This window comes from Achromobacter sp. FW305-C-28 (assembly GCF_058783235.1).
Genome location: NZ_JBYSYL010000012.1, coordinates 1 through 113,852, shown reverse-complemented (window position 1 = coordinate 113,852; position 113,852 = coordinate 1). Strand labels below are relative to the sequence as shown.

The 113,852-nt window shown below is 67.4% G+C and carries 99 protein-coding genes and 1 tRNA gene; 40 read left to right on the top strand and 60 right to left on the bottom strand.

From position 1 onward, the window contains the following. The first annotated feature begins 110 nt into the window (after positions 1-110). Positions 111-2,174: an LTA synthase family protein gene (locus tag AC3WMR_RS25065; RefSeq protein WP_492265898.1), complete on the top strand. Its 2,064-nt coding sequence runs from the start codon at positions 111-113 to the stop codon at positions 2,172-2,174. Between the two features lie 43 nt (positions 2,175-2,217). On the opposite strand, the gene selD is transcribed toward AC3WMR_RS25065, so the two are convergent. After that, the gene (gene selD / locus AC3WMR_RS25060) at positions 2,218-3,279 is read right to left on the bottom strand and encodes a selenide, water dikinase SelD (RefSeq protein WP_492265899.1); all 1,062 of its coding nucleotides are present in this window, start codon (positions 3,277-3,279) and stop codon (positions 2,218-2,220) included. A gap of 145 nt (positions 3,280-3,424) precedes the next feature. Here selD and AC3WMR_RS25055 point away from each other — a divergent pair, with 145 nt between their 5' ends. Then, a complete protein-coding gene (locus tag AC3WMR_RS25055) occupies positions 3,425-4,525 on the top strand; it encodes a transglutaminase-like domain-containing protein (RefSeq protein WP_492265900.1) in 1,101 nt (366 codons plus the stop codon). A gap of 12 nt (positions 4,526-4,537) precedes the next feature. Further along, positions 4,538-5,077, top strand: coding sequence for a TlpA disulfide reductase family protein (locus AC3WMR_RS25050; RefSeq protein ID WP_492265901.1), 540 nt, complete (start codon positions 4,538-4,540; stop codon positions 5,075-5,077). 347 nt (positions 5,078-5,424) lie between these two features. Here AC3WMR_RS25050 and AC3WMR_RS25045 read toward each other — a convergent pair. From AC3WMR_RS25045 to fdnG, 7 genes are all read right to left on the bottom strand, one after another. Further along, positions 5,425-5,520: transfer RNA gene (locus tag AC3WMR_RS25045), tRNA-Sec, on the bottom strand. A gap of 12 nt (positions 5,521-5,532) precedes the next feature. After that, the gene (gene selB / locus AC3WMR_RS25040) at positions 5,533-7,437 is read right to left on the bottom strand and encodes a selenocysteine-specific translation elongation factor (protein WP_492265902.1); all 1,905 of its coding nucleotides are present in this window, start codon (positions 7,435-7,437) and stop codon (positions 5,533-5,535) included. Further along, on the bottom strand, positions 7,434-8,846 hold the full coding sequence (gene selA / locus AC3WMR_RS25035) for an L-seryl-tRNA(Sec) selenium transferase (protein ID WP_492265903.1): 1,413 nt from the start codon (positions 8,844-8,846) through the stop codon (positions 7,434-7,436). Before selA ends, selB begins: the two co-directional genes overlap by 4 nt. A gap of 2 nt (positions 8,847-8,848) precedes the next feature. Next, positions 8,849-9,784: a formate dehydrogenase accessory protein FdhE gene (gene fdhE, locus AC3WMR_RS25030; RefSeq protein WP_175193679.1), complete on the bottom strand. Its 936-nt coding sequence runs from the start codon at positions 9,782-9,784 to the stop codon at positions 8,849-8,851. 88 nt (positions 9,785-9,872) lie between these two features. After that, positions 9,873-10,511, bottom strand: a complete 639-nt coding sequence (locus AC3WMR_RS25025) for a formate dehydrogenase subunit gamma (protein ID WP_492265904.1) — start codon at positions 10,509-10,511, stop codon at positions 9,873-9,875. Next, complete coding sequence (gene fdxH / locus AC3WMR_RS25020) at positions 10,504-11,403, bottom strand: formate dehydrogenase subunit beta (RefSeq protein ID WP_025139798.1); 900 nt, start codon at positions 11,401-11,403, stop codon at positions 10,504-10,506. Before fdxH ends, AC3WMR_RS25025 begins: the two co-directional genes overlap by 8 nt. A 9-nt stretch (positions 11,404-11,412) precedes the next feature. Continuing rightward, positions 11,413-14,481 (bottom strand): formate dehydrogenase-N subunit alpha, encoded by a 3,069-nt coding sequence (gene fdnG / locus AC3WMR_RS25015; protein ID WP_492265905.1) that lies wholly within the window; start codon positions 14,479-14,481, stop codon positions 11,413-11,415. A 310-nt stretch (positions 14,482-14,791) separates the two neighbouring features. On the opposite strand from fdnG, the gene AC3WMR_RS25010 reads away from it, so the two are divergent. Next, a complete protein-coding gene (locus AC3WMR_RS25010; protein WP_492265980.1) occupies positions 14,792-16,363 on the top strand; it encodes a DUF1254 domain-containing protein in 1,572 nt (523 codons plus the stop codon). 77 nt (positions 16,364-16,440) lie between these two features. Beyond that, positions 16,441-16,932 (top strand): acyl-CoA thioesterase, encoded by a 492-nt coding sequence (locus AC3WMR_RS25005; protein WP_183007594.1) that lies wholly within the window; start codon positions 16,441-16,443, stop codon positions 16,930-16,932. A 158-nt stretch (positions 16,933-17,090) separates the two neighbouring features. Here the strand turns inward: AC3WMR_RS25005 and AC3WMR_RS25000 are convergent, their stop codons facing one another. The 19 genes from AC3WMR_RS25000 to AC3WMR_RS24910 form a co-directional block, all read right to left on the bottom strand. After that, positions 17,091-18,101 (bottom strand): sterol desaturase family protein, encoded by a 1,011-nt coding sequence (locus AC3WMR_RS25000; protein ID WP_175193684.1) that lies wholly within the window; start codon positions 18,099-18,101, stop codon positions 17,091-17,093. Between the two features lie 2 nt (positions 18,102-18,103). Further along, positions 18,104-18,895 carry a polysaccharide deacetylase family protein gene (locus AC3WMR_RS24995; protein ID WP_492265906.1) on the bottom strand — a complete coding sequence of 264 codons (792 nt, stop codon included), beginning with the start codon at positions 18,893-18,895 and terminating at the stop codon, positions 18,104-18,106. Next, positions 18,879-19,823 (bottom strand): YVTN family beta-propeller repeat protein, encoded by a 945-nt coding sequence (locus tag AC3WMR_RS24990; RefSeq protein ID WP_051593687.1) that lies wholly within the window; start codon positions 19,821-19,823, stop codon positions 18,879-18,881. Before AC3WMR_RS24990 ends, AC3WMR_RS24995 begins: the two co-directional genes overlap by 17 nt. Before the next feature lie 222 nt (positions 19,824-20,045). Continuing rightward, positions 20,046-20,921: a DUF2950 family protein gene (locus tag AC3WMR_RS24985; RefSeq protein ID WP_492265907.1), complete on the bottom strand. Its 876-nt coding sequence runs from the start codon at positions 20,919-20,921 to the stop codon at positions 20,046-20,048. Positions 20,922-20,944: 23 nt separating this feature from the next. Then, positions 20,945-22,309 carry a DUF3300 domain-containing protein gene (locus tag AC3WMR_RS24980; protein ID WP_492265908.1) on the bottom strand — a complete coding sequence of 455 codons (1,365 nt, stop codon included), beginning with the start codon at positions 22,307-22,309 and terminating at the stop codon, positions 20,945-20,947. A gap of 145 nt (positions 22,310-22,454) precedes the next feature. Beyond that, the gene (locus tag AC3WMR_RS24975) at positions 22,455-22,670 is read right to left on the bottom strand and encodes a TOBE domain-containing protein (protein WP_006227327.1); all 216 of its coding nucleotides are present in this window, start codon (positions 22,668-22,670) and stop codon (positions 22,455-22,457) included. Between the two features lie 98 nt (positions 22,671-22,768). Then, the gene (locus AC3WMR_RS24970) at positions 22,769-23,710 is read right to left on the bottom strand and encodes an ATP-binding cassette domain-containing protein (protein WP_492265909.1); all 942 of its coding nucleotides are present in this window, start codon (positions 23,708-23,710) and stop codon (positions 22,769-22,771) included. Positions 23,711-23,741: 31 nt separating this feature from the next. Next, positions 23,742-24,575, bottom strand: coding sequence for a MetQ/NlpA family ABC transporter substrate-binding protein (locus AC3WMR_RS24965; RefSeq protein WP_175193217.1), 834 nt, complete (start codon positions 24,573-24,575; stop codon positions 23,742-23,744). Positions 24,576-24,591: 16 nt separating this feature from the next. After that, a complete protein-coding gene (locus AC3WMR_RS24960) occupies positions 24,592-25,254 on the bottom strand; it encodes a methionine ABC transporter permease (RefSeq protein WP_492265910.1) in 663 nt (220 codons plus the stop codon). Continuing rightward, positions 25,254-26,063 (bottom strand): methionine ABC transporter ATP-binding protein, encoded by an 810-nt coding sequence (locus AC3WMR_RS24955; protein WP_492265911.1) that lies wholly within the window; start codon positions 26,061-26,063, stop codon positions 25,254-25,256. The genes AC3WMR_RS24960 and AC3WMR_RS24955 overlap by 1 nt, the downstream gene beginning before the upstream one ends. A gap of 28 nt (positions 26,064-26,091) precedes the next feature. Further along, entirely contained in the window at positions 26,092-27,318 is a 1,227-nt protein-coding gene (locus AC3WMR_RS24950) for an acyl-CoA dehydrogenase family protein (RefSeq protein ID WP_492265912.1), read from the bottom strand. A gap of 26 nt (positions 27,319-27,344) precedes the next feature. Next, entirely contained in the window at positions 27,345-28,130 is a 786-nt protein-coding gene (ssuC, locus tag AC3WMR_RS24945) for an aliphatic sulfonate ABC transporter permease SsuC (RefSeq protein WP_492265913.1), read from the bottom strand. After that, positions 28,130-29,302 (bottom strand): FMNH2-dependent alkanesulfonate monooxygenase, encoded by a 1,173-nt coding sequence (gene ssuD / locus AC3WMR_RS24940; RefSeq protein ID WP_492265914.1) that lies wholly within the window; start codon positions 29,300-29,302, stop codon positions 28,130-28,132. Before ssuD ends, ssuC begins: the two co-directional genes overlap by 1 nt. An 18-nt stretch (positions 29,303-29,320) precedes the next feature. Further along, positions 29,321-30,286, bottom strand: coding sequence for a sulfonate ABC transporter substrate-binding protein (locus AC3WMR_RS24935; RefSeq protein WP_492265915.1), 966 nt, complete (start codon positions 30,284-30,286; stop codon positions 29,321-29,323). A gap of 14 nt (positions 30,287-30,300) precedes the next feature. Further along, on the bottom strand, positions 30,301-30,894 hold the full coding sequence (gene ssuE, locus AC3WMR_RS24930) for an NADPH-dependent FMN reductase (protein WP_025139816.1): 594 nt from the start codon (positions 30,892-30,894) through the stop codon (positions 30,301-30,303). A gap of 50 nt (positions 30,895-30,944) precedes the next feature. After that, positions 30,945-31,751: a MetQ/NlpA family ABC transporter substrate-binding protein gene (locus AC3WMR_RS24925; RefSeq protein WP_263915401.1), complete on the bottom strand. Its 807-nt coding sequence runs from the start codon at positions 31,749-31,751 to the stop codon at positions 30,945-30,947. Between the two features lie 880 nt (positions 31,752-32,631). Then, positions 32,632-34,002 (bottom strand): LLM class flavin-dependent oxidoreductase, encoded by a 1,371-nt coding sequence (locus AC3WMR_RS24920; RefSeq protein WP_492265916.1) that lies wholly within the window; start codon positions 34,000-34,002, stop codon positions 32,632-32,634. Positions 34,003-34,023: 21 nt separating this feature from the next. Then, positions 34,024-35,241: an SfnB family sulfur acquisition oxidoreductase gene (locus AC3WMR_RS24915; protein WP_492265917.1), complete on the bottom strand. Its 1,218-nt coding sequence runs from the start codon at positions 35,239-35,241 to the stop codon at positions 34,024-34,026. A gap of 3 nt (positions 35,242-35,244) precedes the next feature. Beyond that, on the bottom strand, positions 35,245-36,486 hold the full coding sequence (locus tag AC3WMR_RS24910) for an SfnB family sulfur acquisition oxidoreductase (protein WP_492265918.1): 1,242 nt from the start codon (positions 36,484-36,486) through the stop codon (positions 35,245-35,247). A 232-nt stretch (positions 36,487-36,718) separates the two neighbouring features. On the opposite strand from AC3WMR_RS24910, the gene AC3WMR_RS24905 reads away from it, so the two are divergent. The 6 genes from AC3WMR_RS24905 to AC3WMR_RS24880 all read left to right on the top strand — a co-directional run bounded on the left by AC3WMR_RS24905 (position 36,719) and on the right by AC3WMR_RS24880 (position 43,436). Continuing rightward, entirely contained in the window at positions 36,719-37,546 is an 828-nt protein-coding gene (locus AC3WMR_RS24905) for a hypothetical protein (protein ID WP_492265919.1), read from the top strand. Between the two features lie 34 nt (positions 37,547-37,580). Further along, positions 37,581-39,269 (top strand): ABC transporter substrate-binding protein, encoded by a 1,689-nt coding sequence (locus AC3WMR_RS24900; protein WP_492265920.1) that lies wholly within the window; start codon positions 37,581-37,583, stop codon positions 39,267-39,269. Between the two features lie 21 nt (positions 39,270-39,290). After that, positions 39,291-40,268, top strand: a complete 978-nt coding sequence (locus AC3WMR_RS24895; protein WP_025139823.1) for an ABC transporter permease — start codon at positions 39,291-39,293, stop codon at positions 40,266-40,268. Then, the gene (locus AC3WMR_RS24890) at positions 40,265-41,140 is read left to right on the top strand and encodes an ABC transporter permease (protein ID WP_492265921.1); all 876 of its coding nucleotides are present in this window, start codon (positions 40,265-40,267) and stop codon (positions 41,138-41,140) included. The genes AC3WMR_RS24895 and AC3WMR_RS24890 overlap by 4 nt, the downstream gene beginning before the upstream one ends. Before the next feature lie 5 nt (positions 41,141-41,145). Continuing rightward, a complete protein-coding gene (locus AC3WMR_RS24885) occupies positions 41,146-42,873 on the top strand; it encodes an ABC transporter ATP-binding protein (protein WP_492265981.1) in 1,728 nt (575 codons plus the stop codon). 104 nt (positions 42,874-42,977) lie between these two features. Then, positions 42,978-43,436, top strand: coding sequence for a universal stress protein (locus AC3WMR_RS24880; RefSeq protein WP_492265922.1), 459 nt, complete (start codon positions 42,978-42,980; stop codon positions 43,434-43,436). A gap of 12 nt (positions 43,437-43,448) precedes the next feature. On the opposite strand, the gene AC3WMR_RS24875 is transcribed toward AC3WMR_RS24880, so the two are convergent. The 4 genes from AC3WMR_RS24875 to AC3WMR_RS24860 all read right to left on the bottom strand — a co-directional run bounded on the left by AC3WMR_RS24875 (position 43,449) and on the right by AC3WMR_RS24860 (position 48,124). Beyond that, the gene (locus tag AC3WMR_RS24875; protein ID WP_492265923.1) at positions 43,449-44,465 is read right to left on the bottom strand and encodes a 2Fe-2S iron-sulfur cluster-binding protein; all 1,017 of its coding nucleotides are present in this window, start codon (positions 44,463-44,465) and stop codon (positions 43,449-43,451) included. Between the two features lie 22 nt (positions 44,466-44,487). Next, positions 44,488-44,967 (bottom strand): GlcG/HbpS family heme-binding protein, encoded by a 480-nt coding sequence (locus AC3WMR_RS24870; RefSeq protein WP_025139828.1) that lies wholly within the window; start codon positions 44,965-44,967, stop codon positions 44,488-44,490. A gap of 23 nt (positions 44,968-44,990) precedes the next feature. Beyond that, positions 44,991-46,451, bottom strand: a complete 1,461-nt coding sequence (locus AC3WMR_RS24865) for an aldehyde dehydrogenase family protein (RefSeq protein WP_492265924.1) — start codon at positions 46,449-46,451, stop codon at positions 44,991-44,993. Between the two features lie 140 nt (positions 46,452-46,591). Beyond that, positions 46,592-48,124, bottom strand: a complete 1,533-nt coding sequence (locus tag AC3WMR_RS24860) for a hypothetical protein (RefSeq protein WP_492265925.1) — start codon at positions 48,122-48,124, stop codon at positions 46,592-46,594. A 223-nt stretch (positions 48,125-48,347) separates the two neighbouring features. Between AC3WMR_RS24860 and AC3WMR_RS24855 the strand changes: the two genes are divergently transcribed. Further along, positions 48,348-49,085, top strand: a complete 738-nt coding sequence (locus AC3WMR_RS24855) for a sulfite exporter TauE/SafE family protein (RefSeq protein WP_492265926.1) — start codon at positions 48,348-48,350, stop codon at positions 49,083-49,085. A gap of 90 nt (positions 49,086-49,175) precedes the next feature. Then, complete coding sequence (locus tag AC3WMR_RS24850; protein WP_175193339.1) at positions 49,176-49,892, top strand: GntR family transcriptional regulator; 717 nt, start codon at positions 49,176-49,178, stop codon at positions 49,890-49,892. Between the two features lie 23 nt (positions 49,893-49,915). Here AC3WMR_RS24850 and AC3WMR_RS24845 read toward each other — a convergent pair whose 3' ends face one another. The 4 genes from AC3WMR_RS24845 to AC3WMR_RS24830 form a co-directional block, all read right to left on the bottom strand. Further along, complete coding sequence (locus tag AC3WMR_RS24845) at positions 49,916-50,284, bottom strand: 2Fe-2S iron-sulfur cluster-binding protein (RefSeq protein ID WP_492265927.1); 369 nt, start codon at positions 50,282-50,284, stop codon at positions 49,916-49,918. Then, positions 50,281-50,616, bottom strand: coding sequence for a ferredoxin (locus AC3WMR_RS24840; protein WP_492265928.1), 336 nt, complete (start codon positions 50,614-50,616; stop codon positions 50,281-50,283). Before AC3WMR_RS24840 ends, AC3WMR_RS24845 begins: the two co-directional genes overlap by 4 nt. 50 nt (positions 50,617-50,666) lie before the next feature. Continuing rightward, positions 50,667-50,966: a 2Fe-2S iron-sulfur cluster-binding protein gene (locus AC3WMR_RS24835; RefSeq protein WP_025139835.1), complete on the bottom strand. Its 300-nt coding sequence runs from the start codon at positions 50,964-50,966 to the stop codon at positions 50,667-50,669. A 73-nt stretch (positions 50,967-51,039) separates the two neighbouring features. Then, positions 51,040-51,771 carry an iron-containing redox enzyme family protein gene (locus tag AC3WMR_RS24830; RefSeq protein WP_025139836.1) on the bottom strand — a complete coding sequence of 244 codons (732 nt, stop codon included), beginning with the start codon at positions 51,769-51,771 and terminating at the stop codon, positions 51,040-51,042. 234 nt (positions 51,772-52,005) lie between these two features. Here AC3WMR_RS24830 and AC3WMR_RS24825 point away from each other — a divergent pair, with 234 nt between their 5' ends. After that, positions 52,006-52,224, top strand: coding sequence for a hypothetical protein (locus AC3WMR_RS24825; protein ID WP_492265929.1), 219 nt, complete (start codon positions 52,006-52,008; stop codon positions 52,222-52,224). Between the two features lie 116 nt (positions 52,225-52,340). Here AC3WMR_RS24825 and AC3WMR_RS24820 read toward each other — a convergent pair whose 3' ends face one another. Beyond that, positions 52,341-52,745: a ribosomal maturation YjgA family protein gene (locus tag AC3WMR_RS24820; RefSeq protein ID WP_492265930.1), complete on the bottom strand. Its 405-nt coding sequence runs from the start codon at positions 52,743-52,745 to the stop codon at positions 52,341-52,343. A gap of 196 nt (positions 52,746-52,941) precedes the next feature. On the opposite strand from AC3WMR_RS24820, the gene sorA reads away from it, so the two are divergent. The 4 genes from sorA (at position 52,942) to AC3WMR_RS24800 (ending at position 58,462) form a co-directional block, all read left to right on the top strand. Next, entirely contained in the window at positions 52,942-54,177 is a 1,236-nt protein-coding gene (sorA, locus tag AC3WMR_RS24815; protein ID WP_492265931.1) for a SorA family sulfite dehydrogenase catalytic subunit, read from the top strand. Between the two features lie 10 nt (positions 54,178-54,187). Then, complete coding sequence (gene sorB, locus AC3WMR_RS24810; protein ID WP_492265932.1) at positions 54,188-54,541, top strand: SorB family sulfite dehydrogenase c-type cytochrome subunit; 354 nt, start codon at positions 54,188-54,190, stop codon at positions 54,539-54,541. A 137-nt stretch (positions 54,542-54,678) separates the two neighbouring features. Next, positions 54,679-56,382 carry an MFS transporter gene (locus tag AC3WMR_RS24805; protein WP_492265933.1) on the top strand — a complete coding sequence of 568 codons (1,704 nt, stop codon included), beginning with the start codon at positions 54,679-54,681 and terminating at the stop codon, positions 56,380-56,382. Positions 56,383-56,398: 16 nt separating this feature from the next. Further along, entirely contained in the window at positions 56,399-58,462 is a 2,064-nt protein-coding gene (locus AC3WMR_RS24800) for a site-specific recombinase (protein WP_492265934.1), read from the top strand. 62 nt (positions 58,463-58,524) lie between these two features. Here AC3WMR_RS24800 and AC3WMR_RS24795 read toward each other — a convergent pair whose 3' ends face one another. From AC3WMR_RS24795 to AC3WMR_RS24785, 3 genes are read right to left on the bottom strand one after another with little or no spacing between them, the layout of a single operon-like run. Continuing rightward, entirely contained in the window at positions 58,525-59,274 is a 750-nt protein-coding gene (locus tag AC3WMR_RS24795; RefSeq protein ID WP_492265935.1) for a phosphoribosyltransferase, read from the bottom strand. A gap of 30 nt (positions 59,275-59,304) precedes the next feature. Continuing rightward, positions 59,305-60,498, bottom strand: coding sequence for a M20 aminoacylase family protein (locus tag AC3WMR_RS24790; RefSeq protein ID WP_492265936.1), 1,194 nt, complete (start codon positions 60,496-60,498; stop codon positions 59,305-59,307). 5 nt (positions 60,499-60,503) lie between these two features. Further along, complete coding sequence (locus AC3WMR_RS24785; RefSeq protein WP_492265937.1) at positions 60,504-61,487, bottom strand: Bug family tripartite tricarboxylate transporter substrate binding protein; 984 nt, start codon at positions 61,485-61,487, stop codon at positions 60,504-60,506. 129 nt (positions 61,488-61,616) lie between these two features. On the opposite strand from AC3WMR_RS24785, the gene AC3WMR_RS24780 reads away from it, so the two are divergent. Further along, positions 61,617-62,591, top strand: a complete 975-nt coding sequence (locus AC3WMR_RS24780) for a LysR family transcriptional regulator (protein WP_492265938.1) — start codon at positions 61,617-61,619, stop codon at positions 62,589-62,591. A gap of 15 nt (positions 62,592-62,606) precedes the next feature. On the opposite strand, the gene AC3WMR_RS24775 is transcribed toward AC3WMR_RS24780, so the two are convergent. The 4 genes from AC3WMR_RS24775 to AC3WMR_RS24760 are packed head-to-tail and all read right to left on the bottom strand — an operon-like array spanning position 62,607 to position 67,259. Then, on the bottom strand, positions 62,607-63,596 hold the full coding sequence (locus AC3WMR_RS24775; protein ID WP_492265939.1) for a Csu type fimbrial protein: 990 nt from the start codon (positions 63,594-63,596) through the stop codon (positions 62,607-62,609). Then, entirely contained in the window at positions 63,593-65,938 is a 2,346-nt protein-coding gene (locus tag AC3WMR_RS24770) for a fimbria/pilus outer membrane usher protein (protein ID WP_492265940.1), read from the bottom strand. The genes AC3WMR_RS24775 and AC3WMR_RS24770 overlap by 4 nt, the downstream gene beginning before the upstream one ends. 56 nt (positions 65,939-65,994) lie before the next feature. Then, positions 65,995-66,711, bottom strand: coding sequence for a fimbrial biogenesis chaperone (locus tag AC3WMR_RS24765; RefSeq protein WP_492265941.1), 717 nt, complete (start codon positions 66,709-66,711; stop codon positions 65,995-65,997). Positions 66,712-66,749: 38 nt separating this feature from the next. After that, positions 66,750-67,259 carry a Csu type fimbrial protein gene (locus tag AC3WMR_RS24760; RefSeq protein ID WP_492265942.1) on the bottom strand — a complete coding sequence of 170 codons (510 nt, stop codon included), beginning with the start codon at positions 67,257-67,259 and terminating at the stop codon, positions 66,750-66,752. Between the two features lie 481 nt (positions 67,260-67,740). Between AC3WMR_RS24760 and AC3WMR_RS24755 the strand changes: the two genes are divergently transcribed. Further along, complete coding sequence (locus AC3WMR_RS24755; protein WP_492265943.1) at positions 67,741-69,150, top strand: MFS transporter; 1,410 nt, start codon at positions 67,741-67,743, stop codon at positions 69,148-69,150. Positions 69,151-69,291: 141 nt separating this feature from the next. Beyond that, a complete protein-coding gene (locus AC3WMR_RS24750; protein WP_492265944.1) occupies positions 69,292-70,914 on the top strand; it encodes a methyl-accepting chemotaxis protein in 1,623 nt (540 codons plus the stop codon). A gap of 51 nt (positions 70,915-70,965) precedes the next feature. Here AC3WMR_RS24750 and hutI read toward each other — a convergent pair whose 3' ends face one another. The 6 genes from hutI to hutC form a co-directional block, all read right to left on the bottom strand. Beyond that, positions 70,966-72,183, bottom strand: coding sequence for an imidazolonepropionase (gene hutI, locus AC3WMR_RS24745; RefSeq protein ID WP_492265945.1), 1,218 nt, complete (start codon positions 72,181-72,183; stop codon positions 70,966-70,968). Between the two features lie 12 nt (positions 72,184-72,195). Further along, the gene (hutH, locus tag AC3WMR_RS24740; protein WP_492265946.1) at positions 72,196-73,725 is read right to left on the bottom strand and encodes a histidine ammonia-lyase; all 1,530 of its coding nucleotides are present in this window, start codon (positions 73,723-73,725) and stop codon (positions 72,196-72,198) included. A gap of 28 nt (positions 73,726-73,753) precedes the next feature. Next, on the bottom strand, positions 73,754-75,178 hold the full coding sequence (locus AC3WMR_RS24735) for a purine-cytosine permease family protein (RefSeq protein ID WP_492265947.1): 1,425 nt from the start codon (positions 75,176-75,178) through the stop codon (positions 73,754-73,756). A 64-nt stretch (positions 75,179-75,242) separates the two neighbouring features. Further along, the gene (gene hutU / locus AC3WMR_RS24730) at positions 75,243-76,934 is read right to left on the bottom strand and encodes a urocanate hydratase (protein WP_492265948.1); all 1,692 of its coding nucleotides are present in this window, start codon (positions 76,932-76,934) and stop codon (positions 75,243-75,245) included. Between the two features lie 141 nt (positions 76,935-77,075). Continuing rightward, a complete protein-coding gene (locus AC3WMR_RS24725; protein ID WP_492265949.1) occupies positions 77,076-77,675 on the bottom strand; it encodes a HutD/Ves family protein in 600 nt (199 codons plus the stop codon). Further along, the gene (hutC, locus tag AC3WMR_RS24720; RefSeq protein WP_492265950.1) at positions 77,672-78,415 is read right to left on the bottom strand and encodes a histidine utilization transcriptional repressor HutC; all 744 of its coding nucleotides are present in this window, start codon (positions 78,413-78,415) and stop codon (positions 77,672-77,674) included. Before hutC ends, AC3WMR_RS24725 begins: the two co-directional genes overlap by 4 nt. 151 nt (positions 78,416-78,566) lie before the next feature. Here hutC and AC3WMR_RS24715 point away from each other — a divergent pair, with 151 nt between their 5' ends. The 3 genes from AC3WMR_RS24715 (at position 78,567) to AC3WMR_RS24705 (ending at position 82,098) form a co-directional block, all read left to right on the top strand. Next, positions 78,567-78,857, top strand: a complete 291-nt coding sequence (locus AC3WMR_RS24715) for a metal/formaldehyde-sensitive transcriptional repressor (protein ID WP_025139862.1) — start codon at positions 78,567-78,569, stop codon at positions 78,855-78,857. Positions 78,858-78,885: 28 nt separating this feature from the next. Continuing rightward, positions 78,886-79,995 carry an S-(hydroxymethyl)glutathione dehydrogenase/class III alcohol dehydrogenase gene (locus AC3WMR_RS24710; protein WP_006392429.1) on the top strand — a complete coding sequence of 370 codons (1,110 nt, stop codon included), beginning with the start codon at positions 78,886-78,888 and terminating at the stop codon, positions 79,993-79,995. A gap of 165 nt (positions 79,996-80,160) precedes the next feature. Then, entirely contained in the window at positions 80,161-82,098 is a 1,938-nt protein-coding gene (locus AC3WMR_RS24705) for a bifunctional metallophosphatase/5'-nucleotidase (protein WP_492265951.1), read from the top strand. Positions 82,099-82,139: 41 nt separating this feature from the next. Here AC3WMR_RS24705 and AC3WMR_RS24700 read toward each other — a convergent pair whose 3' ends face one another. From AC3WMR_RS24700 to AC3WMR_RS24680, 5 genes are all read right to left on the bottom strand, one after another. After that, positions 82,140-83,339, bottom strand: a complete 1,200-nt coding sequence (locus AC3WMR_RS24700; RefSeq protein ID WP_492265952.1) for a glycosyltransferase family 4 protein — start codon at positions 83,337-83,339, stop codon at positions 82,140-82,142. A gap of 27 nt (positions 83,340-83,366) precedes the next feature. Next, positions 83,367-83,729, bottom strand: coding sequence for a hypothetical protein (locus tag AC3WMR_RS24695; RefSeq protein ID WP_492265953.1), 363 nt, complete (start codon positions 83,727-83,729; stop codon positions 83,367-83,369). A gap of 88 nt (positions 83,730-83,817) precedes the next feature. Further along, positions 83,818-85,164: a heavy metal sensor histidine kinase gene (locus AC3WMR_RS24690; protein WP_492265954.1), complete on the bottom strand. Its 1,347-nt coding sequence runs from the start codon at positions 85,162-85,164 to the stop codon at positions 83,818-83,820. Further along, positions 85,164-85,853 (bottom strand): heavy metal response regulator transcription factor, encoded by a 690-nt coding sequence (locus AC3WMR_RS24685; protein WP_492265955.1) that lies wholly within the window; start codon positions 85,851-85,853, stop codon positions 85,164-85,166. The genes AC3WMR_RS24690 and AC3WMR_RS24685 overlap by 1 nt, the downstream gene beginning before the upstream one ends. Positions 85,854-86,034: 181 nt before the next feature. Beyond that, positions 86,035-86,373, bottom strand: coding sequence for a DUF4148 domain-containing protein (locus AC3WMR_RS24680; RefSeq protein ID WP_492265956.1), 339 nt, complete (start codon positions 86,371-86,373; stop codon positions 86,035-86,037). Positions 86,374-86,628: 255 nt separating this feature from the next. On the opposite strand from AC3WMR_RS24680, the gene AC3WMR_RS24675 reads away from it, so the two are divergent. From AC3WMR_RS24675 to AC3WMR_RS24640, 8 genes are all read left to right on the top strand, one after another. Continuing rightward, positions 86,629-87,921, top strand: coding sequence for a TolC family protein (locus AC3WMR_RS24675; protein WP_492265957.1), 1,293 nt, complete (start codon positions 86,629-86,631; stop codon positions 87,919-87,921). A 13-nt stretch (positions 87,922-87,934) separates the two neighbouring features. Then, on the top strand, positions 87,935-89,413 hold the full coding sequence (locus AC3WMR_RS24670; protein ID WP_492265958.1) for an efflux RND transporter periplasmic adaptor subunit: 1,479 nt from the start codon (positions 87,935-87,937) through the stop codon (positions 89,411-89,413). A gap of 16 nt (positions 89,414-89,429) precedes the next feature. Further along, positions 89,430-92,636 carry a CusA/CzcA family heavy metal efflux RND transporter gene (locus AC3WMR_RS24665; RefSeq protein ID WP_492265959.1) on the top strand — a complete coding sequence of 1,069 codons (3,207 nt, stop codon included), beginning with the start codon at positions 89,430-89,432 and terminating at the stop codon, positions 92,634-92,636. A 23-nt stretch (positions 92,637-92,659) separates the two neighbouring features. Continuing rightward, a complete protein-coding gene (locus AC3WMR_RS24660; RefSeq protein ID WP_492265960.1) occupies positions 92,660-93,691 on the top strand; it encodes a glycosyltransferase family 2 protein in 1,032 nt (343 codons plus the stop codon). Then, entirely contained in the window at positions 93,675-95,114 is a 1,440-nt protein-coding gene (locus AC3WMR_RS24655; RefSeq protein WP_492265961.1) for an ArnT family glycosyltransferase, read from the top strand. The genes AC3WMR_RS24660 and AC3WMR_RS24655 overlap by 17 nt, the downstream gene beginning before the upstream one ends. A gap of 90 nt (positions 95,115-95,204) precedes the next feature. Further along, the gene (gene panB, locus AC3WMR_RS24650; RefSeq protein ID WP_492265962.1) at positions 95,205-96,032 is read left to right on the top strand and encodes a 3-methyl-2-oxobutanoate hydroxymethyltransferase; all 828 of its coding nucleotides are present in this window, start codon (positions 95,205-95,207) and stop codon (positions 96,030-96,032) included. A 92-nt stretch (positions 96,033-96,124) separates the two neighbouring features. Then, positions 96,125-97,234: a YcjF family protein gene (locus AC3WMR_RS24645; protein WP_492265963.1), complete on the top strand. Its 1,110-nt coding sequence runs from the start codon at positions 96,125-96,127 to the stop codon at positions 97,232-97,234. A 146-nt stretch (positions 97,235-97,380) separates the two neighbouring features. Continuing rightward, positions 97,381-99,471 (top strand): sensor domain-containing protein, encoded by a 2,091-nt coding sequence (locus AC3WMR_RS24640; protein ID WP_492265964.1) that lies wholly within the window; start codon positions 97,381-97,383, stop codon positions 99,469-99,471. On the opposite strand, the gene ocd is transcribed toward AC3WMR_RS24640, so the two are convergent. Together ocd and AC3WMR_RS24630 are read right to left on the bottom strand one after the other, a co-directional pair. Next, positions 99,468-100,538: an ornithine cyclodeaminase gene (gene ocd, locus AC3WMR_RS24635; RefSeq protein ID WP_492265965.1), complete on the bottom strand. Its 1,071-nt coding sequence runs from the start codon at positions 100,536-100,538 to the stop codon at positions 99,468-99,470. The genes AC3WMR_RS24640 and ocd overlap by 4 nt on opposite strands. Before the next feature lie 154 nt (positions 100,539-100,692). Then, positions 100,693-101,697: a LysR family transcriptional regulator gene (locus AC3WMR_RS24630; RefSeq protein ID WP_492265966.1), complete on the bottom strand. Its 1,005-nt coding sequence runs from the start codon at positions 101,695-101,697 to the stop codon at positions 100,693-100,695. Positions 101,698-101,808: 111 nt separating this feature from the next. Here AC3WMR_RS24630 and AC3WMR_RS24625 point away from each other — a divergent pair, with 111 nt between their 5' ends. Beyond that, positions 101,809-103,041: an MFS transporter gene (locus AC3WMR_RS24625; protein ID WP_492265967.1), complete on the top strand. Its 1,233-nt coding sequence runs from the start codon at positions 101,809-101,811 to the stop codon at positions 103,039-103,041. A gap of 87 nt (positions 103,042-103,128) precedes the next feature. Here AC3WMR_RS24625 and AC3WMR_RS24620 read toward each other — a convergent pair whose 3' ends face one another. Beyond that, on the bottom strand, positions 103,129-104,022 hold the full coding sequence (locus AC3WMR_RS24620) for a DUF4261 domain-containing protein (protein ID WP_492265968.1): 894 nt from the start codon (positions 104,020-104,022) through the stop codon (positions 103,129-103,131). A gap of 176 nt (positions 104,023-104,198) precedes the next feature. After that, the gene (locus AC3WMR_RS24615; RefSeq protein ID WP_492265969.1) at positions 104,199-104,963 is read right to left on the bottom strand and encodes a fused MFS/spermidine synthase; all 765 of its coding nucleotides are present in this window, start codon (positions 104,961-104,963) and stop codon (positions 104,199-104,201) included. A 127-nt stretch (positions 104,964-105,090) separates the two neighbouring features. Here AC3WMR_RS24615 and AC3WMR_RS24610 point away from each other — a divergent pair, with 127 nt between their 5' ends. Next, complete coding sequence (locus AC3WMR_RS24610; protein ID WP_492265970.1) at positions 105,091-106,158, top strand: hypothetical protein; 1,068 nt, start codon at positions 105,091-105,093, stop codon at positions 106,156-106,158. 4 nt (positions 106,159-106,162) lie between these two features. Here AC3WMR_RS24610 and AC3WMR_RS24605 read toward each other — a convergent pair whose 3' ends face one another. Continuing rightward, a complete protein-coding gene (locus AC3WMR_RS24605) occupies positions 106,163-107,554 on the bottom strand; it encodes an RtcB family protein (RefSeq protein ID WP_492265971.1) in 1,392 nt (463 codons plus the stop codon). Between the two features lie 196 nt (positions 107,555-107,750). Between AC3WMR_RS24605 and AC3WMR_RS24600 the strand changes: the two genes are divergently transcribed. The 5 genes from AC3WMR_RS24600 (at position 107,751) to AC3WMR_RS24580 (ending at position 111,620) form a co-directional block, all read left to right on the top strand. Then, complete coding sequence (locus AC3WMR_RS24600) at positions 107,751-108,278, top strand: 2,4'-dihydroxyacetophenone dioxygenase family protein (RefSeq protein WP_492265972.1); 528 nt, start codon at positions 107,751-107,753, stop codon at positions 108,276-108,278. Then, positions 108,275-109,021, top strand: a complete 747-nt coding sequence (locus AC3WMR_RS24595) for an SDR family NAD(P)-dependent oxidoreductase (RefSeq protein ID WP_492265973.1) — start codon at positions 108,275-108,277, stop codon at positions 109,019-109,021. The genes AC3WMR_RS24600 and AC3WMR_RS24595 overlap by 4 nt, the downstream gene beginning before the upstream one ends. 40 nt (positions 109,022-109,061) lie before the next feature. Further along, positions 109,062-110,039, top strand: coding sequence for a tripartite tricarboxylate transporter substrate binding protein (locus AC3WMR_RS24590; RefSeq protein WP_492265974.1), 978 nt, complete (start codon positions 109,062-109,064; stop codon positions 110,037-110,039). A gap of 67 nt (positions 110,040-110,106) precedes the next feature. Beyond that, a complete protein-coding gene (locus AC3WMR_RS24585; RefSeq protein WP_492265975.1) occupies positions 110,107-110,895 on the top strand; it encodes an SDR family oxidoreductase in 789 nt (262 codons plus the stop codon). 5 nt (positions 110,896-110,900) lie between these two features. Then, positions 110,901-111,620 carry an SDR family NAD(P)-dependent oxidoreductase gene (locus tag AC3WMR_RS24580; RefSeq protein WP_492265976.1) on the top strand — a complete coding sequence of 240 codons (720 nt, stop codon included), beginning with the start codon at positions 110,901-110,903 and terminating at the stop codon, positions 111,618-111,620. A 28-nt stretch (positions 111,621-111,648) separates the two neighbouring features. On the opposite strand, the gene AC3WMR_RS24575 is transcribed toward AC3WMR_RS24580, so the two are convergent. Beyond that, complete coding sequence (locus AC3WMR_RS24575) at positions 111,649-112,491, bottom strand: IclR family transcriptional regulator (RefSeq protein WP_492265977.1); 843 nt, start codon at positions 112,489-112,491, stop codon at positions 111,649-111,651. Positions 112,492-112,718: 227 nt separating this feature from the next. Between AC3WMR_RS24575 and AC3WMR_RS24570 the strand changes: the two genes are divergently transcribed. Continuing rightward, positions 112,719-113,720: a GSU2403 family nucleotidyltransferase fold protein gene (locus AC3WMR_RS24570; protein ID WP_492265978.1), complete on the top strand. Its 1,002-nt coding sequence runs from the start codon at positions 112,719-112,721 to the stop codon at positions 113,718-113,720. The last annotated feature ends 132 nt before the right edge of the window (positions 113,721-113,852 follow it).

Genomic DNA, 113,852 nt, shown 5'->3' with positions numbered 1-113,852 from the left:
TGCCGACTGGCAATGGCATCCTGCCCCACCGCCGCCCCTGCGGGAGCCGGCCCGCGGGCCTGTCGTCGCCGCCTCCCGCTGCGCTTTCCCGCAATTCCCTCAAGGCGTAGATGACGCTCTTTCGATCCGCCAGCGCGTGGCAGAACTGGTTCCTGAATTTCCAGCGCTCTTTCCTGATCCTGCTGGCCCCATGGCTGGTGTCGGTACTGGCCCAGGGCGCCGGACGCGGCTACCTGCTGTATGCCTACGCACCGCCCAATACCTATACGGCACTGCCGCAGGACATCAGCCGCACCCTCGGCATCGGTCTGCTGTTCGACATCAAGGTGTCGGCCATCGCGTTTTCGGTGCTGCTGCTGATAGCCCTGCTGCTGCCCGCCCGCCCGACCTGGCAGGGCCGCTGGCTGCGCAGCCTGCCCTACGTCGGCGCGACGATGGCCATGCTGTTCGCCGCCAGCACCGTGATCAGCGTCTGCTACTTCGCCACCTTTTCGCGGTCGATCGACATCTTCGTGTTCGGCCTGATGGACGACGACACCCATGCCATCCTGCTGACCCTTTGGCACGGCTACCCGGTGCTGCGGGCGCTGGCGCTGCTGGCGGCCGTGCTGGGCATCACCTTCTGGCTGGCGCGCCGCTGGGGCGCCAGCGTGCTGCGCGCGCGGCTGGCGCAACGCCCCCTGATGCCCAGCGCATTGCGCCTGCTGCTGATCATCGGCATCACCGTGCTGGCGTGCCGCGGGTCCCTGGGCACCTTTCCGCTCAACAAGGACGACACCAGCATTTCGTCGCTGCGGCTTCTGAACGACATCGCGCCCAACGGCATCTCGGCGTTCTTCTGGGCGCTGGACGACCGCGGCAACGACAAACGCTTCACGCCCGTCTCGGACCAGGATGGCGCCGAACTATACCAGCGCTTCCTGGGCCGGCCCGGCCAAGGGCTGGCGCCCTTCATGGCCAGCACCGGCGCCAATCCGGCGGCCCAGACCCATCCGCCCCACGTGGTGCTGCAGGTCATGGAAAGCATGGGGCACCACATGAACCAGTACGACCGCCCCGGACGCGACCTGCTGGGCGCCCTGCGGCCGCATTGGAACGCGGATTGGCGCTTTGACCGCTTCCTGTCCGAGGGCAACGGCACCATCGATTCGCTCAGCCGCCTGCTGGTGCGCAGCCCCGTGCCCGCCATCAGCCAATCGTCGGCAGCCAGCGGCAATTTCGACAGCAACGCCTTCACGCCCTTCCTGGCGCGCGGCTACAAGGTGCTGTTCGTGACGTCAGGCGCGGCCACCTGGCGCAACCTGGGCAGCTTCGCCAGCCACCTGGGCGCGCGCGAATTCATCGACCAGCTGGCACTGAAACAGCGTTATCCCGAGGCGGAGGCCGGCGCCTGGGGCGTGCCCGATGAATACATGTTCCGCTACATCGCCGAGCGGCTGGCGCAGGCCGACCGTGACGGCCAGCCCCTGTTCATCGTGGCTCTGTCGACCACCCATCATCCGCCGTTCCTGGTGCCCGCGGGCGGCAAGCGGGGCGGCATCAATCTGGACGATGTGGAAAACCTGCCGTACTACGATTCGTGGACCGGCCTGGACGACGCGTTCGATACGCTGCGCTACGCCAACGACCAGCTGGGCCGTTTCCTCAGCGGCCTGAAGGCCTCGGCCAACGGCGCCAACACCATCGTTGCGGTCACCGGCGACCACAACATCCTGGGGGTGGACTACCAGGCCGACACCGACGCCGTGCTGGCACGCGCCGTGCCTTTCTACCTGTATGTGCCGCAGGCCTACCGCCGGCAGTCGACCTACGACCCGTCACGCCCCGGCAGCCACAAGGACATTCTGCCCACGCTGTACCACCTGAGCCTGCCCGACACGCCGTATTTCCGCAGCGGCTGCGACCTGCTGGCCGCCCAGCCCGATCCGCAATGGTGCTTTGGCTACAACAACCCGCGCCTGCTCATCACCCGCGATGGCGCCTACCGCAAGGACCGCCCGGGACGCATCATGCCCTGGGCCGGCGATGCCGGCGTGGCGCTGGCGCCCGAACAGGACGCCTCGCCCGCCCAGCGCGCCGAAGAAGCCCGGCTGCAAGCGTACGGGCCGCTGCTGAAATGGCAGATCAACTACCAGGTGCAGAACCAGGCGCCGCCACGGCGGGACCGGCCCTAGACCCGAGCGACGGGCGCGCCGCTTGGGGCCGGCCGCGCCCGCTTCAGTCCACCCGCACCAGCGCGTCGCCCGGCACCATTTCACCGACCACCGCGGCGTCCTCGAAGCCCTGGTGATGGAACAGATCCAGCACCGCCCCCGCCGTCTGCGGCGTGCAGGCCACCAGCAGGCCGCCCGAGGTCTGCGGATCGGTCAACAGAGCGCGCTCGACGTCCGTCACGTCAGCTCCCAGGCGCACGGACTCGCCATACGAGGCCCAATTGCGGCCCGACGCGCCCGTCACCACGCCATCGGCCGCGAAGGCCTGCACGCCAGGCAGCCACGGCAACGCATCGCGGCGCAACTGCGCCGTCAGCTTGGCGCCACGCGCCATTTCCAACGCATGTCCCAACAGCCCGAAGCCGGTCACATCGGTAATGGCATGCACACCGTCCAGCGCGGCCAGCGCGGCACCGGGCCGGTTCAGCCGGGTCGTCGTATCGATCATCACGCGATAACCGGCCGCATCCAGCCGGTTCTTCTTCAGCGCCGCCGACAGGATGCCTACGCCCAGGCCCTTGCCCAGGATCAGCACGTCGCCCGCGCGCGCGTCCGAATTGCGCTTGATGCGGCCCGGATGCACCAGGCCCATCGCCGCCAGGCCATAGATGGGTTCTACCGAGTCGATACTGTGGCCGCCCGCGACAGGAATGCCGGCATCCGCGCAGACCGATTCGCCGCCACGCAGGATGTCTGCGATGACGCTGTGCGGCAGCACATTGATCGGCATGCCCACGATCGCCAGCGCCATGATCGGCGTGCCGCCCATGGCGTACACATCCGACAGCGCATTGGTCGCCGCGATGCGGCCGAAATCGAATGGGTCGTCCACGATCGGCATGAAGAAGTCGGTCGTGGCGATCAGCGCCTGCTCATCGTTGAGCCGATACACCGCCGCATCATCGGCCGTCTCGGTGCCCACCAGCAGGCCCGGATAGCTGGCCGCGGGGCCGAAACGCGCCAGCAATTCCGACAGCACGCCGGGCGCGATCTTGCAGCCACAGCCGCCGCCATGGGACAGCGAAGTCAAGCGCGGCACCGCCGCCGATGCAGCATCCTGGGTCATGTCAGTCTCTCCGTAAGGGGTCTCGGAAAAGGATAGCATCGCCCCCCGGAATGGCCCTATCATCATTGCTGCAGCACGCAGCAACGGACGGCCCGCCCGCCACCGGGCGCACCGACAGCCAAACTTCACCGTGCGTGAGGGCTTTATGGATCGCCGACACTTCCTCCGTTTCTCGGGCGCCGTGTGCGCCACCCAGGCCGCCCTGCCGCTTGCGGCCCGCGCGCAGCAGGCCCCCGTCACCGCCGGCTGGCGTGCCTACGAACTGACCAGCAGCATCACCGTGAAAGACCCCGGCGCCCAGACCCGCCTCTGGATTCCGGTGCCCTACGCCACCGACACCGCCTACCAGCGCGGTGCACAAAGCACCTGGCAGGTCAGCGGCGGCGGCACTGCGCAGTTGGTGCAGGCCCCCGGCTACGACGTGCAGATGCTGGCCGTGCAATGGCCCGACGCCCAGGCGCCACGGCAAGTCACCGTCACCAGCCGCTTCCAGACCCGCAACCGCCGCGTCGACCTGACCCAGCCGCCGCCGGCCGGCGCCCCGCGCGAAAGCGCCGCCACCCTGCGCGAATTCCTCAAGCCCACCGCGCTCTTGCCCACCGACGGCATCGTCAAGACCACCGCCGACCAGATTACCCGCGGGCACCAGGGCACCCTGGCCCGCGCCCGCGCCATTTACGACTGGGTCGTCGAAAACACCTGCCGCACCGCGGCAACCCGCGGCTGTGGCGTAGGCGACGTGCGCTACATGCTCACCGCCAACGACCTGAACGGCAAATGCGCCGACATCAACGCGCTCTTCGTCGCCCTGGCCCGCGCATCCGGCATTGCGGCCCGCGACGCGTACGGCCTGCGCGTGGCCGACTCGCAGCTCGGCTACAAAAGCCTGGGCAAGGCCGGCGACGTCACCAAGGCGCAGCACTGCCGCGCCGAGTTCTACGCCGACGGCTACGGCTGGATCCCCGTCGATCCCGCCGACGTGCGCAAAGTCATGCTCGAAGAGCCCCCTGGCGACCTGCCCCTGACCAACGCCAAGGTGCGCGCCGCGCGCGTCATGCTGTTCGGCGCCTGGGAAATGAACTGGGTCGCCTACAACCACGGCCACGACGTCGCGCTGCCCGGCACCGTCCACGGCCCCGTCCCGTTCCTCATGTACCCCAACGGCGAAACCGCCGACGGCCGCCTGGACAGCCTGGACCCCGACAGCTTCAGCTACAAGCTCACCGCCAAGCCCCTGTCCACCTGACCCCCGCGCGCCATGATCAGCCGCCGCCAACTCCTGCAATCCGGCCTGTCGCTAGCCGCCCTGCCCCCCTGGGCCCGTGCCGCCAGCGACAGCGCCCTGAAGGCCGCCACCGGCCCCGACTGGGCCCCCTGGACCACCCCCACTCCCCCGTTGATCCTGCCCGACCTGTCCGGCCGCGAACAGAAACTCTCCGCCTGGCGCGGCAACGTCGTCATCGTCAGCTTCTGGGCCACCTGGTGCGACCCCTGCCGCGACGAAATCCCCCTCATGTCCGCCATGGCCCGCCGCCACCGCGAAGAAGGCCTGCGCCTGGTCGCCGTCAACGTAGGCGAAGCCCTGGGCAAGATCACCACCTTCCTGGCCAAATGGCCCGTCGCCGGCACCGTCCTGCACGACCGCAACAGCACCGCCTCCAAAAAATGGGACGCCGCCGGCCTCCCCGCCAACTACCTCATCGACCGCGGCGGCAGCGCCCGCTACTGGCACCTGGGCGCCCTGGACTGGAAAGCAGAAAACGTCACCAGCGTCGTCACCAAAATGCTGCGCGCCTGACCCATCAAAGCCAAACCCGGCGCCCAACAAAAAGGCGGCGCAAAGCGCCGCCCCCACCAAAATAAAAAACCTTCCGCCAACATCCCCCTGAGCACACAAGTCGCCAACGCAACGCGACAAACCAATACATCAAGAGCCGTGGCGTTGCCGGGCCTGGGGTGGCGGGCCGTTTAGATTGCGCCCGACGGAATCCGAAGGGAGCCGAAGGCGTACGAGGATGAGTAGGGGGAAGTCCGGAGCGAAGGCTCCGGACCGCGATCGGAGGCCCGCCACCCCAGGCCCGGCAACGCCACGGCGGCAGAAGAACTCAACCCATCGCCAGCAAAAACAGACATCCGCAAGAACGATGGCGGAAGGCAGCAGGAGTCGAACCTACCTGGGAACGTCTGACGCCCCCAACCGGGTTTGAAGCCCGGCCGTGCCACCGGACACGGATGCCTTCCGCAGTGACCCGCCTATGATACCCGCAGCACATGCGTATCCCGCACCCGCCGCGTCACCCCCGTCCGATCAAAAAACTCCAGAATCTGGATCGCCCGCTTGCGCCCCAACCCCGTCGCATCCCGGAACGCCGCCGCATTCAACCCCGCAGGCTTGCCCGCCAGTTCGACCGCCAGCGCCTCCAATTGCGCCACCCGCTCGCGCGCATAGAACAGATCCTTCACCACCTGCGCCACCTCACCGCGCCTGAGCAGCTTGCGCAGCACCAGCCGCACCCGCTCTTCCGGCTCGGCCAGCAGCCGCGCCATATCCCGTACCCATGGCGGATCGTAGGCCCCCGCCGACAGCAGCGGCAGCAGCCGTTGCGCCAATCGCGCCTCGCCTTCGGCCAGCACCGCCACATGATTCGGCAGATGCAGCCACGGCCCATTGCGCACCACCCGGCCATGCTGCTGCAGATGATCCAGCAACCCCTGCCACAGCGGTTCTGGCGCTGTCGGCAAGGCCATCCGGCGCAGCCGTGAACTGTCTGGCCCCGGCTCATCCGGCGCCCCCTGGTGAAAGGCCGCCAGCGCCGCTTCCACCCGATCACGCAATGCCTCCCAGTGCGACGACAGGATCAGCGTGCGCGCCCCTTGCGGCGTGCGCGGCGCAATCCAGCAGGCCCCGTGCGGCGCGGCCAGTTCGCTGACCGGCTGGCCCGTCAGGCGCTGCAATGCCGCTTCGTCCAGGCCCAGGGTCGCCTGTTCCAGCAACGGATGCAGCCCGCCGCCATCCAGCATCTCGGCCACCGCGCCCAGCCATTGCAGCCGCGATGCTGCGCGGCGCTTGCGGTCCGGCGCGTTCGGGTCCAGCACCCGGCCCCCGCCCACCGTGCGCGTCGCCTGCGCATTGCGCACGATGTAGCGGTCGCCCGGCATCGCGCACACCGGCTCGTCGAACACCAGCTGCACCCAGCCGGACTGCCCCGGCGCCAGCGATTCCGCCGACAGCGGAACGGCATGCGCCATATGGCGCGCGGCGCCGACATGCACATGCAGCGGCGTCCAGGCCCGCAGCGCCGCATCGGCCGAATCCAGCAACGTCAGCGCCACGTCCACGTGGCGCAACGGCAGGAAACAGCGCGCATCCGCGATCCAGTCGCCGCGCGCGATTGCCTGCTTGTCGATGCCCGCAAGGTTCAAGGCGCAGCGTTGCCCGGCCGAGCCCGTTGCGCTAGGTTGATTCTGCGCATGGATGCTGCGCACCCGCACCCGCGTGCCCGCCGGCATCAGGCGCAGATCAGCGTCATCGTCGCCCGCCCGCGCCTGGCCGCCGTGCGCCGTGCCCGTCACCACCGTGCCGTGGCCCGCCAGTGTGAACACCCGGTCCACCGCCAGTCGAAACAGGCCTTGGTGGCCGCGTGCGCCCAGCGCCTGCGCGGCCTCGTCCAGGTGGCGTTTCAGGTCGGCCGTGCCACCGTCATCCGGCTGCGCGGCGCAAACCTCGAACACGGGTGCGCCCTGCAAAAAGGTATCCGCCACCAGGGCCACGATCTCGGCGCGCACCGCCGCCAGCCGAGCCGCATCGGCGCGATCCGCCTTGGTCAGCGCCACCGCGCCGCGCGCCACGCCCAGCAGCGTCAGAATCGCCAGGTGCTCGCGCGTCTGCGGCATGACGCCGTCGTCGGCCGCCACCACCAGCAGGCCGAAGTCGATGCCGCTGGCGCCCGCGGCCATCGTGTGCACCAGTCTTTCATGGCCCGGCACGTCGATGAAGCCCAGCACATCACCATTGGCCAGCGGCGTATAGGCGTAGCCCAGTTCAATGGAAATGCCGCGCGCCTTCTCTTCCTTCAGGCGGTCGGTGTCCACCCCCGTCAGCGCCCGCACCAACGTGGTCTTGCCATGGTCGATATGGCCGGCGGTGCCGACGATCATGCCAGGGGCTCCGCCAGCTGCGCGGCGAAGTCGGCTTCGTCGCGGGCCTCCAGGCAGCGCAAATCGAGCCACAGCGCGTCGTCCGCGATGCGGCCGATCACGGGCACCGGCAGGCCCCGCAGCCGCGCTTCCAGGCGGTCCAGATGGCGCCCGGGACGTCCGCCGCCGGTGTAACGCACCGCCAGCCCGAAGCTGGGCAGTTGGTCCACCGGCAAGGCGCCGCTGCCAATCTGGCTGAACATCGGCACCGCCTGCACCTCGTAGTCCGCGCCCACGGCATGGGCCAGCGTGCCGCGCAGGCGCTCGGCCTGCGGCTGGATCTCGCGCTGCGGACGCGTGAGCAGCCGCAACGTGGTCAGGCGCTGCGCCAGGAATTCCGGTGCGCGATACAGCGCCAGCACCGGCTCCAGGGCGGCCAGCGTCAGCTTGCCCACGCGCAGCGCGCGCTTGAGCGGGTTTTTCTTGATCTTGCGGATCAGGTCGGCGCGACCCACCAGCAGGCCCGCCTGCGGTCCGCCCAGGAGCTTGTCGCCGCTGAACGTCACCAGGTCGGCGCCCGCCGCGATGGTCTCGCGCACCGTGTCTTCGCGCGGCAGGCCGAATTGCGTCAGGTCCACCAGCGTGCCGCTGCCCAGGTCCACCGTGGCGGGCAGCCCGCGTGCATGCGCCAGCGCTGCCACCTCGGCCACGCTGACGCTCTTGGTGAAACCGGTGACCGCATAGTTGCTGCAATGCACCTTCATCAGCATCGCGGTGCGCGGGCCGATGGCGGTCTCGTAGTCGGCCGCATGGGTGCGGTTGGTGGTGCCTACCTCGACCAACTTGGCGCCGGCCCGCTTCATGATGTCCGGAATGCGGAAGGCGCCGCCGATCTCGACCAGCTCGCCGCGCGACACGACCACCTCGCGGCGGTCGGCCAGCGCATTCAGCATCAGCAGCACGGCGGCCGCGTTGTTGTTGACCACGGTGGCAGCTTCGGCCCCGGTCAGTTCACACAGCAGGTCGTCGATCAGGTCATCACGGTCGCCGCGCCCGCCCGTGTCCAGGTCGAATTCCAGGTTGGCCGGCGAACGCAGCGCACGCAGCACCGAATCGACGGCCTCGTCGGGCAGCAGTGCGCGCCCCAGGTTGGTGTGCAGGACCGTGCCCGTCAGGTTGTACACGGCCCGCAGGCGCGGCGCCGCGGCAGCCGCCAGCGCGGCCGACACTGCCGACGCAACCGTGGCCTCGGCCAGGTCCGCGCGCGGCAGCTCGCCCGCCAAAGCCCGCTGGCGCAGCAAGTCCAGGTGGCGGCGCAACGCCGCCACGACCTGCGTGCGACCGTGGGTTTCCAACGCGCCCGCCAGGCCGGGCGCGTTCAGCAGGCGGTCCAGCGCCGGAATGTCGGCGGCGGCGGCGAGATCGGCCATGGCTATTCCTCGTCGGCGCCGTGCCACAGCAGCGGATTGCCGCTGGCCCGTGAATAGCCAGCCTCGCCCACCAGCACGTCCAGCATCAGGCTGGCCAGGTCGTCGGCCACCGGTTCGACGTGCAGGTCCTTGTCTTGATAGAAGATCTTGCGATAGGCGTGGCAACGGTCGCAGGTTTCGGCCTTGATGGCGGGCGAACGGCCGTCGATGGCCTGGTAGGCCACCGATTCCACGTCTTCGCAGTGCGTGCACTTGACGCGCACCATGTGCCATTGGGTCGCGCAGAGGCTGCAGCACAGGTAACGGTAGCCTTCGAACTGGCCGCCGACCCGCACCACGCTGGCCACCGGCAGGCTGGCGCACACCGGACACACGCCGAAGGGCGAGGCCACGGGCAACTGCTTTTCGTCAAAGCGGCTGGCCAGGTCGGTCCAGTAGACCTGCAGCGCAGCCATCACGAACGGGGCGGCAGCGCCGTCCACGCCGTGGTGCTGTTCAGACAGCACGGCCTCGGCCAGGTCTTCGAGCGATTCGGTGTCTTCGTCCAGCGCACGGCGCAGCGACGCACAGACCTCGACGGCCTCGGCCGGCACGTCGGGGCCGGCGGCGACATCGTCGACCAGCTGGCGCAGGATGTCCCGCCACAGCGGGTCGCGCGGCCAGCCCACGGCTTGCAGCGGCGGCATGCCGTGGGTCTGGGCCAGTTCGATGCGCTCTTGCGAGGCGGGCGGCGCGGCGCAGCCCTTCAGCGCACGATGCTGGGCGTCGACCAACCGGGCCATCAACAGCAGATAGTCGGCCACCGGACTGTCCGCGGCCAGTTGCCGCAAGCGGGCCGCGCGGGTCGCGAAAACCGACTCGCGCGCCGGCAACTGGACGCGGGGAATGGTGTTGTGGTCTAGCGCTTCGATCTCGCCGCGCGGAAGAATTCGCTGCAATTCGCGTCTCCAGATAAACAAACACGGCTGCCGCCCCGGCAAAGGGGAGGCAGCCGTGCGGTCAGACCCGTGAAATCGGCCAGGCGGATTACTTGCTCTTGCCCACCTGTTCCCGGAACCAGGCGCGATGGTGCTTCCACGCCCAGCCCGCGGTCACATAGCCCCGCAGCATTGCCGTCAGGGAACCCTTGACCCAGATCGCCGCATAAATATGCACAATGATCGCGCAAATCAGCACCAATGCACAAACGGCATGCAGCACCGACGCCGCGCGGACGACCCAGATCGGGAAATAGAAGGCGAAGAACTCGCGCCAGATGACGATGCCGCTGACGAACAACCCCAGCATGCACAGGATCAGCACGTAGAACAGCAGCTTCTGGCCGGCGTTGTACTTGCCGACTTCGGGCAACTTTTCTTCGCGGTTGTCCAGCACGTCGTCCAGCTGCCGCAGCCACTGGCGGTCGGCGCGCGTCAGCAGGTTGTAGCGCCACATGTGGCCGGCGAACACGACGAAGCAGACGAACATGACCAAACCGATGAACGGATGCAGGATGCGCGTCCAGGGGCCGCCGCCGAACAGATTGGTCAGCCAGAACATCGACGGGTGAAACAGCGCCAGCCCGGACAGCGCCAGCATGATGAACGTCAGGGCGATGATCCAGTGGTTGGTGCGCTCGCCCGGCGAGTAACGCTTGATGCGGCGGTGACGGTGGTCTTCACTCATGGCGCACCTCCTCTTCGGCGCGGCGTTCGTCTTCCTCGCTGACCTCGTTGCGGCCAACGCGGGCGTAGTGGAAGAAGCCCGCCAGCGCCGTCAGCGCCATGACGGCCACGCCGAGCGGTTTGGTGATGCCCTTCCACAGCGACACCATCGGGCTGATGTGCGGGTCCTTCGGCAACCCGTGGTACAGCCCGGGCTGGTCGGCGTGATGCAGCACGTACATGACGTGGGTGCCGCCCACCCCTTGCGGGTCGTACAGGCCGGCCTGGTCGAAGCCCCGCGACTTCAGGTCTTCGATGCGCTCGGCCGCGTGCTGCTTCATGTCGTCCTTGGTGCCGAACACGATGGCGCCGGTGGGACAGGCCTTGACGCAGGCCGGTTCCTGGCCGACGGCCACGCGGTCGGAACACAGGGTGCACTTGTATGCCTTGTGGTCCTTCTTGGAGATGCGCGGCACGTTGAACGGACAGCCGGTGATGCAGTAGCCGCAACCGATGCAGTTCTCTTCGTGGAAATCGACGATGCCGTTGTTGTACTGGATGATGGCGCCCGGCGACGGACAGGCCTTCAGGCAGCCCGGGTCCTCGCAGTGCATGCAGCCGTCCTTGCGGATCAGCCATTCCAGGTCGCCCTGCGGATTCTCGTATTCCGAGAAGCGCATGACGGTCCAGGAATGCTCGGTCAGGTCGGCCGGATTGTCGTACACGCCGACGTTGGTGCCGATCTCGTCGCGCAGGTCGTTCCATTCCATGCAGGCGCTTTGGCACGCCTTGCAGCCGATGCACTTGGACACGTCGATCAGCTTGGCCACCGAGCCCGTGATGGGCTCGCGGATGCCCGGCGGCGGCGTGGTGGTGGCGGAGCGCCGCTTGATGTCTAGGGATTGCATGGACATGTCGGTCTCCTAAGCTTTCTCGACCTGCACCAGGAACGACTTGAATTCCGGAGTCTGGGAATTGCCGTCGCCCACGAATGGCGTCAGGGTGTTGGTGAGGAAGCCCGGCTTGGCCAGGCCCACGAAGCCCCAATGGATCGGGATGCCCACGTGGTGCACGGTCTTGCCTTCGATGGTCAGCGGCCGCAAGCGCTTGGTGACCAGCGCCACCGCCTTGATGTAGCCGCGGTTGGACGACACCTTGACGCGCGAACCGTTGGCGATGCCCAGTTCCTTGGCCATGACTTCGCCGATCTCGACGAACTGCTCGGGCTGCAGGATCGCGTTGATGCGGACGTTCTTGGTCCAGTAGTGGAAGTGCTCGGTCAGGCGGTAGGTGGTGGCCACGTACGGGAACTTGTCCACCGTGCCCATGGCCGCCAGGTCGTCCTTGAACACGCGCGCCGCCGGATTGCTGGTGACGCCCTTGGCCTTCGGATACAGCGGGTTGTAGCCCAGCGGGTTCTCGAACGGCTCGTAATGTTCGGGGAACGGCCCTTCGGCCATGCCCGCCCGTGCGAAGAAGCGCGCCACGCCCTCGGGGTTCATGATGAACGGGCCCATGCCGCCGTCGGGGTTTTCATCGCCCTTGAAGTCAGGGATGTCGGCCCCGACCCACGCCTTGCCATTCCAGGAAATCAGGTTGCGGCGCGGGTTGAACGGCTTGCCGGACACGTCGCACGAGGCCCGGTTGTACAGGATGCGGCGGTTGGCCGGCCACGCCCAGGCCCAGTTCAAGGTCTGGCCGATGCCGGTGGGGTCGCTGTTGTCGCGGCGCGCCATCAGGTTGCCGCCGGGGCCCCAGGCGCCGGCGAAGATCCAACAGCCGCTGGCCGTCGAACCATCGTCGCGCAACTCGGCGAAACCGGCCAGCTGCTCGCCGCCCTTGCGGGTGATCTTGGTCGCGTCCTTGGGGTCGGCGAGGTCCACCAGCGCCTTGCCCGAGTATTCCTTGGCCAGCTCTTCCGCGGTGGGACTTTGCGGGTTGGAATACGGCCACGAGAGGTTGACGATGGGGTCGGGATACTTGCCGCCTTCGTCCTGGTACATCTTGCGCAGGCGCGTGAAGATCAGCGACATGATCTCGATGTCGCTCTTGGCCTCGCCCGGAGGCTCGGCGCCCTTCCAGTGCCATTGCAGCCAGCGCCCGGAATTGACCAGCGCACCGTCTTCTTCGGCGAAACAGGTCGTGGGCAGACGGAACACTTCGGTCTGGATCTGCGAGGGATCGACGTCGTTGGCCTCGCCCGCGTTGCGCCAGAATTCCGAGGTCTCGGTGACCAGCGGGTCCATGATGACCAGGAACTTCAGCTTGGCGAAACCCGCGTTCAGCTTGGCCTTGTTGGGCGCGGCCGCCAGCGGGTTGAAGCCCTGCGCCAGGTAGCCGTTCATCTTGCCCTGCACCATCAGCTCATAGACTTGGAGCATGTCGTAGAGCTTGTCCAGCTTGGGCAGGTAGTCGAACGCCCAGTTGTTCTCGGCCGTGGCAGCCTTGCCCCACCAGGCCTTCATCAGGCTCACGTGGAACTTGCTGTAGTTCTGCCAGTAGCTGAGCTGGTTGGGCCGCAGGGGCTTGAGCGCGCGCGACTCGATGTACTTGCCATAGTCCTGTTCAGGCTCGTTGGGCAGGGTCATGTAGCCGGGCAGCAGGTTCGACATCAGGCCCAGGTCAGTCAGGCCCTGGATGTTCGAGTGCCCGCGCAGCGCATTCATGCCGCCGCCGGCAATACCGATGTTGCCCAACAGCAGCTGCACCATGGCGCCGGTGCGGATGATCTGCGAACCGATCGAATGCTGCGTCCAGCCCAGCGCGTACAGGATGGTGGCGGCGCGGTCGGTGGTGGCGGTGGACGCCAACATGTCACACACCTTCAGGAACTTGTCCTTGGGCGTGCCGCAGACGCGTTCGACCATCTCTTCGGTGTAGCGCGAATAGTGCTTCTTCAAGAGCTGGTAGACCGTGCGCGGATGCTGCAGCGACGGGTCCGTCTTGACGAAGCCGTCGTCGCCGCGCTCATAATCCCAGCTGGCCTTGTCGTAGCTGCGCTTGTCGGCGTTGTAGCCCGAGTACAGGCCCGCGTCGAACGTGAAGTCCTCGCGCACGATGTACGAAAAGTCGGTGTAGTTGCGCACGTACTCGTGCTGGATCTTGTCGTGATCCAACAGGTACTTGATGACGCCGCCCAGGAAAATGATGTCGGTGCCGGTGCGTATGGGCGCGTAGAAGTCCGCCACGGATGCCGAGCGCGTGAAGCGCGGATCCACGACGATCAGCTTGGCCTTGTTATGGGCTTTCGCTTCCGTGACCCATTTGAACCCGCACGGGTGGGCCTCGGCGGCATTGCCGCCCATGATCAGTACTACGTCCGCGTTCTTGATGTCGACCCAATGGTTCGTCATCGCTCCACGGCCAAACGTCGGGGCAAGACCTGCCACCGTCGGGCCATGTCAGACACGGGCTTGATTGTCGAACGCCAACATCCCCATGCTGCGCACGGTCTTGTGCGTGATGTAGCCCACCTCGTTGCTGCTTGCCGAGGCGGCCAGCATGCCGGTGGTCAGCCACCGGTTGACTGTCTTGCCGTCCGCGGTCTTCTCGACGAAGTTCGCGTCGCGGTCGGCTTTCATGAGCTTGGTGATGCGCGTCAGGGCGTCGTCCCACGACATCCGCACCCACTTGTCCGAACCGGGCGCCCGGTATTCCGGGAATTTCAGGCGGTTGGGGCTGTGGATGAAGTCGATCAGACCGGCGCCCTTGGGACAGAGGGTCCCGCGGTTCACGGGGTGGTCGGGGTCGCCTTCGATGTGCATGATGCTGGCGCGGGCATTCTTGGCGCCGTCGCCCAGGCCATACATCAAGAGACCACAGGCGACCGAACAGTAGGGACAGGTGTTGCGCGTTTCCGTCATGCGCGCAAGCTTGTACTGGCGGACTTCAGCCATTGCCGTGCCGGGGGCTACCCCCAGCAAGGCCAGGCTCGAGCCCGCCAGCGTCGTACCGGTCACCTTGAAGAACTGGCGGCGGTTCATGTTGACCATGAAACACTCCTCTCCGGGTGAAAGGGGGAACTCTCGGACCGATCCGAAGAAAAGCCCTACAAGTTCCAAGGATATGCAAGCAAGTATAGGCGCAGTGCGCGCCGGGCGCCATCGGCCATGGGGGACGGGCTTTCCCGATGGATTTGGCGGCCAAACCGGGGGTTTTCGCAGATTTTGGATGATCCCGAGGCTGCTACCATTGCCGGCGGCGGGTTCCGGCCCGCCTTTTCCGCCTGATCCCCGCACGCCTGTTGGAGCGCCGATGCGCCGCTTTGCCCCCCTGACCCTGTCGCTGTCGGCGCTGTCCCGCATGGCTTTGCCCCGGACGGCCCTGCTCCACGCCGCCCTTTCCCTGACGACCCTGAGCCTGGGCGCCGCCCCCGTCCTGGCCGCGCCCACGCTGTCGCCGGCCGCTGCCGCCACCGAGGCCGCCCACGACGCGGCGATGGAAGGCTATCTGTACTTCTATCCGCTGGTCACCATGGACCTGACGCGGCGCCAGTTCACCCATCCGTCGCAAGGTGCCCAGGGCGCGCCCGCCAACGCCCTCCTGCACCAGCGCGCCCTGCCCCGGCCGGGCGCCGCCACGCCATGGGCCAACCCGGACATGCTGCGCAGCACCGCCTGGCTGGACCTGACGGCCGGCCCCGTGGTGCTGTCCGCCCCCGACACACATGGCCGGCTCTACACCCTGACCCTGCTCGACATGTGGAACGAGGCCTTTGCCACGCTGGGCAAGCGCAGCACCGGCACGGCGCGCGGTAACACCGCCCTCGTGCCGCCAGGCTGGACCGGCACGCTGCCGTCCGGCATGCCGCGCATCGATGCGCCCACGGCCTATGTGTGGGCCAAGAACCTGATCCAGGCCGATGGCCCCGCCGACTATCCGGCCGTCAACGCCTTGCAGGACGGGTTTACCGTGACGCCGCTGGCCCAGTGGAACCTGCCGCCGCAGTCGCAGCGAGTCAAGGCGGACCCTTCCCTGGACATGAAGATCCCGGTGCGCGAGCAGGTCGAGTCGATGCCGACCGATGCCTTCTTCACCTACGCCGCCGAGCTGCTGCGCAAGAACCCGCCGCACGCCACCGACCAGCCGGTGCTGGCCAAGCTGCGCCGGGTCGGCTTGATACCCGGCCGGCCGTTCGATTTCGACAAGCAGGACCACCCGGTCAAGCAGGGCCTGCGCCGCGGCCTGCGCGCCGCGCGCGACCGCATGCAGGCCGCCGCGGGCGTCACGCTGGGCAGCATCAACGGCTGGCAGCGCGAAACCGCCAGCACCGGCGTCTACGGCAACGCCTATCTGCGGCGCGCCCTGTCGGCCCAGGCGCAGCCGGGCGCAGGCCTGCCCGAAGACCTGGCCGTGCTGCTGCTGGCCGCCGACAGCCAGGGTCGGCCGCTGGAAGGCGCGCACCGCTACACCCTGCATTTCGCCAGCGGACAGTTGCCGCCCGCCGGCGCGCTGTGGTCACTGGCCGCGTACGACGGCCAGGGCATGCCGGTCGCCAATCCGCTGGACCGCTACGCGCTGGGCGACCGCGATCCGCTGCAGTACAACGCCGATGGCTCCCTGGATGTGGTGATCAGCCATGCCGCGCCCGAGCCCGGCGTACAGGCCAACTGGCTGCCGGTGGCGGCCACGGGGCCGGTGACCGTGCTGCTACGGGCCTATGCCCCCGGCCCGGCGCTGCTGGACGGCCTGTGGGCGCCGCCCGCGGCCGTACGCGACGAACCCGTGCCGGAACCCCTGGTGGAAGCGGAACCGGCTCCGGCGACGCCCGCCGCCGCGCCGGCACCCGCGGCCTCGGCGGCACCTGCGGCGCCCCCCGCCTCCGGGAGGACGCCGGCCGCCGGGAAGGCGCCCGCCGCCGTGAAGAAACCCTAGCAAACGCCGTGAAGACGGCGATATGACAGGCTTTCGCCACTACCATAGGCGTTTTATCGTTGAGTAGAACGCCCGCCATGGACGACGCCTTTAGCCACCAACTGTCGATGACCATCCTGATGACGCCTGACATGGCGAATTTCTCAGGCAATGTGCACGGCGGCACCATTCTCAAATACCTGGACCAGGTGGCCTACGCCTGTGCCAGCCGCTACGCCGGCCAGTACGTCGTGACGCTGTCGGTCGACCAGGTCGTGTTCCGCGAACCAATCCACGTCGGCGAGCTGGTGACCTTTCTGGCGGCAGTGAACTACACCGGCCGCACCTCGATGGAAATCGGCATCAAGGTGGTCACGGAAGACATCCGCAAGAAGCTGGTGCGCCACACCAACAGCTGCTATTTCACGATGGTGGCGGTGGACGATGCGGGCGCGCCGACGGCGGTGCCACCGCTGGAGCCGCGCAATCTGGAGGAAAAGCAACGCTTCGAAGCCGCCCGCCTGCGCCGCGAACTGCGCCAGGAAATGGAACGGCGCCACGACGAGATCAAGCGGGAAACCACCGGCTGAGACCCGCCCGGCACATCGCGCGGCGGGCCGGGTTGTACCGTCCTGTTGCGGTAACGCCTGCGCCAAGAGCCACCTGAGCACGCATGAAAAAACCGGGCCTTTGCCCGGTTTTTTCGTGTCATGACATCTGCCACGACCCGCCTGGCGCCGACGGCGCCTTACGCGCCCTCGGTCGCCCCCGGCGGGCGCGGCGGGGCGGTGACAGCCGGCTCGCGGTCGCGGCCCACCATGCGTTTCAACCCCAACCACTGCTGCGCCCAGAAGCCGCGGCCGTAGTCGCGGCCGCCCAGTTCGGGTTGCTGGTCATGAATGCCCGTGGGGCCGTAGCCCACGCCAAAGCGTGCCGAGCGGAACAACACGTCCCAGATGGGAAACAGCGCGGCAAAGTTGTAGCCGCCCGCCGGCCCCGGCGTGGACGCGTCATAGGCGATGGAGTGATGGTGACGGTGAAAGCGCGGGCTGACCAGCAGGCGCTCGCCGATGGCGCCGAAGTGCATGCGCAGGTTGGCGTGCGAGAAGCTTTGCGCCAGCTGCGTGATGGCCACGATCGCCACGAACTGCGCGGGCGGCACGCCCACCAGTTGTGACACGAACACCACCAGCACGTCGCGCAGCATGTCGTCGAGCAGGTGGTTGCGGTCGTCGCTCCAGATGGTCATCTGGCGTTGGCTGTGGTGCACGGCGTGCAGCGCCCAAAGCCAGCTGTAGCGGTGTTGCGCGCGGTGATACAGATAGTCGACCAGGTCGAACAGCAGCAGGTAGATGACCAGGCTGACCCAGGCGTTGTCGGTGACGCCGGGCCAATACTGATCCAGCTGGAACGGCGCAAAGCCCCAGATGTGCAGCTGCCCGAAGACGCTGTCCCAGAACGGGTCGATGGTGAAGAACAGCGCCAGGCGGAACACGCCCAGGCGGTGGATCAACGTGTAGAGCACGTCGATGCCGATCTGCTGGCGGTCGGTGACGGCTTCAACCGGGCGCAGGCGTTGCAGCGGACCGAAGATCAGCAGCAGCACGGCCACCTGCACCAGGCCGACCAGCAGCCACATGGTGGCGTCGTAGCCGTCTTCGATGAAATTGCTCAGGCCCAGGTGGAACAGCGCCGGCTGCACCAGGGTTTCGAACAGCCATTGCTGGCAGTTCCCGAACCATTGACTAAGCGTATCCATGATCAGTGATGCGTAGCGATCCAGTCGCGGTAAGCGGGATGCGTATCCAAAGTAGCAAAACAATAGCCCTTGCGCTGCAGGCCTTCAATCAGCGGTTCGAGCACGGCGGGGGCCCAGGGGTCCTGGCGCGACCAGATACCCAGGTGCGCCAGCAGGATGTCGCCAGGCTTGATGGTGCGCAGCGCCTGGTCCAGCAGCTTGGCGTTGGGATACTTGTCGCTGGGCAGTTCGTCGCCCAGGAAGCCCGCCGGGGCCCAGCCCACGTGCTCGTAGCCGCAGGCCTTGGCGGCGCGCAGCAGGGCCGGCGAGGTCTTGCCGCCCGGCGCGCGGTACAGCGGCAGCATGGTCTTGCCCGTCATCTGTTTGAAACGAGCGGCCGACCGGGTGATTTCGGCGCAGTATTGCTCGGCCGTCCAGGTCTGGCGCTTGCCCGTGTCGGGGCCGGCGCTGGGTTTGACGCGGAACTTGCCGTCCGGCAGGTCGCCCTGCCAGTAGACGTGGTCGTAGGTATGCGAGCCGAACACATGGCCTTCGGCGGCGCGCGCCTTCCACCAGGGCGCCCACTGATCGTCCAGGCTGCTGCCGTCGGTCAGCGTGCGCTCGTTAGCCAGGAAGAACGTAACCTTGACGTGGTGGCGCGCCAGCACGTCGGCGATCAGCGGGGCCACGCCCATGTGGCCGGTGTCGAAGGTCAGGTAGACGGGCTTTTCGCACACCGCCGGGGCCGCCGTGGCGGCCGAGGCCGTCATGGCCAGGCAGACGGCGGCGGCAAGGCGTTTAGCGGGTCGGCGCATGGTTCAGCGTCCAGACCCCGTGCGGCGACTTGCCCACGTTGACCTGCTTGACGACCTTTTTCTGGTCCAGGTCGACGACGGTGAGCTTGCGCGCCCAGCGCGAGGTGACCAGCAGCGTCTTGCCGTCGGCCAGCACGTCCATGCAGTCCGGGCCGCCCGGCACCGGGAAGGTGTCGACCACGGCCAGCGTCTGCAGGTCGATGCGGCTGATGGAGTTGGCGGTGCGGTTGCTGACGAACAGGTGGCGCTTGTCGCCCTGCGCGCGGAAGGCGTGCGCGCCGGCGGCGGTCTTGATGCGGGAAATCAGCTTGGCCGGGCCGTTGCTGACGTCGTAGGCCTCGACGTAGGAATCACCGGTCAGCGCCACCAGCAGCGTCTTCTGGTCGGGCGTGAGGAACACGTCGGCCGGCGTCTTGCCGGTGGAGACGGTCCATTTGGGCGTTTGCGTGGCCAGGTCGATGGCGATGAGCTGGTCGCTGTCCTGCAGCGTGACGTACGCCGTGGTGCTCTTGGCGTCGATCATGATGTGGCTGGGCGTCTTGCCCGCGGGGATGCGCTTGACCAGTTTCAGGTCAAAGCCCTTTTCCAGCGGCTTCCAGGCGTAGATGTCGATGTGGTCCAGGCGATTGGCGGCCGTGACGAACCACTTCATGTCCGGCGAGAACTGCAGCTGGTAGGGATCGACGATGCCGGTCAGGGTGCGCTGCACCTCGCCGGTGTTCGGGTCCATCAGCGTGATCGAGTCGCCAGTGGCGTTGGCCACCATCAGCGACTTCTTGTCAGGCGTGAGATACAGGTGATGCGGTTCCTTGCCCGTGGGCACGCGCCGCACTTCCGTGTAGGTGGCGGGATCGACGATGCTGACGTTGGCGTCCAGGGAATTCAGGACAAAGATGGGGGCAGACACCGCCGCGGCGCTGAGCGCCATCCCTGCGCCGAAAATGGCGCAGCGGACAAAATGCAAGGGATTCAATTTCCAGGTCCGACAAGAGGGGATCGGGAGCCGATCCCAATGCCCGCCATTTTGGCATAGCCGCCTGTCAAAAAACCGTAAGCCAAAACGCAATCCGGCCCGCTCCGGGCAAAGGCCAAGCCGTGTTGCGACCCCGCAACAATGGTGGCCCCGCCCCGCCTGCAACAATCGGAAAAATCATTTGGCGCCAACGGGTTGCGGGCTGGCGTCAATCCAGTTTCCGAACGACACATCGCTGCCCTGGAGCCGCGGCGCGCGGCTGCCGGTACTGGCCCCCAGGTCGGCCTCGCGCACCCCGCCCTGGGCGCCGATGACGAAGCTGCCGATGCCGGTCTGGCCGTAGCGGGCGGGCCAGGCGATGATCCAGTAGCCGTCGCCGCCGCGCGCCGGCAGCACCTTGTAGCGATAGCCGTCGTAGGCGTCGGCCGCCGGCACGTCCGGGCCCATCGCCAGCGCGTCCGGGCCGAAGGCCTGGGGCGGGTAGCCGGGCAGTTCCGGCCAATACAGGCCGTCGGTGGTACCGGGGCGGCTGACCAGCCGGTCGGCATAGCGGCCCTGGCCCACGCCATCGCGGTAGCGCGCCTGGGCGGCTTGCAGCGCCTGCAGGGTGTCGATGGTGCTCAGTTCATTGCGGCCGATGGTGCGGCGGCGAATTTCGGCTTTGCCAGCCACGGGATCGAACCGCCAGCCCTGCGCCACGCGCACGATCGGCACCGCCATGGTCCAGCCTGAATCCCCCACGCCCACCCAGGCGCGTCGGTCGCCATCGGCGATCACCTCGTGCTTGCGGGCCCAGGCGGCCAGGAAACGGTAGATATCGTCCTGGGCCACGCCTCCCGGCACGATCTGCCGGTAATCCGGCCCCAGCACCTTGGCCATGGCCTCGCGGTCGCTGGTGGCCAGGGCCTCGCCAAACGCGTCGGCCGCCGCCTGCGGCGTGGGATACGACTGCTGGGCCACGGCGGCCGTTGCCAGGGCAGCCAGGGCCAGCAGCGCGGCGGCGCCGGCCTGGCGGATGCTGCGGCGGGTGTGACGGGCAAGCGCATTCATCATGGAGACTCCGCTGTTCATGGTGCCTACCTCCGGCCGCCGAAATGACCGCCGCCACCGCCGAGATGCCCGCCGCCCCCCGCGCCGCCGGCGCGTCCGCCCCCGCCGGCACGCACCCCCTCGCCGCCCCGAGGCGCAGCCTGGGCGCGGTCGGTGCGCTGGGCCTGCTGGCGCATGCGGTCGCCGTTGCCGGCATCGCGTAGCGCGTTGCTGCCGTTGTTGGCGCGGGAACGGTCCCGCGCCGCCGCGGCATCCGTCCGTTGACGCTGGGCCGCCGCCTGGCGATCGGCCGAGGACGAACGATGGTCAGCGGAAGGCGTCCGCCGGTCCGCCCCCGGGTCGCGGGTGGCACCCGGCGTACGGGTGCCGGCGCCGCCCTGCCCCAGGCGGTCGCCGCCACGCGGTTCGGCGTGGCCGGGAATGGACTGGCCGGTGCGGCCCTGGAATGATTGCGCGGCGCGGTCGCGGGCGGCTTCGCGCGAGCCGGGTGCGGGCGCCGCACGCCCCTGGGCCCGATTCTGCAAGCCGGCCTGGCGCTGGCTGTCAAAGCGCTGGCGGCTGCCCGCATCGGCGTAAGGCACATTGCCGCGATGGTCCGGGTTGTGCTGCCAATTCGCGCGGTTGCCGTTCGCCGTGTTGATGCGCTGGTTCACGTTGATGTTGTTGTACCGGTTGACGTTGATGTCGACGTCGTTATGGCCCCAGTTGAAGCCGCCCCACATCGAATCCACCGCCGCCACGCCCAGCCCGAAGCCGATGCCGGCCACCAGCGACGTGGCGAACACGGAGCCTGGCGGTGGCGGGTAGTAGGCGGGGGGGTAGGCAGGGTAAGGCCAGGTGCCGTAGACCACGGTCGGGTTGTAACTGGGCACGTAGACCACCTGCGGATCGGCCGGCTCGATCACCACGACGGTCTTGCCGCCCGTATCGCTGGACGTGACCTTCTGCTGCGGCGTGCTCTTGAGGTTGCCGGCCTGGCGGGCCTGAACCCGCAGCCGCTGCACGGAATCCATGACGTCGTCCGGCTGCGCCAGGAAGGCATCGCCCACCGATTTCACCCAGGCGGGCTGGCGGCCCATCAGGTCCATCACCGATGGAAAGGCGACCAGCGACTTGACGCTGGGGTCCCAGGATTCGGGTTCGACGGCCTTGGCGGCGGCGTCGCCCGACAGATTGGTGTGGGCGGCGGACCATTGCGCGGCCGCGGCGATGTCGTCGGGGTAGGTGGCCCCCATCAGCACTTGCGATAAAAGGGCATCGGGATACAGCGCCACCGGCGCCAGCAGCTGGTCAAGCTGCCCCTTGTCGAGCTTGGCCTGCGCCATGGCGGGCAGGCAGACGGCGAAACCCAGGCACAGGCAGCCGATGAACCACGCTTGCAGTCGACGCATTTCCCGTTCTCCATGATCGCAACGCAACTGCTACAAACAGGGTGGAACCGCCGGATACCGCGAAGACAATATATCCCGAAACCGGCGCCGGGCAAGCGCCAATTTCGGGGTCAGGCATCAAAGCCCGGGCACGACAGGCCCGGCGTTACAGCTTGGCGACCGAAACTTCGGTGGCCTTGACGAAGGCCAGCACCTCGGTGCCCACCTGCAGGTCCAGCTCCTTGACCGAGCGGGTGGTGATGACCGACGTGACGATGCCGGCGGGCGTGTCCACGTCGACTTCCGAGACCACCGGGCCCAGGATGATTTCCTTGATCTTGCCGCGGAACTGGTTGCGGGCGTTGATGGATTGAATGCTCATGGTCCTGCTCCTAAGTAATGGAAAAAACCGGTGACAGGCGCCTGCGCGTTATCGGCGCCGGCACATGGAACCGCGGTAGCGGCCCGGGCGTGACGGCGCTATACCGCCAGCCGCAGGTGCCGGATCTGTATGACTGGCGCGAGAGGCCTGTCCCCCTGCGCCGCCGTTTCTTGCCCTGTTTCCTGCTCTGTTTTCTGCTCTATCCCCTGCTTCATCACGACGCGCAGCACCCGTGCTTCCAGCGCTGCGAAGGCGGCCGAACCGCGCGCGCGGGGCCGCGCCAGCGTCACGCGTTCGTCCAGCGCCACGCGGCCGTCCTCGATCACCAGGATGCGGTCGGCCAGCGCCACGGCTTCGCCAACGTCGTGCGTCACCAGCACCGCGGTAAAGCCGTCGCGCCGCCAGATGTCTTCGATCAGTTGTTGCATGCCGATGCGCGTCAGCGCGTCCAGCGCGCCCAACGGCTCGTCCAGCAGCAACAGGCCGGGCCGATGCACCAGCGCGCGGGCCAGCGCCACGCGTTGGCGCTGGCCGCCCGACAACTGCGCCGGCCAGTCGCCGCCACGGTCGCCCAGGCCCACCTGGCGCAGCACGGCAGCGGCCTGCGCCCGGGCTTGTCCGGGCAGGCCCAGCGCCACGTTCTGCAGCACGCTCTTCCAGGGCAACAGGCGCGCGTCCTGGAACATCATGCGCACCCGGCTATCGGCCGACCACTGCGGAAAGTTGTCGAACAGCACGGGCGAACGGGCAGGCAGGCCGCCCTGCTCGCCGCTGGCGGTCTCCAGCCCCGCCAACAGGCGCAGCAGCGTGCTCTTGCCGCAGCCGCTTTGCCCCACCACTGCCACGAATTCGCCGGGCGCGAATTCCAGGTCCAGGCCGTTGAGCACCACGCGTTCGCCATAGCGCTTGGCCAGCTTGCGCAAGGTCACGCGCAGCGCGGGACGGGTGGCGGGCTCGTCGTCCTGCACGGCATCCGGCTCGATTCGCCCCGGCACGTCCAGGTGCTGCAGCAGCTCGAACTCGTTGGGGTTGATGAACATGGCCGCAACCTCCCGTGGCGTGCGCTGCGCCCTAGCGGGTCGCGGCGAGCTTCTGTTGGTAGTCGGTCTTGACGAAGCCGGCGAACGACTTTTCGGTCACGGCCAGGAACTCGGGCGAGGCATAGGCCGCGGCGATGTCCTTGACATACGGCTTGTCCAGGTCGGCCGTGCGCACGGCCACCAGATTCTGGTAGGTGGGCGTGGTCTTTTCCAGCGCCAGCGCTTCGGTCAACTTCAGGCCCGAGGCCAGCGCGAAATTGCCGTTCACGAAGGAATAGTCGGTGTCTTCCAGCGACCGCGGCAGTTGCGCGGCTTCCAGCGGAATCAGCTTGATCTTCTTGCTGTTCACGGCCACGTCCTTCTCGGACACCTGCAAGGGGTCGTAGCCTTCGCGCAGCTTGATCCAGCCCAGTTCCTGCAGCACCACCAGCGCACGCGCCTGGTTGGTGGGATCGTTGGGCACGGCCACGCTCACGCCTTCAGGGGCCGCGTCCACGCTCTTGTATTTGCGGCTGTAGATGGCGATGGGCGCGGTCGGCACCTTGACCAGCTCGGACAGTTCCAGCTTGTTCTTGGACGCGAAGTTCTTCAGGTACACGATGTGCTGGAACGCGTTGGCGTCCAGCGCGCCCTGGGCCAGCGCGAAATTGGGCTGCACGTAGTCGTTGAATTCGACGATGCGCACGGTGTAGCCCTGTTTTTCCAGAATGGGCTTGATGCCCAGCTTGATCTGGTCGCTGTAGGGGCCGGCGGTGGCGCCGAACACGATTTCCTTCTTGGCGGGGTCGGCGGCCTGCGCGCCGGCGGACAGCGACAGCGCGGCGGCGGTCAGCGCCAGGGTCAGGAGATTGCGGGTCATGGACATGGTCTTGCCTCTGGAATCAGCGTTTGTCGATACGTCGCGCGACGGTATTGCCGGCGAACTGGATGATCTGCACCAGCACGACGAGCAGCGCCACGGTGAGCACCATCACGTCGGTCTGGAAGCGGTAGTAGCCATAGCGGATGGCCAGGTCGCCGATGCCGCCGCCGCCCACCACGCCCGCCACCGCGGAATAGGACAGGAAGCTGACGGCCAGCACGGTCAGCGCCAGCACCAGGCCCGAACGCGCCTCCACCAGCAGCACGCGGCGCACGATCTGCAATTCCGACGCGCCGGCCGCATGCGCGGCCTCGATGACGCCGCGCGGCACCTCGCGCAGGCACTGTTCGACCAGGCGGGCGAAATACGGAATGGCGGCGAACGACAGCGGCACCGCGGCGGCGACCGGCCCGATGGACGTGCCGGCGATGACCCGCGTGAACGGCACCAGCGCCACCAGCAGGATGATGAAAGGGAACGAGCGCACGGTATTGACCGTCCAGCTCAGCAGCCGGTGCGCCACCGGGCGGTCCAGCGACTGCCCCGGCCCCGTCAGGAACACCAGCACGCCCAGCGGCCCGCCCAGCAGGATCGACGCCGCCAACGCGATGCCCAGCATCAGGAAGGTCTGGCCGACGGCCACGCCCAGCTCGGGCAGCAATTGCAAAAAGGTATCCAGCATTACGCGACCTCTTCATAGGGGTGGGTGGCTTCGCGGATGAGCTCGCGGCCCAGCGCCGACGACAGGTGCACCCCGGCGCCCGAGATCTCGGCCTGCTCCAGCACCTGGCCGTTTTCCATCACCGCGACGTGGCGGCACAGCGCGCGCACCACGGCCAGTTCGTGCGTGACGATCACGATAGTCACGCCCAGGCGCTTGTTGATGTCTCGCAGCACGCTCAGCACGGAGCGGGTGGTTTCGGGGTCCAGCGCCGAGGTCGGTTCGTCGCACAGCAGCACGGCCGGCTCGCTGGCCAGGGCGCGAGCGATGGCCACGCGCTGCTTCTGGCCGCCCGACAATTGCGCTGGATAGCTGGTCGTCTTGTCGGTCAGGCCGACGATATCCAGGCAGTCGCGCACGCGCGCCGAAATCTGTTCGCGGCTGCGTCCGCCGTGCACGCGCAAGGGGAAGGCCACGTTCTCGAACACGGTCTCGTTCTGCAGCAGGTTGAACTGCTGGAAGATCATGCCGATGTTCTGGCGCGCGGCCCGCAGGTCACGCTTGGCCAGCGCCGTCAGTTCGGTGCCGCCGACCCGCACCGCACCCGCGTCGGGGCGCTCCAGCAGGTTGATCAGGCGCAGCAGGGTGGACTTGCCCGCGCCGCTCTTGCCGATGATGCCGAAGGTGTCGCCCGCGCGGATCGACAGCGACACGTCGCGCACGGCATCAAAGCGCCCGGCGCGCGTGGCGAAGGCCTTGCTCACGCCGTCCAGGCGGATGAGCGGCTGCGTCGCGGCGGCAACGTCGGAAAGGGAAGCAATATCGGTCATCGGATCAGGAAAGGGGAAGTCATGCGTGTCAGGAATACGCGGTGGGTTCGGGAATCTGGTCCAGCAATGCGTAGCGGCCCAGGTCGCGGATCTTGTAGGCCACGGGATCGTGCAGCGTGTGCACGCGGGCGTTGCGCCAGAAACGGTCATAGCCATGGCGTGCCGCGGTGGACGAGGCGCCGGTCACGTCGAACAGGCCAGTGCCGACATCCAGCGCCGCGCGGTGCGCCAGCACCTTGGCCTGGGCGCCGGCCACAGCCACTTCGCCGCGCTCGTCGGCGGTCAGCGACGGCCCGCGCGCCAGCGCGGTGTCCAGCTGCTGCCCCGCCAGGTCGGCCAACGCCTGCGCGGCCTGCACCCGCAGCCAGAATTCGCCGAAGCGTTCCTGCACATAGGGGTCGTCGGCATGGCGCTGCACGTCCGACGCGAACCAGGGCCGTGCGTGGTCGCGCACATAGCGGCGCGCTTCCTGGAAGGCGCCGCGCGCGATGCCCAGGTACAGATTGGTCATGATCAGTTGCGCCACCTGCGAACGCAGCGTGGCGCGCGGCGTGGGCGCCACACCCGGCGCTTGCAACACCTGGATCGGTTCCAGCCGCACATGATCGAAGCGCACGGTGCCGCTGTCGGTCTGGCGCTGGCCGAAGGCATCCCAGTCGGGGTTGACGGTGATGCCGTCCGTGCGCGTCGGCAAGGCGGCGATCAGGGCCGTGCCGGAGGTCTTGTGCCAGGCCGAAAACGTCAGCAGGTCAGAGCCCACCGAACCCGAACTGAAATTCTTGACGCCGTCGATGCGATAGCCGTCCAGCTCGGCGCGCGCCACCACCCGCCGGTCCAGCGGATTGAGCGCATTGCCCCAGAACAGATGACGTTCGACCGTAGGCCGCAGGAAATACTCGTGCTGCTCGGTCGTGCCGTACAGCAGCACGCCCGCCACTTGCAGATGGTGAAAGCCGAACACATGCGCCAGCGCGCTGTCGGCCTCGGCCAACGTGCGCACGGCGTCCAGCACCGTCGACCACTTGGCGCCCGCGCCGCCATACTGCGTGGGGACAGACAGGCGCAACAGGCCGCTGGCGCGGATCAGTTCACGCTCGGCGGCGGCATGGCCGCCCGCGCGGTCGCGTTCGACGGCGGTGGCGGCCAGTTGCGCTGCCAGGGCCTGGACGGCGCGAGCCGCATCGGCGCCGCGTGCCGGCGCGGCGCCGCCATGGGGCACCCGGTTCGCATCTTGGTCTGTGGAAGTCTTGGCCATGGAATCTCGTTGCAAGGAATGGGCGCTCAGGCCGGCCGATAGGCCGGATTCCAGCGCAACAGGCGCCGTTCCAGCGCCCGCGCCAGCGTATCGGCCACCTTGCCCAGCAAGGCATAGAGCAGGATGCCGAGCAACACCACGTCGGTCTGCAGGAATTCGCGCGCGTTCATGGTCATGTAGCCGATGCCGGATTGCGCCGAGATGGTTTCGGTGACGATCAGAATCACCCACACCAGCCCCAGCGCGAAGCGCAGGCCGACCAGGATCGACGGCAACGCACCCGGCAGGATCACGTCGCGATACAGGCGCCAGCCGGTCAGGCCGTACGAGCGCCCCATTTCGATCAGCGCCGGGTCCACCGAGCGAATGCCGTGAAAGGTATTCAGGTAGACGGGAAAGAACACCCCCAGCGACAGCAGCACCAACTTGGCGGTTTCCTCGATGCCGAACCACAGGATGATCAGCGGAATCAGCGCCAGCACCGGGATGTTGCGGATCATCTGCAAGGTGGTGTCCAGCAAGGTCTCGGCAGTGCGAGACGAACCGTTCAGCAAGCCCAGCGCCAGGCCCAGCCCACCGCCCAGCAGCAAGCCCCACAGCGCCCGCAAGGCGCTGATGCGCACGTGCTGCCAGAGCTCGCCCGACACCGCCAGCGACCAGGCGGCCGCTGCCACCTTCGAGGGCGCAGGCAGAATCCGCGACGACAGCCAGCCGGCCTGCGCGGCCAACTGCCACGCAAGCAAAATCAGGGCGGGGACCAGCCACGGCATCAACGCCGCGCGCCAGCCGCCGGGCTTCTGGGCGGCGTTCATCAACTGGCCGATTCCCTGGGCACCAGTTCGGTGGCCATGACTTCGCCGAACGGGCCGGTCAGCACGGTGTTTCCGACCTTGTTGCCGCCCTTGCCGGGCAGCAGCGGAAACACCAGTTCGGCAAAGCGGTACGACTCTTCCAGGTGCGGATAGCCCGAGAAAATGAAGGTCTCGATGCCCAGGTCGGCGTATTCCTGGATGCGCGCGGCCACGGTCTCGGGGTCCCCCACCAGGGCCGTGCCGGCCCCGCCGCGCACCAACCCGACGCCTGCCCACAGGTTGGGCGAGATTTCCAGGTGCTTGCGCCCGCCCTGCTCGTCGTTGAGCTTGCCGCCGTGCAGCGCCGCCATGCGGCGCTGGCCTTCCGAATCCATTTTCGAGAATGCGGCTTGCGCCGCGCGCACCGAGTCTTCGCTGAGATGGCTGATCAGTTCGTCGGCCGCCGCCCAGGCCGCGTCTTCCGTCTCGCGCACGATGACATGCAGGCGGATGCCAAAGCGCACCGTACGGCCATGCTTGGCCGCGCGGGCGCGCACGTCGGCGATCTTGGCCGCCACGGCGTCGGGCGCTTCGCCCCAGGTCAGGTACACGTCCAGCTGCTCGGCCGCCAGTTCGTGCGCGGCCTCGGACGAGCCGCCGAAGTACAACGGCGGATAGGGCTTCTGCACCGGCGGGTAGATCACCTTGCCGCCCTTGGACACCAGTTGTTCGCCTTCGAAGCTGTAGCCCTCGGCGTCGTGGCTGTTTTCCAGGATGCCGCGCCAGATGCGCAGGTAATCGGCCGTGATGGCGTAGCGCTGGTCGTGGCTGACGAACACGCCGTCGCCTTCCAGCTCGCCGGGATCGCCGCCGGTCACCACATTGACCAGCAGCCGCCCTTCGGACAGACGGTCAAACGTGGCGGCCATGCGCGCCGAGAACTGCGGCGAACTGACCCCCGGCCGGATGGCCACCAGGAACTTCAGGCGGCGCGTGGCGCCGATGAGGCTGGAGGCCACCACCCAGGCGTCTTCGCACGACCGGCCGGTGGGCAGCAGCACGCCGTCATAACCCAGCGTGTCGGCCGCCACCGCGACCTGGCGGAAGTAGTCGTAGCTGGCCGCGCGCGCGCCCTGGCTGGTGCCGAGATAGCGCGAATCGCCGTGGGTGGGGATGAACCAGAAGACGTCCATGGGTAGGCCTGCCCTTGTCTATTTCAGATCCGACGGCGCAGCGTCGAACACGTTGAGGGGTTGGGGAATGAGCTTGAGCGCGTGGAACGCGTCCGCCACCTGCTGCTGTTCCTGCAGCACTTCCCGCGTGATCGGCTGCACGCCGTAAGCCAGCCGGTCGGCCGCCAGTTCGACCACGGCCTTGTCCAGTCCCAGCACCGGCTGCAACAGCGCCACGGCTTCCACGCGATGGTCGCGCGCCCACAGGTCGCCCTTGCGCACTTCGTCCAGCACCGTCCGGATCACGTCCGGACGCGCTTTTTCGTAGGCCCGCGCGGCCAGGAAGAATTGATAGTTCTTCACCACGCCGGTGCCGTCCGCCAGCACCCGTGCGCCCAACTGCTTTTCGGCGGCAGCCTGGAACGGGTCCCAGATGACCCACGCATCGACCGACCCACGCTCGAACGCGGCACGCGCATCGGCCGGCGTCAGGTAGACCACGTTGACGTCGCCATAGGCCACGCCTGCGCGCTCCAGCAGCTTGACCAGCAGGTAGTGCACGTTGGACCCTTTGTTCAGCGCAACTTTCTTGCCCTTCAGGTCGGCCACGCTCTTGATCGCAGAATCCTTGGGCACCAGGATGGCCTCGCTGGTGGGCGATGGCGGTTCGTTGCCCACGTACACCAACGCCGCACCCGCGGCCTGCGCGAACACGGGCGGCGCTTCACCCACGGTGCCGAAGTCGATGGAACCGACGTTCAAGCCTTCCAGCAACTGCGGGCCGGCGGGAAACTCGGTCCACTTCACCGTGATGCCCTGCGCGGCCAGGCGCTTGTCCAGGTCCCCCAGCGCCCGCACGATGGTCAGGGTGCCGTACTTCTGAAAGCCGATACGCAACGTCTTGGCATCCTGCGCCTGTGCCGTGGGCCACAGCAGCGCTGCGCACAGCAACGCCGCCAACCAGCGGAACACGGAAAGACGGGACACCCAGATCACGCTGCGCATGGAAAACCTCCGTTTCAGACGCTGAAGCCGCCCGCAAGCGCGAGCCGGCCCAGGTCAAATGCTTCGTTGACAACCGCACCCCGCGGCGCCACCTGTTCGGCCAGCCGCTCGACCGAATCCTCCAGCCGCGCCAGCACGTCCGCATCGATCTGGCTGGCGCCCGCATCGTCGATGCTCACCTGCTTGTCGGTGGCATAGACCCCGGCAAGAATGTGCCGCGCGCCCAGCGCGGACAGCACGGGCTTCAAGCCATACTCCAGCGCCAGCAGATGCGCCGGACTGCCGCCGGTGGCAATCGGCAGCACCACCTTGCCCGCCAACGCCTTTTCGTCCAACAGATCCAGCACGGCCTTCAACCCGCCCGAAAACGAGGCCTTGTAGACAGGCGTGGAAATCAGCACGGCATCGGCCGTAGCCACCCGCGCCCGCAAGGCATTGGCGGCAGCCCCGGTGTAGTGCCCTTCAACCAGGTCTTCGGCAGGAATGTCGCGCAGCCCCAATTCGATGATGCCCAACCCCCGCGCCCGCAACAGCTGCGCGGCATGGCGCAGCAAGGCGGAAGAACGGGAGCGCTGCGACGGACTGCCCGCCAGGGTAAGAATGCTCATGTCAGATGGCCGGTGTAGCGTTGAAGAATCCTGCGCGGCGCCAGGCCGTTTCAGAAGGCGGGAATCAGCGAACCCTTGAATTCGCTTTCGATGAAGGCCCGCACTTCGGGCGACTGATAGGCCGACACCAGTTTCTTGACCCAGGGCTGGTCCCGGTCTTTGGTGCGCACGGCAATGACATTGGCATAAGGCCCATCCGCCGCTTCGCGCCCGATGGCATCACGCGCCGGCACCAGGCCCGCCTGCGTGGCGTAGTCGTTGTTGATGGAAGCAGCAGTCAGGTCATCCAGCGAACGCGGCAACTGGGCCGCATCCAGCGCCACCAGCTTGAGCTTGCGCGGATTGGAGACGACATCAAGCGGCGTGGCATTGTTCTTCTGCTCGGCCTCGGGCTTGAGAGTAATGAGCTTATAAGCGGCGAGCAGGCGCAACGCCCGGTTGCCGTTGGAAGGATCGTTCTGAATGCCGACGGATGCACCTTCGGGCAAATCATTGAGCGACTTGATCTTGCGCGAATAGAACCCCAGCGGCGCGGTAACGGTCAGCCCCACGGGCACGATGTCAAAGCCTCGCGCCTTGATCTGGTTATCCAGGAAAGGCTTGTGCTGAAACGCATTGGCATCCAGATCACCCGCATTGAGCGCCGCGTTGGGCAGCTGGTAATCATTGAATTTGACGAGCTTGATCTCAAGACCTTGACGGGCAGCGACTTGTTTGACGACGTCAAAGATCTTCTCGGTCGTGCCGACGGAGATGCCGACGGTGATGGTCTTTTTATCTTGCGTATCAGCGTGGGCAGCAGGCGCGATCGCAAAGGCGATTGCCGTGATGGCTAGCAGGTTCTTGGCGAACGACATCGTGTTTTTTCCGGGTATGCAGAGAATCGATGGTTGATTCTGGCATCGTGGGGCGGGGCGGAAAAATACTTAGTCGGTATGAAGTTATGTGACGAAGATTGGTTTCGGTCGGAATGGCTGATTTTTGGAAATATGACGATATTTCTGGGGGTTTTTTGGGGTTTGGTTGTGCGTGGGGTTGGGTTCTTAAGTCGCGCTTGGCGGTGTCGGTTAGGATCATTCACGGACGCTGGGACGGGCGGTGTGCTTGGCGTTTTTTTCACGGTCAGTGGGGGTGGGCGGGGTGGGACGGTGCCCGCTTCGTGCCGGCCGCGCGGGCGGCCTTACGAAGCTTACGCGGCGTCTTGCGTGCGCCGATGCCGCTCCCGCGTGTAGGTGAGGATGTTGTTTTCTAGCGGCGCGGATGCCGTGGCGTTCCACATCAGTGTGCAGCGCCTGATGGGCGGCGCGCGAGACAGTCAGCATGCGCAATCAGGCGCCTGCCGCGCCGCCCATCACCGCCCCTCCCCCCACGATGTGCGACCCAATAGAAAACCAATCTCCAACAGCGCGAAGCGCATCCGCAACACTGTCAGCAACACGAATGCCAAACGTGGCCGCCCGCGCGGCCGCGGCTTGGCGACCCTGCAGATCTCATGCCCTGACCACAGGTCTAACAGCGCGACGAACCCAGACGCGCGTAGTCCCTCGCGGCGGTGGCATGCGGGGCGGGCAACCTCGATGCGCCCGAGGGAATCGGAAGGGAGCCGAAGGCGGACGACGATGACGACGGGGACGTCCGGAGCGAAGGCTCCGGACCGCAATCGTGGGCGCCCGCCCCGCATGCCACCGCCGCGAGGGACGACCTACGAAGCACAGAGCAACCTAAGAACCCGAAGCATCAAACAATCACCCCCCGGAAGTCCCCCGCCACATGCTCCAAAGGCAACCGACTCCGCCCCACCCCAAAAAGCTTCTCCCGAAGCGTCCCCTCGACATAAGAACTCTTAAAAACCCCACGTTCCTGCAACTCAGGCACCACCAGATCGATAAAGTCCGAATAGCACTCAGGCGTCACCGTCCGCGCCAGATTGAAGCCATCGATATCTGTTTCTTCCACCCAGGAGGCCAGTTCCTCTGCCACCTGCGACCCGCTGCCCACCAGCGCCGGATAACGGCCGCCCAGCGCCATGTCCGCCAGCAGGTCGTTCACGGTGCGGTCCGTCCTGGCCACCGTCAGATTCTTCACTGCGGACTCGATCGCGTTGTTCTTCACATAGCGTATCGGCTCGTCGTTCCTGTATTGCGAAAAGTCTATCCCCGTTGAACTCGCATAGTGTGCCAGGCCGGCCTCTGGACTCGCGTAGCGCAGATATTCCGCGTGCTTCTCCCTGGCCTCGGCCTCCGTCTTGCCCACCACCGCTGTCACGCCCATGAAGAACTTGATGTCGCGCGGGTCGCGGCCTTCCTTGGCGACCGACTCACGTACGCTTGCCACCAGCTTGCGCAGGCCTTCCTTGGTTTGGCTCGACACGAACACGCATTCCGCGTGGCGCGCCGCGAACGCCTGGCCGCGGCCGGACGAGCCGGCCTGGTACAGCACCGGCGTGCGTTGGCGTGACGGTTCCGACAGGTGATAGCCCTGCACCTTGTAGTACTTGCCCTCGTGGTCTATCCGGCGCACCGCCTCCGGGTCCGCATAGACTCGGGCCGCGCGATCCGCGCGCACCGCCTTGTCGTCCCAGCTGCCTTCCCACAGTTTGTAGGCCACTTCCAGGAACTCGTCCGCGCGGTCGTAGCGTTCGTCGTGCGCGATCTGCTCCGACAGCCCCATCGCCCGCGCCGCGCTCTCCAGGTAGCCCGTCACGATGTTCCAGCCGATGCGGCCGTTCGTCAGGTGGTCCAGCGTCGAAAAGCGCCGGGCCAGCAGGTAGGGGGCCTCGTACGTCAGGTTCACCGTCACCCCGAAACCCAGGTGACGCGTCGCGGCGGCCATTGCCGACACCGTCAGCAGCGGGTCGTTCACCGGCAGCTGGATCGACTCGCGCAGCGTCAGGTCCGCCGAGTCCTGGTACACGTCGTACACCCCCACGATATCAGCCAGGAACAGGCCGTCGAACAGGCCGCGTTCCAGCAGGCGCGCCAGGTCCGTCCAGTAGTCCAGCGTCTTGTATTGCGTCGACGTGTCGCGCGGGTGCGTCCACAGGCCGTGGTTGATGTGGCCCACGCAATTCATGTTGAACGCGTTCAGGAGGATTTGCTTCTTCGCCATGGCGTGCCGCTTTCCTAAGTGTCAGGTGGTGCCGACCCGGCCGGGGACCGCGTCGTTCAGGTAGTAGTTGCCCACCGCATGACGCTTCCAGCGCACCGGGTCGTGCAGCGTGTGGGTGCGCGCGTTGCGCCAGTGGCGGTCCAGGTTCAGGTGGTCCAGCGTGGCCTGCGTGCCGGCCAGCTCGAACAACTTCGTGCCCGCCGCCAGCGCCGATTCCGTCGTCAGCGCGCGGGCCTCGGCCACCGCAATGGCGGCGGCTGCCACCAGGCGCGGTTGCGGGTCTGCGGTTGCCACGTCCAGGATGCGGCCAGCACGGGCCACCAGCGCCCTTGCCGCATCCAGACGGATCGACAGGCGGCCGAATTCGCTGAGCGTCAGCGGGTCGTCGGCTGCGCGCTCCACGCCCGCATCGATCCACGGGCGCGAGCGATTGCGCACGAACTCCAGCGCGTCCGCCAGCGCCGCCTGGCCGATGCCCAGGTCGATCGCGGCGTGGATGATCTGCGCCAGCGGCTTGATCGTGTTGGGCGGCGCAGTGGGGTCGGCCAGCACCATCACGTTCTCAGCTGGCACCGCCACGTCCTTGAACAGCACCGTGCCGCTGCCCGTCACGCGCTGGCCGAAACCCGACCAGTCGTCGATCACCTCCACCCCGGGACTGTCGCGGCGCACGAACGCCAGGCGCTGGATCGCGTCATCGCCCACCGTGGCGGTGGGAATCCACTGCGCGTAGAGGGCGCCCGTGCAATAGAACTTGCTGCCGTTGATGTGCCAGCCGCCCTCGCCGTCCGGCGACAGGCGGGTGCGGCGTTCCGCCGCGGTGCGCGTGCCGACCTCGGCCAGGGCGTTGCCGAAGCGTTCCCCGGCCAGGGCGCGGGCGTAGAAGCGGCGCTTCTGGTCGGCGCTGCCGTTCACGCGCAGCACTTCCAGCGCGTAATAGTGGTTTTGCGGAATCTGGCCCAGCGAGCCGTCGGCGGCCGAGATGATCGCGGTCACTTCGGCCAGCGTCACCCGCGAGACCCCCGCCCCGCCGTATTCTCGCGGCACGGTGATGCCCCACAGACCTGATTGCGAATAGCGCTCCAGTTCCGGCAGCGGCAGGCGCCGTTCGCGGTCGCGCTGGGCGGCCTCCAGGGCGAAGTCGGCCGCCAGCGCGCGCGCAACGTCCAGCGCCTGGGCATCGCTGGCGATGATGGCGGCGCGCTGCGGCGCCAGGGTCGAAATGGGCGTGTCGCTCATGGCTCAGATCCAGGAATGGCGGTTGGGGCGGCGGCCGTTCAGCAGATAATTGCCCACGGCGTGGTACTTCCAGCGCACCGGGTCATGCAGCGTGTGGGTGCGGGCATTGCGCCAATGGCGATCCAGGTTGAATTCCGCCAGCGATGAACGCGAGCCGGACAGCTCGAACAGCGTTTCGCTGGCGGCCAGCGCGATCTCGGTGGTCAGCGCCTTGGCGCGCGCCACGGCGATGGATGCAGCGGCCACGTCGTCGGCGTCCAGCGTGCGCGGGGTGGCGTCGTCCAGGTGTGCGGCGGCTTCCAGCAGCACGGCCTGCGCGGCGTGCAGGTCGATGAACAGGCGGCCTACGTCGCCGATCACATAGGGGTCTTGCGTGGCGCGCTCGACGCCGGCCTCGGCCCACGGGCGGGCGCGTTCGCGCAGGAATTTGACGGTGTCGTTCAGCGCGGCCTCGGCAATGCCGGCGTCGATGGCGGCCTGCATCAATTGGGCGAACGGGCCTTGCAGCGCGGGCTTTTCCTGCACCGCCCAGGCCGGCAGCACGGCGTCAGGTTCGACCCGCACGTTGTCCAGCAGCACCGTGCCGCTGGCGGTGGTGCGCTGGCCGAAGCTGGACCAATCGTCCACCACCGTCAGGCCCGGCGCGCCGCGATCCAGCAGCACCGTCACCAGGCGGCCTTCGGTGTCCAGCGCCTTGGTGGGTATCCAGTGCGCGTACAGCGCACCGGTGGAATAGTATTTGCGCCCCGACAGCCGGTAGCCATTGCCCTCGGCCACCAGCCGCGCCTGCACGTCGCGCGCATGGCGGGTGTGGCGTTCGGGGCCGGCGTTGCCCAGGCGACGGCCGGCCAGCACGCCTTCGTAGTAGTACTGCTTCTGCTGCGGCGTGCCCACCTGGCGCAGCAGGTTGAGCGAGCCGAAATGATTCTGGGGAATCTGCCCCAGCGACGGGTCGGCCGCGCTGATGATGCGAAACACCTCGGCCAGCGTCACGTGCGACACCTGGGCGCCACCGTATTCGCGCGGCACCGTGATGCCGCCCAGGCCGCTGGCGGAATAGCGTTCGATCTCGCGCCACGGCAGGCTGCGGTCCCGATCGCGCTGCGCCGCGCCCTGTGCGAAGTCGGCGGCCAGCGCATGCGCGGCGTCGAGTGCCTCTGCATCGCTGCGCAGCCGGGCGGCCGGCACCACGCGAGGGGCCTCGTCGTTGTCCTGCGGAAAGGGGGAAGCTGCGGCTTGCGGCATGAGACGGGGCGCCAGGGGTGAAAACATGCAGCCTATCGGCGCGGCCCGGCGCGCGGAAGGACGGATTTCTCATGCGGATATTTGAAATCGGTATATGCCGCGCCGTGCCCCACGCTACCTGTTAGCAGGCGTCGCGGCGGCATAACGAAATCACCAAAGAGTGTTTGCGGCCGGCTTTCGCGCTTGCTTAGAGTCAAGCTTTTCCGAGCCCTGCGCCTTGCCGCCCGCCTTCATGCCCGAACTGGATCTGCCTATTGCCCTGGACTACGACGGCGCGCTGGAAGCGCGGCTGTTCGACGACATCCGCGTTGTCGTGGCGCCCAATATTCCGGCCGCACGCATCGAACCGCCACGCGACCTGGCCAATGCGGACGAGCGCCGGGCAGCCGGCGAATACGCCATCTGGAACACCGTGCACGACCTGTTCATCACGCAGGTGGCGGCGCATGCCATTGCCGGCTTGTTCCGCGACGACACCGAGTTCCAGTTCGCCCTGGCACGCCAGTTGGGCGACGACGCAGCCCATGCGGAATTTTCGCGCGGCCGCGCCGCCGTGCTGCTGGGCCGCGACCCCTTGCCCGAGGTCGAGCAAGGCGTGCGCGATGCCTGGGACCTGATTGGCGGTTTTGCGCTGCGCAATTGGCAGAACTTCCTGGCCTGGCAATTCCATTACGAACACTACATCCTGGCGCGCCTGTTCGTGAACCGCCGCACCGCCCGCGTGCTGGACTTCGGCCATCGCGAATTCGGCGAAAACCGCATCCTGCCCGACGAAGAAGCGCACCGTATCCGCATCACGCAATGGTGGCTGCGCAAGCTGGCGAACGCCAGCGAGGCCCAGCGCCACGACTGGACCGAAAGCCTGATCCAGGCCGATGAAGACGTGCAACGCATTCTTGCGCCCTACCTGCGCGATTCCTGGCAACTGAACCTGCACGCCACCGGCCTGGATACCCGCGGCCACGTCGCGCTGTACGACGCCTGGCGGCGCGAGCTGCTGGCCACGCTGCTGCGCGTGGCCCCCGACGACCTGCCCCCCTTGACCAGCCTGGCCGCCTGACCCGGCGACGCCCATCACGACCGAAGGAACCCGCATGACCCAGCCCTTGCCCCCGGCGTTCGACATCGACGCGCCGCAGGACACCGTCAACCCCCTGCGCCGCTGGCTACTCAGCGCCGGTGCGCTGATGGGCACCGGCGCGCTGTTTCCCAACGTGATCTTCGCGCCGGCCCATGCCGACACGCAGAGCCTGCCGAACACGCTGCAAGGCGCCACCCCGGGTGGCGTGCTGAACGCCGTGGTGCACCCCGAGCCGCCGACGCTGGCCTTCTATCTGAACTCGTCGACGCCCACGGGCGCCGTGGCCAGCAAGATCTTCGACGGCCTGGTGGAATACGGCCCCGACCTGAAACCGCGGCCCGTGCTGGCCGAAAGCTGGACCGTGTCGGAAGACGGCAAGACCATCACCTTTGCATTGCGCCAGGGCGTGCTGTGGCACGACGGCAAGCCGTTCACCGCGGCCGACGTGAAGTGGTCCGCCGAAGAGGTCTGGCTGAAGCACGCGCCCAGCGCGCGCCGCGTGTTCCAGTACCTGAAGCAGGTGGAAACGCCTGACGACCACACCGTGGTGCTACACCTGTCGCAGCCCACGCCGGTGGCGCTGAACGCCATCGACTCGCTGGGCGCGCCGATTCTGCCGCGCCACCTTTTCGAAGGCACCGACATCCAGAACAACCCATACAACAACAAGCCGGTGGGCACGGGGCCGTTCGTCTTCAAGGAATGGAATCGCGGCAACTACATCGTGCTCGAACGCAACGCGCACTATTGGCAGCCCGAACGCCCCTTCCTGGACCGCATCGTCTGGAAGATCGTGCCCGACGTGTCCGGCCGCGCCACCGCGCTGGAAACTGGCGCGGTCTCGTATGGCGAGCGCAATCCGGTGGCCTTCACCGACGCCACCCGCCTGTCCAAGCTGCCCAAGCTGGCGGTGGACACGTCCGGCTACAACGGCTTTGCCGCGTGGCTATGGCTGGAAGCCAACTTGCGCGACCCCATCCTGTCGAACCTGAAGGTGCGCCAGGCCATCGCCCATGCGGTCAACAAGCAGGCGCTGGTCAAGACTGTCTGGAACGGCTATGCCGAGCCCTTTGTCAGCCCGGTGCCGTCGCTGGTCAAGCCGTACCACAACCCCAACGTGCAGCAGTACGCCTACGACCCCGCGCTGGCCGAAAAGCTGCTGGACGAGGCCGGCTATCCGCGCGGCGCCGGCGGCTGGCGCTTTGCGCTGACCCACGACTACATTCCGTTCGGCGACGATTACCGCCGCACGGGCGAATTCGTGCGGCAGGCGCTGCGCAAGATCGGCATCGACGTCACCCTGCGCGGCCTGGACCTGGCCACCTGGACCCGCAACGTCTTCACCGACTACAACTTCCAGCTGATCAGCTCGTGGGGCACGGTGCTGATCGACCCGCAACTGGGGGTCGAAACCCGCTACTGGAGCCGCGCTGAAGCCCGCGGTACGCCCTGGTACAACGCGTCCGGCTACAACAACCCCGACATGGACCGCGCCATCGAGGCCGCCCAGGTCGAGACCGACCCGAAAAAGCGCATCGAACAGTACAACGAGGTGCAACGGCTGGCGCAGCGCGACCTGCCGCTGATCGGCCTGTTCGAATTCCGCTGGTTCGGCGTCTGGGACAAGCAGCTGCGCAACGTGACCGACGCGTCGTCCCACTCGCGCAACAACTTCGCCAACGTCTGGCTCGGCAAGGCCTGAGCGCCGCGGGACCCACCAGCCATGTTCGCGCGCCTGCCCCGCCCCGTCCGCTACCTGCTGCAGATCCTGTTCGTGGTGGGCGCCACGGCGGTGGCGAATTTCTTCCTGCTCAAGCTGGTGCCCGGCGACCTGGTGGACGTGATCGCCGCGGAAAACAGCGGCATCACCCCGGCCCACGTGGCCGAGCTGCGGCTGGCCTACGGGCTGGACCAGAGCGTGCTGGCGCAACTGGGCTATTACCTGAAAAGCCTGGCGTCGCTGGACCTGGGCTATTCGTTTCGCTATGGCGAGCCGGTGGCGACGCTGATCTTTGGCCGGCTGCCCGCCACGCTGGCACTTATCGGCACGGGGCTGGCGCTGTCAGTGGTGTTGGGGGTGCTGCTGGGCGTGCTGGCGGCCCGGCGGCCACATGGCCTCTTGGACACGCTGCTGTCGGCCCTGGCCACGGCGGGCTATTCGGCGCCGATGTTCTGGACCGCGCTGATGCTCATCGTGGGATTCGGCGTGCATCTGGATTGGCTGCCGGTCGGCGGCATCCGCGACGTGGGCGCGGCCTACCAGGGCTGGGCGCTGTGGCTGGACTATGCGCGGCATCTGGCGCTGCCGGTGGCCACGGTGGCGATCTACTACGTGGCCATCTACGCGCGGCTGTCGCGCGCGTCCATGATCGAAACGCTGCAGGAAGACTATATCCGCACCGCGCGCGCTCGCGGCAATGGCGAGGCCCGGGTGATCTGGCGCCATGCGCTGCGCAACGCCATCCTGCCCGTCGTCACCATGCTGGGCCTGCAGAGCAGCGCGCTGCTGGGCGGCAGCATCGTGGTGGAAACCGTGTTCGCCTGGCCCGGCCTGGGCCAGCTGTCATTCGAGGCCATCGCCAGCCGCGACGTCAACCTGCTGCTGGGCATCCTGCTGATGAGCGCGGCGCTGGTGGCGGTGATGAACATTGCCGTCGACGCCACCTACGGATGGCTGGATCCCCGTGTGAGAAAAGCATGACGCTGCGTATCGGCTCGCTTGCCACGCTGCGCCTGTTGCGCGCGCCGTCCGCCGCCATTGGCGCGGCCATCCTGGTGCTGCTGCTGGGCGCTGCCGCCACCGCCGGCTGGCTGTACCCCGGCGACCCGCTGGAGATGGTGGGTGCGCCCTTCACCTGGCCGGGCAGCGACGCCGAGTTTCCCGCCGGCACCGACCTGATGGGCCGCGACATCCTGGCCGGCCTGTTCCACGGCGCGCGCGTGTCGCTGCTGGTGGGCGGCGCATCCGCCGCCATTGCACTGGGTATCGGTCTGCTGGTGGGCGCCTTTGCCGGGTACGCCGGCCCGCGTACCGACGCGGTGTTGATGCGCGTGACCGAGCTGTTCCAGACCGTGCCGTCGTTTCTGCTGGCGATCGTGCTGGTGGCGATCCTGGGGCCGTCGCTGTCCACCATCATCTTCGCGCTGGGCGTCACGTCCTGGACCGGCATCGCGCGCCTGACGCGCGGCGAATTCATCGCGCTGCGCGAACGCGAATTCGTGCGCGCCGCCCAGGCGCTGGGCGCGGGACACGCCCGCATCATCTTCCGCGAAATTCTTCCCAACGCCCTGCCGCCCATCATCGTCACCACCGCCGTGCTGGTGGCCAACGCCATCCTGTCGGAAGCCGGGCTGTCGTTCCTGGGCCTGGGCGACCCCAACGTGGTCAGCTGGGGCAGCATGGTGGGCGCCGGCCGCGAGGCCCTGCGCACCGCCTGGTACATGACCGCCCTGCCCGGCCTGACCATCATGGCCGCCGTGCTGGCGCTGAACCTGCTCAGCGACGCCATCAACGACGCGCTCAACCCCAAGCTGCGGCGCCGCACGGCCACGGCGCCCGCCCCCGCGCGCTGACCCGCCTGGGGCTTGTCCACACGAACGCCATGACCACACTGATCGACATCCAAGGGCTGAACGTGGCCTTTCCCGGCCACCAGGCCGTCAGCGGACTGGACCTGCAGATCCGCGCCGGCGAAACACTGGCGCTGGTGGGCGAGTCCGGCTGCGGCAAGTCCACCACCGCGCTGGCGTTGCTGGGCCTGTTGCCGCGCCACGCCCGTGCCAGCGGCCGCATCCTGTTCGAAGGCCGCGACCTGCTGGCCCTGCCGGAACGTCAGCGGTGTGCGCTGCGCGGCGACCGCATCGCGATGATCTTCCAGGAACCCATGACCAGCCTGAACCCGGTGCTGACGCTGGGCGAACAGATCGGCGAGGCCCTGCGCCTGCATCGCGGCGCCACGGCCCGCGCCGCACGCCAGCGCGCCATTGAGTTGCTGGACCTGGTGCGGGTGCCGGAGCCGCAGCGCCGGGTCGACGATTATCCCCACCTGTTGTCGGGCGGCCAGCGTCAGCGCGCCATGATCGCCGCCGCCATCGCCTGCGAGCCTGCCCTGCTGGTGGCCGACGAGCCCACCACGGCGCTGGACGTCACCGTGCAGGCGCAGATCCTGCGGTTGCTGGACGACCTGCGCGCCGACCTGGGCATGGGCTTGCTGCTGATCACGCACGACTTGGCCGTGGTGGGCGACTGGGCAGACCGCGTCGCCGTGATGGTGGCCGGCGAGAAGGTCGAGGAAGGCCTGGCGTCGGCGTTGCTGTCGCAACCGCGCCATCCGTACACCCGTGGCCTGCTGGGCGCCTCGCTGCGGCTGGACGACGCCACCCACTACCGCCTGCGCCGCCTGCCGGAAATCCGCACGCGGCTGGATCCGGCATCCGGGCGGCCCGTCTTCGGGCTGGTCACCCCGCCCCGCGTCGCCGCCGCCAACGACCCCGCCGTGCCCGATGCCGTGCCGCTGTTGCAGGTGCGCGACCTGCGGGTGGACTACGCGACCCGCCAGGGCGCCAAGGCCGCCGTGGACGGCGTGTCGTTCCAGATCGAGCGGGGCGAGACGCTGGGCCTGGTGGGCGAATCCGGTTGCGGCAAATCGACGCTTTCTCGCACCCTGGTGCGCCTGCTGGCCCCCGCCGGCGGCCACATCCTGCTGCGTGGCCAGGACACCACCCACCTTGGCAAACGCGACCTGGCCGCCTACCGCCAGAGCGTGCAGATGATCTTCCAGGACCCCTACGCCTCGCTCAACCCGCGCCATACGGTGGCCGACATCCTGGAAGCCGCGCTGCGCATCCACCACGTCACCGACCGCCATGAGCGCCGCCGCCGCATCACCCACATGCTAGATGCCGTGGGCCTGCCGCAGGCCGCGCTGGCCCGCTACCCCAGCGAATTCTCGGGCGGCCAGCGCCAGCGCATCGGCATCGCCCGCGCGCTGGTGCTGCGGCCGGCGCTGGTGATCTGCGACGAACCCGTGTCGGCGCTGGACGTGTCGGTGCAGGCGCAGATCCTGAACCTGCTGGTGGACCTGAAGGCAGAATTCGGCCTGTCGTACCTGTTCATCTCGCACGACCTGTCGGTGGTGCACTACCTGGCCGACCGGGTGCTGGTCATGAATGCGGGCCGGATCGTCGAAGAAGGGCCCAACGCCACCCTCTGGCGCGACGCCCGGCATCCGTACACGCGCAGCCTGATCGAGGCGCTGCCGCGCGGGCTGGCCGGAGACGGCGAGACGCTGCGCCGCATCGCATAGCGGGCGCCCCCCTCCTCCCAACGCACTACTGGATTGCGGCCAGACGCAGGCCTATACTGAATTCACCCGTTGCTGGACCTTCCTTTTCTCAAAGGAGACGCAACATGTACAGGCATCTGCTCATCGCCGTGGACGGCTCTCTCACGTCCGAATCGGCCTTCAAGCAAGCACTCGTTTTCGCCAAGGAAATGGGGGCCTCGATCACGATCCTGCGTGCCATTCCGGAAGACCACCTGCTGGTCTACCAGGCCGAAATGCTGGGCGCGCACCAGGCCCCGCCCACCGACCAGGCCCGCAAGAACGCCGCCGCGTATCTCGATGGCCTGGAAATGGAGGCGCGCCACGCCCTGGTGCCCTGCAGCACCGCGGTCGCCGTCAACGACCATCCCCACGAAGCCATCGTCGAAGCGTCGCTGCAGCATCATTGCGACCTGATCGTGATGGGTTCGCACGGGCGCCACGGCATGACGGGCTTCCTGTTGGGCAGCGAAACCCAACGGGTGCTGGCGCGCACGAAGCTGCCGGTACTGGTGTTCCGGCAAGACCGTCCGAAGGCCGCGTGAAGGATTGAAGGCTCAGGGGGTGGCGGCCGCCACCGCCGCATGCTGGAACGTGAAGCTGTCGGCATACACATGGTCCAGGCTGGCGCCGCGCGCGGCCAGCAGCGTCGTGGCTTCGCTGACCATGGCCGGGGCGCCGCACAGGTAGATGGCGTGTTCCGACAGGTCGGCATGGTCTTGCAGCACCGCCTGCTGGACATGGCCGCGGCGGCCCTGCCAGTCCGCCCCCGCGCGCGACAGTACGGGCACGAAGTTGAACTCGTACAGGCGCCCCGCCCAGCTTTCGATCTCGTTGCGCAAGTACAGGTCGGCTTCGGTGCGCATGCCCCAGTACAGACTCACCGGCGGGCAATCGTCGTTGTCCAGCAGCGATTCCAGGATGGCCTTGATCGGGGCGATGCCCGTGCCCGTCGCCAGCATGATCATCGGCCGCCAGTCTTCCTCGTGGTAGCTGAAGACGCCCAGCGGCGCCTCGATCTCCAGCGGCGCGCCGGCCTGCGCCTGGCCCAGCCAGTGGTCGGTATAGCGGCCGCCGGGAATGCGGCGCACATGAAAATCGACCAGATTGCCGGCCGGGGCCGACGCCATAGAGAAACTGCGGGTTTCGCCGTCCGGCAGCAGCACATTCATGTACTGGCCCGGCGCGTAGTCCAGCGGTGTATCCGGCGGCAGCGCCAGCGTCAGGTGTATCACGTCGTCGCACAGCCGCGCGATGCGATGCACCTGGGCGGGCAGGCGCCGCGGCTCGGCAAACGCGCGCCGGTCGGGCACGCTCAGGCTCAGGTCGCTTTGGGGCCGCGCCTGGCAGGCCAGCGCGTAGCCCTGGGCCGCTTCTTCCGGCGTCAGCGCCATGGGGAACTCGTCGTAGGTCACCGTCCCCGCCTCCAGCTTCACGCGGCAGGTGCCGCAGCCGCCGAAGGTGCATTCGTGCGGCAGCTTCACCGCGGCGCGGGTGGCGGCATCCAGCACGGATTCGCCTTCCTCCACCAGAAAGGTCTGCTCGGTTTCCAGGATATGCACGCGGTATGCCATGAGGTCACCAGCCGGCTGTCGGTTATTTCTTGATGTCCGCCTGCACCAGCACTTTCAGGCCGTGCGGCTCCAGCAGTTCGGCCAGCGCCGTCAACGCGGCCAGGCCGGCCTGGGTGTCCTGCTCGCCGTTGCCGCCGCTCAGGCCCACCCCGCCGATCACCTCGTCGTTGACCACGATGGGAAAGCCGCCCACGAAGGCGGCGAACTTGCCCTCGAAGCTCCATTGGATGCCGAAGGCCTCGTTGCCCGGCAACGCGGGGCCGTTGGGCGGCGTGGTGAACAGGTGGGTCGAGCGCTTGTGGCCCGCGGCGGTAAAGGCCTTGTTCCAGGCGATCTGCGGGCCGGTGATGCGGGCGCCGTTCATGCGCTCCAGCGCTATCGGGTAGCCGCCGTCGTCGACGATGCATACCGATTCCAGCACGCCGATCTGCTCCGATCGGGCGATGGCCGCGCGCACCATGGCGCGCGCTTCTTCCAGTTCCAGGCGATAGATCTGCTTCATGTCAGGGATTCCCAGGTTGGCCGTCAGCCGGCGCGGTAGACGGTCTTGATCTGCGTGTAGAACTCCAGCCCGACGCGGCCCGACTCGCGGAACGTCGACGTACTGGAACTTTTCAGGCCGCCGAACGGCGCATTGATGAGGTTGCCGGTGGTAGTGCGGTTGATTTTCACCGTGCCGGCCTGGATGTCGCGGGCGAAGCGATGCGCATAGCGCGCATCGGTCGTGGCGATGGCGGCCGACAGGCCGTATTCCGTATCGTTGGCGCAGGCGATGGCCTCGTCATAGCCGTCCACCGCAATCAGGGCCAGCACCGGGCCGAAGATTTCCTCGCGGGCGATCCGCATCTGCTGTGTCACATCGGTAAACAGGGCCGGCGTGACGTAATAGCCGCGATCAAAGCCCTCGCCGGTCAGACGATCGCCGCCCAGCAGATGGGTGGCTTCCTGCTTACCCACCGACACGTAGCTCAGCACGGTATCCAGCTGCTTCTGCGTGGCCAGCGGGCCCAGGTCGAAATTGCCATCCAGGCCATTGCCGATGGTCAGCGCCTTCATCCTTGCCAGCAGCTTGTCGGTAAAGGCCGGCAACACCTTTCGATCGACCAGCAGCCGGCTGGTGCCGGTGCAGGCCTGGCCCGACAGCGAAAAGCCGCCTTTCACGGCCAGATCCACCGCGCGGTCCAGGTCGGCATCGGCCAGCACGATCAGCGGGTTCTTGCCGCCCAGTTCCATCTGCGTGCGCGTGGTCAGGCCCGCGCCGCGGTGGATCTGCTCGCCCGCGGCGGTCGACCCGGTGAACGAAATCGCACGCACGGCGGGCGCCGTGGTGATGGACGCCCCCACTTTGGACGCCGGCCCGATAACCAGGTTCAGCACGCCGGCAGGCAGCCCGGCCTGCACGAAGGCTTCGGCCAGCCGGTAGCCCGACAGCGGCGCGTCCGACGACGGCTTGAAGACCACTGTATTGCCGCTGATCAGTGCCGGGGCGATCTTGCGCGCCGGAATCGATATCGGGAAGTTCCACGGCGAAATCACCGTCACCACGCCCAGCGGCTCGCGCTGGCTGTAGACCACCATGTCGGGATCGTCGTTGACGAAGGTCTCGCCGGTGAACGACTGCCCTTCCACCGCGTAGAAGCGGATGGTCTGGGCCGACCGCAGCACTTCGTCGCGCGCCAGCGCCAGGCCCTTGCCCTCTTCGCGGGTCAGTTCCCGCGCCACGCTGTCGGCGTGGTCTTCCAGGTATTGGGCGGCGCGAAACAGGATGGCTGCGCGCTTGGAGATCGGCGTGTCGCGCCACGCGGCAAACGCTGCCTGCGCGGCGGCCACCGCCCGGGCGCCGTCGGTCGCGTCCGACAGCGGAAACCGCCCCACCACGTCCGTCGTGTCGGCGGGATTGAGGTTGGGGGCCGTGGCGCCCGAGGCGCAAGGCGCCCACTCGCCGCCAATATGGTTCTGGAATTCCTGCTGCGAGAGATCGTCCACGGGGGGCCTTCCTTTGCCGGGCTGGCCTGATTGCCCGGAAATGGGCCGTCTGAGGTAATTTCTGAACATTGTATACTTTAATCCAAGCTATTCGATCCGCGTAAACCCGAAGACGGCCGCCCCCGGGTAGCCGTTAACGCTCACTGCCAGATCAGGACGGCGCAGATGGTGGACACGAACAGCGCCAACAGCACCGGTACAAGCAGCGCCCGCACCAGCGACAGCACGTGAACCCGTGCAAAGCCGGCCACGGCAATCAATGAAGACCAGGCGATCAGCGTGCCGCCGCCCGTCCAGACCGCGCCCATCTGGCCCACCGCGGCCAGCGTGGCTGCGTCCACCCCCACCACCGGGCCCAACGCGCCCGATAGCGTGCCGGTCAGCGGCAGGCCGGCGAAACCCGAGCCGTCGATGCCGGTGATCATGCCCACCAGCAGCACGCCGAAGGCGACCAAGAAGTGGTTTTCGGGAATCAGGTGCTGGCCCGCCGAGATCACTTCGAACAGCAGGCCCGGCGCCTGCGCCTGGGGCATGCCCAGGATCTGCGCCGCGGTCTCATTGGCGCCCACGAAGAAGAAGCCGGCAATCGGCAACACCGAGCCCATGGCCTTGAAGGCGAACACAAAGCCATCGGTGACGTGCTCGGGGCACACGTCCAGCATCTTGCGCGGGCCTTCGGCGGCCAGCGTCACGAACATCATCACGACGAAGGCCACGCCGCCCACCAGCGCCGCCGCGTCGCCGCCGCGCAGGGCCGGCAGGCCGGAAACCAGCCGCGGCACGACCATTACGGCGATCACGCCCAGGAACGCCAGCGGCGTCACCACCGCGAACACGCGCGACCAGCGAACACGGCGTCGTTCGGCCTCGTCCAGCCCGGGGCCACGCGGCAGCGTGGGGTTGGCGCCCATGGTGCCGCGAGCCAGCTCAGCCTTGTCGAACGAGCCCGAGTGCTCGATCTCGGCCAGGCTGCCGTCCTGCGCCCGCGCCTGCCAGGCCGGCAACAGCGCCGGGTCGGCCGCCACGATGTGCTTGCGGATCAGCAGGTAGGCGGCCGTCAGCGCCACCGCGCCGGTGATCAACGACAGCACCAGCGCGCGGTCTGCCACGACCGCCGCGCTGACCGCCGCGCCCGCCGCCTTGGCGCTGATGCCCGGCGCCACGCCGATGACGTAGTCCGACGACAGCGCCATGCCCTGCCCGGCAATGGCGATCGCCATCGCACCCGCCAGGGGCGGCAGGCCCGCCGCAATGGCCGCGGGCAGCAGGATCGCCGACACCAGCGGCACCGCCGGCGTAGGCCAGAAGAACAGCGAAATCACATAGGTACAGAGCGCCAGGATGATGAACGACGAATGCCCGCCCCGCATCACCCGCCGGAACGGCTGCACCATGCGCACATCCGCCTGCAGCGTCTTGAGCGCATTGAGCAGCGCCGTCATGAAGGTGATGACCAGAAAGATGTTGAAAAGCTCTTTGGCCGCTACGAAGCTGGCGGAAAAAATGCCGATCAGCCCGCTGATCGGGTTGCCCGTGATGGCCAGCACCACCAGGAAAGTGCCGATCACCGACGGCACCACCACATTGGCCCGCAGGATCATCGTCAGGATGATGGCGGCCACACTGGCCAGATACACCCAGTGAGCGGCGTTGAGCACGACGTCCGATTGCATGCGTGATTCCCCTTGTCGACGTGGCTGTTAAGTCGCCACGTCGGTATACTATATTTAGTTTGAAGGCATACCCATCGAAATATGCAGTGCCTAGGGAAACCGATAATTCTGAAATTTTCTTGAATATCCCAGGGAAATCAGGGTACTAACTGGTGCATCGTGCCCGGTCATGGTGCATAGGAAGAAATCTCTTGGACTACCGTATACATAAAGGCGCAATGGCATGACCGCTTTCATTCCCGATGCCTGGCACTACACGGCCATGGCGGTCGTGGTGTTCGGCGCCGCGCTGGCCCAGGGGGTGGGCGGCATCGGCTTCGCCATGTTCGCCGCGCCGGTCGCCGCACTGTGCTTCCCCCAGCTGGCGCCCGGCCCATTGCTGACATTGGGCGGCTTCATTTCCTTGCTGACCGCCCTGCGCGAGCGCGCCGCGATCGACTGGCCCGCGGTGGGCTACGCCCTGACGGGCCGGGCCGCGGGCACGCTGATCGCCATCTATGCCATGGCCCGCTTTTCGGCCCAGGCGCTGGGCCTGTTGTTCGCGGTGATGATCCTGGCTGCTGTCGCGCTCAGCCTGGCCGGCCTGCGCTTTGCCGCCACGCCAGGCCGCGTGTCCGGCGCCGGCGTAGCCTCGGGCATCATGGGCACCATGACCTCGGTAGGCGCCCCGCCGATCGCCATCGTGCTGCAGCACGCCGAGCCCGCGCGGCTACGCGCCACGCTGGGCATGGTCTTGTTCCTGGGTTCCATCTTCTCGCTGGCCATGCTGGCGCTGGCCAATCGCTATACCGGTTACCACGCCGGGCTGGCCCTCAGCCTGGCGCCCTTCCTGCTGGCCGGCTTTGCCGTTTCCAGCCGCCTGCGCAGGCTGCTGCCCCCGCGCGCCGTGCGCGGCGTGCTGCTGGGCGCCTGCGCCCTGGGCGCGGTGGGCGTCATCGCCAAGGCCCTGTGGACGGGTTGACGCCGCCGACCCGCATCACCGCCACACCGCCCGCGGATACAACCCGGTAATACAATGAAGACTGTATCCATTCCACCCACCCCGCTCGCCATGACCACCATGCCCGTCAGCCCGCAAGCCGTAGACACGCAGCCTTCTGCCCCGCTGAAGATCGGCGAGCAGCATCCGCAGTTGTTCGCGGTCATCCGCGACAAGCTGCGCGAGCGCATTCTCAGCGGCGAATTCACGCCGGGCGACCGCCTGGTCGAAGGCCGCCTGTCCGAAGAAATGGGGGTGTCGCGCATCCCGGTGCGCGAAGCGCTGCGGGCGCTGGCCGCCGAAGGCCTGGTCACCATCGAGCCGCGCCGCGGAGCGTCGGTGTCGGTGCTATCCGACGCGGTGGCCTACGACATGGTCGAAGTGCGCGCCACGCTCGAAGGCCTGAACGCCAAGCTGGCGGCGCAGCGCCGCGACGACAAAACCGTGGAACGCTTGCAGGCCTTCCTGCGCGAGGGCACCGAGGCCGCGCGCAGCGAACAGCTGGACAAGTTCCTGGCGCTGAATTCGCAGTTTCACGAAATGCTGGCCACCATCGGCGGCAACGTGGTGCTGACCGACCTGATGAGATCCTTGCGCGACCGCACCGCGCTGCTGTTCGCGCCCAGCAACATGCACCGGGCCAAGCAGAACTGGGACGAACACTCGCAGATCCTGAACGCCGTCATCGCCGGCAACGGCGACCTGGCCGCCCTGCTGGCCAGCCAGCACGTGCACAACGCCGCCAAGGCCTACACCGAAACGCGCCAGGCGCACTCGTCGGCCGCCTGAGCGGCCGGCGCGTCATTCCGCGTTCACGAGTCCGCCTGCGCGGCGGGTTCCGCGGCAGCAGACGCGCTGGCCGCGGCCTGCACCACGCCCTTGCCGTTCTGCACCACCCACGACACGGCCACGTCGCCCAGCACGAAGGTCTGGCACGCCATGCGGTAGCCGGCCTCGAAATCCTCGGGCCGCAGATGCTTGCGTTCCTTGGGCTTGATGGCGTCGGTGTTTTCCAGCCCCTGTTCGATGCGGCATTTGCAGGTGCCGCACAGGCCCCCGCCGCACTTGAACGGAATGCCGCCGCGCTCCTTGAGCGACACGCGCAGCAAATTGCTGTTTTCGGGTGCGGTGACGACCTTGCCGCCGTTCGAAAGAAAAGTGATGGTGACCATGCTGCTCAATGCTCCGCGGCGACGGGGTGGGCGCGTCGCGTCAAAGTGGTGTCGCTGCTGCCGAATCGCGTCAGGTGATCCAGCTCGCGGCGGGCGGCCTCGATCGAGGCGAAGTGATCCAGGAATTTGGACGGCACGCGGTTCACGACATACGGCGGCGTCTCTTCGGTGACGATCAGCCGGGTCGGCCCGGCCAGCCGTGCAATGCTGAACACCGCGCGCGTTCGGCCGCCGCAGGTGTAGTCATAGGTTTCGATGATCTCGGCGCCCTCGCCCGCTTCGGTGCGGAACACGCCGGGCTTGGTCGTCAGGATCACATAGGGCGCATCGCCTGGATTCATGCGGGCTTCCTGGTGGGGGTCGGTCGGGTCTGGGGCCACGGCGACAGGCGCTAGCCTTCCGTGTCCTGCGCCAGTTCGACGTCGTGGCCGATCCACAATTGGCAGACCAGCCGATAGCCGTCGTCGACACGATCGCCCAGCTGCTTTTTTTCTTTCCAGTTCACGGGCGGCAGGTGCTCGGCCCCGGACAGGACGCGGCAGGCGCATTTGGCGCACTTGCCCATGCCGCACTCGTAGCGCAGGTGCGGAAAGGGAAACTGCCGGATGCCGGCGCGCACGACCAGGTTTGTGTTGTCCTGCACCACGCCGGTGTAGGTCTGGCCGCCTTTGTGGAATACAACGGTGGGCATGGGTCGGGATATCCGTGTCAGCGGCCGCGGCAGCGCCCGCGCGGGTTGCGCAGGCGGCGCCACGGCCAGGGGCTCAGGCGGCCAGGCCCAGCTCGGGCAGCGCCACTTCCTGCTGCACGTAGTCGGTGTAGAGCGCCGTCGTGTACAGCAACCGCATCTGCGCGCCGATCTCGCAGATCTTCAGGCAGCGCTGTTGCAGGTCCACCGTGTTGGCGTGTTCCAGCACGATCTGGTAGCCGCGTTCGCCGTGGATTTCATCGGACACGATGTGCAGGTCGAAGAACTCGACCTCTTCGTCGGTAAAGCCGTATTTCTCGCGCAGGGTCGGCGTCTGCTTGCGGTAGATGGACGGCACCTGCGATTCCAGGCCCACCACCAGGCCGGCCACGGCCACGATGGGGTCTTCGCGCATGGCCACGGCGTAGCACCAACTTTGCAGCGCCCGCGTGGTGGGCGACATGTTGTCGGGGTTGGTCACGCGTTCGCGGGTGGTGCCGCAGGCTTCGGCAAAGCGGATCAGCAGGTCGGTGTGGCGGTCGCCGCCGATTTCCTCTTCGTACATGTTCGCCAGGAGGAAATCCTTGGCTTCCGTGTAGGTGTCCGGCGTGCGGGCATAAAGGTAGCCCAGGTAGTCGGCGAAGGGGCCGACATAGTGGTAGTGGTTTTCCGCCCAGCGCTGCAGATGCTGGCGGCTGAGCTTGCCTTCAGCCCAGGCAATGGAAAAGGGCGAAGCGTTGGCGCTCTTGCCCTTGATCGCGTTTTCCAACGCGCTACGAAATTCATCTCGGTTCATCAATTCTGCCATGACGCGCTCCAGGTCCTATGGGGGGAGAGGGGGGCCGGCCGGATGCTGCCCTTGGCCGATGATGAACATTGTATACCGTCTACCGTTTTAGTCGCCTAGGGTATTCCCGTCCGTTTTGGTCATATAAAGGGACCGACCCTCTGTTATCAAGGACTTGCAGCGCCGAGTCGGGTTTGATCAAAGCGTGCGCAGTGCGGTACAATGAATACACTTTCAATGCAATACGGAAATACCATGACGAACCGCCATCCCCTGGGAGACGCCCCGATTGGCCAGCAACTGCTGGCCCACTACGCCCGCCGCGACGCCGTACGCCACGCCACGCCCCTGCTGCCCAAGTCCTGGTCGGAATGCTTCGCGCCGCTGCGCAACGCACGGCTGCAGCCGCTGGCCGCATCCACGGGCCAGAAAAACAAAGGGCGCAATGACGCGCCGGTGGGGCAGGCGGGCTGAACCGCCTGACAGGCCGCGCCTGATGCGTGTGGTGAAACGCTTGGCGCAAAGCGCCTGGGATGAAGCGCGACAGCCGGCCCGTCCTGCACGAAGCAGGCAGGCCAGGCTGCCCCCCCTCAGGCGTGCGGTGCCGCTTGTCGCTGCCAGCGCCGCTTGATCCCGGCCAACATCAGCACCAGGAAGAACCCCAGTGTGTAAGCCAGCATGTCCCACCAGTCGGGCACGCTGCCCAGCACGATGCGCAGCACCGGCTGCTCGATCCGCCAGCCCAGGTAGCGGGCCAGGTACTGGCCGAACTCCACCGCATAGCCGGTCAGCAGCGCCGCCACCGCCAGCGGCAGCACGCCCGCGCGGATGAAGCTGCGATACACCAGGTACGCCCAGCCCACGGCCACCACATCCCCCACGAAACCGCGCAACAGCGGGTAGGGCTTGCCCAGGGTGGCGATCAGCGCTTCCAGCAGGGTTACGGCCAGCAGGGCGACAAAGGCGGATCGGTTGAAGGTCAGTAGTCTCATCATGTGGCCAGGGGCGGTTGCCTGCGCGGGCGGCGGGCAGGCCGGCGCTTGCTGGGGCATATCGTGCGAAAAACTCGGTTATTGGAACGGCGAACGTGACAATTCTGGTGCTGTTCACCCCGTTGTCAGCCCGTCAGGCGTAGCCTGATCCGACCGCGCCGCGAGGGGCAGGGTACTAGAAAACAACGAGGAGACAAGCATGAGCACATTCGATCCGGATGGGCGCCGGCGCTTCCTGCGTCAAGCCTGTACCGTGGGCGCCGCCGGCACGCTGGCCGGCCACGCCCTGACCAGCCTGGCCGCCCCGGCCACCGTCACGCTGCCGTTCGCCAACGGCGAGCGCGACCTGATCGCCTACCCCCAGAAGCGCCCCCTGATCCGCCAGACCTCGCGGCCGCCGCAACTGGAAACGCCGTTCGCGGTGTTCAACGACGGCGTCATCACGCCCAACGACGCGTTCTTCGTGCGCTACCACCTGGGCAACATCCCCACCGCCATCGACCCGGCCACCTACCGCCTGCGCGTCAGCGGCAAGGTCGGCACGCCGCTGGAACTGTCGCTGGCCGACTTGAAGCAGCAATTCGGCGCGCCGGTCGAACTGGTGGCCGTCACCCAGTGCTCCGGCAACAGCCGCGGCTTTTTCGAGCCTCGCGTGGGCGGCGGCCAGCTGGGCAACGGCGCCATGGGCAACGCCCGCTGGCTGGGCATTCCGCTCAAGCGCATCCTGGAAAAGGCCGGCATCCAGGCCGGCGCCCGCCAGGTCACTTTCGAAGGGCTGGACCGCCCCGTCTTGCCCGGCACGCCCGAATTCGTCAAGGCGCTGGACGCGGCTCACGCGCTGGACGGCGAGGTCATGCTGGCCTACGCCATGAACGGCGCCGACCTGCCCATGCTCAACGGCTTTCCGGTGCGCCTGGTGGTGCCGGGCTACTACGGCACCTACTGGGTCAAGCACCTGGCCGACATCAAGGTGCTGGACGCCGAATTCGACGGCTTCTGGATGCAGAAGGCCTACCGCATCCCGGACAACGACTGCGCCTGCACCCCCGCGGGCAAGGCGCCGGAGAAAACCCGCCCCATCGGCCGCTACAACGTGCGCAGCTTCATCACCAGCCTGGCCGACGGCGCCCGTGTGGCGCGCGGCCGGCCGGTACCGGTGCGCGGCATCGCCTTCGACGGCGGCCATGGCATCCGCGAGGTGCAGTTTTCGGCCGACGGCGGCAAGACCTGGCACGCCGCCAGACTGGGCCAGGACCTGGGGCGCTATTCCTTCCGCGAGTGGCACGCCGAGTTCACGCCCGACAAAGCCGGCGCCTATGCCCTGAAAGTGCGCGCCACCAACATGGCTGGAGAAACCCAGCCGCTGGACCCACTCTGGAACCCGTCCGGCTACATGCGCAATGGGGTCGAAACCGTGCACGTCGACGCCGCGTAAGGAGCCCGCCATGACCCGATCCCCCAACGCCGCTTGCCCCGTCCGCCTGGCTGGCCTGCTCCTGACGCTGGCCGCCGCCGGTGCTAGCGCGCCTGCCGTCGCCCTGGACATCCAGCTGCCCACCGAGACCGCCACGCTCCACCCCGGCACCGGCCCCGGCGCCCAAAGCGCCGCCCTGTGCCTGATGTGCCACTCGGTCGACTACCTGTCGTCGCAACCGCCCATGCCGATCGGCTTCTGGGAAGCCGAGGTCAAGAAGATGGTCGGCACCTACGGCGCCCCCATCCCGGCCGACCAGGTGCCGCTGATCGTGCAATACCTGAACCAGGCCTACCCGCCGCCGAAGGCGCCCGCCAAGCCCTGAACCGGCCCCCGCCGCCCCTCGCGGGCGGCGTCGCAATCCCTCACATTGCGGCCATTGCCTCGACTTAACCGGGACCCCTATTAGGCGTACCATTGGACGGCCCCGCCCGCCGTTCCCCGGGGTTCCCAGAGGCCTACATGCTCCAGCCCGTCTCGGCCAACACCGATCTGGCCGCCGCCCCGCCCGAGGCGGCCGCAGCCGCCCCCCAACCCGTCCTGCGGGTCAGCACGCTTTCCCCCTTTGCTTTTCCCGCGTTCCGCATCATCTGGATCGCCAACCTGTTCGCCAACCTGGGCACCTGGGCGCAATCCGTCGCCGCCGCCTGGGTCATCACCACCGAACAGAGCAGCCCGCTGATGGTGGCGATGATCCAGGTGGCCGCGGCCTTCCCGCTGGTGGCGCTGTCCATCCTGACCGGCGTGCTGGCCGACAACTACGACCGCCGCAAGGTCATGCTCACCGGCATGCTGCTGGAACTGGCTGGCGGCATCTTCATCACCATCCTGGCGTTCGCCGGCCTCTTGCACCCGGTCACCCTGATCATCTCGGTGTTCTGCATCGCCATCGGCAGCGCCGTCGTCACGCCCGCCTGGCAGGCCGCGGTGGGCGAACAGGTGCCGCGCGCCCACGTCGGCAGCGCGGTGCTGCTGAACAGCGTGAACTTCAACGTGGCGCGCGCCGTCGGCCCGGCCATCGGCGGCTTGCTGCTCGGCGCCACGGGCGCGCCCACCGTGTTCCTGCTGAACTGCGTCTGCTACGCCGGGCTGATCTGGGCCATCTGGCGCTGGCGCCGCGACATTCCCGAACGGCGCCTGCCGCCCGAACGGCTCTTCGAGGGCGTGATCGCCGCGCTGCGCTACACCCAGCATTCCACCGTGACGCGGCTGGTGATGCTGCGGGCCTTTGCCTTTGGCCTGTCGGCCAGCGCCCTGTGGGCGCTGCTGCCGCTGCTGGCCTATGGCCACGAAGACGGCAACGCGCTGCTGTACGGCTACATGCTGGGCGCGCTGGGCGTGGGCGCCATCCTGGGCAGCGCCGTGGTCCGCCGGCTGCAAGCCGCCTGGGGCGCCGGCGGGCTGGTCAGCGCCGCCGCGGGACTGCTCGCGGCCTGCCTGGTGGCGCTGGGCACGACCACCACCTTGTGGGTCGCTTTTCCCGCGCTGCTGCTGTCCGGCGGCTGCTGGATCGGCGTGCTGGCCACCTACAACACCACGGTGCAGATGCTGGTGCCAGACTGGGTCAAGGCGCGCTCGCTGGCGCTGTACCAGACCGCCATCTTCGGCGGGCTGGCGGCCGGCTCGTTCATGTGGGGCCACTTCGCCGGCACCATGGGCGTGTCCGGCGCCCTCTCGGCAGCCGGCATCATGCTGGGCATCACCGTGGCCCTGCTGTACCGCTCACGCCTGCCCGAACAGGTCGACACCCAATCGCTGGCGCGCGCCGACAGCACCGAACCGGCCCTGTCGGCCGCGGGCTTCAACACCCAGCACGGCGCGGTGCTGGTGGCGGTGGAATACCTGATTCCCAAGGAAAAACTATCCGAACTCATTGGCGCGGCTGGTCCGCTGCGCCAGCTGCGGCTGCGCAACGGCGCGCAGCAATGGCAGCTGTTTCGCGACCTGGAACGCGAAGGCGTCTGGCGCGAAGTCTTCCTGGTGGAAAGCTGGATGCAGTACCTGCGCATGCTCGACCGCCTGACGCTGGCCGACAAGATCGTGCTGGACCAGTTGCGGGCGCTGCACACGGGCGACAAGCCGCCGGTGGTGTCGCGCAACGTCAGCTACCTGGCCATGAACGAAGCCCAGGGCTTCTCGCTGCGCCGCGAACCCGAATCCCTCTGACCGACAAGGCCCGACCATGCTGACCTCTCTCTGGCGTAAATGGCGGGCGTCGGGCCATGGCGGGCCTGCCCTGGACGTGATCCTGGCCGGCGCCGACCCCGACGCTCCGCTGGCGCAGCGCAATCTGTGGATGGTGGACCTGTGCCGCTGGATCGACCGGCCAGGCCGTGCCCCGGCCGACGATGGCCGCCACCCGCAGCATGCACGCCTGCGCTACGTGCTGCAGGTGCTGGAGCACAACCCGGCGCTGGCCACGCCCGTCGCCGCCACGCTGCGCTCGCTGATCGCCGACAACGACCCCACCTCGCTGCTGTGCGACACCGGCGTGGCCTCACACCCCGGTTTCTGGGGCGAATTCTGGGAACGCGCGCAGGCCCGGCTGCTGCCGCCGCCGCCCAACCGCAGCGACATGTTCGGCCTGTTTTCGCTAATCTTCCGCAAGGCCCACGATGCCTCGTGGATCGAAGCGCTGGACGACGACACGCTGACGCGCATGCGCCTGCTGCTACGCCACGGCGACGGCGTGACACGCGCTGACCCCGCCGCCCCCGAACCGCCGCCCCGTCAACTCGAGGAAGCGCTCACCAGCAGCATCCAGGTGCTGGCCAGCCAGGTGCGCGCCACGGGCCTGAGCCAGGACATCCGCTCGCGCCTGCCCGGCCGCGTGCGGGAAAATCCCTTCTTTCCGCTGGCAACGGCCGCCGCCGAACTGTGCGACAGCGCGCCCGACACCCCGCGCGAGGTCTTCGGCCGGCGCCTGAACGTGTTCCGGGCGCTGCTCGACAGTTGCCGCGCGGCCTCGCAACAGGTCTATGCCGAACTGGAACAGAACGGCGTGTCGGTCGAAGTCGTCTTCCAGATCGAACGCATGAAGCTGCGCCTGGCGCGCATCGAATTGCTGCTGAGCGTATGGGTCGACCCCACCCAGCGCCACAAATACGTGCACCTGGCCGCCGAACTGATCCGTTCGACCCAGGCTCGCAGCAGCATCCGCCACCTGGCGGCCTCGTCGTTCGCGCAACTGGCCCGCCGCGTCATGGAACGCACCGCCGAAACCGGCGAACACTACATCGCGCGCGACCCGGCCGAATACCTGACGATGCTCAAGGCCTCGGCCGGCGGCGGCCTGGTGATGGTGCTGACGGTGTACCTGAAGTTCTTCATCGTCTCGCTGCACCTGGACAAGTTCATCGAAGGCCTGCTGGCCTCGCTGAACTACGCGGGCGGCTTTCTCGTCATCCACTTCGCCCACTTCACGCTGGCCACCAAGCAGCCCGCCATGACCGGCCCGGCGCTGGCCCACCGATTGGACGAAGCCAACACCCCCGAGGGCCGCGAGGCCTTCCTGGACGACACCCTGTCCATGATCCGCTCGAACGCGGCGGCTATTCTGGGCAACCTGGCGGTGGTGTTTCCGCTGGCCTGGGCGGTGCAATGGGTGGCGCAGAACGCGCTGAACCGACCCCTGATCGACGCGCAGAAAGCACAGACCACGCTCGACTCGTTTTCAGCCTGGGGCCCCACGCCTATCTACGCCGCCGCCACCGGCGTGCTGCTGTGGCTGTCCAGCCTGGTCGCCGGGTGGGCCGACAACTGGTTCGCCCTGCACCGCGTGCACGACGTGATGGCCTACGACCGGCGCGTGCGCCACCTGTTCGGCACGCGCGGCGCGGCCCGCTGGGCGGGATTCTGGCAGCGCAATATCTCCGGCATCGCCGGCAATGTCTCGTTGGGGCTGATGCTGGGCCTGGGGCCGGCCATCGTCAGCTTCTTCGGGCCGCACGTCGAAGTGCGCCATGTGACGCTTTCCGCCGGCCAGATCGGATCGGCCATCGGCGCGCTGGGCTGGGAAGTCGTGCACACGCACGCGTTCTGGATGGCGGTGGCCGGCACCGCCCTGACCGGCATCCTGAACGTGGGGGTGAGCTTCGCACTGGCCTTCAACGTGGCGCTGCGCTCGCGCAACCTGCGCCGCGGCGATCGCCAAGCGCTGGCCCTGGGCGTGCGCCGACGCATCTGGCAGCGGCCCGCCACGCTGTTCTGGCCAGTCAAGCCGCGGCCGGCGGCGCCGCAAGCCTGACCGGGGCCGCGCGCGTACGCCAGGCGGCGCCGCGCGCGTCGAAGATCGAACTCGACGCGGCGCTACGCGCCTGCCTCCGGCGCCCAGCCGCCCGCCACGCGCTGCATGCGTGGCGATTCGAATGCACAGGCCAGCGGAATCGGCGCGCCTTGGGCATCCACCAGCCGCGTGCGCCAGCGTTCGCCCTGGCACATGGCCACCACGATGCCGGCCACTTGTGCCTGGCAGCGCTGCAGCAACGTCAGGGCCGACGCCATCGTCTGGCCGGTGCTGACCGCATCGTCCACCACCAGCACGCGCCGCCCGCGCAGCATATCCGCGAGGTTCGGGTCCACGTACAGCAGCTTGCCGGCATCCGGCGTGGTCAACGAGCGCACCGGCACGGCCAGGCTTTCGTCATACCAATACTTGCGCGAATAGCCGAACGGCACGTAACGCGAAAAGCCCAGCCCGCGTGCCACCAGCGGCGCGAAGGCCAGCCCCAGCGTGGGCAGGCCCACCACGATCTCGGCGCCAAAGGCGCGCGCCCGTTCGGCCATGAAGCCGGCCAGTGTTTCCACCACCGCCAGGCTGGCGTGGTTGGCGATCAACGACGCCACGCAACGCTGCGGATCGGCCGGCACGGCGCGCAGCGGCAGCACCAGATAACGGCCGTCGGGCAGGCGCGCCGGATAGCCGCGCGAGTAGGGCGGTTCGGCAGAAATCGCCAGCGTGTCGGCGGCAACGATCTCCTGCCAGTAGCCGGTGGTGGCGTCGAACGTCAGGAAGTCAGGCTCAGGGGCGTGCTCGCCCTGGACATCATTAGCAGTCATGCGGTTCAGGAACAGGGCGGCCGGCGGCGCTCAGCGCACGCCGTCGGCCAGGAAGGCCTCGGCCAGCTTGACCCAGTAGCTGGCGGTGACCGGAAGAATGGCATCGTTGAAGTCGTAATCGGGGTTGTGCACCATGCAGCCGCCTTCGCCCTCGCCGTTGCCCACGATGAAATAGCTGCCCGGCACCGCTTCCAGCATGAAGGCGAAGTCGTCGCTGGCCTGCAGCGGTTCCAGGTCGGGAATCACCAGCGACTCGCCCAGCCAGTCGCGTGCCACGGCGGCCGCGAATTCGGTGGCGCCGGCATCGTTCACCACCGGCGGATAGCGCCAGCGGTAATCCACCGTCACGCTGGCCCGGTGCACCGCGGCCTGGGCCGTGGCAATCGCCGTGATGCGCTCGCGCAGCAGGGCCCGCGTCGTGGGCTTGCGGGCCCTGACGGTCAGTCGCAGCTCGACCTTCTTGGGAATCACGTTCGGCGCATCGCCGCCGTGAATAGCGCCGATGGTCACCACGGCCATGTCGTTGGGATCGATCTCGCGCGACACAATGGTCTGCAAGGCCAGCACGATGTGGGCCGCAGCCACCACCGGGTCCACCGCCACGTGCGGCATGGCGCCGTGGCCGCCAACGCCGCTGACCGTCAGCACCACCGTGTCCGACGAGCTGTACATGGCCCCGGCCCGAAAGCCGAAATGCCCGGCCGGATAACCCGGCTCGTTGTGAAAGCTGTACACGGCATCGCACGGAAAGCGCTCGAACAGGCCGTCGGCGATCATCTTCTGCGCGCCGCCATGGCCTTCCTCGGCCGGCTGGAAGATCAGGTGCAGCGTGCCATCAAACTGGCCGCGTTGCGCCAGCGCCTGCGCCGCGGCCAGCAGCGTGGCCGTGTGGCCGTCGTGGCCGCAGGCGTGCATCTTGCCCGGATGGGCGCTGGCGTAGGGCAGGCCAGTGGTTTCGTGGATGGGCAGGGCGTCCATGTCGGCGCGCAGACCCAGGCGGCGCGTGCCGGCGCCCCGCCGCAAAGTGCCCACCACGCCGGTCACGCCCAGGCCGCGGTGCACCTCGAAGCCCCAGGCCGCCAGGCACTCGGCCACCAGGTCGCCAGTGGCGACCTCTTCATAAGCCAGCTCAGGGTTGGCGTGGATGCGGTGGCGCAGCGCCACCATGTCGTCCTGGATCGCGCGGATCTCGGGCAGCACGGGGCCGGTGACGGCAAAACTCATGGCATCTACTCCTGCTGGATATTGGCGCTTTTGACGATGTGCGCGTATACGTCTTTCTCTTTCTTCAGGAACGCGGCGAAGGCCTCGGGCGAGCCCTGGCCGGCGATGGCGCCACCCTCGGCCAGGCGCTTTTGCACGTCGCTCATCTGCAGCACCGCGTTCAGTTCCTGGTTCAGGCGTTGCACCACCTCGGGCGGCGTACCCGCCGGCACGAAGACGCCGGTCCAGGTATTCAATTCAAAGCCCTTGAGTTCGGGCGTTTCGGCAAACGCCTGCACGTCCGGCAGCGTGGCGATGCGCGTGGCCGACGTCAGCCCCAGGGCGCGCAGCTTGTTCTGCTGCACCAGCGGCGTGGCGCTGGTGGTGACCAACAGGCCCAGGTCCACCTGACCGCCCATGACATCGTTGGTGATCTGTGCGCCGCCGCGATAGGGCACGTGCACCAGCTTGACCTTGGCCTGCTCCTGCATCACTTCCATCGCCAGGTGCAGCACGGTGCCCACGCCCGACGAGGCGTAGGTCAGCGTATCCGGCTTGCTGCGCGCCAGGGCGATCAGTTCCTGCATGTTGTTGGCCGGCAGGCCCGGACGGGCCAGCAGCACCACCGGCGCGGTGGTCACCAGCGCCACCGGCGCCAGGGCCGTTTCGGCGTCGTATTTCACGGCTGGGTTGATCAGCCGCGCCACGCTGACCGGGCCGTCAAAGCCCATCACCAGCGTGTAGCCGTCGGCCGCCGCATGCGTGGCCTTGGCCACGCCCAGCACGCCGCCCGCGCCTGCCACGTTGTCCACGATGATGGACTGCTTCAGGCGTTCGGACAGCTTCTGGGCCACCAGGCGGGCGGTGGTGTCCACGTTGCCGCCCGGGCTGACGGGCACGATCAGGGTCAGCGGCTTGGCCGCGGGCCAGGCGTCAGCGGCACAGGCGGCCGGGACGACACACAGCGCGGCCGCCACCGTGGCGACAGACAGGAACAGGCGTTTGAACATGATGACGTGAATCCGCAACGGGCAAGGCGCGTCGGCCGACCGGCGCGCGCAGAAGGCGAGGGCGCCATCGTACGCAGCATCGCGTCATAACTGAAATGGGTTATTTTTATAGATTCATCAGGTAAATCTATGACCAAGCTGCCCGATCGAGGCCCTGCCGCGCCCGCCCGCCAGCCCACGCTGCGCCAATTGCGCGGCTTCAAGGAAGTCGCCCGCCACGCCAGCTTCAGCCGAGCGGCCGAAGCCCTGGCCCTGAGCCAGCCCGCCCTGTCGTCCGCCATCCGTGAACTCGAAACCCTGATGGGCGTGACCCTGTTCGACCGCGGCACCCATCATGTGCGCCTGACGCCGGCCGGCCAGGCCGCGCGCGCGCAGATCGAATGGCTGCTCAACAGCTACACCCAGGGCGCCGAGGACCTGCGGCGCCTGCTGGACACCCAGGCCGCCACCGTCCGCATCGGCTGCATCCCGTCCACCATGCACCTGCTGGCGCCCGCCGTGGCGCAGTGGCGGCTACGCCACCCCGAGATCGTGCTGATCCTGTCCGACCACCTGAACGATGAGCTGATGGCCGCGCTGGCCAACGGCGAACTCGACATCGGCCTGGGACTGGATTTCGGGCTGGCGCCGGGCCTGGCGGCAGCCTTCGTGGCCGAAGACGACCTGGTCGCCGTGCTGTCCGACAGCCACCGCCTGTCGCGCCGCCGCCAGATCACCTGGCGGGACCTGAAGCGCGAACCCCTGGCCGTGCTGTCGCGCGGCAGTACCTACGAGATGATCGTGTCGGCCCTGCGCCAGCAAGGCGCCGACCTCGCCGCCACCGACACGCTGAACTACACCGACACGCTCTACAGCCTGGTGCGCGCCGGACTGCGGGTCGGCCTGATCTCGCGCCTGTACACGCAGGGGCAGCGTCCCGACGGCCTGGCGATCGTGCCGCTGCAGCATCCGCGGCTGACGCGCCGCATCAGCCTGATGACGCGCGCCCCCGAACAACAGGCCCGCGCCGCCGTGCAGCGCTGCTATACCGAACTGGCCAGCCTGCTGCGGACCCGCGCCGCCGCGGCGACGGCCGCCGCGGCAACGGCCGCCGCAGCGACGTGACGGCCCCCTGCCGCATCAGAACGTAATGGTGGCCGTGACCGTATCGCTGTAGTTGCCCGGCCGCGGCGTCGTCTGGACAGGCACCCGGCCGTATACCGTGAACTGCTGGTTGGCGCCCGTGCCCGTGCGAGCCAGCGCCGTGCCGCCCGTGACGCCATCGCCCCAGATCGTCGTGTAGCTGCTGTCCTGGTACAGCTGGTAGCTGACCGTATCTGCCGCGGTCTGGTGCTTCATCTTGCGCGCCGCCACGTTGTTGGCCACCGAACCGCCGCTGAGCGCCACCGAGAACGCGTTGTTGTTGGTGCATCGCACCGTGATCTGGCCATTGGCCGTCACCACCTGGTTCAACAGGCCTTGCGGCGGAAACGCCAGATTGGTGGCATTGATGGTGCAGTTCTTCTGCACCGTCGCCTGCACGTTCAGCGGGATACTCAGCGTCTGGGTCGGCGCGGCAATCGGGCAATTGATCAGCAGGGTGGCCAGCAAGCCGACGGAAATGTCGACGCGGGCCGTCGTGGAATAGGTCTCGCTGTAAAGCGTGTTGGCGTTACCGATGGTCGACACGCCCGATTGCCCGCCCGGCAGCTTGCCGTAGAACGAGAACGATGCCGACGCATTGCCGCCAAGCGCCGGGCCCGCCAGCAGCACCGAGGTCGGCGCGCTGGTCGTCGCCGTACCCCACACCTGGGTATGGCCGCTGTCCGTGTACAGGTTGTAGTTCATGCGGAAAGCGCCGGCCCCCAGCGCCCGCGCGGCCACCGACGGGCTGGTACTGCCCACGCCGGCGGAAAAACACAGGCGCGCCCCCAGCGCCAAGGCCGTGAAATTGCACGTCACCGTGACCGTGTTGCTGTCGGCGAACGTATCGGCGGGCAACAACGGATTGACCGTGCCGAAATTGACCGAACTGACCGTGCCGGCCCCGAGCGAACAAGTGGTCGCCTGTGCATCCACCGACCACCCCAGTCCCAGCATGGCCCCCACCAAGAACAACGCGGACTTCATTGACCCGGCTCCTTCAACGGCTGGCACACGAACGGCCCCAATGTCGGCAACGGCCGCGCGGGGTCATGCTGATACGGAAACTCCACCACGCAGGACACGCCGCCGCCCTTGATGCGCAGGTGGTTCTCCGGCTTCAGGTCTTCGACGAAGGCGATGCCGTCGTACCCCACCACCGACTGCTTGCCGCTTTCCACATGCGCCACCTGCACGCCCACCGGCATCGTGCTGCCATCCGGCAAGTGCAGCACCACCGAAGCCGCGGCGTAGCGTTGCAGCTGGAACTTGGCCAGCACGCCGGATCCGGCCTGCGGCACCACCACGACCTTGGTCGACTCCAGCTTCATGTCCACCGGCAGTTCGTCGGGGTCGATGGACAGGCGGTTGATCTGGTAGGAATTCAGGTCCGGCACAAGCAAGTGCCCGGCGCTGTTGGTGCGACCCAGCTTGCGGTTTTCGTGCAGCACCGCCACGTCCGGCGTGCCATCGGTGCTGACCAGCGCAAAGCCGTCGTTGATGCGGCGTGACGGCGTCAGGGACCCATCCATCAGCACCACCGCGCCCGACGCCTGCACCGCCGCCTGGCTCTTGCCCGCGTAGTCCTGGCCCAGCGCGGTCAGCTGGCCGTAGCGGCCCAGGAACTGCACCTTGCCCTGGTTGTACTGGCCGCCGCCACTGCGGCCATTTTCCACGCCCCAGCCCCAGCCGCCGTCGTAATCCACGTTGCGCTGCGCGCCGACGCTGTAGATGTTCTGCTCGCCCTGTTTGCCGGCCGACGCGTTGATCTGGGTGTTGTCGCCCAGCAGGATGGAAAAGGCCAGGTAGACGCCGTGCGAACCGGTCTGGGCGAAGTCGTTGTACGCGCTCACGTTCATCGACACGCGGCTGTGCAGATTGGCCGTATAGGACGCCGACCCGATCCTGGCGGCCGGCGACTGCGGCATGCGAAAACCGATGTAGCTGAACGCCATGCTCTGCGAGGTCGTGAGCGGCAGCGAAAACGTCACCCGGTCTGTCTGGCGCGGCACCGGCACGTCTTCGCGCGAGCCCAGGTCGCCGTAATCGCCCAGCGCGCGCACGGTCTGCAGTTCCACGCTGAAGGCGGGCTGCACATACTGATAGCCCAGGCTGACCTGCCCGCCGGCATGGTTGCCGGCACTGCCCGACAGCGCGCCATTGACCACGCCGGCCTGCCCCAGCCGCACCAATGCGCCCGCGCCCACGTTGTACACCCCCGCACTCATCTCCGAATGGCCTTCCAACGTCAACGCGTCGTCCAACCCATAGCGGCCAGACGCCGTGAACGCGGGCCGCTTGTCGTAATCGAACGACCGCACGCTGAACAGGCGCCGCGCAAAGCCCGCCTCGATCGAATAGCTGGACATCCCCGCCGCCAGCATGCGCGTGTCGATGTACAGGGGCACCGACGTGCTGACGCTGCGCCCCAGTGCGTCGCGCGTCACCAGCGTGGCCTGGCCCGACCCGGTAATGCCGGGAATCTGGTTCACCACGAACGGCCCGGCCGGCACGTTGCCCGAATACTGCTGCACCCCGTTCACGTACAGCGACACCGACGAGGGCACCACCGACGAGGCGCTCAAGGACGACACCGGAAAGGTCACCAGGTCTGGCCGCAACGCAAAGTTGCGCCCCCACTGGATGCCCGCCACCCGCACCGAGCGCGACCAGTTCAACGACGACGTGATCGTGTCGCCCACCCGCAGCGTGCGCAGCGTGTCCTGGTTCGACTGGGTCCAGTACGTGTCGTAGCGCACATAGCGGTCGGCGCGGCCGCCCAGATAGGCGGTGCCGGTGTTGTTGAACGTGCCGAGCGGATCGAAATAGCGCTGTTCGGTATACATCGACACCTTGTTGTAGGCGTCGGTCTGGGCATAGGCCTCGTAATTCAGGACCAGGCCGCGACCCGAGGTCGCCGGCGGCGTCTTGGGCAACCCGCGCGTGTCCACCTGGTAGGGCTGGCGCAGCGCGTCCGGCACCACCAGGTTCACCGACTGCATCGCGGCGTTATAGGTGTAGCGCAGACCGGCCACCTCATCGAGCCGGATCTCGCTGTCCTGCGGCGCGCCGAGCTTGCTGACGTCCACCCCCACCGATCCCAGCGCGCCAGGGCTGGCCGACAGCCGACCCTGCGCATCTCGAAAGCGCAGCAACTGGGTGGTGTTCACACCGTTGATACTCACCTCCAAATAGACGTCGCGCTCGGCGATATCGCCGAACGACACCAGTTGGATGGGCGCGTCCGCCGCAGCCGCCGACGCCCCGATCAAGAAGAGCGCGAACCGGCATGCGCAGCGCCCGCAAGCACGGATAGCGCGTACTGCCATGGGCTGCCTTCTCTTACCCCGCGGCCGCCGGCAAGGCAGGCACGCAGCGCAATCAGTCAGTCAACTCGCGGAGTCACGGTGACGGCGTTGCCGTTCACCAGAGCCTTGATTTTCAGCGGGCCGGCCGCGCCGTGTTTGACGGGTATCCGCCACTCGCGCTGCCGCTGGGCCAACGCGTAGCCCAGCAAACCATCCACTTTCGCCACCTGCGCATCCGCGCCAGTCAAGATCTGCAGCGACGCCACCTGGGCGTAGCGGGTGCCGGTGTTGTCCAGCCGCAGGACCCATTCCTTGTCCGCGCGCGTCACGCGCCAATCCAGTTCGGGCGTCGGCTCCGGCGTGGCGCCAGCAACAAACACAGGCACCGAATAACGCATGCGCAACACGACGCCGTTGACCAGCGGGGTGGAAGGGTCCGGAATCTCGTCGATCACCAGGCGGTAGCTTTTCTGTAGCGGCGCCAAGTCATTGCCCGCCCGCACCAGCCGCACCAGTTGCTCGCCCTTGGCCGCCACCTGGATGATGGGCGGGCTGGCCTGGATCTCGGTCGTGGGCGTCAGCACGTCGTCGCCCTGCGTCTGGTCCCAGGCGTATACGCGTACCTGGCCGTAGATGGGCGTGGTCCCAGGGTTGCGCAGCATGATGCCGGTGGCGGCCTGCTGCGGCGCCAGGTCCACCAGCACCGGGGATATCTGCAACGTCGCCGCTTGCGCAGGCAGGGCGCCTAGCCCGACGCTGGCGGCCAGCAGCACGCCCGCCAGCCACCGGATCACGCCGTCCCCGCCCGAATGATTTCCGATGGGGCGACCCACTAGAAGTACACCGTCGCGGTGACGGTGGACGAATACGTGTCGGGCGCCGGGGTCGCCTGCGCAGGCACCGTACCGGTGACCGTCAACGCTTGCGATGCCCCGCTACCCGTGCCACCGACGCGGTCTGCCGTGCCGGTGTCGCCCCACACCACCGTCTGGTTGGGTGCGGGCTGGTATAGCTGGTAGGCCACGGTCGAGGTCGTATTGCCCGTGGCCGTACCGTTCATGAGCCGGTTGGCCAGGGTGGACCCGGTGCCGGTGCCGGCGCTCAGGCCTACGGTATAGGGGGTGGTATTCGTGCAGGTCACGTTGACCGTGGTGGTATTGCTGAACGCGGTGTTCAGTACCCCGTGACTGCCGAAATTGAGATTATTCGCGGCGATGGTGCAGTTTGCCGTGATGGTCAGCGTCACCACCATATTGGCGGTGGTTTGCGCCTGGGCGGCAAGCGGCAATGCGCCTGCGGTCGCCAAGGCCAGAGTCGTCGCGCACAAAGACAAGCGTTTCATGAAATCACCCCCACGAAATACTGTTGCACTATCAGACTTGCATACGAAACATGGTACGTCGGATATAGCGGTGAAGCGCGATTCGGTTAATTTTCAAATGGGATTATTTACCCTTTCTAACCGATTCGATTAAAAAACCGCGGCGAGCGGACGCGGTTTCTCTATGAAAGCATGCTTCGGGCAGCATGGGATAAATTGTTGTAAATCAGCAAATTAGATAATTTCAGCTAGTAACAAAAACCGTTGAATCTGGCGCCATTGCCGCAGCGCACGATTATTCGGACGGATTATTCAGCCGACGCCATGGGTGACCGCCTGGTCGCATTATCTGGCGCGGCAGCAATATCCCCACCCCAGGCGTCGGGCCGGCCGCCCCTGGCTGACGAAGCGTTGAATCATCATGTCGCACTAGAATCGACGGACGATCCCCTCACTTCCGGTCGGCGCCCCCTGGCGCCGACGCCTTGCCGCGCGGCTCCTCATGCTCTCGTTCTCACGCAACACCATCTATCCGGCGGGCCAGGGCCTGCCGGCGTCCGAGCGCCTGGGCGCGCTCCTGGCCGTCATGCTGGCGGTCTGCATGGCCAGCCTGGACACCGCCATCGCCAACACCGCGCTGCCCACGATCGCGCGCGACCTGCAGGCCAGCGATGCCGGTTCCATCTGGGTCATCAGCGGCTACCAGCTGGCCATGGTGGCGGGCCTGCTGCCCGCGGCCGCGCTGGGCGAAATCATGGGGCATCGGCGGGTGTACATGGTGGGCATCGTGGTGTTCACGCTGTCGTCGCTCGCGTGTGGGCTGGCGCCATCGCTGCCGGTACTGGTGGCGGCGCGCATCCTGCAAGGACTGGGCGCGGCCGGCGTCATGAGCGTCAACGCCGCCCTGCTGCGTTTCATCTATCCCGCACCGGTGCTGGGCCGGGGCATGGGCATGAATGCGATGGTGGTGGGCCTGTCATTTGCCGCCGGCCCCACCGCGGCGTCCACCATCCTGCTGCTGGGGTCGTGGCACTGGTTGTTCCTGATCAACGTGCCCATCGGCCTGCTGGCCATGGTGCTGGGCCTGCGCGGCCTGCCCGAAACCACGCGGTCGACGCACGGCTTTGACGGCGTGGCCGCGGCCCTGTGCGCGACGACACTGGGCTTGTTCGTGTTGGGCTCCAACGAATTGGCGCACAGCGCGCCGTGGCCGCGCGTCACGCTGGAATGGGGCCTGGCGGCTGCCAGCCTGTGGCTGCTGATGCGCCGGCAGGCGGGCCATCCGGCCCCGATCCTGGCGGTGGACCTGTTGCGCCGGCCGCTGTTTGCACTGTCGGCCGCCACGGCCGTCTGCGCTTTCGCGGCGCAGGCGCTGGCCTTCGTGTCGCTGCCGTTCCTGTTCCAGACCGTGCTGGGCTATACCCAGGTGCACACCGGTTTCCTGATCACGCCGTGGCCGGTCGTGGTGGCCATCATGGCGCCCATCGCCGGGCGCCTGTCCGACCGCTACCCGGCGGGCATGCTGGGCGGCGTGGGCCTGGCGCTGCTGGCCTTGGGCATGGCATCGCTGGCGCTGTTGCCGGCCGCGCCGTCGGCCTGGGACATTTCCTGGCGCATGGCGCTGTGCGGCGCCGGCTTCGGTTTTTTCCAGTCGCCCAACCTGCGCGCCATCATGACGTCGGCGCCGCCGTCGCGCGCGGGCGGCGCCAGCGGCATGATCGGCACGGTGCGCCTGCTGGGCCAGGCCACCGGGGCGGCCCTGGTGGCCGCGTGCTTCAACGTGTCGACCACGCACGGTGCGGTGATGTCGCTGTGGCTGGGCGGCCTGTGCGCGGCGCTGGCCAGCCTGGCCAGTTTTGCGCGGCTGCGCTTCGGCGCCGTGGAACCCGCGCAAGCCGCGGCGACACGCTGAAACCCCTGTTTATTGCGGTTAATGTCGATATATTCCAGGACCGACCAGACATATACGTAAGATGTGCAACACCTGCTAAATATCGTTCAGGCGGGGCCGTTGTCCGGGTGTAGTCCCTCTCTACACCCTAGAAAGACGCGTATGACACAGTTCCTGAAAGACATCACCATCCGCCGCATGATCCTGTGCACGCTGCTCATGATCAGTGTCCTGTTAGCCGGCCAATCGGCCATCAGCGTAAATGGTTTGTACAACTCCGGTGAAGCGCTCGCCGCCAGCAACGAACTCCTGAACGAAGTCTCATCGCTTGCCCGCATCAACGACCAGATCATGCGGGCCCGCCTGCGCCTGTCCCGCCAACTGGAATACGCCCGCGACGGCCTGGCCGCCCCCGCCGCGGAGGAAGGCCGCGCCATCGACGTGGCCGTGCAGGAAGCCCGCAAGAACCAGGCGTTGTTCCTGGAATCTGCCCAGCGGGACACCCCTGCCGCCATTCTGGACCCGCTGCGCAGCGACTTCGATGCGCTGGTCAACGGCGGTATCGCCGTCCAGCGGGGCTTTCTGGCCCAGGACGATGTTGAAAAGGCACGCGCCCACGCCGCCGGCCCGGTCATCACCGCCAGCCGGGCCTATGGCAAAAGCATCGAAAACTACGAGGCCTACGCCAAGGAACGCCAGGAGGCGCTGGGCAAGCGCGCCGTCGACGAACGCCGCAACGCCTACCTGGGCATCGGCATCGTGCTGGGCGTGAGCCTCTTGCTGCTGTTCCTGGGCGACCGCTACGTCGTGGCCTTCGTGCGGCGCCCGCTGGACGACATCAAGCAGCATTTCCAGCACATCAGCCGCGGCGACCTCACCGTGCCCATCGCCACGTTCGGCAGCAACTGCGCCGGGCAGCTGATTCCCTATCTGCAGGAAATGCAGGCCAGCCTGGCCCGCACGGTGCATGCCGTGCGCGACGGCGTGGCCGAGATCAACACCGGGTCCAGCGAAATCGCCGCAGGCAACCAGGACCTGTCCAGCCGCACCGAGCAGCAGGCCGCGTCGCTGGAAGAAACCGCCGCCAGCATGGAAGAGCTGCTGTCCACCGTGACCAGCAACGCCGACAATGCCCGCCAGGCCAACGCCATGGCGGCCGAGGCTTCGCAGGTCGCCCGCCGCGGCGGCGATGCGGTGCAAAGCGCCGTGGCCACCATGCGTGAGATCGCGCAGGACTCGGGCCGCATCGAGGATATCGTCGGTGTGATCGACGGCATCGCCTTCCAGACCAACATCCTGGCGCTGAACGCGGCGGTGGAAGCCGCCCGCGCCGGCGAGCAAGGCAAGGGCTTCGCGGTGGTGGCGGGCGAAGTGCGCTCGCTGGCGCAACGCAGCGCCAGCGCCGCCAAGGAAATCAAGCAGCTGCTCAGCGCGTCCAGCGCAACGGTGCAGGCCGGGTCCGTGCAGGTCGAGACCGCCGGGCGCACCATGCAGGAAATCCAGGCGGTGATCGAGCGGCTGACGCTGCTGGTAGGCGATATCGCCGCCGCCTCGCGCGAACAGGTGACGGGCATCGACCAGGTCAACACGGCGGTCACGCAGATGGACCAGGTGACCCAGCAGAACGCGGCCCTGGTCGAACAGGCTGCTGCTGCCGCCGCTTCGCTGGAATCGCAAGCCCAGCGCTTGCAAAGTTCGGTCAGCGCCTTCCGGCTGCCGGGCCGGGATGCCGGCCACGAGCCCCTGGCCCTGCCGGTGCAAGAACGCCTGGCGCTATCGGCGTAAAGGCACGGACGGGCCGCCTTGGCGGCCCGTCTGCGTGCAAGACACCGCCTCTTATTCCAGCGCGGTGACGCATACCTGCTCGCCATGGCGCACCACCCGCTTGGGCAGCTCGCCGCCGATCCAGTAGGCCAGTTCGGCGGGATGTGAAATATCCCAAGCGACAAAGTCAGCCGCCATGTCCGCCGCCAACACGCCGTGCGTGGCCTGCAGGCCCAGCGCGCGGGCCGCGTGCACGGTGGCCCCGGCCAGCGCCTCTTCCGGCGTCAGTCGGAACAGCGTGCACGCCATGCCCAGCATCAGCCGCAAGGACAGGGCAGGCGAAGTGCCCGGATTCAGGTCGCTGGAAATCGCGATCGGCACGCCATGGCGGCGCAGCAGTTCAATCGGCGGCAGTTGCGTTTCGCGCAATGCGTAGAACGCGCCCGGCAGCAGCACCGCCACCGTGCCGGCCGCGGCCATCGCCAACACGTCGGTTTCGGTCAGGTATTCCAGGTGGTCCGCCGACAGCGCGCCGTAGCGCGCGGCCAGACTGGCGCCGTGCAGCGCCGATAGTTGTTCGGCGTGCAGCTTGACCGGCAGTCCCAGGTGCGCGGCGGCCTGGAACACGCGTTCGACCTGCGCCGGCGAAAACGCCAGGTGCTCGCAGAAGGCGTCCACCGCGTCGACCAGCCCTTCGGCCGCCAGCACCGGCAGCATGCGGCGCGCCACTTCATCGATATAGTCATCGGCGCGGCCGGCAAATTCCGGGGGCAGCGCGTGCGCGGCCAGGCAGGTAGCGCGCACCGTGAGCGGCAGCGTCTGGCCCAGGCGCCGCGCCACGCGCAGCATCTTGCGTTCATTGGGCAGGTCCAGCCCGTAGCCCGACTTGATCTCCAGCGTGGTCACGCCGTCCCGCAACAGGTGCAGGGCGCGCTGGCGGGCGCTGGCATACAGCTGCGCTTCGGTGGCCTCGCGGGTCGCGCGCACCGTGCTGGCAATGCCACCGCCCTGCGCCGCGATCACCGCGTAGTCCACGCCTTGCAGCCGCTGTTCAAATTCCAGGCTGCGGTTGCCGCCGAACACCAGGTGGGTATGGCAGTCGATCAGGCCGGGCGTGACCCAGGCGCCGCCCAGGTCATGCTCGTGCCCGGCGTCAATGCGCGGCAACGCATCTTCGGGGCCGATCCAGGCAATGCGCGCGCCGTCGGTCACCAACGCGGCCCGCTCGATCGTCGAATAGCGGCCATCGGCCATCGTAGCGGCGTGGCAGTTGCGCCATACCTGTTTCATACGCAAGCTCCGTCAAAGACTGGGCAGCAGGCCCGGGGGCACCAGGGCGTTCAAGTGCCGCCCGCCGATCAATTGGCTGGCCGCTTCGATGTCGGGCGCGAAGAAGCGATCTTTCTCGTAGTGCGCCACCTTTTCGCGCAGCAGGCCGCGGGCCCGCTCCAGCTTGGGCGAGGTCTTCAGGCCGACACGGAAGTCCAGCCCCTGGCAGGCGCCCAGCCATTCGATCGCCAGGATGTCGCGCACGTTCTCGGCCATGGGCCACAGCCGCTTGCCGGCGTTCGGCGCCATCGATACGTGGTCTTCCTGGTTGGCCGACGTGGGCAGGCTGTCGACGCTGGCGGGATGGGCCAGCGCCTTGTTGTCGCTGGCCAGCGCCGCCGCGGTCACCTGGGCGATCATGAAGCCCGAATTCACCCCGCCGTTGCTGACCAGGAAGGGCGGCAGCTGCGACATGTGCTTGTCCATCATCAGCGAGATGCGTCGTTCGGACAGGGCGCCGATCTCGGCCAGCGCCAGCGCCAGGTTGTCGGCCACCAGCGCCACCGGTTCGGCGTGGAAATTGCCGCCCGACAGCACATCGCCTTGCTCGGCGAACACCAGCGGATTGTCGGACACCGCGTTGGCCTCGATCTGCAGCACCTCGGCCACATGGCGGATCTGCGTCAGGCAGGCGCCCATGACTTGCGGCTGGCAGCGCAGCGAGTAGGGGTCCTGGACCTTGTCGCAATCCACGTGCGAATGGCCGACCTCGCTATCGTCGGTCAGCAGGTCGCGGAACACGGCGGCCACGTCGATCTGGCCGATCTGGCCGCGCGCCTCGTGGATGCGGGCATCGAACGGCACGCGCGAGCCCAGCATGGCTTCCACGCTGAGGCTGCCGCAGACCAGGCCGGCGGCCAGCAGGTCTTCGGCCTCGAACAGGCCGCGCAGCGCATAGGCCGTGGATACCTGGGTGCCGTTCAAGAGCGCCAGCCCTTCCTTGGCGGCCAGCGTCAGGGGTTCGAGCCCGGCGCGGGCCAGGGCCTCTTTGGCCGGCAGCCATTCACCGCGATGGCGCGCCCGGCTTTCGCCCAACAGCAGCAGCGACATATGCGCCAGCGGCGCCAGGTCGCCCGAGGCGCCCACGGACCCCTTGAGCGGAATGTGCGGATAGACGCCGGCGTTGACCAGCGCAATCAGGCTGTCGATGACCTGGCGTCGAATACCAGAACGGCCCCGCGCCAGGCTGTTGATCTTGAGCACCATGATGAGCCGCACCATCGCGTCGTCCAGCGGCTCGCCCACGCCGGCCGCATGCGACAGCACCAGCGAGCTTTGCAGCGCCTGCAGGTCTTCGCGCGCGATCTTGGTGGACGCGAGCAGGCCGAAGCCGGTATTGATGCCATAGGCCGTACGGCCTTCGGCGATGATGCGCTCGACGCAGGCGACGCTGGCGTCAATCGGCCCGCAGGCCACCGGGTCCAGCGTCACGCGGCCCGGCTGCTGGTATACCTGGCGCAATTGCGCCAGGGTGAGATGGCCGGGGTTCAGGTGCAGATCCATTGTTTTTCTCCAGGACGATGCGTCCATGTCATGCAATATCGTGCCGGCCGCCGGCCGCAAACGCCATGGGCGCAGGCAGCGGGTCACGGCGGGCAAACAGGTAATACAGGATGCCGGGCACGATCAGCCCGATGATCCACGAAATATCGACGCCGCCCAGGTGTGCAACCAATGGGCCGGTGTAGAGCTTGGTCGAGATGAAGGGCATCTGCACCAGCACGCCGAACACATACACCAGGATACCGGGCCAGTTCCAGCGTCCATAGCGGCCGTCAGGGTCCGCCAACGCGGCAACGTCGTAGCGGCCATGATTGACGAAGTAGTAGTCCACCAGGTTCACGGCGCTCCAGGGCGTGAAGAACGCCAGCAGGAACAGGATGAACGACTTGAACGCGTTCAGGAACGAATGCTGGCCGACCAGCGCCACGCAGGTCGCCGCGCCCACGATCACCAGCACGAAGCACAGCCGCTGGCGCCGCGTGATGTCGACATGGCCGCGAAAGCCGCTGATGATGGTGGCAATGCACATGAAGCTGCCGTAGGAATTGAGCGTCGAGATCGTCACCTTGCCGAAGGCGATGCTGAAATACAGCAGCGCCGCCATCGTGCCGGTGCCGCCCAGGCCGACGATGTACGCCACCTCGCGGCCGGCGAACTGGCCCGCGGCCATCGCGGCGGCCAGCACGCCCAGCACCATGGCGATCTGCGCACCCAGCACCGACCCCAGGCCCACCGCCAGGAAGGTCTTGAACGACGACGTGCGACTGGGCAGGTAGCGCGAATAGTCCGCCACATACGGCCCATAGGCGATCTGCCAAGATGCCGCCAGCGACACGGCCAGCAAGAACGAGGTCCAGCTGAAATGCCGGATCTGCAGCAGCTGCCCGACGTCGCCCAGCGCAATCACCCGGCTGAACAGGTACACGAACGCTATCAGCCCCAGCACGCTGGCAACCCTGCCGATCAGGTGGATCATGCGGTAGCCGAACACCGTCACCAGCACGATCACGGCGGCGAACACCAGGATGCCTGCGCTGTCGCTCACGCCCAGCAGCTGGCCGATGGCCTGGCCCGACAAGACCGTGCCGGTGGCCGTGAAGCCCAGGTACATCAAGCACACCAGCACGATAGGAATCGCCGCGCCATAGACGCCGAACTGCACCCGGCTGGAGATCATCTGCGGCAGGCCCAGCTTGGGCCCTTGCGCGGCATGCAGCGCCATGACCGTACCGCCGAACACCTGGCCGATGAACAGGCCGATCAGCGACCAGAACACGTCACCGCCCAGCACCACCGCCAGGGCGCCGGTGACGATGGCGGTGATCTGCAGGTTGGCGCCCATCCAGAGCGTGAACTGGCTGTACAGCCTGCCATGGCGCTCGGTTTCCGGAATGAAGTCGATCGAGCGTTGCTCGATCAGCGCGCCTTTCGATGCGGCGCTTGCCTGCTCCATGCGATTCTCCTTGCGGACGCCGGCCGACAGCGTCCGTTTCATTCTTGTATGGCCGGGCCGTCGTTCAACGGCCGGTGTCGATCATCGGCAGATTCAAACCTTGCTCGCGGGCGCAGTCGATGGCGTCTTCGTAGCCGGCGTCGGCATGGCGCATCACGCCGGTGGCCGGGTCGTTGGTCAGCACCCGGGCGATGCGTTCGGCGGCGGCGTCGGTGCCGTCGCACACGATCACCATGCCGGCATGCTGCGAGTAACCCATGCCCACGCCGCCGCCATGGTGCAGCGACACCCACGTAGCGCCGCCAGCCGTGTTCAGCAGGGCGTTCAGCAGCGGCCAGTCGGACACCGCATCGGAGCCGTCGCGCATGGCTTCGGTTTCGCGGTTGGGGCTGGCGACCGAGCCGGAATCCAGGTGGTCGCGGCCGATCACCACGGGCGCCGACAATTCGCCGCTGCGCACCATTTCATTGAAGGCCAGGCCCAGCTTGGCACGCTGCCCCAGACCCACCCAGCAGATACGCGCGGGCAGCCCCTGGAAGTTGATGCGTTCGCGCGCCATGTTCAGCCAGTTGTGGAGGTGCGCATCGTCGGGGATCAGTTCCTTGACCTTGGCATCGGTCTTGTAGATGTCCTGCGGATCGCCCGACAGCGCGGCCCAGCGGAACGGTCCCACGCCACGGCAGAACAGCGGCCGGATGTAGGCCGGCACGAAGCCGGGAAAATCAAACGCGTTGGCCACGCCTTCTTCCTTGGCCATCTGGCGGATGTTGTTGCCGTAATCGAAGGCGGGCACGCCCTGCTGTTGGAAGGCCAGCATGGCCTTGACGTGCGCGGCCATGGATTGCTTGGCCGCCTTCACCACGGCAGCGGGCTCGCGCCTGGCACGCTTGCGGTAGTCGTCCCAGGTCCAGCCCGCGGGCAGGTAACCGTTCAACGGATCGTGTGCGCTGGTCTGGTCGGTCACCATGTCCGGACGCACGCCGCGGCGCACCAGTTCGGGCAGCACCTCGGCCGCATTGCCGCACAGCGCGATCGAGACCGCACGGCCGGCCTGGGTGTACTTGGCGATGCGAGCCAGCGCGTCGTCCAGGTCGGTGGCCTGCTCATCCACGTAACGGGTACGCAAGCGGAAATCGATGCGGCTTTGCTGGCATTCCACGGTCAGCGAGCAGGCGCCGGCCAGGGTCGCGGCCAGCGGCTGGGCGCCGCCCATGCCGCCCAGGCCGGCGGTCAGCACCCAGCGGCCCGTCAGGTCACCGCCGTAGTGCTGGCGGCCGGCTTCCACGAAGGTCTCGTAGGTGCCTTGCACGATGCCCTGGCTGCCGATGTAGATCCAGCTGCCGGCCGTCATCTGGCCGTACATCGCCAGGCCCTTGGCATCGAGTTCGTTGAAGTGTTCCCAGGTGGCCCAATGCGGCACCAAGTTGGAATTGGCGATCAGCACGCGCGGCGCATTGGCGTGCGTCTTGAACACGCCCACCGGCTTGCCCGACTGCACCAGCAGCGTCTCGTCGTCGTTCAGCCGGGTCAGGGCCTCGACCATCTTGTCGTAGCAGTCCCAGTCGCGCACGGCGCGGCCGATGCCACCGTAGACGACCAGTTCCTTGGGGTTCTCGGCCACGTCCGGGTCGAGGTTGTTCATCAGCATGCGCAGCGGCGCTTCGGTCAACCAGCTCTTGGCGGTCAACGTATTGCCGCGCGGCGCGCGGATCTCAACATCGCGGTATCGGTTCGATTTTTCCAAGGTCGTCTCCATGATCGCAGGCACCGCGCCTTGCCGCGCGGCCGTTGCCGAAATCATAGGATGCCTATGCTTGTATATACAAGTGGATAAAGCAGAATTGCAGGTCAGGGATTTCCCGTAGCGCGGCTTGAGTACTCGGCTTGACTGCGCAGCTCAGATACGCGGCGTCAATTCGATCAGGCAGGCATCCAGCATGCCCTCTGATTCGAGCCGGTATTCGACCAGCCGATCCTGTCCCTCGATATGCAGGCAGTCATACCGCGAAGGACCCGGCAATGCCTGGCCGTCGCACCACAGGCTCAAGTCCTGCCCGGCGTTCAGCAGCAGCACCGTGCGGGCCGCGCTATGGAACGTCCAGTGCCGTGCCGCGCCAATCCACTGCAAGCGCGCGTGATAGCGGGCCGGCGAATAGATCAGGTTGAAATCGCGGATGGGGCCGTTCACCAGCCGGCAGTCCACCGCCGCGTCGCCCGAAAACGCGTAGGCCTGGCGTGGACCCAGCGGCGCCTGCGCCTGGCCGTCCACCGTCAGCGCGATGCCCGCGCCTTCCAGCACGGTGATGATGCGCTGCAAGCCGCTGAACAACGAGAAGCCGCCGTCCTGCGCCACCTCGGCAATCGACAGCCGCCAGTCGAATGCCGCGCTGCTGCCACCCGGGTTGCACGCCACTTCCTGCGTGATGCCGCCGCCATTGCGCCACGGCATGCGGGGATAGTCCTGCGCCCGGTACAGGCGCGCATCGGGATGCTTCATTGAGAAAACTTTCCTTCAAGACGGTGACGCGAGCCGGGGTGGATCAGGCGGGCCAGCGTCACCACGCGCTCGCCCGACCAGGTGCGCCGACGGATCAGCAGACAGGGTTCGGCGCGGTCGATCTGCAGCAGCTGGCATTCGCGCGGCTTGGCGACGATGGCCTCGACCACGTGTTCGCCTTCGGTCAGCGGGGCGACGCGGGTCAGGTATTCATAGGGCGTGTGCTGCGTGAAATCCTGCTGCAGGTAGTCTGGCGCCAGCCGCACATTGACGTAACGGTCCTCCAGCTGTATCGGCACGTCGTCTTCGAAGTGCACGATGATGGAATGGAACACCGGCTGGCCTTCGCGGATATCCAGCGCCGAGGCCTGCTCGCCGCCCGCGGGCTCTTCGACCAGCCGCACCACGCGGCTATGGTGCCGGTGGCCCCGGGCCGTGATTTCATCCGCAATATTGTTGACGGCAAACAGCGCCGAACGCGTCTTGGGCTGCGCCACGAACGTGCCCACGCCTTGCATGCGCACCAGCAGGCCTTCGGCCGTCAGTTCGCGCAGCGCGCGGTTGACGGTCATGCGCGAGTAGCCCAGTTCCTGCACCAGTTCGCTTTCGGACGGCACTCGGTAATGCGCGGGCCAGGCGCCGCTGCGGATCTGTTGGGCGATCATCTGCTTGAGGTGCGCATAGAGCGGGGCCGGCGGGGCGGTGGCCTGGGCCGGCAGGCGGGGCGGGGAGGAAGCCACGGAAATGTCCTGTGTCGTGCCGTTGGTCGAAAGCGGATTATAGGGGGGTGCTAGACATGTACAGACAATGAAAGCTGGCCTGAAATCCCATCAACTGGACGCGGACGCTCCGGTTTCGTATACTCCCCCCCTGTATCGACCGGAGCCCGCCGTGCCCCATTCCCCCGCTGAAAAAAAGCGCGTCACCACGCGCCTGCGCCGTATCCAGGGCCAGGCGCTGGCGCTCGAGCGCGCCGTCAACGAAGGCACGGAATGCGGCGCACTGCTGCAGCAGCTGGCCGCCCTGCGCGGCGCGGCCACGGGCCTGATGGCCGAAGTGCTTGAAAGCCATCTCCGGGAAACCTTCCTGCAATCCGCCCAGGGCGGACGACCCGGCGCGACGCTCGAACCCGAAGCGGAAATCGATCAGGTCATGCGCATCGTCCGTTCCTATTTGAAATAACGCCACCCGACCTCGTGGAGCAAAGCTTATGAAATCACGCGCAGCAGTCGCATTCGGACCCGGCAAGCCGCTGGAAATCGTTGAAATCGACGTCGCGCCGCCCCAGCGCGGCGAGGTGCTGGTGCAGATCACCCACACCGGCGTCTGTCACACGGACGCGTTCACCCTCAGCGGTGACGACCCCGAAGGCCTGTTCCCCGCCGTGCTGGGCCACGAAGGCGCCGGCGTGGTGGTCGAAGTGGGCGAGGGCGTGACCTCGCTCAAGCCGGGCGACCACGTCATTCCGCTCTACACGGCCGAGTGCCGCGAGTGCAAGTTCTGCCTGTCGGGCAAGACCAACCTGTGCCAGAAGGTGCGCGCCACGCAGGGCAAGGGCGTGATGCCCGACGGCACCTCGCGTTTCAGCTACGACGGCAAGCCGCTGTACCACTACATGGGCTGCTCGACGTTCAGCGAATACACCGTGGTGAACGAAATCTCGCTGGCCAAGATCAACCCGGCCGCTCCGCACGAAAAGGTCTGCCTGCTGGGCTGCGGCGTCACGACCGGCCTGGGCGCGGTGCACAACACCGCCAAGGTCAAGGAAGGCGATACCGTTGCCGTGTTCGGCCTGGGCGGCATTGGCCTGGCAGTGATCCAGGGCGCGGTGCAGGCCAAGGCCGGCCGCATCATCGCCGTGGATACCAACCCGAACAAGTTCGTGCTGGCCAGCGCCATGGGCGCCACCGACTGCATCAACCCCAAGGACTACGACAAGCCCATCCAGGAAGTCATCGTCGAACTCACCGACGGCGGCGTGGACTTCTCGTTCGAGTGCATCGGCAATGTGCATGTGATGCGCGCCGCGCTGGAATGCTGCCACAAGGGCTGGGGCGAAAGCATCATCATCGGCGTGGCCGGCGCTGGCCAGGAGATCAGCACCCGCCCGTTCCAGCTGGTCACGGGCCGCGTGTGGCGCGGCTCGGCCTTCGGTGGCGTCAAGGGCCGCACGCAGCTTCCGGGCATGGTCGAAGACGCGATGAGCGGCAAGATCGACCTGGACCCGTTCGTGACGCACACGCTGCCGCTGGACCGCATCAACGAAGCGTTCGACCTGATGCACGAAGGCAAGTCGATCCGTACCGTGATCCACTACTGATCCCGCTTTACACGCGACGACAGGCCCGGCGCATTGCGTCGGGCCTTTTTATTCGTGTGACGCCGGCAAGACATCTGCCGCGCCGCATATGACAGCCTTGTCATTCATCTTCACGTAATCTTGGCCCGCGACCATGCGCCCTCGTAAAACAAGAGGGATGCACGCATGACTACGTGGAAGAGGACTGCCGGCGCGGCCGCACTGAGCCTGATAATGGCGCTGCTGGCCGGTTGCGGCGGCAGCGACGACGATGACGACATGCCGGCCATCCCGGCCCCCGCGCCCACGCCGGGCCCGGCGGCCAGCCGGCCCATGGAACTGACGATCCTGCATATCAACGATCATCACTCTAATCTGGACAGCAAGAAGAAAGACCTCAAGCTCAAGAATGCGGCGGGCTCCCGCGTGACCGTGAACACGGACGTGGGCGGCTTTCCACGAGTGACGGCGGCGTTCAAAGAGCTTGCGGCGAAATCGCCCAACGTGCTGAAACTGCACGCGGGCGACGCCACCACCGGCACGCTGTACTTCAACCGTGCGGGCGATCCCGGCGAAGCCGATGCCGCCCTGATGAACACGGTCTGCTTTGACGCCATGACGCTGGGCAACCACGAATTCGACAAAGGCGACAGCGGCCTGAAGCACTTCATCGAACTGCTGCATGCCGGCACCTGCCAGACTCCGGTGCTGAGCGCCAACGTGACGTTCGGCGCCAACTCGGCGCTGAATCCGTCGCGCGCGCCCGGCATGGTCAAGCCGTCCGTCACGCTGACTCGCGATGGCCAGCCGATCGGCCTGGTGGGCCTGACCATCGCCAACAAGACGCAGCAGTCCTCCAGCCCCGACCCCGGCACGCTGTTCTCGGACGAGACCGCCGCGGCGCAACAGCAGATCGACGCGCTGCGCACCCAGGGCGTGAACAAGATCGTGGTGATGAGCCACATCGGCTATGACTACGACAAGCAGATCATTCCCAAGCTGAGCGGCGTGGACGTGGTGGTGGGCGGCGATTCGCACACGCTGCTGGGACCCGCTGCGCTGTCGACCTACGGCGTCGGCTCGCCCGCGGGTGCCTACCCGACCGAACTGCGCAACAAGGACGGCAAGCGCGTCTGCCTGGTGCAGGCCTGGGAATACTCGCAGGTGGTGGGCGAGCTGAAGGTCAGCTTCGATGAAAACGGCGACGTGACGGCCTGCGCGGGCACCCCGCACGTGCTGGTGAGCGATGCGTTCACCATCAGCGGCGCGGCGCCCGCAGCGGCCGACAAGACCGCCATCCTGGCCGACGTGGCCGCCAGCGGCTTCCTGCGCGTGCAGGCGCCCGACGCCCAGGCGGCCTCGGTGCTGCAGCCCTTCAAGGCCAAGGTGGATGCGTTCAGCGCCAGCCTGGTGGCGTCGGTGCCGCAGGAACTGTGCTCGCGCCGCGTGCCGGGTGGCCCGGGTTCGCGCGACTACACGCGATCCAGCGTCGCCTGCAATACCTTGGGCAACGTCAACCTGCACGGCGGCGACATCCAGCAACTGGTGGCCCAGGCCTATCTGGAAGTGGCCAACGCCAGCTACGGCGGCGCCGACATCTCGCTGCAAAGCGGCGGCGGCGTGCGCGTGCCGCTGCTGGGCAACGTGACGGCGGCCAACGTGATCGAGGTCGTGCCGTTCGGCAACATGCTGTGGCGCCTGGACGTCACCGGCGCCGAGGTCAAGAGCATGCTGGAAGACGGCATGCAGGCGGTCTACGGCCCGGGCGGCTCCACCGGTCCGTACCCCTATGCCGGCGGCCTGCGCTGGGACGTGAACGCTGCGTTGGCCGAGGGTAGCCGGGTGTCTCGCATCGAGGTGTTCGACAACGCCAGCAGCAGCTGGCTGCCGCTGGACCTGGCCCGCACCTACAAGCTGTTCGTGCTGAGCTTCAACGCCACCGGCGGTGACGGCTACAAGACGCTGGCCAACGTGCCCGCGGCGCGGCGCCAGGACATCGGCGTGCTGGATGCCGACGTGCTGCAGGCCTACATCGACAAGCAGGCCAGGGACCCCGTATCCGGCCTGCCGGTGCTGAACCTGCTGCCGATCAGCCAGTACAGCACGCAGACGTACAGCGAGTAACCGTCAGACCGGCGCCCCGATCGGGGCGTCGGCTCGGCAAACTAGTCCAGGAACAACGCCCCGCCACACAAGGCCAGGCCAACGAACAGGCCGGTGGCGGCCAGCTTGTAGCGTGGCCGCGCCTCACGCAGGGCGCTTTCCACGTAGATGCGCTCGGTGCCGTCCACGAAGGCCTGCAACGAGAAATCCCGCACCGCTTTCTGACGTGCGGCGGCTCCCATCGTCGCCAGGGTTGCGCGCGCATCCAGGATGTCCAACAACGTCTGCGATACGCGATCCACCGCCCTGGCCGGCACGACCCAGCCATCGACGCCCGGCGTGATGTTCTCGGCCAGCCCGCCCGTGTCGCTGACGATGACGGGTTTGCCGGCCGCCATCATTTCACGGCAAGCGAATGAGATCGTCTCCAGCCGCGACGACAGCACGAATCCGACATCCATCGCCGCCAGCACGGGCCGCACATCACGCAGCAGGCCGGTAAACCGAACCGCATCCGCCATGCCCAGGGCCTGGACGCGTTGCCAATCGCCCGGCGGCGGCGGGCTGCCCGCGACCAGCACCACGATCTGTCGCCGCGCGGCCTCGGGCAACCTGGCCACCGCCTCGACCATGTCCAGCCAGTTCTTGTAGGGGGCCGTGCCGGCCTGGCTGCCGACCACCAGGCGGTCGTGCAATGCCTGGGGCAACCAGCGGGCGCGAGCCTCGCGGGCCGCTAGCAGGCTGGCCGGACGATAGTGAGCCGTATCCACGCCATTGCGCACCAAGCGCAGGTCGGCACGGCGAAACGCCGAATCGCCCATGTGCTCGAACGTGTGCCCGCTGACGCAGATGACACGGTCTGTCGCCAGGCGCGCCCGTACCCTCGCACCCAGGCTGCGCGGGTAGCGGCTGTTGTGCTGCGTATAGACGAAAAAGGGACGGTCGGCGCCCATGCCCAGCGCGGCCAGCATGCACAGGCGATGATCGGCCGAGCCGTTCACGTGAACCACGTCGAAGGCCTCGTCGCGCAATAGCATCCGCAACTGTCGCAGTGCGCGCCATTGCTGCGCGGGCCGCCCTCGGAAGGGCAACGCAATCGCGCGTACGCCGGGCAGGGCGGCTGCCTCATCCAGCAGACGGCTTCCCGCGGGGGCCGCCACCGAGATGCAGGCCTTCGGTCCCAGCGTGCGCGCCAGCGACACGACATACGTCGTATGGCCGCCGCCATCGCCCTGATGGAAGTTGGTGTACAGAATCTTCATCGATGCATCCGCCGGGCCAACGTGTGGTCACTGCGCATCGCGCAGCGCCTGGCAGAAGGCCGCCGCGAACTCGGGGCCGCCGCGCATGCGCAGGTACGTCGCGTAATGCTCGCGGTACCGCTCGCTGTAGACGTCCGGCAGGGGCCTTGCGCGCGACAGCTGCGACATGCCCGCCGCGCGCCAGACGGCGACGTCGGCGCGCACCGCCGCGCGTGGCATCTGGCCTTGCGCCAGCTGGGCCGATACCGCGTTGCGCACGGACTCGGGCAAGTTGCACTCACCGTCCGGCATCTGCGGCAGGCCAATGGCCGGCGCAGGCTGCGCGGCGTATACGGCCGGCAGGCCGGCCATCATGAAGGTGGCGCACGCCACCAGGATCGATCGCTTCATAGACGCTCCGTGGCAGGCCTGGAACAAGGCGGCCCGCTCGACAAGACCAGTCTATGGAGGGCGTCCCGACAGAACGCGGACAGGCAGATTAGTTTTCTGTAATGTCGTCGCCGGAAATCGTGAAACCGATCGTCGTAGCGCCGCCTTCGGACTGCGCAAACGGCTTGCCACCGTGCATGCGCGCAATGGCGGCCACGATGGCCAGACCCAGGCCGTGGTGGTTCGCATCGAAGGGCCGGGCCGCATCCATGCGATAGAAGCGGTAGAACAGGCGCGGCAGGTGTTCCTGGCCGATCGGATCGCCCTGGTTGCGCACGGCGATGCGGATGCCGTCGCTGCCACGCTCGATGCGCAACTCGATATGCGTGCCGGCGTGCGCATAGCGCACGGCGTTGGACAGCAGATTTGAAACCGCCCGCTGCAGCAATGACCGATCGACCCGCGCGGCCGCGTCGCCAGACACGCCCAGCGACAGGTCCGCGTCCAGCGCCTCGGCCTCATGGTAGGCCGCCACCTCGGCCACCACCTGGGCGAGGCTTTCGATGTGCGTGCCGCGCGCCTGCGCGCCGCGGTCGGCCTGCGACAGGAACAGCATGTCGTTGACGATACCGGACAGCCGTTGCAGTTCTTCCAGGTTGGACCCCAGGATTTCCCGCAACACGCTTTCCGGACGTTTTCCGCTGAGCGCCAGTTCGGTCTCGCCGATCAGCGTCGCCAGGGGCGTGCGCATCTCGTGCGCGACGTCGGCATTGAAGCCTTCCATCTGCACATAGGCGCGTTCCAGGCGCTGCAGCACCGCGTTGAACTGATGCACCAGCGGCCGGATCTCTTCGGCCTGGTGGCTTTCGTCCAGGCGCTCGCCGATACGATCGGGCGACAGCCGCGCGGCCTGCCGGCCCAGTTCATCCACGGGCGCCATGGCCCGGCGCACCAATAGCGTGCCGATCGCCGACACCACGATGGCCCCGGCCAGCGCGCAGGCAAACAGCGTCCAGGCCAGCGCCGCGCGCAGATGCAGGTCCGACGTGATGTCCAGCACCAGTTCGGCGTTCATCGAGCCGCGCGGCGAGCCGGGCACCGGCAGGGTGAAGCTGATGCGACGGTCATGCCCCGGGCCCGCATCACCATCGTCCGGCATGCCGTACGCGACCTTTTCGCCGTCCAGCTCCAGCACCAGGGAAAAATCCGGCTTGCCGTAGAAGAAGTCGTCCAGCTTGTGCCGCAGCGACGATGAATCGCCCTTGGCCGCGTTTTCCTCGACCAGGTGCTTGATCACTTCCATCTTCTGCGTCAGCAGCGCCTCCTGGCGGATCGACAGATTGACGTTGGTGGCCCAATAGACCACGGCGCAGATCACCGCCAGCGCCGCGAACGTCTGGATCGCCAGCCAGCGCGAGAGCCAGCGGCGCAACGACCGGGCGCGCGGCGCGGCCATCAGTCTTCCCGCACTTCCAGCACGTAGCCCATGCCGCGCACCGTGTGCAGGAGTTTTTTCTCGAAGGGATCGTCGACCTTGCCGCGCAAGCGCCGCACCGCCACCTCGACCACATTGGTATTGCTGTTGAAGTTAATGTCCCAGACCTGTTCGGCCAGTTCCAGGCGCGACAGCACTTCGCCCTGCTTGCGCATCAGCAGCGCCAGCAAAGTGAATTCCTTGGCGGTCAGGTCCAGCCGCGTGCCGGCGCGGTAGGCGCGGCGGCGCAGCAGGTCCAGTTCCAGGTCGCCGATGCGCAGCACGTTCTGGCCTCCGGCCTCGGCCACGTTGTGGCCGCTGCGGCGCCCCAGCGCCAGCACCCGCGCCAGCAGCTCGGACAACGCAAAGGGCTTGGCCAGGTAGTCGTCGGCGCCGTCGCGCAGGCCCTTGACGCGGTCTTCCAGCTTGTCGCGCGCGGTCAGCATCAGGACCGGCACGCGGTCGCTCTTGCGCAGTTCGTGCAGCACGGCAAAGCCGTCCATGCCCGGCAGCATCACATCCAGCAGGATCAGGTCGTACTGGCTTTCGCGGGCCAGATGCAGGCCGCCGACGCCGTCAATGGCCACGTCGACCACGTAGTTATGCTCGGTCAATGCCCGGCGCAGGTACTCGGCGAGTTTCTTCTCGTCTTCAATAACCAGTATTTTCATGAGGCCCCGGGATGAAAGAAGGGAACAACCGCAACACGCCGACGCCCTATTCTACGGTCGCGGCGCCGGCCCATGGCAAGCGCCGCCCTGGCGCGACGGCGCGGGACGGCGGCGGCAGAGCAACCCGCGAGCGCGCCGGCATCGACGCGCTCGCGGACGGCGGGGCCAGGCTTCAAGCCGGTCAGCCCGGCGTATAGATGGCCGCCAGGCGCTCGCGTTCAGCCGGCGTCATCGCTTCGACTTCGGCCAGCGCGTCGGCGCGGGTGCGCGCCGTGCCCTGCTTGGCCCAGCCCGGCTTGCCCAGGTTGCGGTAGGTAAAGAACCACTGCTTCGAGTCGGCCTTCGCCGTCGCCAGTTCATTGACGACCTGCGCGCGGGACTTGCCGCCGTCGGCATGGTCCAGCGCGGTGGTGTAGCCAATTTCGGTATTGGCCGTGTGCCAGGTGTTGTTGGCGCTGGCGAGAGCGGGAATGAGCATGGCGGCGCTGACGGACAGCGTGGCGACGATACGGTGCTTCATGAGGATCTCCTTGGTCCGGTGACTTGCCAGGGCGGCGAAAGGCGCCGCGCCTGCACGCTTTTTGTTAAGCGGTGAAGACACTTTACGGACCGGACCTCGTCAATTCGGCGACGCGCCGATTACGAATTCGTAATGCGCGAAAACCTTACCGAAATGTCATTTTTCTGTCGGGGATCTGACGAGGCCCGTTGGATAAAGTGCCCGCAACTGCCTGCCTCGGCCCGAGTCCGCGGCGCCATTTCCCTGGTAGACCTCATGCGCTTATCTTCCCTATCGCTCGTCGTGGCGGCCGTCTTTGCCGTTGCGCCGGCCTGGAGCCAACCCGACACCCGACCGCCTGCGCAGGGCCTGTCTGGCCTGTCGGCGCCGCAGCCCGCATCCGCCCCGCCGCGCCTGGCGGACGCATCCCGCACGCTGACGCTGGAACAGGCGCTGGCCAACGCGTACGAACGCAGCCCGCTGCTGTCCGCCGCGCGCAACGAAGCCGCGGCCAGTGAGGGGCAGGTCACCCAGGCCGGCGTCATTCCCAACCCCAGCATCGACATCGGCATCGACGACAACCGCCGTAGCACGCGCACCACCTCGACCATGCTGAGCATGCCGGTGGAACTGGGCGGCAAGCGCGCGGCGCGGGTACAGGCGGCCGGACTGGCGCGCGACATCGCCCAGCGCGACCTATCGTCGGCGCGCGCCGATCTACGTGCCGGCGTCATCGCCGCGTTCTTTGACGTGGCAGTGGCACAAGAGACCGTGCGAGTCTCGCAGGGCACGATCGAGATCGCGGAAAACGCACTGCGCCTGGCCGACCGCCGCGTGGCCGCCGGCAAGGCCCCGCCCCTGGAAAGCAGCAAGGCCCGCGTGCAGCTGGCCAGTTCGCGCATCGACGCGCGCGCCGCCGACGCCGCACTGGCCGCCGCCCGCCGCACGCTGGGGCAGCTGTGGGGCGCGCCGGAGCCCGATTTCAGCCAGGTCGGCGCCGACCTGCAGGCCTTGCCCCGGCGCGGCGCCATCGATGACCTGCGCGGTGCGCTGGCCGCCTCGCCGCGCATGCAGGCAGGCCGGCTGGCCGTGGACTTGGGGCGCGCGCAGCTGGAAGTCGAAAAGAGCAAGCGCTACCCCGACATCACGCTCAGCGCCGGCATGGCCCGCGACAACGAGCAGGGCCGCAACAAGGCGCAGTTCGGCGTGGCGATTCCGCTGCCGTTGTTCGACCGCAACCAGGGCAATGTCTATTCAGCCACGATGCAGTCGTACAAGGCGCAGGACCTGTACCGCGAACTGGAGTCGCGCATGACGGCCGAGCTGCTGCAAGCGGTCGCCCAATTCGACCTGGCCGCCGGCTCGGTCCGCGAGTACCGCGCCACGGTGCTGCCGGGCGCCGCCGAAGCCTATGACAGCGCCCGCAAGGGCTTTGAAGCCGGCAAGGTCAGCTTCCTGGAAGTGCTGGACGCGCAACGCACGCTTTCGCAAGGAAACATCGGCTACCTGACCGTGCTGGCCAGCGCCTACCAGGCCAGCGCGGACATCGACCGCATTCTCGGACGTTGAACTTCCCTATCCCATGACCCGACTCCACGCGCTTTCCCGCTTTTCCCGCCCGGCGCTGGCCGCCGCCCTGGCCGCCGCCTGCCTCTTGACCACCGCGCCCGGCCTGGCCCGCGCCGACGGCCCCGCCGGACACGGCCACGAAGCCACCGAACAGGGCGCACGCGGCGGTGCGCTGACCCGCGCCGATTCGAACAGCGTCGAACTGTTGCTGGCCGAAGCCGATGGCCGCTCGACACTGCGGCTCTGGGCCACGGCCGGCAAGCAGCCCGTCGCCGTCGCCGGCCTGACCGTCAAAGCCACGCTGACCCGGCCCAATGGGACGGTCCAGACGCTGGACTTCAGGCCCGACCAGGACGGCCTGGCCAGCGTCCAGTCCATCGACGAGCCGCACTTCTTCGAGATCGAGGCCGAGGTGTCCTGGCCCGGCCTGGCCCAACCCCTCACCGCGACGCTGGACCGTGACGAAGGCAAGATTGCCTTGAACGCCGAACAGACCAAGGTGGCAGGCATCCAGACCGAAACTGCCGCGCCCGCGCGACTGGAGACTTCGTCGCAGTTCCCAGGCGAAATCAAGTTCAACGCCGACCGGACCGCCCACGTGGTGCCGCGCCTGGCCGGCGTGGTGCAAGAGGTATCGGCGGACCTGGGCCAGCAGGTCAGGAAGGGCGAGCTGCTGGCGGCGCTGTCCAGCACCGCGCTGTCGGAACTGCGCAGCGAATGGCTGGCGGCCAGCAAGCGCCGCGACCTGGCCGCCGCGACCCACCAGCGCGAATTGAAGCTGTGGCGCGAGAAGGTGTCCGCCGAGCAGGACTACCAGCAGGCCCGCACCGCCTTGCAGGAAGCGCAGATCGCGGTGCAGAACGCCGAACAGAAGCTGGCCGCCATCGGCGCGCCGCCGCAGTCCAGGGACCTGAGCCGATTGGAGATACGCGCGCCGTTCGACGGCGTGGTGGTCGAAAAGCACATCGTGCTGGGCGAGGCGCTTCCTGACACGGCCAGCATTTTCACGCTGTCGGACCTGCGCACGGTGTGGGCCGAATTCGTGATTGCGCCCAAGGACCTGCAGGACGTGCGCGTGGGCGAGGCCGCCAGCGTGGCGTCCGCCGCGTTCACGGGGCGCGCGCTGGGCAAGGTGTCGTACATCGGCTCGCTGCTGGGCCAGCAAACCCGCACCGCCACGGCCCGCGTCACGCTGGACAACCCGGACATGGCCTGGCGGCCGGGGCTGTTCGTGTCGGTGAACGTGGTGGTCAGCAGCGCCGAAGCGCCGGTCGCCGTGGCGGCCGACGCCATCCAGACCGTCGAGAACGAGCCGGTGGTGTTCGTGCAGGTGCCCGGCGGCTACCTGGCGCAGCCCGTCAGGCTGGGCAAGACCTCCGGCGAAAAGGTCGAGGTGCTGGCGGGCCTGGCCCCCGGCGTGCGCTACGTCTCGCAAGGCGCCTTCGTGCTGAAGGCCGAGCTGGGCAAAGCCAGCGCCAGCCACGCGCACTGAGCCGGAGCACCCTCACATGTTCGAACGCCTCATCCGCTTCGCCATCGAGCAACGGTGGCTGGTTCTTTTCCTGACCCTGGGCGTGGCCGCCATCGGGGTCTACAACTATTCCCGGCTGGCCATCGACGCCGTGCCGGACATCACCAATGTGCAGGTGCAGATCAACGTCGGCGCGCCGGGCTATTCGCCGCTGGAAACCGAGCAGCGCATCACCTACCCCATCGAGACCGTCATGGCCGGGCTGCCGGGCCTGCAGCAGACGCGTTCGCTGTCGCGCTATGGCCTGTCGCAGGTGACGGTGATTTTCAAGGACGGCACCGACATCTACTTCGCGCGCCAACTGGTCAACCAGCGCCTGCAGGAAGCCAAGGAAAGCCTGCCCGAGGGCATCACGCCGACCATGGGGCCCATTTCCACGGGCCTGGGCGAAATCTACCTGTGGACGGTCGAGGCAGAACCCGGCGCCAGGAAGGAAGACGGGTCGCCCTACACCCCCACCGACCTGCGCGAGATCCAGGACTGGGTCATCAAGCCGCAACTGCGCAACATTCCCGGCGTGACCGAGATCAACTCGATCGGCGGCTTCGCCAAGGAATACCAGGTGGCGCCGAACACCGAACGGCTGGCGTCGTACGGGCTGTCGCTGACCGACATCATGACGGCGCTGAACCGCAACAATGCCAACGTCGGCGCGGGCTACATCGAACGCAAGGGCGAGCAATATCTGATCCGTGCGCCGGGTCAGGTGCGCTCGATCGACGACATCAAGGACGTGGTGCTGACCACCGTGGACGGCCAGGCCATCCGCATCCGCGACGTGGCGGATGTGGCCATCGGGCGCGAACTGCGCACCGGCGCGGCCACCGACAACGGCCAGGAAGTGGTGCTGGGCACAGTGTTCATGCTGATTGGCGAAAACAGCCGTTCCGTATCGCTGGCGGTGTCGTCCCGCATCGACGCCATCAACAAGACGCTGCCGCCCGGCGTGCAGGCCGTGACCGTCTACGACCGCAGCAACCTCATCGACAAGGCCATCGCCACGGTCAAGAAGAACCTGCTGGAAGGCGCCGCCCTGGTGGTCGTGATCCTGTTCCTTTTCCTGGGCAACATCCGTGCAGCGCTGATCACGGCGATGGTCATTCCGCTGTCCATGCTGTTCACCTTCACGGGCATGGTCACCTACAAGGTCAGCGCCAACCTGATGAGCCTGGGCGCGCTGGACTTCGGCATCATCGTCGACGGCGCGGTGGTGATCGTCGAGAACTGCGTGCGGCGCTTGAGCCATGCGCAAGAGCATCATCGCCGGCCCCTGACGCGCGGCGAGCGCTTCCACGAGGTCTTCGCCGCGGCGCGCGAAGCGCGCCGGCCGCTGCTGTTCGGCCAGTTGATCATCATGGTGGTGTACCTGCCGATCTTCGCGCTCAGCGGCGTGGAAGGGCGCATGTTCCATCCCATGGCATTGACCGTGGTGCTGGCGCTGCTGGGCGCGATGATCCTGTCGGTCACCTTCGTGCCCGCGGCGGTGGCGCTGTTCATCGGCAAGAAAGTCTCGGAAAAAGAAAACCGCCTGATGACCTGGGCCAAGCGCCGCTACCAACCCCTGCTGGACCTGGCGCTGCGCCGCACCCCGATCGTGCTGGCGGGCGCGGCCTTGTTCGTGGTGCTGTGCGGGGTGGTGGCCTCGCGCATGGGCAGCGAGTTCATTCCCAACCTGAACGAAGGCGACATCGCCATCCAGGCGCTGCGCATTCCCGGCACCAGCCTGTCGCAATCGCTCGAGATGCAAAAGCAGATCGAGACGCGGCTGAAGGCCAAGTTCCCCGAGATCGAGCGCGTGTTCGCCCGCACCGGCACCGCCGAGATCGCGTCCGACCCGATGCCGCCGAACATATCCGACGGCTACATCATGCTCAAGCCGAAGGACCAGTGGCCCGAGCCGCGCAAGACCTCGGCCCAGCTGCTGCAAGCCATCCAGGAGGAAGCGGCCCAGGTGCCCGGCAACAACTATGAGTTCTCGCAACCGATCCAGCTGCGCTTCAACGAGCTGATCTCAGGGGTGCGCAGCGATGTGGCGGTGAAGATCTTCGGCGATGACAACGACGTGCTGAACCAGTCCGCGGCCGAAGTCGCCGAAGTGCTGCAAGCCATACCCGGCGCGTCCGAAGTCAAGGTCGAACAGACCACCGGCCTGCCGGTGCTGACCGTGAACATCGACCGTGCCCGCGCCGCCCGTTACGGCCTCAGCCTGGCCGACGTGCAGGACACCCTCACCATCGCCATCGGCGGGCGCGAAGCCGGCACCTTCTTCCAGGGGGATCGCCGCTTCGACATCGTGGTACGCCTGCCGGAAGCCGTGCGGGAAAGCATCCCCGCGCTGCGCAAGCTGCCCATCGCCTTGCCCAAGACGGACGCGCAGGCCCAGACCTCGTACATCCCCTTGTCCGAAGTCGCCACCTTCGACCTGGCACCGGGGCCAAACCAGATCTCGCGCGAAGACGGCAAGCGCCGCATCGTGGTCAGCGCGAATGTGCGTGGCCGCGACCTGGGTTCGTTCGTGGCCGACGCCGAAGCGGCGCTGGCCGAGAAGATCAAGGTGCCGTCCGGCTACTGGACCGCGTGGGGCGGCACGTTCGAACAATTGCAATCCGCCGCGCAGCGCCTGCAGATCGTGGTGCCTGCTGCACTGCTGCTGGTGTTTGGCCTGCTGTTCGCCATGTTCGGCAACATCAAGGACGGCCTGATCGTCTTCACCGGCATTCCATTCGCATTGACGGGCGGTGTGCTGTCGCTGTGGCTGCGCGGCATACCCCTGTCCATCACCGCCGCGGTCGGCTTCATCGCGCTATGCGGCGTGGCCGTGCTGAACGGTCTGGTGATGCTGTCGTTCATCAGCGGCCTGCGTGACGAAGGCAAGCCGCTGGACCAGGCCGTGCGCATCGGCGCGCTGACGCGCCTGCGCCCCGTGCTGATGACCGCGCTGGTGGCATCGCTGGGCTTCGTGCCCATGGCGATCGCCACGGGCACCGGCGCCGAGGTGCAGCGCCCGCTGGCCACCGTGGTGATCGGCGGCATCATCTCCTCGACCATCCTGACCCTGCTGGTGCTGCCCGCGCTGTACCGGCTGGTGCACCGCAAGGACGCCGACGAACTTGAATTGGCCGCGGCGCAGGCGCGGCGATCCTCTGAACCCGCCGTGCCGACGACCGGCCCGACATCCCTGTAGTCGACCTCGGAAGACTTCACACCATGCGTCCCTATCCTGACATCCCGACCCTGCCGCGCACCCAGCCGCGCCCGGTACAGGTATCCATCATCATTCCTTTCCTGAACGAGCGCGAAGTGCTGCCCCTCTGCCATGCCCGGCTGCGGCAGGTGCTGGACACGCTGGGCGAATCCTGGGAAATCGTGTTCGTCGACGACGGCAGCCGCGACGGCAGCGCGGAATACCTGACCAGCCTGATGGCATTCGAGCCAGGCTTGAAGCTGGTGCGGCTGAGCCGCAATTTCGGCAAGGAAGCCGCCATGACTGCCGGCATCCGCCATGCTTCGGGTGCAGCGGTCATCCTGCTCGATGCCGACCTGCAGGACCCGCCCGAGCTGATCCCCGAGATGGTACGGGCCTGGCGCGAAGGCGCCGACGTGGTGGGCATGCGGCGGCGCAGCCGGGCTGGCGAAAGCTGGGCCAAGCGAGCATCCGCCTATGCCTACTACCGCTTGCTGAGCCGATTGAGCCGCGCGGAGATTCCGCCGGACACGGGCGATTTCCGCCTGATGAGCCGGCGCGCGGTGGACGCGCTGCTGCAACTGCCCGAACGCTGCCGCTACATGAAGGGGCTGTACGCATGGATCGGCATGCCGACCCGCTTCATCGACTACGACCGGGCCCCGCGCGCCGCCGGCACCACCAAGTGGAACTACTTCGCGCTGTTTCGACTGGCGATGGAAGGCATCACCTCGTTTTCCACCGCGCCGCTGCGCTGGGCAACCGCGGCCGGCGTCATAGCGGCCCTGCTGGGCGCCCTGTTCGGTATCTCCATCATCGGCAAAACCCTGCTCTTCGGCGCCGAGGTCGACGGCTACCCGTCATTGATGGCCATGATCACGTTCCTGAGCGGCATCCAGCTGATCACCATCGGGCTGTTGGGCGAGTATGTGGGCAAGACCTACATGGAAACCAAGCAACGCCCGGTCTATCTGGTGCGCGATGTGCAGCACAGCGCCGTCGCGGCCATGCCGCTGGCCGATACCGCCAAGGGTCCGCATGCGGTTAACTTCTAAAGGCCTGCTGCTGGGCCTTGTGGCCATCCTGGCCGCACGTCTGTTCGCGATGGCGCTGATGCCCTTCGCGGACACGTCCGAGCCGCGTTATGCCGAGATCGCGCGCGTGATGGCCGTGTCGGGCGACTGGATCACGCCCTGGTTCGAGCCCGGCGTGCCGTTCTGGGGCAAGCCGCCGCTGGCCTTCTGGGCACAGGCGCTGTCTATCCGGCTATTCGGCCTGTCCGAATTCGCGGTCCGCCTGCCGTCCTGGTTGGCGATGCTGGGCGTGCTGGCGCTGGTGCATGCCTGCGGCCGGCGGCTGCATGGCGAACAAGCCGCGCGCTGGGCCACGCTGGTATTCGCCACCATGCTGCTGCCGTTCGCCAGCGCGGGCGCGGTGCTGACCGATCCTTTCCTGGCGCTGGGCATGACGCTGTCGATGGTGTCGTTCGTGCTCGCGCCCACCGAGCCGCGGCCCCTGTGGCGCTACGGCTTTTTCGTCGGCCTGGCCATCGGCCTGCTGGCCAAGGGGCCGTTGACGCTGGTGCTGGTGGCCGGCGCCATCGTTCCCTGGATGCTTTGGCACCGCAATGCGCGCGCCTGCCTGCGGGCGCTGCCCTGGGCCGGCGGCACCGCGTTGATGCTGACGCTGACGCTGCCGTGGTACATCGCCGCGGAAATCAAGACGCCGGGCTTCTTCCAGTACTTCATCGTCGGCGAACACCTGCTGCGCTTCATCGACCCCGGCTGGGAAGGCGACCGCTATGGCTCGGCTCACCAGCGCCCCTACGGCAGCATCTGGCTGGACTGGCTGTTGGCGACCCTGCCGTGGGGCGTGGCGTGGCTGGGCATGGCGCTATGGCCGCGCAAGCATGCGCCGTTGCGCCAGCGCATGGCGGCGGCGGGGCGCGATCCCGCCCAGACCTACCTCGTGGCCTGGGCGCTGGCCACGCCGGCCTTCTTCACGCTGTCGGGCAACATCCTGTGGACGTACGTGCTGCCGGCGCTGCCGCCCGTCGCGCTGGCCACGGGCCTGCTGGCCAGCCGCTGGCAGGGCGTGCGCCCGCAGCGCCTGGCGGCCACGGCGATGCTGCTCACGCCCGCCGCCGCGCTGGCGCTGGGCGTGCTGGCCTGGGCCGAACCCACCCGCTACAAGACGGAAAAGCAGCTGGTCCAGCAAGCCGATGCCATGCGCGGCGACGATCCGTTCTATTTCGTCGGCAGCCGGCCCTTTTCCGCCCGCTATTACTCGCGCGGCGCCGTCGGGCTGGTCGAATTCCCGGCGCTGGATGGCGTGCTGCCCAAGGCGGGAGACACGGTCTATCTGGCGGTCGCCAAGAATCGCGCCAACGAATTGCTGGCCTCGTGGCCGGGCGTGGTCACGCCCTTGTATGTCAGCCGGCGCTATGCCTTGCTGAAGGTCGAAGGCGCGCCGCGCTGACGGCCCCGCCCACCGCGTGATATACCTGTGCCGCGTGCGCAACGCCTGCCTGCCGGGCCTCGCGCGCGCCGCACACCAGGAGAGCCCCGCATGTCCACCACCGCCACCTTGAACGCCGCCGCCGCGGCGCCCCGCCGCATGACCGCCCCGGCCTTTCGCGCACGCAAGCGCGCCGAGCCCCTGGTCATGCTCACCGCCTACACCGCGCGCATGGCCGAGCTGCTGGATCCGCACTGCGACGCGCTGCTGGTGGGCGACAGCCTGGCGCAGACCCTCTACGGCCTGCCTTCCACCGTGCCCGTCACGCTGGACATGATGATCGCGCATGGCGCGGCCGTGGTGCGCGGCTCTCGCCAGGCGCTGGTCGTGGTCGACATGCCGTTCGGCAGCTACGAAGAAAGCGCCGAACAGGCCTTTCGGTCGGCCGCCCGCGTCATGAAGGAAACCGGCGCCGGCGCCATCAAGCTCGAAGGCGGCCAGGCCATGGCGCCGACCATCGCGTACCTGTCGGCGCGCGGCATTCCCGTCATGGCGCACATCGGGCTGACGCCGCAGGCCGTCAACATCCTGGGCGGCTACGGCGCACGCGGGCGCGGCGAAGCCGAATACGCCCGCATCGCCGCCGATGCCACGGCGGTGGCCGACGCCGGCGCGTTCTCGGTCGTGATCGAAGGCGTGGTCGAATCGCTGGCGCAGGCCATCACCACGGCCATTGCGTGCCCCACCATCGGCATCGGTGCATCGGTCGACTGCGACGGCCAGGTGCTGGTCGTGGACGACATGCTGGGCATGTTCGAGCGCACCGCACGCTTCGTCAAACGCTACGACAGCCTTGCCGACCGCATCCAGGCCGCCGCGCGCAGCTACGCCGACGACGTGCGCGCCCGCCGCTTCCCGCAAGCCGAACACCTGTATTGATACGCCGATGGGGCCGGATCCGGCCCCGTTCACGTTGGTGGCTGGAGTTTGTGGCTAGAATCAGGGCATTGCCTTGCCCAGCGTAGCCGCCCATGACTCCCCCCCGCCACGATTCTCCCCAATTGCAGGACGCCATCGCGGATGCGATCAGCACCGCCACGCGCGGCGCGGGCCGCGTCAACATCCTGGTGGCCGGCAAGACGGGCGTGGGCAAGAGCACGCTGATCAATGCCGTCTTTCGCGGCGACCTGGCCAAAACCGGGGCAGGCAAGCCCGTCACGCAGACGACCCAGGAATTCTCGCGGCCCGGCCATCCACTCACCATCATCGACACCCGCGGCCTGGAAGTGGGCGACTACGCGCGGTCGCGCCAGCAACTGGCGGACCTGATCCGCGAACGCTCGATGGCCGAAGACCAGGACCGCCACCTGCACGTGGCCTGGCTCTGCATCCAGGACAGCAGCCACCGCGTCGAAGACGCCGAAATCGAACTGTGCGCGCTACTGGCCGATGCCGGCATCCCCGTCATCACCGTGCTCACCAAGGCCCGCAAGAACAGCCCGTTTCTGCAAGAAGCCGAAAAGCTCCTGCCGCGCGCCCGGCAGATCGTGGCGGTGCGCGCACTGTCCGAGCGCATCGAGGAACTGGATGCGGACTTGCCGCCGATGGGCCTGGACGCACTCATCGAGGCGACTGCGCAGTACATCCCCGAGTCGCAGCAGCGGGCCTACGCCAACGCCCTGTCGACCCGCAACAAGAAGGCCCTGGAAGTAAAAAAAAAGCGGGCTGAGATAGAAGTGAACGTCGCGGCCGGCCTGGCCGCGTCCGCCGCCGCCGCGCCTATTCCTTTCTCGGATGCCGTGGCGCTGGTGCCGATCCAGGTGGGCATGATCGCCAAGATCGGCATCACCTTCGGCATGGAACTGAACACCGCCGCCATCAGCACCCTGGTCACGTCGACGCTGGGCGCTTCTGCCGCCACGCTGGTGGGGCGTTCCGTGGTGTCCGGTCTGCTCAAGTTCATCCCCGGCGCGGGCAGCGCGGTGGGCGGCACCATCGCCGCCACCACGGCCGGCGCCATCACCAAGCTGCTGGGCAACGCCTATATCGCGGTGTTGTACGACTTCTGCCAGAAGCATCCGGGGCAGGACATCGACATCGCCATGATCACGCAGGCCCTGAAGCAGCGCGTGAAACTCTGACGGCGCCAGCAGGCCCGTTCTGCAATGATTCGACTCAATGCGCCAAGATTGGCAAGGAACGGCCTTTTCTCGCGGCGCCGGTAAATAATCGCGGCGACGCGACGTAAACGTATTGCCGCGAATCCTGCCATACCCCGCTCATACCAATGATCATCGACAACTCCGACGTCATGTACCGGCACCTCGTGCAAGGTGTCATCGACTACGCCATCTACCTGCTCAACCCCGACGGCACCGTCGCCAACTGGAATGCCGGGGCCGAGCGCGCCAAGGGCTACACGCGGGACGAGATCGTGGGCAAGCACTTCTCGTGCTTCTACAGCGCGGCCGACCAGGCCGCCGGCGTGCCGGGCAGGGGGCTGGAAATCGCCCGCAGCCAGGGCCGTTTCGAAGCCGAGGGCTGGCGCATGCGCAAGGATGGCACGCCGTTCTGGGCGCACGTGGTGATCGACGCCATCCACGACGACGCCGGCGCCCTGATGGGGTTCGCCAAGATCACCCGCGACTGCACCGAACGCCGCGAACGCGAATTGCAGCTGCTGCGCGCCAAGGACCTGGCCGAGCGCTACAACACCGAGCTGACCTCGCTGTCGAGCTTCCTGGAGGCCGTGGTATCGCACATCCCTTCGTGCGTGCTGGTGCTGGACGCCGTCTCGCGCCGCATCCTGCTGGCCAACCGCCAGGCTGAAACGGTGTTCGGCGGCACGCGCGAGCACATGCAAGGCAAGACGGTAGAGGAATGCCTGCCGCCCGCCGTGCACGAGTTCTTCCAACGCCTGACCAACGACGCGCTGCGTTCGGACGGCGCGCTGCGCGAAGCCGGCCAGGAAGAACTGGTCACCGGGCGCGGCCCGCGCACGCTGCGCAGCAAGACGCTGGTGTTTCACAGCAGCGACCCGCGATCGCGCTACGTGCTGCTGATCGCCGACGACATCACCGACGAAAACGCCGCCCATGCCCAGGTGCGCTACATGGCGCACCACGACACGCTGACCGGCATCCCCAACCGGCGCCTGTTCCGCGAACAGCTGCTCAAGGCGTTGAACCCCGACAGCCGCGACCGCACCGCTGCCGTGCTGTGCCTGGACCTGGACAACTTCAAGAGCGTCAACGACACGCTGGGCCACCAGTACGGCGACGAACTGCTGCGCCAGCTGGCCCGCCGCCTGGCCAAGAACCTGCGAGAACAGGACACGCTGGCCCGCCTGGGCGGCGATGAATTCGCCGTGGTGCTGCCCGGCATCGAGAAAACCGACGACCTGCGCCAGATGGCACAGCGCCTGATCGACGCAGTACGCGAGCCGTTCCAGGTAGACGGGCATACGGTGCCGGTCAGCGTCAGCATCGGCATTGCCACGGCCAGCGCGCAAGAGTGCGGCGCCGACCACCTGCTGCGCTATGCCGACATGGCGCTGTACGAAGCCAAGCGCAACGGCCGCAACTGCCTGGCGTTCTTCAAGCCTGAAATGGAGGCCGCCGCGCTCAAGCGCCACGAAATGGAAATGGACCTGCGCCAGGCCATCCTGTCACATCAGTTGCACCTGCACTACCAGCCCATCAAGGACATCAGCCACGTGCGCACGGTGGGGCGCGAGGCGCTGATGCGTTGGCATCACCCGGTCAAGGGCCTGATCATGCCCAACGACTTCATCCCCATTGCCGAGGAAACCGGGCTGATCCACGAACTGGGCGCCTTCACGCTGCACGAAGCCTGCCGCGAAGCGATGACCTGGGACGCGCACGAGACCGTGGCGGTGAACCTGTCGGCCACCCAGTTCACCAACAACGCGCTGGTCTCGCTGGTGGAATCGGCCCTGGCCACTTCGGGCCTGGCCGCCCATCGGCTGGAACTGGAAATCACCGAATCGGTGCTGCTGGCCAACTCCGAGACCAACCTGAACACCCTGAACCGGCTCAAGCAATTGGGCGTGAAGGTGGCGCTGGACGATTTCGGCACGGGCTACTCATCGCTGGGCTATCTGCGCAGCTTCGAGTTCGACAAGATCAAGATCGACAAGTCGTTCACCCAGGACGTCGAATCCAGCAAAGAGGCGCTGGCGATCATCCGCGCCATCAATGGCATCGGCCGCAGCCTGGATATCCCCACCACGGCTGAAGGCGTGGAAACCGAGGCCCAGCTGGAACGCCTGACGCAGGAGGGGTGCTCGCACTTCCAGGGCTACCTGCTGGGCCGGCCGGTATCGCACGAGGCGCCCGAAGCGCCCCCCGCGACTTAGTCCCTGAGCACCGCCTGGCTGGCCCGGGCCGCGGCCTGCGCGGCAGCCTGGCGGCCACGCACGAGTTCGAACAGGTTCTTCGGATCGGCCAGGCGCGGCGCCACTTCGACGCGTGCGCCGATGCCGTGCTTGACCGCGCTGTCGCGCAGCCAGCGCAGCGCCGAGAAGTCTTCCAGCGCGAAGCCCACCGAATCGAACACCGTGATTTCCTGCGCGTCGCGGCGGCCGGCGCTTTGGCCAGTCAGCACGCGCCACAGTTCCGTTACGGCGAAGTCCGCCGGCATTTGCTGCAGATCGCCTTCGATGCGGGTCTGCGGCTCGTATTCGACGAATACCGAGCCGGCGCGCAGCACGTCCGCATGCAGTTCGGTCTTGCCGGGGCAGTCGCCGCCCACGGCGTTGATGTGCATGCCCGGCTCGACCATGTCGGCCGTCAGGATGGTGGCATAGGCCTTGTCGGCCGTCACGGTGGTGACGATGTCCACGCCCTTGACCGCGGCGGCGGTGCTGTCGAAACGTCGCAGGCACAGGCCTGTCACCCCCGCCAGATTGCGTTCCAGCTTGTCGGTCGCGGCCGGGTCCACGTCGTACAGGTGCAGCGTGTCGATGCCCAGGATGTGGTGGAATGCCAGCGCCTGGAATTCGCTTTGCGCGCCGTTGCCGATCAGCGCCATGGTGCGCGAACCGGGGCGCGCCAGGGCGCGGGCGGCCAAAGCCGATGTGGCTGCGGTGCGCAGCGCGGTGGTCAGCGTCAGTTCGCTGATGAGCAGCGGTTCGCCGGTATGGACCTGCGCCAATGCGCCAAACGCCATCACGGTGCTCAGGCCCGTCAGCGGATTGCCCGGGTGGCCGTTGACATACTTGAAGCTGTACAGATCGCTGTCGGCGGTGGGCATCAATTCGATCACGCCGGTGTCGGAATGGCTGGCCACGCGGGCGCTTTTGTCGAACTCCTGCCAGCGCAGGTAATCGGCCAGCAGATAATCCAGCAAGTCTTCGAAGACCTTGCGCGGGCCCTGTGCGGCCACGATCTTCGCGACGTCGGTGGTGGTGAGCAATGTCGTCATTATTTTCCCCTGTTGTATCGGTAGGGAAATTCTGGCCGAAGGGCAGGTCAATGCCTAGCGCCCACTTTCCACACAAAACGTCAGGAACCTGCCATTGTGGCAACCGCCAATGCCACTTGTCGCAATTCGGCCCTGCAACGGGCCTGAAACGGCGCTATTTGGCCTTCTGGCCGGTTCTGGCTTTCGGATCTGCGCCTGCCTTGGCCTGCTTGAGGCTTTCGCACAGCTCGGCAGGCAGGTATTCGCGCATGGTCTCGATGAAACGCCGCAGGCGGGCCGGCTGCAATCGCGACGGCGCATAGACCAGGTGCACCGGCAACGGCGCCGCCTGCCAGTCGGGCGCCAGCAGCACCAATTGGCCGCTGGCCAACTCATCGCGCAGCGCCCATGCCGATGCAATGCCCACCCCCAGGCCCAGCACCGCCGCCTTGCGCAAGGCGTACAGGCCATCGGTAGACAGGCGCGGCTGGATATCAAAGCGCGCCACCTCGCCGGTCTGCGCATGCCGCAGGCATACTTCGTCGCGGTAGAAGGTGCGCAGCGCCAGCCAGGGCAGGCGGGCCAGCTCGGCCGGGTGCTGCGGCACGGGGCCGCCCGCCAGCAATGACGGCGCCGCCATGACACTGCGCGGCACTTCGCCCAGCTTGACCGCCACCACGGAGGGATCCGACACCGGCCCGACCTTGATTGCACAATCGATGTTTTCCGCCACGAAATCCGGCACCCGGTCATGCAGCAGCCATTCCACGCGCATGCCCGGATATTGCTGCAGGTACTTGGCCAGCGGCTCCATGAACTGGTTTTGCCCGAACGCATGCGGGGCCACCACCCGCAATGTGCCGGCCAATTCCTCCCCCGCGCCGCGCACATCGCTTTCGAACGATTGCCAGGTGGCCATCAGCGCCTTGGCGCGTTCATAGCAGCGCTGGCCGTCGTCGGTCAGCCGGATGGCGTGGGTCGAACGCTGCAACAGGCGCACCCCCAGCGTCCGTTCCAGCAATTGCAGCCGGCGGCTGACCGTGGGCTGGGTGGCGCCCAGCTGCAGGGCGGCGGCCGACAGGCTGCCGGCCTCGACGATGCGCACGAAGGTTTCGACCAGCAGCATGCGGTCGGTGCCGGTCGCCGAGGCGAGCGCGGGGGCAGGATCGGGTTTGGTCATACGCCCATCGTATAACGGATCTACTCCGGCGATGGCTACCCAAGGCGACCACGGGCGCGCAGAATCTGCGCCATTCGCACGTTGCAGTGCATCATTCCGAACGGATCCCCCATGCCCCCCGACGCTCACGCCCATCCCGCTCCCCAGGAGCTTTCCGCCCGTCTCGTGCTGTTGCTGGCCATTGGCGCCGGCCTGGCGGTCGCCTCGCTGTATTACAACCAGCCCATGCTCGGCATCCTGGGCGCGGACCTGCACGCCAGCGCTGCCGAACTGGGCTGGATTCCCACGTTGACCCAGCTTGGTTATGCGTTTGGCATATTGACGCTGGCGCCCCTGGGGGATCGCTACAACCGCAAGCGCATCGTGCTGATGAAGGTCGCCGCCCTGGCCGCGGCGCTGTTGCTGGCCGGCCTGGCGCCGTCGGCCGGCGTGTTGCTGGCGGCCAGCTTCGCCATCGGTCTGTCCGCCACCCTGGCGCAGGACATCGTGCCCGCCGCCGCCACGCTGGCGCCCCCGGCCCATCGCGGCCGCATCGTCGGCACGGTCATGACCGGCCTGCTGCTGGGCATCCTGCTGTCGCGGGTGATCAGCGGCCTGGTCGCCGAACAGCTGGGCTGGCGCGCCATGTTCCTGGCGGCCGCGGTGTCCATCCTGGCGCTGGGCGGGGCCCTGTGGCGCGGGCTGCCCGCCTTTGCGCCGACGACCCAATTGCCCTACACCGAACTGCTGCGTTCGCTGGGCAGGCTATGGCGCCAGCACGGCGAGCTGCGTCGCGCCGCCATCGCACAAGGGCTGCTGTCGCTGGGCTTCAGTGCGTTCTGGTCGACGCTGGCCGTCATGCTGCATGGCGCGCCGTACCACCTGGGCTCGGCCGCGGCCGGCGCCTTTGGCCTGGCCGGCGCCGCAGGCGCTCTGGCCGCCCCGCTGGCCGGGCGCCATGCGGACCGGCGCGGCCCGCACGCCGTCAGCCGCCTGGGCGCCGCGCTGACCGCGCTGTCGTTCGCCGTCATGGCGCTGCTGCCGCTGTTGTCGCCCCAGTCCGGCCTGTGGCTGCTGGCGGCCAGCACCATCGGCTTTGACCTGGGCATCCAGGTGGCGCTGATCGCGCACCAGAGCATCGTCTACGGCATCGACCCCGCCGCCCGCAGCCGCTTGAACGCGGTGCTGATGGTCAGCGTGTTCATTGGCATGGCAGCTGGCGGCGCGCTGGGCAGCCTGGCGCTGGCCAACTGGGGCTGGCTGGGGGTGACGGGGGTGGCCACGTTGGCGGCGGGCGGTGCGCTGTTGCTGCGCGTGCTGCCGGGCCGGCTGCGCCTGCGCCGCCGCGCCGATTGCCCGGCGTGATGCAGGGCTGACGCCGCACCGCAAAAAAAGGCCGTCAGCACTGCAATGCAGCGCTGACGGCCCGATTCGACCGGATGACGAACGGAATCAGGCGTCCGGCTGGTTGATCTGCGAGGCGTCGATGATTTCCGCCACCAGCACCGTGCCCGGGCCGTGCAGGAAATACTCCGACTCGGCCGGCTCGCGCAGTTTCATGTAGCTGGTTTCACCGATCTGCATCGTGTGGCCCGCAGCCAGCTCTGCGCCGCTATCCAGCAGGTACCCCATGATGTTGTTGAACATGCCGGAATACAACTCGCCCTCGTGGTGGCCTTCGGCCAGCGCGGCGAAATCCGGCAGTCCGAATGCGTCGGCGCCATAGGTGCGCATCCAGACGCCTTCCGTGCCCTCGACCTCGTATTTCACGAAACCGCAGTACAGCATGGTCAGCGGCAGCGAACGCAAGACGTCCAGGCTTTCGTCGCCCATGGATTCACGTGTGAACACGCCAGCCGGCAACGAGGTGTGCGCATGCTCGTTCAGCACCGCCACGCCATTGAAGTCCGACAGCGCGCCGGCCACCGCGGCCAGCGCCACGTACTGTTCCAGCGTGTCTTCCTCGAAACCTGCGTAGTACAGCAGCACATGGCTGACATGCGCGCGCACCTTTGCCTTGACGTCTGCCGGGTAGTGCGCCGGGGCCACGCAGGCTTCCATCGATTCCTGCGGATAGGGCGCATTGAAACCCACCAGCCGCACGACGTGCTTGCCCCAGCCGACCATGGCGAGCAGCTCGGGCATGTCGGGTTCGATCTCGGCGCGGGCCTGGCGCATGTCCGGGTGATAGGCCCGCAATGCGGTGGTCAGCGCATCGGCCGTCAACGCCAGCGGGGCGCTGAACACCACTTGCAGGCTGAGCGGATCCTCAATGGCCGGATTCGCGGTCAGTGCGGCGGCGGCAGGAGATTCATTGCGGCCGAAAAAGCGGGAGATGAGACTCATGGTGGGGGGGCAGACCTGTCCGGAGAAAGCGGGGATGCTATCAAGCCCTGGCGACAGGCTGGTCGGCCATGTGCAACAAAACTCGGCTACGCGAAACGGGACGTTAGATTTGGCGCGAAATCAGGCCGTGTTTCACGCCACCCCTATCATGTCGCGCCCTTGCCCGTCCCCGCCATTCACTTCAATTCGCGCGTCGCGCCGATCACCCGCAGCGTCGGCATCAACTGGCGCCAGGCATCCTTCGGAATCGATTCGGGCCGCTTCAGTTCGGCCGCCGCGGGATCGTCCAGCCGTTCGCCCTTGCACGCAAACACGATGCTGTTGGTCATATCGTCGTCCACCACCTCGAACATCGACGCGCCGAACGACGCCCGCACCCGATCCAGATAGTCGCGATGATCCGGATGGTTCAGGTGGAAATTGATCACCAGAATGCCGTCGTCGCGCAGCGCCTCGTAGCAGTCGGCGTAGAACTCGGCCGAACACAGGGCATCGGGAATGCCCGCGTCGCCGAAACCATCCAGCAGCAGCACGTCGGCCGCGGCCCTCAAACCACGCAGATGGTCGGCCGCGTCGGCCTGCACCACCCGGAAGCGGGCATCATCACGCGGCACCAGGAAAGCGTCGCGCAGTGCGATCACGCCGGGGTCGATTTCCACCACCTCGATGCGCGAACGCGCCAGGTAGCGGTAGCAGAACTTGGCCAGCGAGCCGCCGCCCAGGCCCACCATCAGGATGTCGAGCGGGGCGGGCGTGAACAGCACGAAACCCATCATCATCCGCGTGTACTCGAGGTCGAGCGCATCGGGACTGAGCGTGGACATGCGGCTCTGGATGACCTTTTCCGAGAAATGCAGGGTCCGGGTGGTGCCGGATTCCTGGATGAAGGGGCGCAGTGAGGGCTCGCCAGCGGCGCCAGACGGCGTGGATGGCTCAGGCAAGGAAGGGGACGGATGGTGTCGGGACATGGACGCAGAAGATACCACCGCCAGCGTATCCCCCCGATTGTCGGACGGATTCCCCGACGGAAACGTAAAGAATGCCGGCCGGCCTGCCGTACATAAGGGCATGAACACGCTCCTGGATACAGATAGCCCCTTTTCTCCGGCCACGCCCCGCCCGGCGGATGCGCGCGCCGCCGACAAGCGCGACGCGGATGCCGCCGCCGACCGTGACAAGGAACAGGCGCCCAAGGAGCTGCCCACGTCGTTTCGCGTCGTCTTGAGCGACGACGCGCTGGAACGCGCCGACAAGGCACGCAAGGCCATCGCCCAACTGTCGGCCAGCACGGTGCAGTCGCGCCAGGACCAGGCCCGCAGCCGCGTCGAGCAGATCAAGCAGCGCATCGAGATGCTCAAGAAGATGCTGATGCTGCTGGGCAAGGCCGCGGCCAAGGCCATCCTGGTCGAACTGCGCCAGTTGGCCGGCGAACTCGGGCAGGCGGCGGCAGCCTTGAAAGACGGCGGCGGGGCCTCAACCATGGGTGCCAGCGTGGGCCCGACCCCCGCGCCCGTGGTGCACGGAGCCGCCACACCCGCCATCGGTGCCGCCATGGGCGCCGCCACGCCGGGCGGCGAGGGCGGGTCGGCCGAGGCCTCGACCGCGTCGGCCGATGGCGCGGCATCCCTGTCCAGCAGCGCCGAGCGCACTGCGAGCCAGGCGCCCGCCGCGACCTCCCGCGCACTGGCGGCCTATGCCGCCGGAGAAGCCGCCGCAGGCAACCACACCGCCGAAACACTGCCGGCGGACGGTACTGGGGCAGCCCATGCTGCAACAGCGGCCAACGCCAACACGGCGCAAGACGCCCGCGCCGCCCGCGAGGCAGCCGCCGCGTCAGTCGATGCCGCCCTGGGCAATCCAGACCCCACCGACGCGGACCCGGACAAACCGTCCACATCCGCCCCCGAATCCCGCCAGGAACAACAAATCGCCGACAAGCGGCGCCAGGACGACGCCCAGTCCGTCCGCGACGCGATCCGCGCCTTGAAGGAACTGCTGGCCATGGTCAAGCGCAAGCTGCGCGAACCCGACGGCCACGAACCCAGGCAGGCCGCCGACGTCCAACATGCGTTGAAACAAGCCGAACAAGCCGCCCAGGCGCTGGACGGCGGCGCCTCGGTGACGGTATCGGCCTGACCCATCACGCCTTGAACGTGACCCACGGCTTGAGCCGCGCCACCGACCGGATCAGCCCCGCCTCTTCCTGCGCTTGCAGGACGGGGCCGATCGGCTTGTAGGCGTGCGGCGCCTCTTCGATGCGGCGCTCTTCGCGCAGCGTCACGCATTGCCAGGTGCCCGGCGAGGTCTCGTGCCGGGTCCGGCGCACTTCCTGCCGGCGCATGCTGCGGCCCGCACCATGGCTGCATGACCACAGCCAATCCGCATTGCCCAGGCCCGTCGCCACGAAACTGAAATCGCCCATCGACCCGGGAATCAAGGCCAGGTCACCGGCCCGCGCGGGCGTCGCGCCCTTGCGGTGGATGTTCAGCCCCTGCTCGCGCAACACCATGTTATGCGGCACGTCCACGACCAGGCGCGAGCGCATGCCGCCGATCGTGGCGTCCAGCTCCTGGCGCACCATCTCGCCCAGCACCATGCGATTGGCCCAGGCGTAGCGGGCCGCCGTGCCCATGGCCTGCAGGTATTCCTGCGCCAGGGCGCCAGACAGCCCATAAAGCTTGCTGTCCGGGTGCTTCAGCCCTTTGGGCCACTCGGCACGCGCACGGTCCATCCAGCGCGCGCCCACGTGAAAGCCCACATCGCGCGAGCCCGTGTGGATCATGACGACGACATCGCCCTTCACCAGGCCGGCCGCATAGGCCGCATGCCGGTCCAGCACCTCGTCGACGATCTGCAATTCCACGAAGTGATTGCCGCCACCGGTCGTGCCCAGACCCGGGTCTCGGATGGTCTCGCGGCCATCCACCATGCCTTGCGGCGCATAGCGGGCCGCGCTGTCGAAATCCGACAGGCTGACGCACTGCGCCAGTTCGGCATGCAACTGATCGCGCTGCACGCCCGCCCACAGGCCCTCGGCCGCAAGGCTATCGAGAAACGCATCCGGGCTGTCATCGAACAGCGCCTTGAACGCCTTGCTGGGAACCGGCACGTTGCGGCCGTTTTCCAGCAGCACGCGCGTCAGCCGGCGTATCAGTTCCGCCTTGAAGGGTTCGACCGCCGTGTGCGCCAGACCGGTGGTCAGCAAACGCATGCCGCAATTGATGTCCGTGCCGACCGCCGCCGGGATGACGAAGCCGCTGTCGGTCGCCACCACGGTGCCCACCGGCGCGATGCTGCCCGGATGGAAATCCGGCGTTGCACACGCTTTGCAGACGCCATGGCCGGCATCGGGCGAACGCACCGACGCAAACGCAAGCAGTTGATGTACGGCCTTTTCCTCGAGAGGAAGCGCCGCGGGGAGAAGAACAGACGCTTGCGCCTGTTCATTGCTCAGGTGGTACACGCCATGCTGGTGTTCCACCTGGATGCCCTGCCGTTTCAGGGCGGATTTCAAACGGGAGATGTTCTTCACTTTCGCTGCCATCAAACAGGTACAGAAAGGCCTCCGTGTTCCGGAAGGCGTTGTACCCCCAGCAGCAGCGCCAGGAGGAGGCCGAAGTGTACAGAGAAATTCTCGTATGCGGTAGGTGAAAAACCTAAGTGACACTGCCGGCCACCCTCCCTTATAAAGTCCATATTATGAACAATTGACCATATAAAGGACACGCATGCCGCTAGACAGCCACGACGAACAGCCCCTGATGCCGTACCAGTACCCCAATCCGTCCGACGCCCTGCCCGAAATCGTGGTGCCCAGCGCGATCCCCGACGACGAACGCGTCTGGGTGCCGCAGGCCGAGAACGTCTGGTTCCGCCCGCTCTGTCTGAACGCGAGCCAGGGCTACTGGACCAACCTGCTGCGCGTGCGCAAGACCGGCGTGCTCAGCCGCCACCGCCACCCGCAGGCGGTGCACGGCTTCGTGCTCAAGGGCCGCTGGCGCTACCTGGAACACGACTGGGAAGCCACGGAAGGCAGCTATGTCTTCGAACCCCCCGGCGAAACCCACACCCTGTACGTGCCGCCGGATGTCGAAGAAATGATCACGTTCTTCCAGGTCAACGGCGTCATGTACTACACCGACCCGTGGGGCAAGGGCATGGGCTACGAAGACGTCTTCACCAAGATCGACATGTGCCGCAGGCACTACGAAGCCGTCGGCCTGGGCGTCGACTACGTGCAGCAGTTCATTCGATGACGGCGGCGGCAGACACCCGCGCCCGCTACGACTTTCGTGGCCACGTCGCCGTGGTGACGGGCGGCGCGGCCGGCATCGGCGCGGACATCGTCCAGTACCTGCACGACAGCGGCGCCACCACCGTCGCCTGGGACCTGGCGCCCTGTCGCAACGGCCCGGCGGCGCACAGCCTGCGGGTCGACGTCACCGACCCGACCAGCATCGACGCCGCAGTGCGCGATGTGGTCGGCCGGTACGGCCGCATCGACGCCCTGGTCAACAGCGCCGGCTTTGCCGGCTCGACCGTGCCGCTGGATGCCTACGACCCCGACGAATGGCGCCGCATCATCGACGTGAACCTGGTCGGCCTCTTCAACGTCTGCCGCGCCGTGGTGCCGTTGATGCGCGCGGCGCAGCACGGCCGCATCGTCAACATCGCCTCGCTGGCCGGCAAAGAGGGCACGCCCAACGCGTCGGCCTACAGCGCGGCCAAGGCCGGCGTCATCGCGCTGACCAAATCGCTGGGCAAAGAACTGGCGGGTAGCGGCGTGCTGGCCAACGCCGTGGCGCCCGCGGCCGTCAAGACCCAGTTGCTGGAACAGATGGACCCCAGCCACGTGGAAACCATGATCGCCAAGAGTCCGCTGCGCCGGCTGGGCGAACCGCGCGAGGTGACCGAACTGGTCGCCTGGCTCTGCTCGGCATCGTGCAGCTTCAACACCGGCGCGGTATTTGACCTGTCGGGAGGACGCGCCACCTACTGACCGCGGCACCTGCATACAAAAAAACCCAAGGAGACAACGCATGAAACCTCGTACGACTGCCGCGCTTGCGCGGTGCATGATCGGCGCCGCGCTCGGCCTGGCCGCATTCGGCGCCCACGCCCAGGGTGCGGCCTACCCCGCACGCGCCATCGAACTGGTGGTGCCCTTCGCCGCTGGCGGCGGCACCGACGCCATGGCCCGCGCCTTCGCCGACGCGGCCCGCAACCACCTGCCGCAGACCGTAGTGGTGCTGAACAAGCCCGGCGCCTCCGGCGGCATCGGCTTTGCCGAAGTGGCCGGCGCACGGCCCGACGGCTACAAGCTGGGCCTGGTCACCGCCGACCTGGCCATCATTCCGCACCTGGGCATCAGCAAGACCACCTACGACAAGTTCGTCCCGGTGGCGCAGCTGAACGCCGACCCGTCCGCCATCACCGTGCGCGCCGACTCGCCGCACACCACCATCGAAGGCTTCATCGAAGCGGCCAGGAAAGACAAGGCCGGCCTGCAGATCGGCAACGCCGGCACGGGTTCGATCTGGCACCTGGCCACCGCCGCCTTCGAAGACAAGATCGGCGCCAAGTTCAATCACATCCCCTTCAACGGCGCCAACCCCGCGGTGCTGGCGCTGCTGGGCGGCCACATCGATGCCGTGGCCGTCAGCCCCGCCGAGGTCGCCGCCTACGTCGCGGCGGGCAAGCTGAAGATGCTGGCCGTCATGGCCGACCAGCGCGTGCCCGGCTTCGAGAACGTGCCCACGCTGAAGGAACGTAATATCGACCTGTCCATCGGCACCTGGCGCGGCATTGCCGCCCCGCTGGGCACGCCGCCGCAGATCATTGCACAGCTGCAATCCGCGGCCGCCAAGATCGCGGAAGAACCGGCCTTCCGGCAGACCCTGGAAAAGCAGAACCTGGGCTACCGCTATGCCGATTCCGCCGGCTTCGAAGCCACCATGCGGCGTGACGACGCGACCTTCAAGGCGCTGATCGACAAGCTGGCCCTGCGCCAGCAATAACCCGGCGAATCACGCTGCAACCCGGGGCGCGGCCTGGCTGCGCCCCGCACCTTTGGAGAGACAAGACATGGATCTGGGCATACAAGGCAAATCGGCGCTGGTGTGCGGCGCCAGCAAGGGCCTGGGCTACGGCTGCGCGCTGGCGCTGGTGCGCGAAGGCGTGCACGTGCTGATCGTGGCGCGCGGCACCGATGCCCTGCAGGCGGCCGAACGCCAGCTCAAAGCAGCAGCCGCCCACGGCGCCCAGGTTCGCGCCATCGCCGCCGACATCACCACCGAAGCCGGCCGCGCGGCGGTCTTCGGCGTGCAGCGCGACTTCGACATCGTCGTCACCAACGCCGGCGGTCCGCCGCCTGGCGATTTCCGCGACTGGGACCGCGACGCCTGGATCAAGGCCGTCGACGCCAACATGCTCACGCCCATCGAACTGATCAAGGCCACCGTCGACGCCATGGCCGAACGCGGCTTCGGGCGCATCGTCAACATCACCTCCAGTTCCGTGAAAGCGCCGATCGACGTCCTGGGCCTGTCCAACGGCGCACGCAGCGGCCTGACCGGCTTCGTGGCCGGCGTGGCCCGCAGCAGCCTGGCCGCCCGCGGCGTCACGATCAACAACCTGCTGCCCGGCGCCTTCGCCACCGACCGCCTGAACGCCACGCTGGCCGCCACCGCCGCCAAGACCGGCCGCGACGCCGATGCGCTGCGCGAGGCCCGCCAGCAGGCCATTCCCGCAGGCCGCTTCGGCAACGCCGAAGAATTCGGCGCCATCTGCGCCTTCCTGTGCAGCACCCAGGCCGCCTACATCACCGGACAGAACCTGCTGGCCGACGGCGGCGCCTACCCCGGCACCTACTGAACTCCATGACCTACCAACCTGATCTCTTCCAAGGCAAGACCGCGCTGGTCACCGGCGCCACCCAGGGCATCGGCGCCGCCATCGCCAACCAGTTGCAGGCGCTGGGCGCCCGCGTCATCGCCACCGGCCTGGATGCCGGCGACGGCTCGCTGGCGTCCGGCGTGCGGGTCGAACTGGCCGACTCCAGCAAGCAGCAGGACGTCGACCGCCTGTTCGGCACGCTGGACCGCCTGGACATCCTGGTGAACTGCGCCGGCATCATCCGCCGCAACGCCGAACACGACCTGGACGTGTTCGAGCAGGTGCTGGCCGTGAACCTGACCGGCACCATGCGTACCTGCGCCGCGGCGCGCCCATTGCTGGCAAAGCACGGCGGCGTGATCGTCAATACCGCATCAATGTTGAGCTTCTTCGGCGGCGCGCTGGTGCCGGCGTACTCGGCCAGCAAGGGCGGGGTCGCGCAGCTGACCAAGTCGCTGGCGCTGGCCTATGCGGCCGAGAACATCCGGGTCAACGCCGTCGCGCCAGGTTGGATCGCCACCCCGCTCACGCAGGCGCTGCAAGACGATCCCGCGCGTTCCGGTCCGATCCTGCAACGCACCGCATTGGGACGCTGGGGCCTGCCGGCAGACGTGGCCCGCGCGGCGGTATTCCTGTGTTCGCCCGCGGCCGGCTTCATCACCGGCCATATCCTGCCGGTCGACGGCGGTTACCTGGCGGCGTAACGCAGGCCGGGGGTCGGAATGGCTGGCCTCAAGGCGCTTCGGCGCTGTACGAGGCCGGCGTGTCCTGCAACAGCCGCGAGATCGACCGGCACGCCTCGAGCAGCGGCGCCACGTACTTGCGCTGCACGTCCTCTTCCTGGCGGAACAGCAAGGTGCTCACGCTGATGCAGGCCACCGGCGTGCCTTGCTTGCCGAAGATCGGCGCGCCAAAGCAGCGGATGCCCGCTTCCTGCTCTTCGTCGTCGATGGCCCAGCCCCGCTCGCGGTACCGCTCCAGCTGCGCGCGCAGCGCAGCCAAATCGGTCAGCGTCTGCGGCGTGAAGACCTTCCAGGGCTGCGGTAATTCGCGCAGCAATTGCTCGCGCGGCGCGTCGTCCAGAAAGGCCAGATAGGCCTTGCCCACCGAACTCGAATGCATCGCCACGCTGGTGCCCACGCGCGAAGTCATGCGCACCGCCTTCGGGCTCTCCAGCTTTTCGATATAGACCATCTGGTCCGCATTGGGCACCGCCAGATGCACGGTCTCGCCCGTGATGTCGCGCAAGCGTGTCAGGTCCGCCATCGCCAGCAGGCGCAGGTCCGACCGCTTCCAGCTGCGATTGGCCAGCTGGATCAACCGCGGCCCGAGTTCCAGCCGCCCCGACACCACGCTCTCGGACAACAGGCCTTCGGCAATCAGCGCATACACCGTGCGGTACACAGTGGGACGCGGATAGCCGGACGCCTTGCACAACTCGGCCACGGTCATCGCCGTATCGCGATCAGCCACCAGCTGCAGCAGATGCACGAACTTGGAGAACGCGGCGGTGCCCGCCACCTGGGCGGTGGCGGGCGCTGCGGCGGAATCACCGACTGAACTGGAGGATCGCAAAGCCCATCAACCTCTGGATTTACATAGAACTGCAGAATTAGACACCCGAATCCGCGCTCTGGGCGTTCGACTGATCGGCCTGACATCCAACCACCCCGTCTGGGCCGTGGCCGATATGCAGGGGCTTGTCGTAAAGATAAATACCTAAGACTTTGTTTTTATTGACTTTTGGGTGAATTCAGTAGAATATTCAAAAAACATCCAAATTTCTTATAAATCATCATCTTATGCAATTACCCGCATTCCAGGAGGTGCCCGAGGACAAGCTGAAGCAGATCATTGATGCACAGCAACTCCATGCCAGTTATCGCTCCGCCTTCGAAGAGTCAAAAAAGTACCTGGCGCGTCTGACCTGGGAGAGGTCGGGCGGCACGGACTATCTGATCAGTACACGCTACGACCACGGCGTTCGGCAGCGTAAAAGCCTAGGCCCTCGAAGCGACAGAACCGAGGAAATCCATCGAATTCACACCGAGCGCTCGGAAGCCAGCCGCCAACGCTTGAGTTCGCTGACGGCCAAGCTGGGCAAGCAGTTGAAAATCAATCGGGCCTTGCGGCTTGGTGATGTACCTGCACCCGTCACCAAGGTCTTGGCTCAAATTGAAGCCGCCGGTTTGGCCAGGAAAATCATCACAATCGGAACGAATGCCATGTACGCCTATGCCACGGCAGCCAGCGTTACATTCGCTGATGTCATCATGGCTACCCAGGATCTGGACCTGCTCTGGGACAGCCGGTCGACGCTGAAAATCGCCAGCCCGGATCCCAAGGGGCTGCTGGGCATCATTCAGCGCGCGGATGCGTCGTTCGGCAAAATGGAAGGCAGGCCTTTCACGCTGATGAACAACGACGGCTACCAGGTCGACCTGATCACACGGAATGAAGGCTATCAACACTCGGAGCCCGGTCAGGTCTGGGCCAATACCGAAGACTTCTGGGCCGTGAAAGTCCACAACATGGATTGGCTGCTATCGGCGCCGAAGTTCGAGCAAGTGGTCATCAGCTCCAGCGGCGACATGGCGACCATGACAACAGTTGATCCCCGCGCGTTCGGTCTGTTCAAGTTATGGCTGAGCGAGCAGAGCGATCGAGACGCCGGCAAAAGGCGTCGGGACTACCTTCAAGCCACCGCGGTATTCAAACTGGTTCAAGCGTGGCTGCCTCATCTATCCCTGAACGATATCAAGCCGATTCCGGAGCGGATTCGAGCACGGGCTCGAGATCTTTAGCATCGCGATGCGCTTGTCGTGAGAAGCACTCGACTCGACGTGACCCTAACCCCGAATTAGTCCGGATCAGAAGTAGAGATTTCCGGCTCATTGAGGTTGGTACTTTGGCCGCTGGCCAAGTGCTGGCGCGCG

Excerpts from the sequence above, each read along its gene's own strand:
- selA (WP_492265903.1), bottom strand. The coding sequence starts at position 8,846 with ATGGCCGATCTCGCCGCCGCCGCCGACATTCCGGCGCTGGACCGCCTG.
- AC3WMR_RS24725 (WP_492265949.1), bottom strand. The coding sequence starts at position 77,675 with ATGAAGCATCCCGATGCGCGCCTGTACCGGGCGCAGGACTATCCCCGC.
- AC3WMR_RS24820 (WP_492265930.1), bottom strand. The coding sequence starts at position 52,745 with ATGATGAGACTACTGACCTTCAACCGATCCGCCTTTGTCGCCCTGCTG.
- AC3WMR_RS24910 (WP_492265918.1), bottom strand. The coding sequence starts at position 36,486 with ATGCCGCAAGCCGCAGCTTCCCCCTTTCCGCAGGACAACGACGAGGCC.
- selD (WP_492265899.1), bottom strand. The coding sequence starts at position 3,279 with ATGACCCAGGATGCTGCATCGGCGGCGGTGCCGCGCTTGACTTCGCTG.
- AC3WMR_RS24950 (WP_492265912.1), bottom strand. The coding sequence starts at position 27,318 with ATGGCCAAGACTTCCACAGACCAAGATGCGAACCGGGTGCCCCATGGC.
- ssuC (WP_492265913.1), bottom strand. The coding sequence starts at position 28,130 with ATGAACGCCGCCCAGAAGCCCGGCGGCTGGCGCGCGGCGTTGATGCCG.
- AC3WMR_RS24620 (WP_492265968.1), bottom strand. The coding sequence starts at position 104,022 with ATGAGTCTCATCTCCCGCTTTTTCGGCCGCAATGAATCTCCTGCCGCC.
- AC3WMR_RS24955 (WP_492265911.1), bottom strand. The coding sequence starts at position 26,063 with ATGACCGATATTGCTTCCCTTTCCGACGTTGCCGCCGCGACGCAGCCG.
- AC3WMR_RS24665 (WP_492265959.1), top strand. The coding sequence starts at position 89,430 with ATGTTCGAACGCCTCATCCGCTTCGCCATCGAGCAACGGTGGCTGGTT.
- AC3WMR_RS24755 (WP_492265943.1), top strand. The coding sequence starts at position 67,741 with ATGCTCTCGTTCTCACGCAACACCATCTATCCGGCGGGCCAGGGCCTG.
- AC3WMR_RS24975 (WP_006227327.1), bottom strand. The coding sequence starts at position 22,670 with ATGAGCATTCAATCCATCAACGCCCGCAACCAGTTCCGCGGCAAGATC.
- AC3WMR_RS24825 (WP_492265929.1), top strand. The coding sequence starts at position 52,006 with ATGACGAACCGCCATCCCCTGGGAGACGCCCCGATTGGCCAGCAACTG.
- AC3WMR_RS24705 (WP_492265951.1), top strand. The coding sequence starts at position 80,161 with ATGACTACGTGGAAGAGGACTGCCGGCGCGGCCGCACTGAGCCTGATA.
- AC3WMR_RS24970 (WP_492265909.1), bottom strand. The coding sequence starts at position 23,710 with ATGTTCATCAACCCCAACGAGTTCGAGCTGCTGCAGCACCTGGACGTG.
- AC3WMR_RS24870 (WP_025139828.1), bottom strand. The coding sequence starts at position 44,967 with ATGAAGCAGATCTATCGCCTGGAACTGGAAGAAGCGCGCGCCATGGTG.
- AC3WMR_RS24590 (WP_492265974.1), top strand. The coding sequence starts at position 109,062 with ATGAAACCTCGTACGACTGCCGCGCTTGCGCGGTGCATGATCGGCGCC.
- ssuE (WP_025139816.1), bottom strand. The coding sequence starts at position 30,894 with ATGAGCATTCTTACCCTGGCGGGCAGTCCGTCGCAGCGCTCCCGTTCT.
- AC3WMR_RS24990 (WP_051593687.1), bottom strand. The coding sequence starts at position 19,823 with ATGGCGCTCAGCGCCGCGGCGGTGTCTGCCCCCATCTTTGTCCTGAAT.
- AC3WMR_RS24735 (WP_492265947.1), bottom strand. The coding sequence starts at position 75,178 with ATGGAGCAGGCAAGCGCCGCATCGAAAGGCGCGCTGATCGAGCAACGC.
- AC3WMR_RS24785 (WP_492265937.1), bottom strand. The coding sequence starts at position 61,487 with ATGTTCAAACGCCTGTTCCTGTCTGTCGCCACGGTGGCGGCCGCGCTG.
- AC3WMR_RS24660 (WP_492265960.1), top strand. The coding sequence starts at position 92,660 with ATGCGTCCCTATCCTGACATCCCGACCCTGCCGCGCACCCAGCCGCGC.
- AC3WMR_RS24925 (WP_263915401.1), bottom strand. The coding sequence starts at position 31,751 with ATGTCGTTCGCCAAGAACCTGCTAGCCATCACGGCAATCGCCTTTGCG.
- AC3WMR_RS24595 (WP_492265973.1), top strand. The coding sequence starts at position 108,275 with ATGACGGCGGCGGCAGACACCCGCGCCCGCTACGACTTTCGTGGCCAC.
- ssuD (WP_492265914.1), bottom strand. The coding sequence starts at position 29,302 with ATGGACGTCTTCTGGTTCATCCCCACCCACGGCGATTCGCGCTATCTC.
- AC3WMR_RS24905 (WP_492265919.1), top strand. The coding sequence starts at position 36,719 with ATGCCCGAACTGGATCTGCCTATTGCCCTGGACTACGACGGCGCGCTG.
- AC3WMR_RS24750 (WP_492265944.1), top strand. The coding sequence starts at position 69,292 with ATGACACAGTTCCTGAAAGACATCACCATCCGCCGCATGATCCTGTGC.
- AC3WMR_RS24855 (WP_492265926.1), top strand. The coding sequence starts at position 48,348 with ATGACCGCTTTCATTCCCGATGCCTGGCACTACACGGCCATGGCGGTC.
- AC3WMR_RS24600 (WP_492265972.1), top strand. The coding sequence starts at position 107,751 with ATGCCGCTAGACAGCCACGACGAACAGCCCCTGATGCCGTACCAGTAC.
- sorA (WP_492265931.1), top strand. The coding sequence starts at position 52,942 with ATGAGCACATTCGATCCGGATGGGCGCCGGCGCTTCCTGCGTCAAGCC.
- AC3WMR_RS24875 (WP_492265923.1), bottom strand. The coding sequence starts at position 44,465 with ATGGCATACCGCGTGCATATCCTGGAAACCGAGCAGACCTTTCTGGTG.
- AC3WMR_RS24795 (WP_492265935.1), bottom strand. The coding sequence starts at position 59,274 with ATGACTGCTAATGATGTCCAGGGCGAGCACGCCCCTGAGCCTGACTTC.
- AC3WMR_RS25055 (WP_492265900.1), top strand. The coding sequence starts at position 3,425 with ATGGATCGCCGACACTTCCTCCGTTTCTCGGGCGCCGTGTGCGCCACC.
- AC3WMR_RS24980 (WP_492265908.1), bottom strand. The coding sequence starts at position 22,309 with ATGCGTCGACTGCAAGCGTGGTTCATCGGCTGCCTGTGCCTGGGTTTC.
- AC3WMR_RS24920 (WP_492265916.1), bottom strand. The coding sequence starts at position 34,002 with ATGGCGAAGAAGCAAATCCTCCTGAACGCGTTCAACATGAATTGCGTG.
- AC3WMR_RS24895 (WP_025139823.1), top strand. The coding sequence starts at position 39,291 with ATGTTCGCGCGCCTGCCCCGCCCCGTCCGCTACCTGCTGCAGATCCTG.
- AC3WMR_RS24770 (WP_492265940.1), bottom strand. The coding sequence starts at position 65,938 with ATGGCAGTACGCGCTATCCGTGCTTGCGGGCGCTGCGCATGCCGGTTC.
- AC3WMR_RS24680 (WP_492265956.1), bottom strand. The coding sequence starts at position 86,373 with ATGAAGCACCGTATCGTCGCCACGCTGTCCGTCAGCGCCGCCATGCTC.
- AC3WMR_RS24570 (WP_492265978.1), top strand. The coding sequence starts at position 112,719 with ATGCAATTACCCGCATTCCAGGAGGTGCCCGAGGACAAGCTGAAGCAG.
- AC3WMR_RS24625 (WP_492265967.1), top strand. The coding sequence starts at position 101,809 with ATGCCCCCCGACGCTCACGCCCATCCCGCTCCCCAGGAGCTTTCCGCC.
- AC3WMR_RS24880 (WP_492265922.1), top strand. The coding sequence starts at position 42,978 with ATGTACAGGCATCTGCTCATCGCCGTGGACGGCTCTCTCACGTCCGAA.
- selB (WP_492265902.1), bottom strand. The coding sequence starts at position 7,437 with ATGATCGTCGGCACCGCCGGCCATATCGACCATGGCAAGACCACGTTG.
- AC3WMR_RS25010 (WP_492265980.1), top strand. The coding sequence starts at position 14,792 with ATGGCTTTGCCCCGGACGGCCCTGCTCCACGCCGCCCTTTCCCTGACG.
- AC3WMR_RS24965 (WP_175193217.1), bottom strand. The coding sequence starts at position 24,575 with ATGTCCATGACCCGCAATCTCCTGACCCTGGCGCTGACCGCCGCCGCG.
- AC3WMR_RS24935 (WP_492265915.1), bottom strand. The coding sequence starts at position 30,286 with ATGCGCAGCGTGATCTGGGTGTCCCGTCTTTCCGTGTTCCGCTGGTTG.
- AC3WMR_RS24900 (WP_492265920.1), top strand. The coding sequence starts at position 37,581 with ATGACCCAGCCCTTGCCCCCGGCGTTCGACATCGACGCGCCGCAGGAC.
- AC3WMR_RS24800 (WP_492265934.1), top strand. The coding sequence starts at position 56,399 with ATGCTGACCTCTCTCTGGCGTAAATGGCGGGCGTCGGGCCATGGCGGG.
- AC3WMR_RS24580 (WP_492265976.1), top strand. The coding sequence starts at position 110,901 with ATGACCTACCAACCTGATCTCTTCCAAGGCAAGACCGCGCTGGTCACC.
- AC3WMR_RS25000 (WP_175193684.1), bottom strand. The coding sequence starts at position 18,101 with ATGGATACGCTTAGTCAATGGTTCGGGAACTGCCAGCAATGGCTGTTC.
- AC3WMR_RS24685 (WP_492265955.1), bottom strand. The coding sequence starts at position 85,853 with ATGAAAATACTGGTTATTGAAGACGAGAAGAAACTCGCCGAGTACCTG.
- AC3WMR_RS24830 (WP_025139836.1), bottom strand. The coding sequence starts at position 51,771 with ATGGCAGAATTGATGAACCGAGATGAATTTCGTAGCGCGTTGGAAAAC.
- AC3WMR_RS24985 (WP_492265907.1), bottom strand. The coding sequence starts at position 20,921 with ATGATGAATGCGCTTGCCCGTCACACCCGCCGCAGCATCCGCCAGGCC.
- AC3WMR_RS24840 (WP_492265928.1), bottom strand. The coding sequence starts at position 50,616 with ATGAATCCAGGCGATGCGCCCTATGTGATCCTGACGACCAAGCCCGGC.
- fdxH (WP_025139798.1), bottom strand. The coding sequence starts at position 11,403 with ATGTCCATGCAATCCCTAGACATCAAGCGGCGCTCCGCCACCACCACG.
- AC3WMR_RS24710 (WP_006392429.1), top strand. The coding sequence starts at position 78,886 with ATGAAATCACGCGCAGCAGTCGCATTCGGACCCGGCAAGCCGCTGGAA.
- AC3WMR_RS24860 (WP_492265925.1), bottom strand. The coding sequence starts at position 48,124 with ATGCAATCGGACGTCGTGCTCAACGCCGCTCACTGGGTGTATCTGGCC.
- AC3WMR_RS24690 (WP_492265954.1), bottom strand. The coding sequence starts at position 85,164 with ATGGCCGCGCCGCGCGCCCGGTCGTTGCGCCGCTGGCTCTCGCGCTGG.
- AC3WMR_RS24775 (WP_492265939.1), bottom strand. The coding sequence starts at position 63,596 with ATGAAGTCCGCGTTGTTCTTGGTGGGGGCCATGCTGGGACTGGGGTGG.
- AC3WMR_RS25025 (WP_492265904.1), bottom strand. The coding sequence starts at position 10,511 with ATGAGTGAAGACCACCGTCACCGCCGCATCAAGCGTTACTCGCCGGGC.
- hutI (WP_492265945.1), bottom strand. The coding sequence starts at position 72,183 with ATGAAACAGGTATGGCGCAACTGCCACGCCGCTACGATGGCCGATGGC.
- AC3WMR_RS24645 (WP_492265963.1), top strand. The coding sequence starts at position 96,125 with ATGACTCCCCCCCGCCACGATTCTCCCCAATTGCAGGACGCCATCGCG.
- AC3WMR_RS25050 (WP_492265901.1), top strand. The coding sequence starts at position 4,538 with ATGATCAGCCGCCGCCAACTCCTGCAATCCGGCCTGTCGCTAGCCGCC.
- AC3WMR_RS24655 (WP_492265961.1), top strand. The coding sequence starts at position 93,675 with ATGCGGTTAACTTCTAAAGGCCTGCTGCTGGGCCTTGTGGCCATCCTG.
- AC3WMR_RS24670 (WP_492265958.1), top strand. The coding sequence starts at position 87,935 with ATGACCCGACTCCACGCGCTTTCCCGCTTTTCCCGCCCGGCGCTGGCC.
- AC3WMR_RS24915 (WP_492265917.1), bottom strand. The coding sequence starts at position 35,241 with ATGAGCGACACGCCCATTTCGACCCTGGCGCCGCAGCGCGCCGCCATC.
- AC3WMR_RS24760 (WP_492265942.1), bottom strand. The coding sequence starts at position 67,259 with ATGAAACGCTTGTCTTTGTGCGCGACGACTCTGGCCTTGGCGACCGCA.
- ocd (WP_492265965.1), bottom strand. The coding sequence starts at position 100,538 with ATGACGACATTGCTCACCACCACCGACGTCGCGAAGATCGTGGCCGCA.
- AC3WMR_RS25005 (WP_183007594.1), top strand. The coding sequence starts at position 16,441 with ATGGACGACGCCTTTAGCCACCAACTGTCGATGACCATCCTGATGACG.
- AC3WMR_RS25065 (WP_492265898.1), top strand. The coding sequence starts at position 111 with ATGACGCTCTTTCGATCCGCCAGCGCGTGGCAGAACTGGTTCCTGAAT.
- panB (WP_492265962.1), top strand. The coding sequence starts at position 95,205 with ATGTCCACCACCGCCACCTTGAACGCCGCCGCCGCGGCGCCCCGCCGC.
- AC3WMR_RS24700 (WP_492265952.1), bottom strand. The coding sequence starts at position 83,339 with ATGAAGATTCTGTACACCAACTTCCATCAGGGCGATGGCGGCGGCCAT.
- AC3WMR_RS24835 (WP_025139835.1), bottom strand. The coding sequence starts at position 50,966 with ATGCCCACCGTTGTATTCCACAAAGGCGGCCAGACCTACACCGGCGTG.
- hutU (WP_492265948.1), bottom strand. The coding sequence starts at position 76,934 with ATGGAGACGACCTTGGAAAAATCGAACCGATACCGCGATGTTGAGATC.
- AC3WMR_RS24850 (WP_175193339.1), top strand. The coding sequence starts at position 49,176 with ATGACCACCATGCCCGTCAGCCCGCAAGCCGTAGACACGCAGCCTTCT.
- AC3WMR_RS24890 (WP_492265921.1), top strand. The coding sequence starts at position 40,265 with ATGACGCTGCGTATCGGCTCGCTTGCCACGCTGCGCCTGTTGCGCGCG.
- AC3WMR_RS24995 (WP_492265906.1), bottom strand. The coding sequence starts at position 18,895 with ATGCGCCGACCCGCTAAACGCCTTGCCGCCGCCGTCTGCCTGGCCATG.
- sorB (WP_492265932.1), top strand. The coding sequence starts at position 54,188 with ATGACCCGATCCCCCAACGCCGCTTGCCCCGTCCGCCTGGCTGGCCTG.
- AC3WMR_RS24630 (WP_492265966.1), bottom strand. The coding sequence starts at position 101,697 with ATGACCAAACCCGATCCTGCCCCCGCGCTCGCCTCGGCGACCGGCACC.
- AC3WMR_RS24585 (WP_492265975.1), top strand. The coding sequence starts at position 110,107 with ATGGATCTGGGCATACAAGGCAAATCGGCGCTGGTGTGCGGCGCCAGC.
- AC3WMR_RS24695 (WP_492265953.1), bottom strand. The coding sequence starts at position 83,729 with ATGAAGCGATCGATCCTGGTGGCGTGCGCCACCTTCATGATGGCCGGC.
- AC3WMR_RS24780 (WP_492265938.1), top strand. The coding sequence starts at position 61,617 with ATGACCAAGCTGCCCGATCGAGGCCCTGCCGCGCCCGCCCGCCAGCCC.
- AC3WMR_RS24610 (WP_492265970.1), top strand. The coding sequence starts at position 105,091 with ATGAACACGCTCCTGGATACAGATAGCCCCTTTTCTCCGGCCACGCCC.
- hutH (WP_492265946.1), bottom strand. The coding sequence starts at position 73,725 with ATGGATCTGCACCTGAACCCCGGCCATCTCACCCTGGCGCAATTGCGC.
- AC3WMR_RS24960 (WP_492265910.1), bottom strand. The coding sequence starts at position 25,254 with ATGCTGGATACCTTTTTGCAATTGCTGCCCGAGCTGGGCGTGGCCGTC.
- AC3WMR_RS24805 (WP_492265933.1), top strand. The coding sequence starts at position 54,679 with ATGCTCCAGCCCGTCTCGGCCAACACCGATCTGGCCGCCGCCCCGCCC.
- AC3WMR_RS24790 (WP_492265936.1), bottom strand. The coding sequence starts at position 60,498 with ATGAGTTTTGCCGTCACCGGCCCCGTGCTGCCCGAGATCCGCGCGATC.
- AC3WMR_RS24640 (WP_492265964.1), top strand. The coding sequence starts at position 97,381 with ATGATCATCGACAACTCCGACGTCATGTACCGGCACCTCGTGCAAGGT.
- AC3WMR_RS24675 (WP_492265957.1), top strand. The coding sequence starts at position 86,629 with ATGCGCTTATCTTCCCTATCGCTCGTCGTGGCGGCCGTCTTTGCCGTT.